We start from the raw sequence: 114721 nt of genomic DNA on the forward strand, positions 1-114721 counted from the left end.
TTTCGACACGAAACAGCGATCTTGGGCCGACCTGCCAGCCCCGTCGGCTCCGCCCTGCGGCAAGATCGGCGTTTCGTGTCGGAACGTGGGGCCCAGCCCGACCTTTGGACACGAAACAGCGATCTTCGCCGATGCGGCTGGCCTGCGGTGGGAGCCGGACCGGGGCGCGCCACGCGGGGAGGGGATACCGGTTTGGAAGAGCCCGGATCGGTGCGGTAAGGTTCGTTGTCGCTTACGGGGCTATAGCTCAGTCGGTTAGAGCGCAGAGCTGATAACTCTGAGGTCGCTGGTTCGATTCCAGCTAGCCCCACTCCCGAGCGTTAAGGTGCTCATCATGTGGAAGAAGCTCCTGATCGTCGCCGGAGTCGGCGTAGCGGTCGCGCTGGTCGCCAAGAAGCTCAAGGCGGCCAACGACGAGCGGGCTCTGTGGCACGAGGCCACCACCGCGCCGGATCTCCGCTGAGCTGACCGGCGGGAGATCCGCTCTCCGGGGCCTTAGCTCAATTGGCAGAGCACCGCCTTTGCAAGGCGGGGGTTAGGAGTTCGATTCTCCTAGGCTCCACCAGGAAACATAGATCAAACTGGGCTTTACCGGCGGCCAGATAAAGCCACCGGTAAAGCCCGCTGCAGCGTCTGCCGGACGAACAGCACCTTCTCGTCGGTCCTGACGTCGATCCAGCGCAGGCCCAGCAGTTCGCCTCGACGGAGGCCGGTGGTCAGCGCCAGGACGAAGAACGCCTCCAGCCGATCGCCCGACACCTCGGCGAGGAGCTTTCGCGCCTCGGCCGGCGTCAGCGCGCGCCGCTCCGACCGGCCGGGTCTCGGCAGCTTCGCCGCCTTCGCCGCGTTGCGCTCCACCAGGTCGAGCCGGAGAGCGTCGGCCAGGGCGACCCGCAGCACGCCGTGAACCTTCACCACCGACGCGGCGGCCATCTTGTCCCGCAGCTGCGCCACCATGCGTTGCACGTCGCGCGGCGTGAGCTTGTCGAGCTTGATCCGGCCGAGGTGCGGGGTCAGGTGCCCGTCGACGACCTGCCGGTAGCGCGCGATCGTGGTCGGCTGGTGGAGCCGTCGCGCTCTTTCTCGGCCAGCCACTCCGTCAGCCACTCCTTGATGGTTCGCGTGGACACGGCCAGGTTCACGCCGAGCTGAGGGGGCGGCGCAGCGCGTCCCTCTTCACGATGGCCTCGGCCTCGGTCGGGGCGTAGACGACCTTGCGTCGACCGCTTGCCGTCGATCCGACCGAGGTCCACGGAGGCATTGCGACGGGCAAGCAGAGATGCCGTGCCGGATGTGGAGGCATCGTGAGAAGCCGTTCCGCCAACCTTTCCGCCGATGGTTACGATGCCGGGCGTCCCGCGTCGCGGGGCATCTTCATCACGGGAGGACCCCTTGGCACCCCTGCGCAAACGCATGCTCGCCGTGGCTGCGTTCGCATCCCTGGCCACGCTCGTGGCCGCCGGTCCGGCTGCGGCCGCGCCGGCCGGGGCTGACCGGAACAAAATCAGCCTCACCTCGCTCGGCTTCGCGGCCGACCACGTGGACGCGACCGGCAACGACCCGGTCAGCTACCCCGCGGTCGACGTGAAGTGGACGATCACCGACGGCGACACCGCCGCGACGAAGATCCGGGGCAGCATCAAGCTGCAGCTGTTCCACGGCGACAAGGCCGTCGGGCCGGCGAAGGCCTACACCTGGGCGCTGGAGCCGGACGGCGTCGCCGACGTCTTCGCCGACGACTGGTGGCAGGCCCGGCCACAGGAGTCGTCGTACACGCTGACGTTCGTCGTGCCGCAGTACGGCCCGGCCGAGCAGGTCACCTGGCGGGTGACCAGCCTGTCGGCGTCCGATGACCGCGGCAACACCCGCGAGTTCAGCGACAAGGTGCTGTCCCAGCACGACGCGTCGGTGGCCGTCACCGAACTGGTCGACACCGCGAACCCGGACCTGCAGTCGTTCACCCGGGGCTGGGGCCAGCTGTCGGAGCTGTTCGACCACGGCGGCCCGCTGACGTTGAAGTACAACTTCTACGTCGCCGAGCAGGCGGGCTTCTGGAAGGGCCGGCTGAAGCTGGACGGGCCGGGCCGGGCGAAGGCTTCCGCGTCGTTCGAGCTCACCAAGGCGAACTCGTACACCTGGATGTGCGGCGAGGGCCAGAACTACGACAACCAGATGGTGTGGTGCGAGGTGGCTGTCACCCTGCCGGCCGGGGCGCCCGCGGGCGTCTGGCGGGTCGCCGGCGTGGAGCTCACCGACACCGTCGGGCACCGTGGCACGTACACCGTGGACTCCACCACGGACGTGCGGGTCACCCGCAACGAGCAGCTGAGTGCGAGCGGGTTCGCGCTGAGCGCCACGGAGGTGGACAGCTGGCGCGAGAGCAAGACCGTGCGCCTGAGCCTGCGCCCCGCCGGGGCGCAGGGTGCGGTCACAGCGGTGCGGCTGACCTCGCGCTGCTGGTCGGCTGACACCACGCCGCAGGTGGAGGCGGACGGCACCGTGTCGGTGGAGCTGGTGATGCCGACGATCTTCGACAAGTGCAGCATCGACGGCATTGCGATCGACGACGCTGCGGGCAACCTCGCCCTGTACGGCAGCCACTACGGCGGGCCGGACCTCGGCCTGACCGTGCGCCGCGTCGCCGACACCACCGCTCCGGTGGTGCTCAGCGCCGTGCTGAGCCGGACCACGGCGCCGTCGAGTGAGCTGTACGCGATCAGCGCCACGGTCACCGTGGAGCGCTCGGTCGCGCCGATCCACCAGTACAGCTTCACGTTCTACGACAGCCGGGGCTGGTCCAGCGGCGGCGGTTCGGGCGGGATCCACGAGAACCCGGACGGCACCGTGACCATCACGGCCTGGCTCTACAACCCGCCGCCCGGCGTGTACACGGGCGGGTTCACCCTGACCGACGCGGCTGGTAACTACGCCCAGTACGGATATCCGAACGGTGCCGGCAACCCGGTCCCGAACGGGCCGCTGGTGCTGACGGTCACCGAGGGGTGAGAGTGCGGTGGCGGGGGCACAGCCGCCCCTCCACCGCTCCGGCTGCCCGGTCGGCACGGAACGCCGTGCCGACCGGGCGGTTGTTTGCAAGGCGGGGGTTAGGAGTTCGATTCTCCTAGGCTCACCAGGAAAACCAGGCTGTACCGACGGCTGTGACACAGCGACCGGTGCAGCCTGGAGTCCTTTCGGCCGGTGGGCTGATTGTCTGCCCGCTGTCGTGGGCAATACGCTTTCGCCGCCCGCAAGGTCGATCTTCCCTGCCGGGCGTCTCTTCGCTTCTCCGACGGGGGAGAAACACGTGCGTAAGCTGCTCAAATCCCGCCTGGCCCGGCTTGTCGCCGTTTCGCTGGCGATCGTCGCGCCCGCGGTTCCGGCCGCGGCCGAGAGCATTCCGGTGACCCGGCTGACCTTCTCCGGCGACGACAGCATCAGCATGAATCAGTCGTACGCCTACACCAGCACCACGCCGGGCCTGACCGTGAGCCTGCAGTGGTACACGAGCGGTCTGAAGGTCGACCTGCGTGGGGTCAGCGACGTGCCGCACCTGCCGATCGGCGCGACCTGGGGACAGGACTGGTGGACGCTGGAGCTGAGCGCGGCGGGCGGCCAGGAGCTGGCCGTCGGCACCGTCACCGGCGCCAAGCGCATCCCGTACCAGGACGGTGCCGCCGGGATGGACCTGTCCGGCAGCGGCCGGGGCTGCAACACGCTGACCGGTTCCTTCACGATCCACGAACTCGCCGTCACCGACGGCACCCTCGAACGGCTCAACCTGACGTTCGAGCAGCAGTGCGGCGGTGACACCGGCTCGACCCGGGGGCGCCTGCTGTACGGCATACCGGACATGCCGCCGCTGCCCGGCCCCGGCGACACCGGGGTGACGGTGAAGCCTGACGCCGTCCTCGTGCAGTGGATGAACATGCGCCCGTCGCCTTTGCGGCAGCGCACGAGCCGCAAGTCGATCGTGGTGAAGGGCACGGCGAAGTGCGCCCGCGGGCGGTTCGAGGTCAAGGGCAAGCTCGAGCAGTACAACGAACGCGGCCTGGCGGACGGCACCTTCAGCACGTCCGGGGAGTGCACCGGCGCCTGGCAGCAGTGGAGCGCGACGGTCGTGTCGATGCGCAACCGGGACGACTTCATGACCGGCGGCGGCACGACGGTAATGGGCGAGGGTTGGACCTTCGGGTCGGAGTACTACCAGCTGGACCGGGTGCTGACCAGTCTGTCGCAGCCGGTCACGGTGGCCGCGTCGGGTCAGCGCCCGGGGGTCGCCGTCGCGGTGGCCGGCAGCCCCGTCACCACGCCAGGTCCGCGCTGGTCGAGCACGGTCACCTGGAAGGGGATCCTGCTGCGCAAGCCGCGCCGTTAGGCGCCGTACGCGTCGAACAGGGCGTTGCGGAAGACGGGAGACGGGTCGATCCGGGATTTGGCGGCCATCGCGGCCTGCCAGCCCGGATAGGCCCGGTCCACCTGGTCGCGCGTGGCGTGCAGGCGGTACGGCAGGTAGAACGTCCCGCCGACGGCCAGCACGGCCTCGACCAGCTCCCGGGTGAGCGCCCGCATCGCGGTGTCGGCGGCGCCGGTGCGTTCCTGCCGGAAGTTCATGACGAGGCCGAAGACGTCCTGCCGGGCGTACGCCAGGGTGCTGACGGTGTCGCGGCGGACCTCCCGCACGGTGACGTTGAGCAGCTCCGCGCCGGACCGCGGGATGATCTCGCGGGCGGCGTCGACGAACTTGCCCAGCGCCTCCGGCGAGACGAAGTACTCGTGCAGGATGTCGCAGGTCTCGGCGGAGTGGTCGGCGAACACGGCGGCGGGCTGGTTCTGGATGCTGTTGCGGCTCAGCGGCCCGGCCAGCCACGGCGCGATCTCGCGTTCCAGGCCCCAGCGCACGGCCTTGCCCAGGTCGCTGCCGGCCGAGTTGCGGAACACGGCGCGCTGCAGTTCGGGCGACTCGGGGCTGCTCAGCGGCAGGATCTCGCCCCGGGTGCCGGCCTGGGGCGTGAACCGCACGATGATCGCCTGTTCGAGGAAGCCGCGCGGGTCGACCGACAGCCGCCCGTACGCCATCTCGGTGTCGGTGCCGGCGAGCAGCCTGGCGTATGCCTCGGCGTAGTCCGCCGCGGCCACGGTGTCGAAGTGCGGCTCGTAGACCGCGTTGGGCCAGACCTCCAGGTCCGCGTCGAGGATCACCCCGAACAGCCCGTACCCGCCTAGCACCAGGCCGAACAGCTCGGGGTTGACGGCCGGGCCGCAGCTGACGATCTCGCCGGAGGCGGTGAGCACGCGCAGGCCGCGCACGGTCGCGGCGATGGGCGGGTGGCCCGCGTGCCAGCCGTGGCAGTTGACGCTCAGCGAGCCGCCGATCGAGAAGTCGTGGTTCGACTGCATGACCTTGGGGGAGCAGCCGTGCGCGTTCAGCACGGGGATCAGCTCGCGCCAGGTGGTGCCGGCCCCGACCCGGACGACCCCTGCGGCGCTGTCGAGGCTGATCCGGTTCATCGGCCGGGTGTCCAGCACCCAGCCGCCGGCCAGCATGCTCTGCCCGCCCATCGAGTGGCGCACCCCGGCGACGGCCAGCGCCGGGTCGTCTCCGGCGGCGATCCGCCGCAGTAGCGGGCGGATCAGCTCCGCGGTGCGGTCGGTGGACGGGTCGGCGAACAGCAGCCCGCGTACGGCGGTCGGGTTGATCCGGCTCGCGTCGTCGAGCAGCGCGCCGGGCGCCGGGCCGGGCGGGATCGCGCCCTCGGCAGCCCAGTCGCTGACCGCCAGGGTGCCCGCGCTGCCCAGGGCGAGCGCCCCGAGCGCGGTCGCGCCGTGGGTGAGCAGCTGCCGCCGGGTCGGCCTGGCCATGCGCCACCTCCTGCCATGAGGACCGTCTCTTTGTACCGCGCGGTGGCCCTGGGCACAGGCGGGCGAACGGCTGAGCTGCGCGGACATCGGCCGCGGAAAATGAGGTTGCCTCCCGAAGGGCGTCGCCAATACCGTATGCCCACACCAAGAACTACACCGCGAAAGAACGGACCGGAGACAGACATGAGCGCCTTCTCGTACACCGCGCACCGGCTGACGCCGTGCGTCGAGAACGCCATGCCCGCCGCCGTCCGAGGTGGCTGCGCGTATCTGTGGGAACCCGACCCGGGACGGGGCGGGCGGCGCTGCTGAAGCGCTGCCGAAGCGGCTTTCAGGCCGCCCGCCTCCGATCACGGAGCCGGGCGGCCTTCTTCATGTCCAAGGCACTTGAGCAGCAGGAACGGCAACACCGGACGTCCGGCACGCGGATCGTTCGGACCTTGAGAACTCCACAGTGGATGGCATTGAGAAACAGCGTCGCATTCGGCGGCGCCGAGGCCGATTCGGCTATGGGTAGGCCCCCGAGCTCTCTACTCGGAAAAGCGGGTTCGAGTCCCGCATCGGCTGCGTAACGAAACATTCCCGCGGTTGTCGCACAACGGCAGTGCGCTGCCTCGCCATGGCAGAGATCCGGGTTCGACTCCCGGCTACCGCTCCAACCCGACCACAGCATTCCAAGGAGGTGACCCGATGAACGCAGTACTCGTCCTCAACGCCGACCTCGGCCCGCTCCACCGGGTCAGCCTGCGTCACGCCCTGCGCATGCTGTGGCGGCAGGTCGCGGTGGTGCACGAGGCGGAACCTGATCAGGCCATCGGGGTCTTCCCGATGCCCAAGGTGGTGCGCCTGGTCAGCTACGTGGTGACCCGCTGGCGTTTCAGCGGCGGGCCGACCTGGTCCCGGCGCGGCGTGCTCGTCCGCGACCAGCACCGCTGCGCGTACTGCGGCGGCGCCGCGTACACCATCGATCACGTGCTGCCCAGCTCGCGGGGCGGCCGTAACACCTGGCTCAACACGGTGGCCGCCTGCGGCGGCTGCAACCAGCGCAAGGGCGATCGCACGCCCGCCGAGGCGGGGATGCCGCTGCGGTACCACCCGGCGGTGCCTTCGTGGGCGATGCTGGCCAAGCGCTGACGGCTGCGGGCCTCACGGGGCCCGCAGCCCTTCGGGCTCATAGCTCATCTGGTAGAGCGCCGCTCTTGCAAAGCGGAGGTGGCCGGTTCGAGTCCGGCTGGGTCCACCATGCCCTGATGGCGCAACGGGACAGCGCACCGGTCTACGAAGCCGGGGGTTGCAGGTTCGAATCCTGCTCAGGGCACGAGGACGCGGTGGGGGGCCGCGTTCGAACGGGATGTGGCGCAGCTTGGTAGCGCGCTGCACTGGGGGTGCAGAGGCCGTCGGTTCGAGTCCGGCCATCCCGACGCAGGGAAAGTCCACGGCGCGGTGGACGAAGGGGAGAGTCGCCCGCCTTTCAAGCGGGAGTGCTGCGGGTTCGAATCCCGTCCGCGCTGCTGTAACAAATGATCATGCGGATGCGCCGACGCTGGAGAGTCGGGCCCGGCTGTAACCCGGGTGCCCTCGGCTGAGTGGGTTCGAATCCCTCCGTCCGCACGCACGGCCTCGCGGCGTTCCGGGTGGAGCGCTCCGTCTGCAAAACGGATGTCCTCGGGTTCGACTCCCGGCGTGGCCTCTGCTCGTGCCGTCCACCGTGGGTTCTAGGGTGCGGACATGACCATTACCCGGGCGGATGTCGACTCCGCCGCGGCGCGCATCGCCGGGCGGTTCCGGCGTACGCCGCTGGCCGTGATCGAGCCGGGCGGCCTGTTCGGGGCGTCCTGGCTCAAGTGCGAGTACATGCAGCACACCGGCAGCTTCAAGGCGCGCGGCGCGCTCAACCGGGTGCTCGCCGCGCAGCAGGCCGGCGAGCTGGACCCGGCGGTGGGCGTGGTGGCCGCGTCGGGCGGCAACGCCGGGCTGGCGGTCGCGTACGCCGCGCGGACCTGCGGCGTCCCGGCGACCGTGTTCGTGCCGGAGACCGCCCCGGCGGTCAAGGTCGCGAAGCTGCGCCACCTCGGCGCGCGGGTCGAGCAGCACGGCACCGAGTACGCCATGGCCTACGAGGCGGCCGTCAAGCGCGCCGCTGACACCGGCGCGGTCTACTGCCACGCGTACGACCAGCCGGAGATGGTCGCCGGGGCCGGGACGATCGGCCTGGAGCTGCTGGCGGACCTGCCGGACGGGTTCGACACCGTGCTCGTCGCGGTCGGCGGGGGCGGGCTGATGGCCGGCGTCGCCGCCGCGCTGGCCGGACGGGCCCGGGTGGTCGGCGTGGAGCCGGTGCACGCGCCGACGCTGCACGCGGCGCTGGCCGCAGGCCGGCCGGTCGACGTGGCCGTCTCCGGGATCGCCGCCGACTCGCTCGGCGCGCGGCGGCTGGGCGACATCGGGTACGCCGTCGCGGTGCAGACCGGGGTGCGCAGCGTGCTGGTCACCGACGACGACATCATCGCGGCCCGCCGGACGCTGTGGGCGCAGCGGCGCATCGTGCTGGAGCACGGCGCGGCCGCCGCGCTCGCCGCGCTGACCAGCGGCGCCTACCGCCCCGGCGACGGCGAGCGGGTGGTGCTCGTCGCCTGCGGCGCGAACACCGACCCGTCCGACCTCTGAGCCCCGGCGAACGGAGCCGGGCTCAGAAGACCCTGGTGAAGTACTCGCGGCTGAGGATGCGGAAGTAGATCCAGGAGGGCAGCCTGTCGTAGCCGGGCTGCACCGCCTGGAGCACGGTCACCTGGCTGACGTGGGCGTCGAGCGCCGCGCGCTTCTCGCCGCCGACGCTGTCGATGGTCATCGCGACGGTCGGCTCGGGCAGCCCCTGCGCGGGGTCGGCCGGGTACATGTCGCGGAAGGTGGGGGACAGCTCCTTGGCAACCGAGATCATCGACTCGGGCAGGGTCGCCTGGTAGAAGTGCTTGACCGGGAACGCGGGCTCGTGCCGCCGGTCGCCGAGGACGCCCTTGACCCATACGCCGACCTGCTCGTGGTCGGGGTGGCCGTAGAAGCCGACCCGGTCGTCGAAGCTCACCACGACGCTGGGCCGGTACTTGTCGATCAGGTCGGAGATGGTCTGCCGGGCCTTGGCCGCGTCGGCGTCGGGCAGGCCGCCGTCGGGGAAGTCGAACAGCTCGACGTTGTCGGCGCCCAGCACCCGGCCGGCCTCGCCGGCCTCCACGGTGCGGCGCTCGGCGAGGTCGGACAGGGACGTCTTGGGGACGTCCGCGGCCTCGCCCCGGGTGAGGTACGCGATGGTGACCTCGGCGTCGGCCTCCTCGCTCATCCGGCGCAGCGAACCGGCGACGGTGATCTCGTCGTCGGGGTGCGCGAAGACGGCGAGCAGCTTCTTCGGCGCGTCTTCCGGGAAAAGGCTGTCGGTGAGCGGCACACCGGTGTCGTTGACGTACCGGTTGAGGCCGAAGACGACAGCGGCCGGGAGGACCACCAGGCACGCCAGTACCGACAGGAGGATCTTGTTACGCCGGGAGACGCGCATGGTGCTGTTCCGTTCCGAGGGGGTGTCACGGCCACCGCAGGGGTGGTCGGATCACCTTAGTAGGTGTTCAGCGCCGCACGTCAGCGGGCCGGTCCCCGGTAGCGCAGGAACGCCGGGACGGCCAGCGCCAGCGCCGTCATGCAGACGATCACCAGCACACCGCCGCCCGCGACCGCGGCGCTCGCCCCGGCCACCGGCACCGCCACCCCGTGCAGCAGGTCCGCCAGGCGCGGCCCGCCCGCGACCACCATGGTGTGCACTCCCTGCATCCGGCCGCGCATCTCGTCGGTGGCGGCCGCCTGAAGGATCGTGCCGCGGAACACCATGGAGACCATGTCGGCGACACCGGCCAGCCCGAGGAACACCACGGCTAGCCAGATCGAGCTGCTCAGCCCGAAGCCCACGATCGCCGCGCCCCAGGCGCACACGGCGAGCACCACCATCAGGCCGTGCCGCCGGATGTGCGAGAACGTGCCGGAGAGCAGGCCGCCGAGCAGGGCGCCGATCGGCACCGCGGCGTAGAGCAGGCCGAGCGCGAAGTTCTCGTCGACGCCGGGGTAGGCCGTGTCCGCCAGCTGCGGGAACAGGGCCCGCGGCATGCCGAGCACCATCGCGATCACGTCGGCCGCCATGGAGACCATCAGCAGGCGGTGAGTGGCCAGGTAGCGGAAGCCGTCCAGGATGTCGCGCAGCCCCGCGCGCCGTGCGGCCCCGTTGAGCGGGGGCAGCGAGGGCAGCCGGTACACGGCGTACAGCGCGGCGGTCAGCGCCAGCGCGTCGAGCAGGTACAGCAGGGGCAGGCCGAGCAGCGGGATCAGGGCGCCGGCCAGCATCGGCCCGGCGATCTGGCCCGCCTGCATGACGGTCGAGTTGAGCGCGCCGGCCGCGGGCAGCTCCGCCGCCGGGACCAGCCGGGCCACCGAGGCGGTGCGGGCGGGCATGTTCATCCCGAACAGCGCCTGCTGTACGGCGACGAGCACCAGCAGCAGCGGGATGGATTCCAGCGACAGCGCCGCCTGCGCCCAGAACACGAGCAGCAGCAGCGCGATGCCGCTGTTGGTGAACAGCAGCATCTTGCGCCGGTCCACGGTGTCGGCGATCGCGCCGCCCCACAGCGCGAAGACGACCAGCGGGACCAGGCCGGCCATGCTGGCGATGCCGACCCAGACCGACGAGCCGGTCATGTCGTAGATCTGCTTGGGCACCGCGACCGCGGTCAGCTGGCTGCCCAGCGCGGTGACGATGGTGGAGCTCCACAGCCGCCGGTACGGCTTGTGCCGCAGTGGCCGGGTGTCCATGAAGAACCTGCGACGGGGCGCGGCTTCGGCGGCACCCGCCTCGACCTGCTTCTCCGCGACCTCGCTCACGGCGAGACCTTAGCCGAGCTAACGACCCGTTGGCCAGGGGCGAGTGATCCAGGCAACGGGTACGCGAAAAATCGTCGAACGGGCGGCAACCTTCATCCCGGCGGCCGCATCTTGCATGTCGTCACTCCGGCAGGAACACCGCACCTGCCACCACCTATCCACCAACGGGGGCATCAGTGGTCGACTCGCTAACGGCTGAGTTCGACAGCTTCGTCAGGCACCGCTCGCCGTCGCTGCTGCGCGCGGCGTACCTGCTCACCGGCGACCAGCACCTCGCCGAGGACCTCGTGCAGTCGGCGCTGGCCCGCACGCACCGGTCCTGGCGGCAGCTGCACGACAGCGGCAACGCCGAGGCGTACACCCGCAAGGTCATGTACCACCTTCAGGTCGCCTGGTGGCGCCGCCGCAAGGTCGCCGAGGTCCTGCCCGGCGAGCTGCCGGAGCGGCGGGCCCGCGGCGCGGACCACGCCGGCGCCTCGGCGCTCAAGCTCAGCCTGCGCGCGGCGCTGCTGCAGCTGTCCGACAAGCAGCGGGCCGTGCTGGTGCTGCGCTTCTTCGAGGACCGCACCGAGGCCGAGGCGGCCGAGGTGCTCGGCGTGACGGTCGGCACCGTCAAGTCCCAGACCAACAAGGCGCTCGCCCGGCTGCGCGCGATCGCCCCCGAGCTTTCCGATCTCCACGCCGCGAACGGAGTCGCCCGATGAACGCCCCGATGGACAACCTGCGTTTCGGCCTGGCCGAGCTGGCCGAGGACGTGAAGCCGGTCGACCTGCGCGACCGGACCCTGAAGACCTCGCGCCGGCTCGGTGCGCAGCGAGCCGCGCTCACCTCGGCGCTGGCGGTGACCCTGCTCGCCGGTGGGGCCGGGGTGGCGCTCGCGGTGGTGGACCGCGGCGGCAGCGGGCCGGTCGTGCCCGGCGCCTCGGCGAGCGTGACGGCGAGCCCGTCGCACGCGCCGTCCCCGAGCGCGCCCCCGGCGGCCGCGTTCGAGCCCGGCACGGTCTACTTCGTGAAGGGCGCCCAGTCCCCGAAGGTGGAGGTGTACCGCCTCGACATCGGCGACTGCGACCTGTCCCTGCCCCTGAAGTGCGCGTCGACGCCCACGAAGCTGCGCACGATCGGCCAGATGAGTGACAGCTGCCCCGGCAACTCGGTGGTCGTCTCGCCCGACGGCCGGCACGTCGCCTGGGTGAACGGCGACGAGAGCGGCATCGCGGGCGACCTGATCATCTCCGACCTGGCCGGAGGCGACCCGCGCCAGGTGGAGCCGAACGTGATCTGCGGCGGCGACCACGCCCTGGTCTGGTCCGCGGACTCGGCGAGCATCCACATCCGCAAGATGGACGGGACCGGTTCGGTCGGCACGGTCGGCGCGGAGTCCGGCGTCTACGCCGTCCAGCAGCAGAAGGAGTGGGACAAGGCGGTGGCCGCCGCGCTCGGGTTCCGGGGCACGATCGGCAACGGCAAGCTGACCGTCACGGAGGCGGACGGCTCGGACCCGCGCTCGATCAGCTACACCGATCCGAACGGCTTGGACGCGGTAGTGGTCGGCGTCTCGGCCGACGGCCGTTACGCGGCCGCGGGCAGGGGCAGCGGGGACCCGAGCCGGCAGCTCGGGGTGGCCGCGGTGCTGGACATGACCACCGGGAAGAAGGTGAGGTTCGCGGTCGGCACGGTCGACTGGGTGGCCTTCCAGGCCGATGGCTCCATGGTGGTCACCGTGGCCGGCAAGCCGGACCGGCTCTACTACCTGGACGCCGCACTGAAGGTGACCGCCGAGGTGACCGTGCCGGACACGCTGGGTGACGCGGAGCCGTTGCGGCACGTGGCGGGCTGACAGGGATCGCCGACTGACGATCTTGTTTCACGTGGAACATCGCGAAGAAGCACGAAAGGGGCCATCCGGGCGGATGGCCCCTTTCCTATGTCCGATCAGACCGTGCAGGAGTCGTCGTCGCACTGCTCGCCGCGCGGCGTGGGCAGCGTGGTCAGCGGCGAGCCGGACTCTCGGCGGCGCACCTCGTCGAGGACCTCGCGCAGCGTGGACGGGTCCTGCGCGCCGCTGATCGCGTACTTCCCGGCGAAGACGAACATCGGCACGCCGGTGATGCCCAGCTCGCGGCCGGTGGCCAGCTCGTCCTGCACCTCGGCGACGCCCTCGGCCGAGTCGAGCAGCTCGCGTACGCCCCGCTCGTCGTGGCCCAGCCCGGCCGCGACCGCGGCGAGCGCGTCCCGGGAGCCCAGGTCGGCGCCGTCGGTGAAGTGGGCACGGTGCAGCGCCTCGACCATCGGCCGCTGGTCGCCGCGCTGCCCGGCCCACCAGATCAGCCGGTGCGCGTCGAAGGTGTTCGCGTTGATCGCCCGGTCGAAGTTCATGGTCAGGCCCTCACCGCGGCCGACCTCGGTGACCTGGGCGAACATCCGCTGCACGTTCGCCTCGCCGCCGTAGCGGCGGCCCAGCCACCGCACCAGCGGCCCGGACTCGGCCGACGGGTCGAGCTGGAAGGCGCGCCAGGTCAGCTCGACCGGCTCGGTGAAGCCGTCGAGCGCCTTCAGCAGGCGCTGCTCGCCGATCCAGCACCACGGGCACACGACGTCGGAGTAGATCTCGATCTGCACGGTGACAGTCAACACGGCTGTCCCCCGGCCTGTTCCCGCTGGACTCCGGGTGTGCGCAAGGGCACCGAGCGTGGGCGGCCGGTGCGGTGGCAAGATGTCGCGGTGAGTTGGAGCAGGTATGCGGCGCTGGGGGACAGCTTCACCGAGGGCATGGACGACCCGTACGACGACGGGGTCTTCCGGGGCTGGGCCGACCTGGTGGCCGGCCGGTTGAGCGAGGTGAACGGGCCCGGCTTCGCCTATGCGAACCTCGCCATCCGGGGCCGCCTCTACGACGCGATCGTCACCGAGCAGGTCGAGCCCGCGCTGGCCATGAAACCCGATCTGATCAGCTTCGCGGCGGGCGCCAACGACGTGCTGCGCCGCCGCTGCGACCCGCCCGCGCTGATGGAGCGCTTCGAGGCGACGATCATGCGGATGCGGGCGACCGGCGCCGACGTGCTGATGTTCCGGTTCGCCGACGTGATGTCCCGGCTGCCCGGCAACAACCTGGTGGCGCCGCGCATCCGCTTCCTCAATCAGGCCGCGGGCGAGGTCGCCGAGCGCACCGGCGCCCGGCTGGTCGACCTGTGGAACGACCACGAGTACGCCAACCCGGCGCTGTGGAGCATCGACCGCCTGCACATGTCGGCGGCGGGGCACCGGCGCACCGCGGCGCACGTGCTCGCCGTGCTCGGCGTCCCGGCCGATCCGTCCTGGTGGGACGTGCCGCCGCGCCCGGCGGTCAAGCCCTGGCTGATCGCCCGCTCCGACGACGCGCGCTGGGCGGGCCGCTACCTGGCCCCCTGGATCAAGCGCCGCCTGACCGGCCGCTCCTCCGGCGACGACGTCCGGCCCAAGCGCCCCGACATGCTGCCCCTGGACTGACCCGTACCCCCGGCCCGGCCGCACTTCCCCGAAACCGCACCCCGCGACCCCGGCGAGCCTGCACTTTCCCCGAAACTGCACGCCGCGGGCCTGGCGAGGGTGCGGTTTCCCCGAAACTGGAGCCGCGAAGAGGGCGCGGTCAGGGGGCGATGTTGAGGCGGGTGAGGACGCGCTCGGCGAGGGCGGTGTCGCCGGTGATCCAGATCTGCTGGCGGTCGCGGGTGGTGCGGCCCGCGCCGAGCAGGGCGTAGGACTCCCAGGTGAGCAGCGCGTGCGCGGTGGCGGGATGGGCGTCGGCGGGGGCGACCGAGGCGCGGCCGTGCTGGTCCACGTACACGGTGAAGTCCTGGGGGAGTTCGCCGAGGGTGGTGAAGCGCACCGCCGAGCCGGGCGGCGCGCCGGCGCCCTTGGCCACGATCCGGGGCAGCGCCTGCAGCATCAGGTCGCGGGCCACCTGCGCCCCGGCCGAGCCGAGGTTGCCGGGGCGGCGGACCGCGCGGCGCACGTCCTGCTCGTGCACCCACAGGTCGAAGGCCCGGCCGGTCAGCTGCACCACGAACGGCACCGTCGCGTTCGACCACACCCACCAGCCGGGGGCGTCGGCGGCGCGCAGTTCGTCGGTGAGCTGGCGCTCGCGCTGCGGCAGCAGGGCCCGCAGCGCGCCGAGCACCTCGGCGCGCGGGGTGCCGCGCCACAACGCGACGCCCGAGTCGATCAGCTCCTGCGGCGGCCCGGCGGGCGCGGCCCCGCCGTCGGCCATCCACTGCTCCAGGCTGACCACGTGCCCGTAGACGTCGCCGACGCTCCAGCCGGGACAGTCGGTCGGCGCCGCCCACTGCTCGTCGTTCAGCCGGTCCCCGAGTTCGAGCAGGGCGTGCAGGCTGTGGCGGCAGGCCGCGGCGGCGCGGTCGTGTGGCGACATGGCCGCAGCCTTCCCGGTCGGGCCGCCGGGCGCAAGCATCCCGCTACTCTTAAAGGTTCTTTACAGTTCGGTTGAGGTGCGAGGCCTTAAGCTGCCCGCACGGCAGACGATCTCCGTCGCCGCCGCAGACCGAAGGACTGACTGTGCACACCGAACGCCTCTCCCGCACGCTGACCCGCCGCGGCACCATCGCGGTGGCGGGCGTCTCCCTGCTCCTCGCCCTGGCCGCGTGCAGCGGCTCCTCCAGCGGCGACGAGGCCGCCCCGAGCACCGCGCCGCAGACCCAGGAGCAGCCGAAGCCCACGGTCCCCACGGCCTACTACTACGCGTACGACGAGAAGGCGATGAGCACCGTCGTGCTGCGCCTGGAGAACGGCAAGGCCGAGAAGCTGGCGACCATCCCGTCGCCCACGTTCGGGGTGCCTAACTCGCTCACCCTCGCGCCGAACGCCAGCCTGCTCGCGTGGGTGCAGGCGCCGGACGGCGGCAAGGGCGACCTCTACGTGGCGGAGGTGGCCGGCAGCGGCAAGCACAAGGTGACCGGCGGCGTGTACGACGTCGGCTGGGCCGTGCGCTGGAACGCGGACAGCCGGTCGGTCGCCACCAGCGCCGGCATCGTCGACGTGAACACCGGCCGGGTGACCAAGGGCAAGCTCACCGCGCAGTCCCGCGGCGGCGAGTTCCGCGCGTACGGCGACGGCAAGGCGGTCGTGGTGACCGACGGCACCGGCAAGGAGCTGCGCCGGGTGCCCTTCACCACGGCATGCAAGGAGTGCGAGGGCGGCCGCCCGTCGGTCGTCTCGGTGTCGATCGACGGCCGGTACGTCTCGATCGCGAACTCGCCGACCGACGCGTCGCGCGCCGACACCGCGTACACCGTGCTCGACACGACCACGGGCAAGGCGGTGGCCCTGCCGAAGTTCAGCGGCATGCTGTTCCAGACCGACGGCTCGTTCGTGCTGCGCGTCGGCGACGCGGGCAGCCGGAAGCTGGTGCTGGTCGACGCGGCCGGCACGGTGCTGGCCGAGTCCGCCGAGCCGGCCGAGCTGGCCGGCGCCCGCCTGTTCGCGAGCTGAGCTGCGGCTGACACCTTCGGGGCACCCCTGCGGGGGTGCCCTTTTCGCTGCCCGGAATCAAGACGATCTCACGTGCAACCGGAGCGGGGAGCAGCGCGTGTTGGTGCCGTCCGCCGGATGACACCGGCGCCAACGGGGAGGAACAGTGTGACCACCGTGTCCACACCACATGGGGAGGTCTGGGTCGCGAGCCCGCCGGCCGAGGCCGGGGTACGCGACTTCGACGAGTTCTACGCGGCGTCGTTCACGCCGCTCAGCCTCCAGCTGTACGCGTACCTGGGCGACCTCGGCGAGGCGCAGGACGTGGTGCAGGAGGCGTTCTGCCGGGCGTACGCGCGCTGGAGCCGGATCAGCCGGTACGACGACCCGGTCGCCTGGGTGCGCAAGGTCGCCTGGAACCTCGCCACCAGCAGCTTCCGCCGCAAGCGCACGGCCCTGAACTTCCTGCGCCGCCAGCGCGAGGAGCACTTCGAGGGCCCCGATCCGGACCGGGTCGCGCTGACCCGGGCGCTCGCGGAGATCCCCGCGCAGCAGCGGCGGGCGGTGGTCCTGCACTACATGGCCCAGCTGCCGGTCGCCGAGATCGCCGCTCAGGAGGGCGTCGCCGAGGGCACCGTCAAGTCCTGGCTCAGCCGCGGCCGTGCCGCGCTGGCCGCCCAGCTCAAGAAGGAGAACTGAGATGCCCGACTTCGACGACGACCTGATCAGCGACGCTTTCGCGGGGTTCAGCGCCGCGGCCGCACCGTCGGTACGCGCCGCGGGTTCCGGGGCGGTACGGCACACCATCAAGCGCCGCCGGACCCGCAACACCGTGGCGCTCAGCGTGCTGGGGGCGCTGCTGCTGGCGGTGCCGGTCGCGGCGTACGCCTCGATGGACCGCGGCAACCAGGGCCCGCCGCCGGTGGCGACCTCGCCCGAGGTGACCTTCTCCCCGAGCCCGTCGGCGAGCCCGTCCGCGACGCCGACCGGCCCCGACGGCCGGTTCACCCTGTCGCAGCTGACCTCGGCGAAGATCGAGGTGCCCGCCTGGACCGGCGGATCCGGACAGAGCTGCGTCAGCGGCCGGGTGAGGTTGCCGAAGATCAAGGACGTGCAGTACTTCAACGTTCCCGGGGACGTGGGTCTCTTCTCGGTGGTGCACACCAACCTCGACGACGATGCCGCGCTGGAGACGGCCGCGCTGATCGCGTGCAAGACCGGCGAGGCGAGCCGGCGCCGGGTGCTGGCCTTCGACCGGGACGAGAACGGCCGCACGGTCATGAAGGGGATCGTCGCCAGCGGGAGCATCTGGACGATCGCCGCCAATCCGCAGGGCGGCATCGATGCCGACGTGTCCGACTTCCAGGCCTGCTGCTCCACCCCGAAGGTCATGGAGCTGCACCAGACCCGGACCTACGGCTGGAACGGCACCGCCTTTGCCCAGCTCGGCGGGCCGGAGGAGTTCGCGGCGCACGACGGGCTGATCGACCTCGCGGTCTCCGTTAAGGGGATCACCTGGGCGGAGACGAAGCAGATCACCGTCGCCGGGGCGAAGCGTCCCTACCGGACCGCGACCGTCGTGCTCAAGGTCGTGAACAAGGGTCCGGCGGCCTCCGGCGAGTGGATGGTGCTGCTCGACGACAGCGGCCAGGCTGAGGCGCTCAGCGGCATCGGGCAGGCGCAGCCGGTCCTCGCTGCCGGTGCCACCGTGGAGGTGACCGTCACCTTCCGGGTGGACGAGACGATGTTCGACCTCAACGACGGCGCGCGGCTCTGGGTGTACGAACTGGGCACCGTCTCTTCCGGCTACGACCGGAACAAGGACGACAACCGGACCGTCGCCGCGTACCCGAAGTGATCGTGTCCTGACGGGCTGACACGCGGGGCGTCCCGGACGGGGTGCCCCGCGTCGACGGGCGTGCCGGTGTCGCCGAATCTGGGTACGGTGTCGTACGTGGGCCGCTCGCTCGGAGCGGTCCATGGGACTCCGCCGATCCGACACGGCCGCGCCGCAACCTTTTGGTAGGCGGTACCGCGTCTGTATCTGGGCGGCGGCGGCCGGGCAGGCCGGGGAAGCGCTTCCCGACGTGCCCGCACCGACGAGGAGAACCGCGCTGCATGAGCATCCCCACCCCCGACCGGGTACGTGAGCTGATCGAGCAGTGCTGGCAGGCGCAACGGGGCGCGGCCCAGCTGGCGCTCGCCGAGGAGGCGATCGCGCAGGCCGACGCGCTCGGCGACGACCTGCTGCGCTTCCACGCCCGGATGGCGGCGACCGAGGCCTACCAGCGGGGCGGCCGGCCGGCCAAGGGGTTCGTCACCTTCTCCTGGTGCCTGGCCCGCTACGACGCCCGTCCCGAGCGCTACGGCGACCAGGAATACCTGCTGCTCTGGCACTACAAATACATGGTCAACTCGCTGACCCGGTTCCCGGACGTGCCGCTGGCCCGGACGTACGCGGTGCTCGACGACATGCAGCAGCGCTACCAGCAGGGCGGGCACAGCCTGCAGACGGTCCACAAGCACCGCTGGCTGGTCGCGTTCCACCTGGGCGACGACAAGGCCGCCGACCTGCACTACGAGCGCTGGCAGGTCGCGCCGCGCGACGGCAACTCCGACTGCGTCGGCTGCGACCCCACCGACCAGGTGCTGCACCTGGCCGCGCGCGGGCGCGACGAGGAGGCCATCGCGCTCACCGCGCCGGTGCTGGCCGGCCGCCTGACCTGCGTCGAGCAGCCGCAGGAGATCCTCACCGCGCTGCTGCTGCCGTACCTGCGCACCGGCCGGCTCGACGAGGCGCGCCGCGCGCACCACCAGGCCTACCGGTCGGTGCGGGACCACCGGAGCAAGCTCGGCACCGTCGCCGAGCATGTGTACTTCCTCGCCGTCAGCGGCAACGCCGTGCGCGGGCTGGAGCTGGTCGAGCGGCACCTGCCCTGGCTCGACGAGGCGCCCTCGCCGTTCGTGGAGATGGATTTCGCCGCCGCGGCCGCGCTGGTGCTGCGCCTGCTGGCCGACGCCGGGCACGGCGACCAGGCGGTCCGCGGCGCCGAGCAGAGCGTGGCGGAGCTGGCCGCCCGGCTCGCCACCCGGGCCACCGCGCTGAGCAGGCGCTTCGACACCCGCAACGGCACCGCCGCCCAGGGGGACCGGATCGCCGCCGTGCTCGCCGCCCGGCCGCTGGTCGAGCACCTGCCGCTGAGCCTCGCCGCACAGCCGGCCGTGTCCCCGCCGCGCCGCCCGGACCGGCCCCGGCCCGCGGCCGACCCGCTGCCGGACGTCTCCGCGGACGCCGAGCTGGACGAGCTGCTGGAGCTGATCGAGGAGGCGCTGCGACGCGACGAGGAGCCGCGCGCCGACGCGCTGTGGCAGCGGATCAGCCCGTTCCTCGACGCGCACTGGCTGACCGCCCTGCAGCGCGGGCGGCTGGCCGACCTGCGTGGCATGCGGCTGCACGGCGACGCCGTGGCCGAGACGGAGGAGGCCTGGACCGAGGCGCTGGAGTGGTACGCCAAGGCCGGTGACGACATCCGCGCCCAGCGCATCCGGGGCCGGCTCGGCCTGCACCGCAGCCGTCACGGCCAGCCCGAGGAGGGTCTGGCCCAGGTGCGCGCGTCCACCGAGCACCTGCTGGCCCACGGTGAGGCCAAGGACCGGGCGGGTGCGCTGCGCCGGCTGGCGGTGGCCCTGCTGCACGCCCAGCAGCCGGCCGAGGCCATGGCCGAGCTGGACCGGATCGCGGCGGTCGGCGAGCCCGACCCGGGCCCGCGGGTCCGGCTGCAGGTGCTGCTGCTGCGGGCGCAGGCGCTGGGCGCGGACGGCCGGGTGCGGGAGTCGGCCGACGCGGCGCGCGAGCTGATCGCCCAGGCCTCGGCGGAGGACCAGGGCGAGCTGGTCGGGCTGGGCGAGTTCTTCCTCGGCCAGGGCCTGAGCATGCTCGACGACAGCAGTGGGGCGGTGCAGGCGTTCGACCGCGCGCTGTCGTACGAGCTGCCCGAGCCGCTGGAGCAGGAGGTGCGCGAGCGGCGGGCCGTGCTGCTGGCCGGCACGGTGCGCGCCCGGGAGGTGGTCGACGACCTCGCCGCCCTGGTGGCACGGCTGACGGCCGAGCAGCGGACCGGCGGCGAGTACGACGACGACGCGGACCACTCCCGGTTCCACCTCGCGGTCGCGCTGTTCAACGCGGGCCGCCCGGAGGAGGCGGCCGAGGTGGGCGAGGAGGCGGTGTACGGCGCCGACCGGGCCGGCAACCAGAACCTCGCCGACCAGGTGCGGCACCTGCTGGCGGCGATCTACCAGCGGGTCGGCGACACCGACCAGGCCCTGTCCTACCTTGACCAGCTCGCGGTGAACCTGGACGGGTTCGACAACGCGGCGGCCCGGGCGCGGGTCCTCGAACAGGCCGGTGAGCTGCTGTTCGACCTCGACCGGGACGGGCTCGCGGCGCAGCGGCTCGGCTCGGCCGCCTCGGTGTACCGGGTGGCCCGGCTGCCGCTGGACGAGCTGCGGGCGCGCCGCCGCCAGGCCGTCTCCGCGATGTACGCCGAGGAGCCCGAGCAGGCCCGGCAGGCGGTCGAGCTGGCCGACGCGGCCGCCGCCGCGCTTCCGCCGGGCCTGGCGGTCGAGCCGGAGGCGCGTTACGAGCTGGCCTGGCTGGCGCTGGACGGGGCGCGGGCGATGGTCGCCGCCGGTGATCCGGAGGCGGCGCTGAGCCGGGTGCGTGCGGCGCCCGACCGGTTCCGCGAGCTGGAGGCGTTCGGGGAGGCGTTCCTGGCCGAGCTGGCGACGGGCGAGGTGCTGCTCACCCTGGGCCGGGCCGAGGCCGCCGAGCCGCTGCTGCGCTCGGTGCTCAACGGCCTGCCCCGCGACTCGGCCACGCTGCCGCGCGCGGCGTACGCGCTCGCGCACGCGTTGCTGCAGTCCGATCGGGCCGACGAGGCGCAGCGGCTGGCAGGGGAATATGGGTTCGAACTGGACTAAACGGACGTTAAGTTCGGCGCTTGACCGGCGAGTAGCATGTCTCGGGTGACGGCAGTGGAGCAGGTAGAAACACCCCCGGTAAAGCCCGCCCGCAGGTCGCGGCGCGACGAGATCCTGGAGATCGCCGTCGGCCTCTTCGCGGCGCGGGGTTATCACGGCGTATCCATGGACGACATCGGCACCGCCGCCGGCGTCACCGGGCCCGCCCTCTACCACCACTTCGGCGGCAAGAAGGACATGCTCATCGCCGCGCTGGTGCCGGTGAGCGAGGGCCTGCTCACGGGCGGCCAGGAGCAGGTCGGCAAGCACCCCGGCAACCCCCGCGTCGCGGTCGAGGCCCTGGTCGACTTCCACGTCGACTTCGCGCTGGCCAACCCGGCCGTGATCGCGCTGCACCTGCACGAGCTGGACCGGCTGCCGGAGGAGCCGCGCCGCGAGATCCGCCGGCTGCAGCGGCAGTACGTCGAGGTGTGGGTGCAGGTGCTCACCAGGCTGCGGGACGACCTCACCGACGGCGAGGCCCGGGTGCTGGCGCACGCCGCGTTCGGCCTGATGAACTCGACGCCGTTCCTCGGCGGCGAGGTCGACCGCCTGCGCCGGGCCACCCTGCTGCGTGCCGCGGCGCTGGCCGCACTGCTGGGCTGACATCTTCATCGTTTGATGAAATAATCGGGTATCCACACGCATCGCTGCAGGTGACGGACGCACACCCCTTCGTAGCGGGTTCCGCTGACCGATTAGCCTCGGCGTGGTTGTCTGAGCGCAGGAGGGTGCCCAACATGATCGAATCGCTGCTGGTGGCGAACCGGGGCGAGATCGCCCGGCGGATCATCCGTACCGCCCGGGATCTCGGGATCCGCACCATCGCGGTGTACTCCGAGGCCGACGCCGAACTGCCGTTCGTGCGCGAGGCCGACGAGGCGGTCTGTGTCGGCCCGGCCAGCCCGGCCCACTCCTACCGCAACACGCAGGCGATCCTGGACGCCGCCAAGCAGACCGGCGCGCAGGCGATCCACCCCGGCTACGGCTTCCTCTCCGAGAACGCCGACTTCGCGCGCACCGTCGTCGAGCACGGCCTGATCTGGGTGGGCCCCGGCCCCGAGGCGATCACCGCGATGGGCGACAAGATCAACGCGCGTAACCTGATGGCCGCCGCGGGCGTGCCCGTCGCCCCCGGCACCGCCGACCCGGCCGCCACGGTGGAGGACGCGCTGGCCGCCGCGCAGGAGATCGGCTTCCCGGTCATGGTCAAGGCCGCGGCGGGCGGCGGCGGCATGGGCATGGCCGTGGCCGAGGACGCCGCGCAGCTCAACGAGCAGTACGAGAAGGTGCGCGGCTTCGCCGAGCGCATGTTCGGCGACGGCTCGGTGCTGATCGAGCGTTACTACCCGCGGGTGCGCCACGTCGAGGTGCAGATCCTCGGGCTGGCCGACGGCACCGTCATCGCGCTCGGCGAGCGCGAGTGCTCGGTGCAGCGCCGCAACCAGAAGCTGGTGGAGGAGTCGCCGTCCCCGGCGCTCACCCCGGAGCAGCGGGCGAAGCTGCTGGCCGCGGCGGTGCGCGCGGGCGAGGCGGTGGGCTACCGCAACGCCGGCACCGTCGAGTGCCTGTTCGACCCGGCTACCGGCGACTTCTTCTTCCTGGAGATGAACACCCGGCTACAGGTCGAGCACCCGGTGACCGAGGCCGTGTTCGGCATCGACCTGGTCGAGGCGCAGCTGCGCGTCGCCGCCGGGCTGCCGGTGCAGTTCGACCCGGCCGCGCTGGTCTCCCGGGGCCACGCCATCGAGCTGCGGGTCAACGCGGAGGACCCCAAGCGCTTCCTCCCCGGCCCGGGTGCGATCAAGACCTGGGTCGAGCCCACCGGCGAGGGGGTACGCGTCGACTCCGGCTACGCCGAGGGCAACGTGGTGACCCCGAACTACGACTCGCTCATGGCCAAGGTCATCGTGTACGGCGCCGACCGCGCCGAGGCGATCATCAAGGCCAAGGAGGCGGTCGCCGCGTTCGAGCTGGCCGGCCCGAAGAACAACCTGCCGTTCTTCGCCGAGCTGATGGACAACGCCGAGTTCATCTCGGGCGACTACGACACCGCGATCGTCTCGCGGATGCGCTGACGGGCACGGAAAGGGGCCCGGCGGTCACGCCGCCGGGCCCCTTCTTCATGCGATGGTCAGCGCAGCTCGTACGCCCGGATGACGGTCTGGTCGAAGGTGTTGCCGTGCGAGTCGGCGCCCGACGCCTTCAGCGACACGAAGCCGCCCGCCTTCGGGTGCACCACTGCCAGGATCCACTCCCCGCCGAACCGCAGCAGGGGAGCCTTCTTCCAGGTCTTGCCGTCGTCGTAGGACACCTGCACGGCCAGCTTGGTCACCCGGCCCGAGCCCTCGGTCTGGGTGACCGTGACCGGGTAGACGCCCAGGCCGCCGGCCTTGCCGACGTTGTGGTCGTCCAGCTTCGGCGCGAAGCTGACCGCGGTCAGCGGCAGTGACGTCATCTCCTCGGTCGCACCCGAACGGAACGTCCAGCTCCCCGTCAGCTTCGTGGTGAGCCGCGTGTCCCGCTCCAGGCCGGCGTCGAAGCGGAACTTCGCCTTGCCCGCGGCCACCCCTTCGGCGAAGACGTACGGGGCGTCGGTCGACTCGGCGACCAGCACCCCGTCGCGGTAGAGCGCCCCGTGCCCGGCGGTGATGCTGCCGAAGCCGGCCCGGCCCTGCCCGTCACCGAGCAGCCCGGGGCTCAGGTACATGATGTCGCCCTCGCGCAGCGCCGGCATGTCGCCCGGGAAGAACGGCGCCACGCTCGGCCCGAACACACCCTTGTTCCACTGCTCCTGGTAGGTGCGCCCGGCCCGGTACGTCGTGACCCCGGCGGTGTCGGAGATGGTGATCGGCCAGTCCTCGCCCTCGGCCGGCACCTCCTCCATCACCTCGACCTGCCACGGCACATTGCCCGCGTAGTAGTCGGTGCGGGTGAACGGCAGGGGCACCGGCCAGCCGACGGCCCAGCCGCCACTGCTGTCCGGCGGTGCGAGGAAGTTCATCCGCACCCCGTTGGAGCCCTTGACGTGCGCGGCGTGCGCCGCCTTCACGCTGGCGAAGTCGCTTTGCCGCAGGTGCTTGACCACCCCGGACAGCATGCTGTCGGGGCTGTACCAGCCCAGGTTGTACACGTGCGGCGCCTTGGCCGGGTTGCCCTCCTCGTCGACCCGGGCCAGCGTGCCGTAGAGCTGCGAGCTCAGGCCGGACGCCGGCTTGGGACCGATGAGCTTGGCGAACATCGAGTCGAACGAGCCTCCGCCGATGCCCACCCCGACGCCGAAGTCGCCCTCGTCGTAGAAGACGTCATACCCGGTGAGCAGGGCGGTCGCCTCCTTGTCGGGGATCGTGACGTCGAAGCCGCCCGCGCCCTTCGCGGCGAAGGAGACCGTCGCCGGGCCGCTGACGGTGAGCTTCGGGTACATGATCTGCGTGGTGGCGAACGACCCGTCCCCGACCTCGTCGACCCAGCTGAAGGCGAAGTACTCACCCGGCGGCAGGCGCAGGTCGTTGCTGGCGCCGAAGGCGAGCCACTCCTGGTAGCCGTCCTTGCGCAGGATCACGGTGAAGGCGTTCTCGGCCGGGTCGCCGTCGCGCTCGGTCGCGGTGACCTTGACCGGGTGCTTCAGCTCCTCCCGGACCACGCCGAACGGGGTCTGCACCGAGACGCCGGTCGCGGTCGCGGTGACCTGGCCGCCGAGGCCGCCGGTCAGCTCCCCGCCCTGGCGGGTGTCCGCGGTCAGCGTCACCGAGGCCTGCCCGCCCGCCGGCACGGTGACCGTGTCGGCGCTGAGCGAGAAGATCCCGGCCGGGGCGGCGGTGGTCAGCGCCAGTTGCAGGGTGACCGCCGCGCTGCCGCCGTTCTGGTACGTGATGGTGCTGGTGCGGACCTCGTCGTCGTCGTGCGGCCACTCCTGCAGGCCGAACGTCACCGACGCGGGGCTCGTGGTCACCTGCTGGGTGATCGCACGGGCCACGTCCACCCGGCCGGCGCCCTGCGCGAACACCCCGATCCCGGAGACCGGCTTGGCCGCCGCCATCAGCGCGGCCTTACGCTGCGCCGGGGTCCACTGCGGGTGCACCTGGGTGAGCAGCGCCGCGGCGCCCGCCACGTGCGGGGTCGCCATCGACGTGCCGCTCAGCGGCATGTACAGCTCACCCGGCGTGCCGAGGAAACCGTCCTTGCTGCGGGCCGCGACGATGTCCTGGCCCGGCGCGGCGATCTCCGGCTTCACCGCCCAGCCGTCGGCGCTCGGGCCCCGGCTGGAGAACTCGGCGAGCTCGTCGGACTTGGTGAACGCCGCCACGGCCAGCGCCGCCTCGGCGGTCGCGGGCGAGCTGACGGTCTCGTCCGCGCCGGAGTTGCCCGCCGCGATGACGAACAGCGTGCCGTGCTGCGCGGTCAGGTCGTTCACGGCCTGCTCGACCGGGTCGACGTCGGGCGTGTTCGTGCCGCCGAGGCTCATGTTGACCACGTCGGCCCCGGACTCGGCGGCCCACTGCATACCGGCCACGATCCAGGACTCCAGGCAGCCGCCCTCGACGCAGACCTTGCCGTCGAGCAGCGCGGCCCCGGGTGCGACACCCTTGTACTTACCACCGGAGGCGGCGCCGCTGCCCGCGATCGTGGACGCGACGTGCGTGCCGTGTCCGACCAGGTCGCGGTCGTCCTCCTCGCCCTCGGTGAAGTTCTGCCGGGCGCTGATCCGGCCGGTGAGGTCCGGGTGGCTCGCGTCGATGCCCGTGTCGAGCACCGCCACGGTGACCCCGGCGCCGTCGAAGCCTGCCGACCAGGCAGCCGGTGCGCCGATGAGCGGGACGCTCTGGTCCAGCGTCGGCTTGCGTACGGCGTCCAGCCAGATCTTGCCCTTGCTCAGGCCGGTGCGGGTCGCCTGCCAGCGGGAGGCCAGCGACTCCGGCGTCGCCTCCGCGGCGAAGCCGCCGACGGCCGGGAGCCGCCGCTGCGCGGTCAGGCCGGGCGCGGACGTCGCGCCGGACACGATCAGCGGCAGCGTGGACGGCCGCGCGGCCTGCACCGCGAGCAGCTCCGTCACGTCGAACAGCCGCTTGTCGAGCCGGTCCGCGGCGAGCAGCGGCGCGGCGTCGGACGGGATGACGTAGTGGTGCCCCCCGGCCTGGTAGCCGTGGTACGTCACGCCGTCGCGCGGCGTCACGCTGATCCGGCCGCCGCCGTGCACCGTGAGCCGGTCACCGGTGATCAGGGTCACCGACTTGGCCTGCGCGGTGGCTGGTGCGGTCCGGGCCGCCGCGGGCGCGGCCGTCTGCTGGGCTCCGGCGGCGCCTGGTGCGGCCGCGAGCAGGATGGCGGCCATCCCCACCGCCAGGAACGTTCGGGTTTTTCTGCGGAAACGCATGATCCTCCCCGTTCGAGCGATCAGTCCGCGTTGGACTGTCGTATATAGAGACGCCCCTGAACGGGGGATACGTTGAGCAGTGACGTGAGTGAATGCCATGATCCGCTGAAGGTCGCCGGGGAAGCCGAGGTGGCGCGTCAAGATCGTGTTGATCTTGCGCGAAGTGTTGCCCTTTTGGGCGGATAGTGCGAGTCGCACCCACAGTTGGTGCAAGATCGGCGGGGAGGGGTGGTGCGGGGGGCGTGGCGGGGGTGTTTAACGAGGGTTAAGGTGGCGGGATGGGTGTTGTGCTGCCGGGGCGGGTGTCGATTCGCGAGGTGGGTCCGCGTGACGGGCTGCAGAACGAGGACCCGGTGCCCACGGGTGACAAGGTCAGGCTGATCGACGCGCTGAGCGCCACCGGCGTGGGCCGGATCGAAGCCGTCTCTTATGTGCACCCCAAGGCGATTCCGCAGATGGCCGACGCCGACGAGGTGTGGAGCACGGTCGCCCGGGACCCGAAGGTGCGCTACAGCGCTCTGGTGCCCAATCTGCGCGGTGCCCAGCGGGCGCTGGCCGGGGGGTTCACCGAGGTCGAGGTGGTGGTGTCGGCCAGCGACACGCACAACCGCCGCAACATCAACCGGGCCACCGAGGAGTCCCTGGACGAGATCGCCCAGCTCATCCCGGCGCTGCACGAGGGCGGCTCGACCGCCGAGGTGATCATCGCGACCAGCTTCGGCTGCCCGTACGAGGGGGACGTGGACCCGCGCCGGGTCGCCGGGATCGTCGACCGGGTCGTCGCGGACGGGGCCGACCGGATCGCCTTCGGCGACACCACCGGCATGGGCACCCCGCGCCGGGTGCGCGACCTGCTGTCGATCGTGCGCGAGCGGCACCCCGACGTGCCGATGCTGCTGCACTTCCACAACACCCGCGGCACCGGCCTGGCCAACATCCTCACCGCCCTGGAGTTCGGCGTCACCGAGTACGACGCCAGCGTGGGCGGCCTCGGCGGCTGCCCGTACGCGCCCGGGGCCTCGGGCAACGTGGCCACCGAGGAGGTCGTGCACATGCTGCACGACATGGGCGTCGACACCGGGATCGACCTGGAGAGGCTGATCGAGGCGGCCCGCCTGGCCGAGCGGATCGTGGGCCGGGAGCTGCCCTCCGGCGTGCTGCGGGCCGGGCCGCGCAGCCGCACCGTGAGCTGATCGTCCCTTCCGGAAGATTCCTCGCAACCGCGTGCCGGGTGCACGCGTGACATGTGGTTGACAGGACAGCCACCAGCGGGGAGCACCGGATGTCACCACCCTCGTTCGACGAGTCCTGATCGCGCAGCGTCGACAGGGAGTGAGCATCGGTCACTCCCTGTCGCTTATCTGACTGCTATTGCCAATCGAATCCAGGTCAATTCGGACATAAGCCGTAATTTGTATAACGGGCGGCATTTGCCTTGGCTGGAGATCGTCGTCAGACCGCGTGTCCGAGCAATGGCAAGCTCGTTGACTCCAGCGATGTCATAAATGCCCTATTTGTACGAGCCGAATCAGGTGAACCGGGCGCACGTCGACAGCTGGAGTGACCGTACTCCGGCGCGCCCCACCGTGCACATAGGCCACTACGGAAGGTAACCGTGACATCGCAGAACACTGCATCTTCACCGTGGCAATTCCAGATCGAAAGGCACTGCGATTCACATGACTGCGACTTCGCTGGGCACGTGGACCAAGACGTCCGTGAAGGTCGGCGTGATCTCCGCCGGCGTGCTGCTGGTGGGCGGCACGGGCGCGCACGCGGCTGACAACTGGAACACCTCCTTCAACTCCGGCATCGGCAGCGGCAACCAGATCAAGCTGCCGGTGCAGGCCCCGATCAACATCTGCGGCATCGCCATCGGCATCCTCGGCAACGCGAACGCCAGCTGCACCGGCGGCAGCGAGGCCAACTACGGCGAGGACGCGCTGCCCACCGACTGGAACAGCCTCGGCAACTCGGGCATCCTGAGCGGCAACCAGGTGCTGGCCCCGATCCAGGCGCCGATCAACGCGTGCGGCGTGGGCGTCGGCGTGCTCGGCGACGCGAACGCGTGGTGCGTGGGCGGCTCCGAGGCGAACCTGCCCGGCGAGGAGCCGGACGAGGTCGACGAGAACCCGTACCCGCAGCCCTACGGCGGCGAGCCGGCGTGGCACGCGCACCAGGGCAAGAACAAGAAGAAGAACAAGCTCGCCGCGGCGCCGCCGCTGGAGAGCGCACCGCTGGACGTGGTCACCGGCCTGCTCCCGATCAACGGGCTGACCAGCGGCCTGACCAGCGCGGTCGGCAACACCAGCGCGAGCTTCGACATCGGCGCCAAGCAGAAGCTGATGAACCAGCGCGGCCGGTGGCAGCACGGGAAGGCCCAGGGCACCTGCGAGCTGAACTGGAACACGTTCGGCAACTCGGGCATCCTCAGCGGCAACCAGGTGTTCGTGCCGGTGCAGGCCCCGATCGACATCTCCGGCGTCGCCGTCGGCGCCCTGCTGGGCAACGCCAACGCCGCCAGCGTCGGCGGCTCCACCGCGAACTTCTGCTGAACCCCGCACCACGAACGAAGGGCCGGCGCCTGACGCGCCGGCCCTTCGCCGTACCCCCAAGATCCTCCAACTTGCCTGGCACGTGGGGGAATGCACGCCCATGATTCGCCCATGTGCCAGGCAAGTCGAATGACCATGGCGGCGGGAGGAGGCGGGTCGTCCCACCAGGTGGTAGCTTAACTATCGTTTAGGTCGGTGGTGGTGGGAGGAGAGGCGCGGTATGCACGAGGGGCTGGATGAGCTGCGGGAGCGCATCGGGGCCGGCGGGGCGCCCAAGTACCACCAGGCGAATGCCGCCAAGGGCAAGCTGTTCGCGCGGGAGCGGATCGCGCGGCTGGTGGACAAGGGCTCGTTCGTCGAGGACGGGATGTTCGCCAACGCGCTGGCGCACGGGCTGCCCGCGGACGGCGTGATCACGGGTCAGGCGACGATCGACGGCCGGGCGGTGTGCCTGATGGCCAACGACTCCACCGTGAAGGCCGGCAGCTGGGGCGCGCGCACCGTCGAGAAGATCATCCGGATCATCGAGCGGGCGTACGGCCAGGGCGTGCCGATGGTGTACCTGGTCGATTCGGCCGGGGCCCGGATCACCGACCAGGTCGACCTGTTCCCCGGCCGCCGGGGCGCGGGCAACATCTTCTACCAGCAGGTCAAGGCGTCGGGCGCGATCCCGCAGGTGTGCGCCCTGTTCGGGCCGAGCGCGGCGGGGGGCGCGTACATCCCGGCGTTCTGCGACGTGGTCGCCATGGTCGACGGCAACGCCTCGATGTACCTCGGCTCGGACCGCATGGTCGAGATGGTGACGGGGGAGAAGACCACGCTGGAGGCGATGGGCGGCGCCAAGGTGCACACCGAGCAGTCCGGTGTGGGCCACTTCCTGTGCAAGGACGAGGACGAGGCGCTCGGCGTGGTCCGCCGCTACCTGTCCTTCCTGCCGTCGAACTGGACCGAGCAGCCGCCCGCGCTGGAGCCGATGCCCGCGCCGGAGACCGATCTGGCCGCGCTGGTGCCCGACAGCGAGCGCCGCGCGTTCGACATGCGGAAGATGGTCAAGGGACTGCTGGACGGCGGCGAGTTCTTCGAGATCCAGGCGCGCTGGGCCAAGGAGCTGACGGTCGGCTTCGGCCGGCTGGACGGCCAGGTGGTCGGCGTCGTCGGCAACAACTCGATGTTCAAGGGCGGCGTGCTGTTCGTCGACTCGGCCGACAAGGCCAGCCGCTTCGTGCAGCTGTGCGACGCGTTCAACGTGCCGCTGCTGTTCCTGTGCGACGTGCCGGGCTTCATGGTGGGCAGCGCGGTGGAGAAGCAAGGCATCATCCGGCACGGCGCCAAGATGGTCTCCGCCATCAGCGAGGCGACCGTGCCGAAGATCTGCGTGGTGGTGCGCAAGGCGTACGGCGCGGGCCTCTACGCCATGGCGGGACCCGGATTCATGCCCGAGGCGACGATCGCGCTGCCCACCGCCAAGATCGCGGTCATGGGCGCCGAGGCCGCCGTCAACGCCGTGTATGCCAACAAGATCGCCGCGATCGAGGACGAGGCGGAGCGGGAGGCGTTCATCGCCGCCAAGCGCGCCGAGTACGAGACCGACATCGACATCGTCCGGCTCGCCAGCGAGCTGGTCATCGACGCGATCGTGGAGCCCGACCGGCTCCGCGACGAGCTCATCCAGCGGTACCGAGCCGCACAGGGCAAGGACCGTCACTTCTCACGCCGCCGACACGGCGTGACTCCGGTTTAAGAGAGGCCGAGATGACCGACTTCGGGCTGTCCGAGGAGCACAGGGAGCTGCGCGACACCGTGCGCCGGTTCGCGCAGGACAAGGTCGCGCCGGTGATCGGCGACCTCTACGAGCGGCACGAGTTCCCGTACGACCTGGTGAAGCAGATGGGCGAGATGGGCCTGTTCGGCCTGCCCTTCCCCAGCGAGTACGGCGGCATGGACGGGGACTACCTCGCCCTGTGCATCGTGCTGGAGGAGCTGGCCCGGGTCGACTCGTCGCTGTCGATCACGCTGGAGGCGGCGATCTCGCTCGGCGCGATGCCGATCTACCGGTTCGGCACCGAGGAGCAGAAGCGACGCTGGCTGCCGCAGCTGGTCAGCGGCGAGGCGCTGGCCGCGTTCGGGCTGACCGAGCCCGGCGCGGGCTCCGACGCGGGCGGCACCCGGACCACCGCGCGCCTGTCCGACGACGGCACCGAGTGGATCATCAACGGCAGCAAGGCGTTCATCACGAACTCCGGCACCACGATGACCACGCTGGTCACCGTCACCGCGCGCACCGGCCCGGACGAGATCTCCTCGATCATCGTGCCGTCGGGCACGCCCGGCTTCACCGTCGCGCCCGGCTACTCGAAGGTCGGCTGGTGCTCCTCGGACACCCACGAGCTGACCTTCACCGACGTCCGGGTGCCCGCGGAGAACCTGCTCGGCGAGCGCGGCCGGGGCTTCGCCCAGTTCCTGCAGATCCTCGACGAGGGCCGGATCGCCATCGCGGCGCTGGCCACCGGCCTGGCCCAGGGCTGCGTCGACGAGTCGCTCAAGTACGCCGCGCAGCGCGAGGCGTTCGGCAAGACGATCGGCTCCTACCAGGCGATCCAGTTCATGATCGCGGACATGGAGACCCGCGCCCACACCGCCCGCCTGGCCTGGCGCGACGCCGCCCAGCGCCTGGTCGCCGGCGAGGACTTCAAGCGCCAGGCGGCCATCGCGAAGCTGCACGCCAGCACGATCGCCGTCGACAACGCCCGCGACGCCACCCAGATCCACGGCGGCTACGGCTTCATGAACGAGTTCCCCGTCGCCCGCATGTGGCGCGACAGCAAGATCCTGGAGATCGGCGAGGGCACCTCGGAGATCCAGCGGATGATCATCGCCCGCGACCTCGGCCTCCGCTAAAAGGAAGGGCACCTTCTTAACGCTATGCGTTGTAGAAGGTGCCCTTCTTAACATCACGCCGACGCCGTCCGGCTCAGAGCGCCAGGAGCTTCTCCACGGCCTTCGTGAGGACCGGGTCGAGGTCCTTGGGCGGCGTGGGGGAGCCCTCCCAGCCGACGTCGAACACGACCGAGACGTGATCGCCCACCCGGATCACCGAGATCGAGAAGAGCGCCTCCTGCGGTGCGCCCTCGATCGGCTCGTCGTAGGTCACCTTCAGGGTCAGCATCAGCGACTCGTCGCCCGCGCCGGTGTCGTCGACCAGGGAGTACGCGTACCGCGCGGCCCCGTCGGCGTACCCGTCGCCGCACCGGGCCACGGCCGCCCGCAGCTCGGCGAGGTAGGCGCTCGCCGCCTCCGGCGCGGTGTACCGCGTCACCGTGTGGAAGTAGCTGCTCGGCACGTAGTCCGGCTGCGGCGGCTTGAGGTACGCGTAGACGCCGCGGCGGCCGAGGATCGACCGGTCGCTGACGTGCGAGCCGCTCTTGCACACCCGGGGCAGCGCCCGCGCCGCGTCCCCGCTGGGCGCGCGGCCGCAGCGGTAGGCCAGCGCGTGGTCCTCCATACCCGGCGCATTGCCGTTGACCAGCGCCTTGGTGGGGATCTGCACGGTGTACGAGCCGCCGGGGCAGCCCGCGGTCGGCGGCGCCGCCGGGGACGGGGAGGCGCTGGGCGGGGCGGACGCCGGTGCCGCCGGGCTGGTCGTGACGGAACCCGTGGGTGCCGCGATCTGGTCCGGGTGGTGCCGGGCGGCCAGTGGCAGCAGCCCCACCGCGGCCGCGGCGCCGACCGCGACCAGCGCCAGCGTGCCGACCGCGGCCCGCCGCCGGGCCCGGCGGTCGCCACGGGTGCGCAGTTGCTCCGCCGGGGGCAGCCTCTTCCGCTGCGCCTCGGCGTTCACCTGGGCGAACGCGTCCTCGATCTCACTCATCACCGCTCACCTCTGTCGCGTTGAGTACGGCCGCGAGGCTGGTGCGCCCGCGGGAGAGCCAGCTCTTCACCGTGCCGATGGGGACCCCCGCGTCCTGCGCGATCTGGGCCACCGGCATGTCGAACAGGTAGTGCAGGGCCAGTGCCTGGCGCTGGACCGCGGGCAGGCCGCGCAGCGCCCGCTGGAGCAGTACGGCGGACTCGTCCGCGGGTTCGGCGTCGGCAGCCGGGCCGAGCAGGCGCATGGCCCCGCGCCAGCGCCGCAGGCGCCGCCACACGTCGGTGGCCAGCCGGGACACCACCAGGCGCAGCCACGCCTCGACGTCCTCGTACTCGGACAGGCGGCCCCATTGCCGCCACGCCCTCATGTACGCCTCCTGCACCAGATCCTGGGCCTGCGCCCAGTCCCCGGTGAGCGCGTACGCGTAGCTGAGCAGGCGGCGTGAGGTCCCCCGGTAACACTCGTCGAAGCTCTCCGCGTCGCGCACCGCTCACCCCTTTCGTCGGTAGGTGAGAGCAGACACGAACAGCTCCGCGGTGAGGTTGCAGGTGTGATCCCGGTCATGTTCGGGGACAGCGCCAAAAAGTAGACGGTGCACTCCCACCTTCGGACTCGGGTAGATAGTCTTTGCGGCCATGGCCCCAGGTCACCCGGTTCCCGCCGAGGCCGCTGACGAGTCGGCGGCCTCATTCGGCGCGCTCCTGCGCACGCACCGGGACACCGCGCGGCTGACCCAGTCGGAGCTGGCCGCCCGCGCCGGGCTGGGCGTACGCACCGTGCGGGACCTGGAGCACGGCCGGGCCGCCCGGCCCCAGCGCACCACGGTGGAGCTGCTCGCCACGGCGCTCGGGCTGGTCGGGGAGGCGCTGGCCGAGTTCCACGCCGCCGCCCGCGGGCAGGCCCATCCCGCCCCGCCCCCCGCCCGGCCCGCGTTCCACCTGCCCGCGCCGCCGGAGCTGTACGGCCGGGCCGACGAGATCGACACGCTGGTGGCGCACATGGCCGCCCAGCCCGGGCTGACCACCCTGGTGGGGCTGGCCGGGGTGGGCAAGAGCGTGCTCGCGCTGACCGTGGCGCACCGGGCGCAGGCGCACTTTCCGGCAGGTGCGGCCGCGATCAGCGTCGCGGCCGGGGACAGCGCGAGCGACCTGCGGGACGTGATCTGCGCCGTGCTCGGCGTGAGCCGCCCCACCGAGCTGCCCGCCCGGCTGGAGCAGCCGGTGCTGCTGATGGTGGACGCGGTGGACCGCTCGCCGGAGGCGTGCACCGCCGTGCTGACCGAGTTGCTGGCGCAGTCGCCCCTGCTGCGCGTGCTGGCCTCGGCGCGGGCGCCGCTGGGCCCGGCCGGTGAGCAGGTGTGGCCGGTGGGCCCGCTGGCGCTGCCGCCGGCCGGCGTGGCCTCACTGGCGGAGGCCGAGCGCCATCCGGCCAGCGCGCTGTTCCTGGCCCGCTGGCGGCAGGTGCGCCGGTCGCCCGCCGACGTCGAGGTGGAGGCCCTGGTCACGCTGGTACGCCGGCTCGGCGGGCTGCCCCTGGCCATCGAGCTCGCGGCGGCGCGCGGCCGGGTGCTCGACCCCGCCGAGATGCTCGCCCGCTACGGCAACCGCCTGCTGGAGCTGGGCAGCGCCGACGTGGCCGCCTCGCCGCCGCAGGTCACCCTGCGCGACGTGGTGACGGCGAGCTACCGGCTGCTGGAGCCCGCGCAGCGGGAGGCGCTGCGGCGGCTGTCGGTGTTCGGCTACCGGTGGTCGGTGGAGCTGGCCGAGGAGCTGCTCGGCCCGCAGGTCGACGTCGTGCCGGTGCTGGAGCGGCTGGTCGAGCTAGGCCTGGTCCAGGTGCGCGGCTCCGGGGCGTTCCGGTTCGTGCTGCTGGACGTGGTGAAGGAGTACGCCGCCGAGCAGGCCGAGGTGGCGGGGGAGCTGGCGGCGGCGCGGCGGCAGCACGCGATGGTGTTCGCGCGGTTCGCCGCCCGCAACGCGCCCGCGATGGGCGGCTCGACCCTGGCCGCGGCGGTCGCCCGGCTCGACGACGTGGCCAGTGACCTGTGGGCGGCGCTGGCGCACTCGGCCGAGCACGAGCCGCACATCGCGCTGAGCCTGGCCGCGCAGCTGCCCCGCTGGTGGCGCTTCCGGGGCCGGGACCAGCAGGGCCGGCAGTGGCTGCTGCGGCTGCTCGACGACCCGCGCAGCGACGACGCCGACCCGGCGGTGCGGGCCTGGGCGAACCTGGGCGTGCTCCAGCTGGCCGCCGAGCACGGCGCGGGCCGGGCCGAGCTGTCCCGCGGCGAGGCCGCGCTGTCGGCGTTCCTGCTGGTCGGTGACGTCACGGGCGAGCTGGCGGCGCGTGCCGTGCTACAGGCCGTGCAGCAGGGCACGGGCGCGTACGAGGACGCCCGCCGGCACGGTGAGGCGAGCCTGGCGCTGGCCACCCGGACCGGACGGGTGCGTGACATGGCGGTGGCCCAGCACAACCTGATCTGGCACGACCTCCGGGTGGCCGACCTGGCCGCGGCGCAGCGGCGGCTGGCCGCGGTGGACCGGCTGTCGGCGCGCTCGGGCGAGCACAAGCTGCGCGCGCTGGCCCGGGCCAACCTGGCCGAGGTGCTGCGGCTGGACGGCCGGTTCGACGAGTCGGTGCGGGTGGGCCTGCAGGCGGCGGAGCTGCTGGCCGACATCGGCAATCCGGGCGAGCGGCGGCGGCTGCTGGGGCTGATCGGCCTGGCGTACGCGCTGGGCGGCCGGGTGGAGGAGGCGGAGAAGGCGCTCGCCGACATCCGCTCGCAGCTGCCCGACGAGCAGGGCGTGATGCTGCCGCTCGCGGAGCTGGACGAGGACTGGGACTGCGCGATGATCGAGGCGACGCTGGCCGGGCGGCGCGGCCAGCGCACGCTCGCGGCGTCCTGGTACACCGCCGCGGCGCGGCAGACGGACGGGCTGACCGATCAGCGGGATCTGGCCGAGGCGCTGGTGGGGCTGGCCGTGACGAGCGACGATCCGGCGCCGGCGCTGGCCCGGTTGCGGGAGCTGCAGGAGTCGACCGGCATCGTGCTCACCGTGCGGGAGCGGGAGCTGCTGGCCGGGATCTGAGCGGTCACGGGTGCCCGTGGTGTTCGGCGCGGGCGGCCCCCCGACGGATGATGTCCCTTCCGCGGCCTGTGTTGGCCTGCCGCGTCCCCCCGCCGTCTCCGCCCGCGCCGATGCTGCCCCGTGCGTGTCCCCCGTGCTGGTCCCCCATGAGCTTGGCCGGCCTGGCCGTCCTCCCACAGGGCCATGACGCTAGCAGTCGGGATCATACGATTTGCGGCTTTAAGTGTCCTTTCTCGGGAGAGAACGTCACTTCTGCCGCCGGTTCTGCCGCAGGCAGCACGGTTGTAGGGGCAATAGGGGGATCATGGAACGCCGCGACCGTCATGGCCCGTCGTCACCGCCCAGGGTGGCATCCGGGCGGACCGCGTCCCGCACCACCCGCAGGCCGACAAGCAGACCCTGCAGTTGCCGCTGGGTGAGGGGACCGATGAGCCATTCGTCAAGGAGTTCCAGGTGGCCGGGGACGGTTTCCCGCAGGCGGGCCAGGCCCTTGGGGGTGATCGCGGCGTACGAGCTGCGACGGTCGGTGTCGCACGGGACCCTGGACACCAGGCCCTCCCGCTCCAGCCGGTCGATCATGCGGGTCACCCCGCTCGTGCTCATGGACGTCTGTCGTGACAGGTCGGTCATGCGCAGCCGGTGTCCGGACGACCGGGCCAGACGCAGCAGCACTTCGAACTCGACAGGTGCCAGGCCGTGCGCGGCGAACTGCTCCGCGCAGATGGTGATGAGGCTGGTGTACGCCTCGGAGAGCAGGCCCATGGCGGTGAGCCTCGAATCGTCGAGTAGCTCCATTTGCGCATCGTATATGGGGGGTTGGCACATTTGTTGCCCTTCGTATCCCACTGGGTGAGACAGCGGGTGTGCCAATCAGGACGACCACCTGATACGACTGTCGTCCGCGAAACGTACTCTGAGGGTTCGCTTGGTCACCGTGCGTCGGGGAGGGCTCATGGGCAAGGACGTTGCGCTGCACACGTTCACCCGCCAGGAGCGGGAGCACTACCGCCAGAAGGTGCGTCGCTGCCTCGACGTCTTCGCGTTGATGCTCAACGATTTCAGCTTCGATCACGACCATCCGACGACCGGGCTGGAGATCGAGCTGAACCTGGTCGACAACGAACACCTGCCCGCGATGGTCAACGAGGAGGTGCTGCGCGACCTCAACGACCCGTCGTTCCAGACCGAGCTGGGACGGTTCAATCTGGAGCTGAACGTGCCGCCGCGGCTCATCTCCGGCGACGGGCTGGCCGGCTACGAGCAGCAGATCATCGAGAGCCTGCGCCGGGCCGACACCACCGCCCGCAAGCACGACGCCGCACTGCTCACCATCGGCATCCTGCCGACGCTCACCACCGACCACACGGTGACCGAGAACCTCTCCACCAACGGCCGCTACCGGTCGCTCAACGAGGAGATCCTGGCCGCCCGCGGGGAGCAGATCGGCGTCGACATCCGCGGCGCCGACCGGCTGCGCATCCGCACCGACTCCATCGCGCCCGAGGCCGCCTGCACCAGCCTGCAGTTCCACCTGCAGGTCTCGCCGGCCGACTTCGCCGCGTACTGGAACGCCTCGCAGGTCATCGCGGGCGTGCAGGTCGCCGTAGGTGCGAACTCGCCGTTCCTGTTCGGGCACCAGCTCTGGTCGGAGACCCGGATCGCGCTGTTCGAGCAGGCCACCGACACCCGGCCGGACGAGCTGAAGGCCCAGGGCGTACGCCCCCGCGTCTGGTTCGGCGAACGCTGGGTCACCTCGATATTCGACCTGTTCGAAGAGAACGTGCGCTACTTCCCGCCATTACTCCCGATCGCCGAGGAGGAGGACCCGGTCGCCGTGCTGCGTGACGGCGGGGTGCCCCGGCTCGGCGAGCTGCGCCTGCACAACGGCACGGTCTACCGCTGGAACCGGCCCGTGTACGACATCATGGGCGGCCGCCCCCACCTGCGGGTCGAGAACCGCGTGCTGCCCGCCGGCCCGACGGTCGTCGACATGCTGGCCAACGGCGCCCTGTACTTCGGGCTGGTGCGCGCGCTGGTGGAGGACGACCGTCCGCTCTGGACCCAGCTCCCGTTCAGCGTCGCGCAGGACAACTTCCACGCCGCGTCCCGGCGCGGTATCGCCGCACCCGTCTGGTGGCCGCGCATCGGCGAGATCCGGGTGACCGACCTGGTGCTGGAGGTGCTGCTGCCCCGGGCGGCGGAGGGCCTGGACCGGTTCGGGGTCGACCCCGAACAGCGCGACCGGCTGCTCGGCATCATCGAGCAGCGCTGCCTCACCGGGCAGACCGGATCCACCTGGCAGGTCAACACCGTACGGGCGCTGGAGAGCGCCGGGGCGACCCGGCCCGCCGCGCTGCGGGCCATGGTCGGCCGCTACGCGGAGCTGCAGCGCAGCAACGAGCCCGTGCACACGTGGCCGGTGGGCTGACTCCACCCAACAGCTGATGGTGTGATCCGTCGATCTCAGGGAGTGTGCTCGCCGTGATCGAACAACGGGGGAGTATCGGTCAGCGGGCGCTGCCCGCGAGCATGGCGGCGCTGCTCGCCGCGATGACGGCGGTGGCGATGACGCCGTGGCTCTCCGGCGGCGGCGCACCGCCCGAGGGGCCCGAGGTGCTGCCCGCCGCCGCGGTGCCGGTGCCCCGGCCCGCGCCGAGCGCCACCTCGACACCCGCCACCTCGACACCCGCCACGTCGACGCCCGGCGCGTTCACGCCCCGCACCTTCACGGTGGTGGGCAGCGGGGACGTGCTGCTGCACAACGGGCTGTGGCGACAGGCGCAGCGGGACGCGGGCGGGCGCGGTTACGACTTCGCGCCGCTGCTGCGCGGCGTACGGTCCGTGGTCGAGTCCGCCGACCTGGCTATCTGCCACCTGGAGACGCCGCTCGGCGGGGCCGGGGGCCCGTTCACCGGCTACCCGACGTTCAAGGTGCCGCCGCAGATCGTGCCCGCGCTCAAGCAGACCGGCTACGACGCCTGCTCGACCGCCTCGAACCACTCGCTCGACGGCGGCGAGGCGGGCATCCGGCGCACCCTGAACGCGCTCGACGCGGCCGGGATCCGGCACGCCGGGATGGCCCGCAGCCGGGCGGAGCAGGACACCCCGCAGCTGATGACGGTGCGCGGGGTGCGGGTGGCACTGCTGTCGTACAGCTTCTCCTTCAACGGCATCCCGCGTCCCAGGGGCAGGGAGTGGCTGGTCAACTACCTGGAGCCGAAGCGGGTGCGGGAGGCGGCCCGGCGGGCCCGCACGGCCGGCGCCGAGGTCGTGATCGTCTCCATCCACTGGGGCACCGAGTACGAGCACCGGCCGAACTCGCAGCAGGTGTCGGTCGCGAAGCAGCTGCTGAACGACGGCTCGATCGACCTCATCCTCGGCCACCACGCGCACGTGGTGCAGCCGTTCGAGCGGATCAACGGGCGCTGGGTCGCGTACGGCATGGGCAACCACGTGTCGTACCAGGGCTTCTCCAACGAGACCCGGGACGGCGTGATCAGCCGCTTCACCTTCGTGGAGACCGCGCCCGGCCGGTTCACCGTCACCGAGGCCGCGGCCCTGCCGACGTTCATGCAGCTCAACGACGGCCCGGCCCGGCTGCTGCTGGTGTCGGACTGCCCGGCGGCCCGGCAGCCCGCCTGCCGGGCCAGCGGCGCCCGCTCCTACCGCGTGCTCCGCTCGCGCGGCGCGGGCGGAGCGGGCCTGGTCGTGCTGCGCTGACCGGGCTCAGCCCTTCCGGGGGCGACCCTGGCGGGGCCCGTTCTTCGGCGCGGGGCTGGGCGTGGGCGGCTCGGCTGCCTTGTCGGCGGCCGCCTTGCCCGCCGGCACCGGGGTGGGCTCGCCCTGATCCGGCACGGCCGGGGCAGCGCTGGTCTGCTCGGCGGCCGGCTTCGGCACGGAGGCGGTGCCCTTGGCCTTCACCGGGGCGGCCGCCGGCGCGGGTGCCGCCTGCGCGGGCCCGGCCAGGGGCGTGGTGTGGTCGGCGTACGCGGGCTCCGGCGCGGGTGCCGGGGTGCTCCGGACCGCCGTGACCGGGCGCGGGCGGCGCGGCCCGGCCAGCAGCTGGGCCAGCACCGCCCCGATCAGGCCGGTGACCACCGCGTACGGCGCGACGAGATGGGCGGACAGCTGCTCCGGCTGCACCCCGGTGAGTTTCGGCGCGGCCAGCAGGTAGGCGAGCGCGACCAGCGCGGGGCCGACGGCGCCGGACAGCACCACGCCCGCCTGGCCGTCGCGGCGGCGCACCGCGGGCAGCGCCGCCAGGAAGCCGATCACCAGCGCGGACAGCGCGGCGATGGCCGCACCGGGCAGGTAGAGGCTGCGGAACCACGGCCCGTCGGCGGTCACCGGCCACACGCCGAGCTGCGCGACGGCCGGCTCGCGGCCGGCGGCGATGCCGTCCACGGTCGCGGTGACCGCGAGCAGCCACAGCCAGCCACCGGTGGCCAGCACGTTCGCGGCGACGGCGCGGGCGGACAGCGCCGCGACGGCGACGAACAGGCCGAGCAGCACGCCGGTGATGGCGTAGCCGCCGACGATCACCTGCGGGGCGAACGTGTCCGCGCGCTCCGCGACCCGTGCGGGCACCGCGGTCAGCGCGACCACGAGCAGCCCGCCGACCGCCGCGGCGATCGCGAGAGCGGTGCGGCGCAGCGTGCGGACCGCTGTCGAGATCGGGACTGTCGCGGAGCCGACCCGGTCGGCCACCACGGCACCGAGGACCACCGAGACGGCGGAAATCCAGACCGTCCAGGCAAGACTGGCCAGCCAGGCGGCTTCACCCGGCGCGCCGACGGTCGGCACCCAGGAGAAGATGCCGAGGCCGTATCCGATGCCCAGCTGTGCTGCTCCGGCGGCCGCCGCGATCCCGGCCGCCGCCGCGACCGCGCCCAGCCCCAGCCGCGTGCCCGGGCCCGGGCCCTGAGAGAACATGACGCGAGCGTATAGCAATGCGAGGGCGGTTCGTGTGAACGGTTTACTCTCGTTGCGGCGTAGCGTTCGCCGGGCGTACCCCGAAAGAGGAGACCAGCATGACCGACCCGTGGCAGGAGACGGCGCCCATGACGTCGTCACAGCGACCGCGCGGGTTCAGCCCCGGCACGATCGCGCTGCTGGCGACCGCGACGGTGATGCTCGCCGTCGCCGGGCTCGCGATCGGATGGTACGTCGCCGGCACCGGTGCGGAGCCGCAGGCCCAGGCCAGCGCCAGCCCGTCGGCGGCGGCCGCATCGCCGAGCCCGAGCCCGTCGCCGAGTGAGCTGCCCTCGCCTACGCCGGAGCCCAGCCCGTCGGCCACCGGGGGCGGCTTCCAGGCCATGCCCGACGTGCTCACCCGGCCCTTCCGCGAGGCCCGCCTGGAGATCATGGCGAAGTTCGGCGTCTCGGTGAAGGTCGAGTTCGACCAGGCGAGCACGGCCTCCGCGGAGTCGGTGCTGAGCACCGTGCCCGCCGCCGGGCAGCCGGTGCTGCGGGGCACGTCCGTGACGATCGTGGTGGCCGGGCCGCGGGTGCGCTTCCCGATGCCGGACGTGGTCGGCCAGTCCTGCAGCGCCGCACAGAAGAAGCTGGTGGAGCAGGGCCTGCGGATCGGGCGGTACCTCAACGGCCGCAGTGGCACGGTGCTGGCCGTCTCGGTCCCGAAGGACCAGGAGGTCGGCTGGAACGACGCGGTCGACCTCACGTGCGGCGTGGCGGAGTCGCCGTCGCCGGCAGCCGGCTGACCAGGTGCGTGGCGTGCCCCGGCACGCCACGCAGGGTGGGTGAGGCGTAACCGTCCGGCGGACGTGGTAGGACGGCACCATGTCCGATGCCCACGATGACAGGGACGCCCCGGGCGGGCCCGGCTCCGAGCCGCCCCCGCCCGACGAGACCACCCGCCTGCCCGCCGGCCGCCCGGACGAGGAGCCCGCGGACCGTACCCCGGCCGGCGACGAACCGACCACGGTGCTGCCCGGCCGGGGGCCCGGGGACGAGCCGACCACCGTCCTGCCGGGCGGCCCGGGGGACCGGCCCACGTCGGCGCTGCCGCCGTACGGCGCGGTGCCCCCGGACGACGACCGGACCACCGCCATGCCGCCCGTCGGCGGTCCGGACGACGAACGGACCTCGGTGCTGCCGCCCTATGGCGGTGCCCCCGCGCCGCCCCCGCCCGCGGACCGCACCTCCGTGATGCCGGCCCAGGACGTCTGGACCGGTCGCGCGGGCGTGCCCAGCCGGGACGCCGGGCCGATGCGCGAGGCGGCGCCGCCGCCCGGCGTCGAGTACGGCGAAGGGGAGCGGACCTGGCGGGCGCCGCTGATCATCGCCGGGATCGCGCTGCTGCTTCTGCTGCTGTTCGGGGTGGCTGCCTGGTTCGCCCTGCGCGGTGCGGGTCCCACGCCGGAGCCGAGCGCCTCCCCGTCGCCGGTGGTGACCTCGGCCGCGCCGACCAGCGCCGCGCCCAGCCCGTCGCCGACGCCGTCCGCCGCCCCGAGCCTGGTGGCGGTGCCGGACGACCTGATCGGCATGACCGAGCAGGAGGCGATCGACGCGCTCGCCGCGGTAGGCCTGAACCCCAGCATCTCGCTGCGCCCGACCGACGAGGCGGACCCGGGGACCGTCGTGGACGTCAAGCCGGACTCCGGGACGGAGCTGGCGCCCGGAGAGAGCGTCGAACTCGTGATCGCGGTCGCGCCGAGCAGCCCGTCGCCCTCGCCGAGTCCCAGCCCGGAGCCGAGTCCCAGCCCCGAGGAGGAGTGAGCACGGCAGGAGGCCCGTTCCGGGACACCGGAACGGGCCTCCTGCCGTGTCGGCTCCCGTCACCACTGGCGGCGCCGGTGGGTGACGATGACGATCCCGCCCAGGGCGAGTCCGATGCCGATCATTCCGGTGGAGATGAGCGACCGTGCCATGAGTTCGCTGGACACGGTGTGCTCGGAGATCACGGCAGGCGGCGCTGCCTGCTGCGCGACGGGTGCGGCCGCGGCCGTCGCGGCTGCCCCCTCGGTGGCCCCGGCCGTGGCCGGCACCGGCGTGAACAACGCCGCTGCCAGCGCCGCACCGCACAGTGCGGCGAGCCGGTGGGGCCGATGTGGAACGGTCGCTCTGGAACCGCGTCCAGGAGCGATGGTTCGGTTGTCCATGGCGCCGTCTCCCGGGTGAGCGGGTGCCGTGCCACGCGGAGGAACGGGACGCCGACCGGGCAGCCTGCCGCGACTGCTGTGGCGGCGTGCTGGACGACCGGGTTCCGCCGACGGTAGGGGCTCGTCGCGGCCGCCTGTGCATGGACGCAGGCCGACCGGGCGGGTCGCTACCGTCGTTCAACTAGGGTCATTCGAGCGTAGGCCGGGTGCGCTCCGGTCCGGGCAGGATTCGCGAGAATTGCTCAGCGCACCCCGGCGGTCGCCGGGCGCAGGTGGGGGCGGCTCAGCGCCGGGCGCTGGCCGGCCCGGGCCGGCGCGGTGCGGGCCCGCGTGGCGGCGCCGTTGTCCGGAACGATTCGCAGCCCGGCGCGCTGTACGAAGATGGAGCGGCGCTCCACCGCGTCCCCCGCGGAGTTGAGCTGGTAGCCGTCGAGCCAGACCCAGCCCTCGTAGGTCGGCCAGTCGTGGACACGGATCACCCGGAACATCATCGGGCGCAGGAACTGGACGCTGGCTTCACGAGTGACGTAGAGGATGTCGCCGGCTTGGGGAGTCACCTTGTCTCCTGCTTCTCGTCATACCGCAGATCTGGAACAACACGTTTTCGGATGTCGCTCGTTGAACGCTGGAGGTGAAGCTCCGCCCACTGTGTGTGATCATGAAAACGGAAGATCAGCACCACCGGGGCCCATAACAGACACTGTGCCGGAAGACTTTGCTGAATGCAAGTTGCAAACTGCGTATGCGGTCTGGTGTCATTCGTCCGGTATATGACATGCTGTTGGCCGTCCGCCCGGTCATGCCGTGTCGCACCGTCTGTGCGTTCGGCCGGTTGAAGATTCGCCGATCGTCGGAGCAGACTCCCAACACGACAGACCAATTGCTGGGCGGGGGCGTGAACCGCGTGCCTCCGCCGACATGCGTCGCGGAGGTGCGCCGTGACAACCCGACAGAGCCCGACCGTGCGTCGCCGAAGACTCGGCGCCGAGCTGCGGAAACGGCGCGAGAACGCCGGCATCACGCTGGAGTTCGTCGCCGACAGGATGGAGTGTTCCCAGTCCAAGATCTCGCGTATCGAGACCGGGCACAGCTCGGTGACCAGTCGCGATGTTCGCGACATGCTGACGATCTACGGTACGCCGGCCGAGGAGGTGGACGTGCTCGTCGAGATCGCCAAGGAGGCGAGACAGAAGGGCTGGTGGCACCCGTACAGCAGCGTGCTGGTCGGCGCCTATGTCGGGTTGGAAGCTGCGGCCAGTTCCATCAGGGCGTACGAGCAACAGGTCGTCCCGGGACTGCTGCAGACAGCCGAATACGCTGAGGCGATGATCCGCGGTGCCCAGCCGGACTGGACTGACGAAGATGTCATGAACAGAGTCCGTGTCCGGATGGCCCGCCAATCGTTGCTCACGCGACAAGACGATGCGATCAGGTTTCAGGTGGTGCTCGATGAGTCGGTGCTGAGCCGGCCCGTGGGCGGCGACAAGGTCATGCGAGACCAATTGCGGCTACTTGCTGAAGCGGCCTCGTGGCAGAACGTAACCATTTCGGTGTTGCCGTTCGAAAGCGGTTCACATGCCGGTATGGACGGTACTTTCGCGATTCTGGAGTTTGCCGAACAGGATGACTCCAACGTCGTTTACGCGGAGAATGCGACCGGGGGACTCTTCCTCGAAAAGAACGACGAACTGCAGAAGTACGCCAGGATCTTCGAGAACGTCCAGAGGGCCGCGCTGAGCCCCGAGGAGTCCGCCGAGCTGATCGCACAACTGGCGGAGGAGCCACTATGGAAATCGAGACCAAGGGGTTTCGAGTCGATCTGAGTCAAGCACGTTGGTACAAGAGCACCCGGAGTGGGCCGAACTGCGACAACTGCGTTGAAGTCGCGTTCGTGGGTGGCGCGATCGCGCTGCGCGACTCCAAGAACCCCACCGGCCCGGCACTGATCTTCACGCCGGACGAGTGGGACGCGTTTGTGGAGGGTGCGAAGGACGGCGAGTTCGACCTGTGAGGTCGCCCCGCTGACAGCTCTGGCACACAGCTGACGAGGACCCCTTCCGCGCGCCGCCCCGACGGTGCCGGAAGGGGTCCTTCGCCGTCAGAGGACCGGCCGGTTGAGGGACGCGCGGCGCCGCTGCGTCATCGTCTCCCGCGCCTGGTCGAGCCACTCCCGGCGCCGCCCCGGCTCGGGTGGGAAGTCCAGGCCGAACCGGAACCAGGCCGGCGGCTGCGGCATCCGGGAGTAGCTGTCGATCAGGTGGTCGAGCACCCGGGTCAGCTCGTCCCGTGCGTTGCGCCCGGCCTCCAGCGTGGTCCGGTGCGCCGTCAGGTACGCCGCGCGGCGCTCGGCGACACCGCGCAGCCGGCCGCGGATCTCCTCGATCCGGCCGCGCTGGATCGCGGTCAGCACCACTGCCGCCCGATCCTCGCGCAGGTGGCGCACCAGTGCGGCCCGGTGCCTCGGGCGCAGCCAGGAGGACGGCTGCGCCAGCGCCTGCTGCGTCGCCTGGATGCGCGCCCGCACCTTCTGTTCGGCCTCGTACGCCTCCTGGCAGCGCTGCTCGGCCAGCGCCAGCTGCCGCGGGTCCGGCCCCGCCGGCGCCGCCGCGGCGACCCGCTCCGCCTCCTCGACCAGCCGCCAGAGCCAGCGCTCCTCGTCGTCGATCTCGTCCAGCGGATCGCGCGGAGGGGTGTCGTCGTACGGTTCCCGGGCGGCCGGGACCAGCGCCTGCGACGGCGGGGGCGACGCGGCCCCGTGATCGGCGGCCTCCTGGCCGCAGTGGGGACACGGCAGCTGCCGGACCAGCCGGCTGAGCTCGCCGATGAGCTGTGCCGCCGTCACCTGGGACGGCAGCGGTGTGGACGCCGGTTCAGCGGCCATCGTGGTTCCCCCGCACGTGATGCACAACTGGTTAGCTTGCGCTTAGTCACGCAAGCAACACGTGCAGTCACGGCCGCGGGTTGACCGTCGCCTGCACTCCGCTGCGGTCGTTGTATCAGACGCCGGTTGACCACACCGCGTAACGCGCCGACCAGGTAGGACGAGATGACGATGCCTGAGCACGTGCCCAGCCAGCCCGCCAGCCCCAGCAACCGGGACCGGATCCTCCGCGACCGTGAACGCGACCAGGAACGGGCGCAGCTGCCGGGAGACACCCTGCTGGAGCCCGGCCCCGGACCGCTGCAGGCGCTCGCCCTGGAGGGCTTCGGCGAGCAGTCGTTCGCCTCGCCGAGCTGGCTCGACGTGCCCGCCACCTCGCTGGTGGACCACCCGCTGCTCCGCGGCCTGCTGCTGGAACTCCCGCCCCGCGGCTCCCAGCCCACCGCCGAATGGCTCAACCGCTGGTTCGAGGCCACCCGCTCCGTGCTGGACCTCATCTACCAGCGCAACCGTTGAGCTGGCGCCCGCTCCGCGGGCGCGGCGGCCCGGCCTGAGAGGCCGGGCTTACCCTCCGGTCGCTCGTCCGCTGCGCGGACTTCCGCTCCTGTCGGGTGCGCCCGGCGGCCGGGCCGCGCGGTGGCCGGGCTTCAGGCCGTCACACCGCGAAGGTGGCGGGGGAGTCCGTGGCGGGGGTGGCCGGGGTGGCGCGCCAGAGGCGGGTCTTCTGGGCGCCCAGGCGGGCCAGGTACTTCGGGTTGAGGATCAGGTAGCGGCGCCACAGGCGTTTGGGCTCCAGGCCCAGGCGCCACAGCCACTCCAGGGCGTGGCGCTGCATCCACGCCGGCGGCTTGCGCAGCCCGCCCGCGTGGTAGTCGAACGCGGCGCCGACCGCCAGCAGCGGCATGTCCAGGAACGGCCGCATGGCGTAGGTGAACTTCTCCTGGCGCGGGCAGCCCAGGCCGACCAGCACTATGCGCGCGCCGGAGCCGGCGATGCGGGCCGCGATCTGCTCCGGCTCGCCGGGCTCCACGCCGCGGAACTTCGACGGCTCGCTGCCCGCGATCTTCAGCCCGGGGAACTTCGCGATCAGCGCCGGGATCAGCCGGTCCAGCGTGGGCTGGGTGGAGCCGTAGAGGTACACCGGCAGGCCGTCCTCGGCGGCACGGGCCAGCACCCGCAGCGTCAGCTCGGGGCCGTACACCCGGTCGCGCAGGCCGGCGCCGTGCAGCAGGTTGAGCGCCCAGCGCACCGGCTGGCCGTCCGGGGTGATCAGGTCGAAGCTGTTGAGCTGCGCGCCGAGCCGGGAGTCGGCGACGCCCTCCATCACGCCGTGCACCGCCAGCGCGGTGACCGCGAACGGGCGGCCTTCGGTCGCGGCGCGGATGATGCGCTCGGTCGCGTCGGCGTAGTCGGTGGCGTCGACGAAGACGCCGAGCACGTTGCGCTTGCTGCCGGTGGTCGGCGTCGTCGTCATCGCGTACCTCTATGTGCGCAGGTGGGGGCTACATCCACTTGTCGGCGTTGGCCTCGTAGATTTCGTTGAGGATAGCCGGGACGTCGTAGGTCATCTTCCAGTCCGGGTAGTGCGCCTGGAACTTGGCCATGTCGCTGACGTACCACTGGTGGTCGCCGACGCGGTTCTGCTCCACGTAGTTGACCTGCGCCTGCTTGCCGGTGATCTGCTCGGCGACGGCGAACGCCTCCAGGTGGGAGGTGTTGGAGAAGCGGCCGCCGCCCAGGTTGTAGACCTCGCCGGAGCGCGGGTTGCGGAAGAACGCCTCGAACGCGGTGAGCACGTCGTGCGAGTGGATCGCGTCGCGCACCATCTTGCCCTTGTAGCCGAACAGGTTGTAGGTGCGGCCCTCCATCACGCAGCGCATCAGGTACGCCAGGAAGCCGTGCAGCTCGGCGGCGGAGTGCGCCGGACCGGTCAGCGTGCCGCCGCGGAAGGCGGCGGTCTTCATGCCGAAGTAGCGGCCGTACTCCTGCACCGCCACGTCCGCGGCGACCTTGGAGACGCCGAAGATCGAGTGCAGGCTGTTGTCGATCGTCATCTCTTCGGTGATGCCGTTGGCGAACTGGTGCGACGGGTCGATCTCGTAGCGCGTCTCCTGCTCGATGAGCGGGAGGCGGTTGGGGGTGTCGCCGTAGACCTTGTTCGTCGAGCAGAAGATGAACGCGGCGTCGGGGCAGTGCTGGCGGGTGTACTCCAGCACGTTGAGCGTGCCGACGGCGTTGACGTCGAAGTCGGTGAACGGCTCCTTGGCCGCCCAGTCGTGGCTGGGCTGGGCCGCGGTGTGGATCACCAGGGAGATGTCCCGGCCGTACCGCTCGAAGATCTTGTTGAGCACGTCGCGGTCGCGGATGTCCACGTCGTAGTGGGTGTAGGAGTCGCCGAGCTTGCTGGTCAGGTTGACCAGGCTCCACGCGGTCGAGCCGTCCTCGCCGAAGAAGTACTTGCGCATGTCGTTGTCGAGGCCGACGACGTGCATGCCCAGGCCGGCGAAGTGGCGGGCCGCCTCGGAACCGATCAGACCGGCCGAGCCGGTCACCAGCGCAACGCTCACCAGATACTCCCTGTAACCAATCGACGGACGCGACCAGCGGAGAGCTTACCCTGAGCGGCCGGATACGGCGGTTGCCCGTCGGCGGGGGAGTGGCTCGATACACGCAGCGTTAAGTAGGGAGGGAGACGGTCACGGTCAGGCCGCCGCCCTCGCGCGGGCGGGCCGCCACCTCGCCGCCGTGGGCGCGGGTGATCGCCCGCACGATCGACAGCCCCAGCCCCACCCCCTGGTCGGAGCGGGTGCGTTCGCTGCCCCGGCGGAACGGTTCGAACAGCGCCTCCACCTCGTACGCGGCCACCACCGGCCCGGTGTTCGACACCTCCAGCTCGGCCCGGCCGCCGTGGGTGCGGGTCACCGCACGCACCCAGCCGCCGGGGGCGTTGTGCCGCACGCCGTTGCCGATCAGGTTCTGCGCGACCCGCTCCAGCAGCACCGGGTCCCCGGTCGTCTCCGCGGCCGCGGCCTCGACGGCGACGGTCACCCCGGCCTCGGCCGCGGCGGCGGCGCCCTGCGCGACGACATGGTCGATGATGTCGGCCAGGTCCGCCGGCCGCCGCTCGACCACCTCGTTCTCCGAGCGGGCCAGCACCAGCAGCCCGTCGATGAGGCGCTCGTGGCGGCCGTTGATGTCGAGCAGCGTCTCGCCGAGCCGCTTCACGTCGTCGCTGGCCGTCCTGCGGTGCATGGCCAGCTCCACCAGCGAGCGGTTCAGCGTCAGCGGCGTACGCAGCTCGTGGGACGCGTTGGCGACGAAGCGCCGCTGCCCGTCGAAGGCGTGGTCGAGCCGGGCCAGCATGGCGTCGAAGGTGTCCGCCAGCTCGCGGATCTCGTCGTGCGGCCCGGTGAGCGCGATGCGCTCGTGCAGGCCGCGGTCGGCGGCCGGGGCGGTGCTGATCCGCCGGGCGGTCTCGGTGATCCGGTGCAGCGGCGACAGCAGCCGCCCGGCGAGCACCCAGCCCAGCCCCGCTGAGACGGCGCTGACCAGCACCAGCGCGATCGCCCCGAGCTGGAGCAGCTGCAGCCGGGTCGCCTCGCGCAGCTGCGCTGCCTGCTTGTCCAGCTCGCTGAGGACCGCGGGGTTGCCCGTGATGAGCACCCGCGTCGCGCGGGCGCCCTGCGTGCCGGGTTCGGCCAGGCCCGGGTCCGGCAGCGGCAGACGGTAGGTGAAGTTCTGCAGCACCGTCCGGTCCAGCAGGAAGTAGGTCACGACGAGCAGGGTGAGCCCGGCCAGCAGGAACAGCACGCCGTAGACCAGGGTGAGCCGGGCGCGGATGGTCAGGCGGTAGGAAGGCAGTCTCACGGGATCCGATACCCCACTCCGGCGACGGTGGCGATGACGGGCGGGTCGCCCAGCTTGCGGCGCAGCTTCAGGATGGTCAGCCGGACCGCCGAGGTGAACGGGTCGGCGTGCTCGTCCCAGACCTTCTCCAGCAGCGTCTCCGCGGACACCACGCCGCCCTCGGCGCGCAGCAGCTCGGCCAGTACGCCGAACTCCTTGCGCGACAGCGGCACGTAGTGCCCGTCCCGGAACACCTCACGCCGGGCCGGGTCGAGCCGGATCCCCGCGCGGGCCAGCGTCGGCGCGGCGGCGGGACGGGCGCGGCGGCCCAGCGCGTGCACCCGCGCGGCCAGCTCCGGGAAGGCGAACGGCTTGGTCAGATAGTCGTCGGCGCCCAGGGTCAGGCCGGACACCCGGTCGCGCACGTCGGCGGCGGCGGTCAGCATCAGCACCCGCGCCTCGCGGCCGCTGCCCACCAGGGAGCGGCACACCTCGTCGCCGTGCACCGCGGGCAGGTCCCGGTCCAGCAGCACCACGTCGTAGTCGTGCACGGCCAGTCGTTCCAGCGCCGCGTCGCCGTCGTACACCACGTCGACCGCGTGCGCGTCGTCACGCAGCCACTCCGCGATGGCGTCGGCCAGCAGCGCCTCGTCTTCGACCACGAGCACCCGCATGTCCGGTTTCCCCTCCCCGCCGGAGCCGCCCGGCTCGTCAATGGTTACCCGAGCCGTTGTTTCCCCGGCGTTATCGCGAGCGGAAACGGCCCGGAAACGGGCGCCCGCGTGGACTGGGCAGCGTGCCGCGGGCGACCGGCCGGCGGCCCGACGAAGGAGACCACGTGATGAAGCGACGGCTGCTGGGCGCGGCGCTCGCGCTGCCCCTGACGGCGGCGCTGGCGCTGGCCGGCTGCGCGGCGGAGGACCAGGGCGGTGACATCGCCACCGTGGGCGGCGCGGCCACGGCGGCGACGCCGAGCGCCGGGCCGAGCCTGAGCCAGCAGGAGCGCGGGATCAAGTTCGCCCAGTGCATGCGCGAGCACGGTATCCAGATGGACGATCCCGACCCCAACGGCGGGCCTGTCCGGATCCGTATGAGCGGCGGCCCGATGGACCGGGACAAGATGCAGGCCGCGCAGGAGGCGTGCAAGGAGTACTCGCCGTTCGGCGAGAACGGGCCCGGTAAGCCCGACCCGCAGATGGAAGAGAACATGCGCAAGTTCGCCCAGTGCATGCGGGACAACGGGGTGCCCAACTTCCCCGACCCGGACGGCAACGGCATCCGGATCGACCGCTCGGTCGGCGAGGACCCGGACTTCGAGGCGGCCCAGAAGCTGTGCCAGGACAGGTTCATGCCCGGTCTCGGCGGCCCGGCGAAGGTGGGATCGTGACCGGCACAGCCCAGCTCTCCGAGATCCGGACCGACGGCGGCGCCGCACCCACGCGGCGCCGCCGCCGCGGCGGCCGCACCGCGCTGCTGGTGGTGGGCGCGCTGGCCGCCGGTGGTGCGGCCGCGGCCGCCGCGATCGGCTTCGGCGGCGGCGGCGGGGGTACGCCGGCCGCGTCGAACCTGCCGCCCGCGACCGCCCCGGTCACCCGCCAGACGCTGCACGACACCCAGACGCTCGACGGCGAGCTGGGCTTCGGCCCCACCTACTCGGCCGTGAACCGGCTCAACGGCACCGTGACCTGGCTGCCCGAGGCGGGCGCCGTGGTGAAGCGAGGGAGGGCCCTCTACAAGATCGACAACAGCCCGGTGGTGCTCATGTACGGCACCGTCCCGGCATACCGCGAGCTGAAGGCCGGTGACGAGGGCGCCGACGTGAAGCAGCTGGAGCAGAACCTCAAGGCGCTCGGCTACACCGGTTTCACCGTGGACAAGGAGTTCACCGCTTCCACTGCGAGCGCGGTGAAGCAGTGGCAGGAGGACCTCGGCCTGAAGGAGACGGGGCGGGTCGAGTTCGGCCGGATCGTCTTCGCCGCGGGCGAGGTACGCGTCGACAGCGTCGACGCCACTGCCGCTGCGCCCGCCCAGCCGGGCGGCACGGTGCTGAAGTACACCGGCACGGTGCGCGTGGTCGTGGTCCAGCTCGACGTCACCGACCAGCGGCTGGCCAAGGAGGGGGCCACGGTCCAGGTGGCGCTGCCGGGCGCCGGGGACGTCGCGGGGAAGGTCACGCAGGCGTACACCGTGATCGAGGCCGGTGAGGGTCAGGGCGAGGCCGAGACCAAGATCGAGGCCATCGTGTCGCTGGCGGACCAGAAGGCGGCCGGGGCGTTCGACCAGGCCGCGGTCGACGTCACGTTCACCGCCGCCGAGCGGCCCGACGTGCTGACCGTGCCGGTCGCGGCCCTCGTCGCGCTGCGCGAGGGCGGCTACGGCGTGGAGGTGGTCGAGAACGGCGTGAGCCGGTACGTGGCCGTCGAGACCGGGCTGTTCTCCGGCGGGCGGGTCGAGGTCAGCGGCGGCGGGCTCAGCGAGGGCATGACCGTGGGGATCCCGCGATGATCGGCCTGGACGGCGTCACCAAGGTCTACCCGGGTGGCGTACGGGCGCTGGACGGCGTGTCGCTGGAGGTCGGCCCGGGGGAGCTGGCGGCGATCGTCGGCCCGTCCGGCTCGGGCAAGTCCACCATGCTGCACATCGTCGGCACCCTGGACCGGCCGAGCGCGGGCGCGGTGCGCATCGCCGGGTACGACGTGGCGACCCTGTCCGACCGCCAGCTGTCGGCGCTGCGGGCGGCCCGGATCGGGTTCGTGTTCCAGCAGTTCCACCTCGCCGCCGGGGTGAGCGCCCTGGACAACGTCGCCGACGGCCTGCTCTACGCCGGGCACCCGCTGGGCGAACGCCGCCGCCGGGCCGAGGCCGCGCTGGTGCGGGTCGGGCTGGGCCACCGGCTCGACCACGAGCCGCACGAGCTGTCCGGCGGCGAGCGCCAGCGGGTAGCCATCGCGCGGGCCGTGGTCGGCGAGCCGCCGCTGCTGCTGGCGGACGAGCCGACGGGCAACCTCGACTCGGCCTCCGGCGCCGGCATCATGGCCCTGCTGCACGAGCTGCACGCGGCCGGCACGACAGTCGTGATCATCACCCACGACCGGGAGATCGCCGCCGGCCTGCCCCGGCAGATCCACATGCGCGACGGCAAGGTGGTCGCCGACTCCGGCCCGCCTGGACTGCCCGGGGCCGATCGCCTCCAGGCGGCCGACACCGGTCCGACTGGGCTGCCCGGCGCCGACGCGCACCTGACGGGGGCGGTCTCCGACACGGCCGACACGCCCGTGTCGGCGGCCGGCGAGCGGCGGGTCGCGGGGTGGTCGCGATGACGGCACCCGCCCTGCCCAGGCTCCACCCGGCCCGGCTGCGGCCCCGTGACGTGCTCCGCGTCGGAGGAGTCGGGCTGCGCACCCGGCCTGTGCGGGCGTTCCTGTCCGCGCTGGGCATCGCCATCGGCATCGCCGCGATGATCGCCGTGGTGGGCATCTCGTCGTCCTCCCGGGCCGAGCTGGACCGCACCCTGGAGGCGCTGGGCACCAACCTGCTCACGGTCACCCCGGGCCGGACCATGTTCGGCGAGGACGCGCAGCTGCCCGTCGAGTCGGTCGCGATGATCGATCGGATCGCGCCGGTGCGCCAGGTGTCGGCGATCGGCCGGGTGGACGGGGTGAAGGTCTACCGCTCGGACCGGATCCCGGTGGCGCAGACCAACGGCCTGGCCGTGTACGCCGCACGCCTGGACCTGCTCGACACGGTCGGTGCCAGGCTGCGCTCCGGCACCTGGCTGAACGCGGCGACCGAGCGCTACCCGGCGGTCGTGCTCGGTGCGGACACGGCGGCCCGGCTGGGCATCGGCGCGGCCGGGCCCGACACGCAGGTCATGGTCGGCGGCCAGCGCTTCACCGTGGTGGGCGTGCTGGAGCCGGTGCCGCTCGCCCCCGAGCTGGACTCGGCGGTGCTGGTCGGGTGGCCGGCCGCGGCCGGCCGGCTCGGCTTCGACGAGCACCCGACCACCGTCTACACCCGGGCCGTGGAGAGCGCCGTCGACGCGGTGCGCGGCGTGCTCGCCGCGACGGCCAACCCGCAGGCCCCGAACGAGGTCGACGTGTCCCGCCCGTCGGACGCGCTGGCCGCGAAGCAGGCCGCCAACCAGGCCTTCACCGGCCTGCTGCTCGGCCTGGGCGCCGTCGCGCTGCTGGTCGGCGGGGTGGGGGTGGCCAACACCATGGTCATCTCGGTGCTGGAACGCCGGGCCGAGATCGGCCTGCGGCGCTCGCTCGGCGCGACCCGGGGGCAGGTCCGCCTGCAGTTCCTCGCCGAGTCGCTGCTGCTGTCGGCGCTCGGCGGGGTCGGCGGCGTGCTGCTCGGCATCGCGGTGACCTCGGGCTACGCGGCGTACCAGAGCTGGCCGACGGTGGTCCCTGCGTGGGCCATGCTCGGCGGCGTGGCCGCGACCCTTGTGATCGGCGGCCTGGCCGGCCTCTACCCGGCCGTCCGCGCGTCCCGCCTCTCCCCGACCGAGGCCCTCGCCACCCCCTGAGGAAAGGAAGGGCACCTTCTTAACGCTCCGCGTAGAAGAAGGTGCCCTTCTTAACCGTCGCGGGTCTGGAGTGGGTGACGCCGGAAAGCATGATCGCCATCACATGTCCGAAAGTGCAGCCTGGCCCGACTTTCGGACACAAACTAGCGATCTTGACTCGCTGCTCTGAAGAGGAAGTGACCGGAATCGGCGATCTTTGTGTGAAACGGCCGACACTCAGCCCCGCCGACCGGTGCGGGCCCGGAAAACGAAGAAGGCCTCCCGTAGGAGGCCTTCTTGCTGGTGGGGAAGGGGGGAGTTGAACCCCCACGCCCTTTCGGGCACACGGACCTGAACCGTGCGCGTCTGCCATTCCGCCACTTCCCCGCGGCGTGTGCAGGAACTTTAGCAGCCCCTGCGGGTCGCTCGGGAGTCACCTCCCGTTGCGTGCTGGCACAGCTTACGCTATGCCTGCTTCGCCTCGCCAACCGGTTATCCCGGCGGGCGGTGCGGGGAGAACACTAACACGACCACCTGGCCGACAGTGAAATCGGAGGCAAGATGGTCGTCATGCTGGCGTGGCGCCGGCAGCGGCGGACGTATTGGGCGAAGACGCGGGAGTGGAGGGCAGATAACATCATGTCCTCGGAACCCGAGGAGGACCGGTGAGCGTGTTGCAACGCTTCGAGAAACGCCTGGAAGGCCTGGTTGAGGGCGCCTTCGCGAAGGTATTCAAGGGGGTCGTCCACCCTGTGGAGATCCTGAATGCCATGCAGCGTGAGGCAGAGGCCCACAAGGCGATCCTGGTTGGTGGGCGCACGCTCGTGCCGAACCGCTATGTGATCGATCTCTCGCCCTACGACCACAGCCGGCTCGCGCCGTACGCGGCCGCGCTGGCTCAGGAGCTGGCGCAGTCGCAGGCCGAGTTCATCGGCGAGCAGGCCTGGACCGTCTACGGCGACGTGATCGTCGAGATCGAGCGCGGTGACGGGCTGGACACCGGCATGTTCCGCGTGTCGGCCGAGGTCTACACCGCCGACCAGGCCCCGCAGGCGAGCTACGAGGCTCCGCCGCAGTACCCGCCGTACGGCGGCGGCCAGCAGGCCGCTCCTCCGCACGGTGGCGGCGGCGGCGGTGCGCGCAACGTCCGGCTGGTGTCGGGCGACGGGCGGACCTTCCCGCTGGCCATCGGCTCGACCACGATCGGCCGCGGCGACCAGGCCAACCTGCGCCTGCCCGACGTGGGCATCTCGCGGCGGCACGCCCGCCTCGACTTCGACGGCGCACAGGTGGTCCTGACCGACCTCGGCTCCACCAACGGCACCATGGTCAACGGCCAGCGGGTCTCGGCGGTCGCCCTCAACCCGGGCGACATGATCCAGATCGGCACCACGACCCTGACGTTCCGCGTGGACGGCTGATCGCCCTTGCCCGAGATCGTTCTCACCGCCGCCCGGTTCGGGTTCCTCGTGCTGCTGTGGATCTTCGTGTTCACGGTGGTCGGGGTCATCCGACGGGATCTGTTCGCCGGCTCGCGCACGGGCCGGCTGGTCGCCGCGCCCCGCGGGGTCGCGGGTGCCGCGCAGGCGGGGGATGCGCGCCCGGCCAAGGTCAAGAAGGGCCGGGCCGCGCACACCCTCGTCGTCACGGCGGGTTCGCTGGCCGGCACCAAGATCACACTGGGCGAGGCCCCGATCACGATCGGCCGGGCGGAGGACTCCACGCTGGTCATCACGGATGACTACGCGTCCGCCCGGCACGCCCGTCTGGTCCCTCGGGACGGGCAGTGGATGGTGGAGGACCTCGGCTCGACCAACGGCACGTACCTGGACCGCAGCAAGGTGGGCGGCCCTACTCCCGTACCCCTCGGCGTGCCGATTCGCATCGGCCGCACGTCCCTCGAATTACGGCCATGACAATCATCCTGCGCTACGCGGCCCGCAGCGACCGCGGTCTGATCAGAGACGGAAACCAGGACTCCGTCTACGCCGGGCCGCGCCTGCTCGCCGTTGCCGACGGCATGGGCGGCATGGCCGCCGGTGACGTCGCCAGCAACATCGTCATCGGCGCCATGGCCCCGCTCGACGAGGACGTCCCCGGTGACGCGATCGTCGACTCCCTGCGGTCCGCCGTCAACCTCGCCAACCAGCAGCTTCGCGACACCGTGGACGCCAACCCCCACCTGGAGGGTATGGGCACCACACTCACCGCGATGCTCTTCACCGGCTCCAAGCTGGGCATGGCCCATATCGGCGACTCCCGCGCATACCTGCTCCGCGACGGCGAGTTCAACCAGATCACCAAGGACGACACGTACGTCCAGATGCTGGTGGACGAAGGCCGGATCAGCGCGGAGGAGGCGAGCAGCCATCCGCAGCGTTCGCTGCTGACCCGGGCCATGGACGGCCGGGACATCGAGCCGGACTACACGGTCCGGCCCGTGCACCCCGGCGACCGCTACCTGCTGTGCTCCGACGGCCTGTCGGGCGTGGTCAGCGCGGAGACCATCGGGCAGACCCTGCGGGAGTACGTCGACCCGCAGGCGTGCGTCGAGCGCCTCATCGCGCTCGCGCTGCGCGGCGGCGGCCCGGACAACATCACCGTGATCATCGCGGACGCCACCGACGAGGACATCGTCGAGCAGGCTCCGGTGGTCGGCGGCGCGGCCGCCCGGGACCGCGGCAACAGCAGCGAGACCCACGTCGAGTCGACCCCCGCCGCGCGTGCGGCGGCGGTCACCGGCACGCCGCGTCCCGCCGTGGAGGAGCCCGCCCCGGCCCCGGCCGAGCAGTCGGCCCGCCGCGCGCGGCATCCGCTGCGCGCGGGCCTGCTCGTGGTGGGCCTGCTCGCGGTGCTGGGGGCCGGGGTCTGGTTCGCCTGGGACTACTCGCAGTCGCGCTTCTACATCGGCGCGACCGAGGCGGGCAACGTCGCGGTGTTCCGCGGCGTGCCGGGGCAGATCGCCGGCTTCGACCTGTCGGAGGCCAAGGAGGTCAGCGACGTGACCCTGGACGACCTCACCACGGTCGCCCAGGACAAGGTCCGCAAGGGCATCCAGGCCGACAGCGAGGCCGACGCCCTGGCCCGGCTCCAGAACCTGATCCAGGACGACCCGAGCAACCACAACCTGCTGCCCAGCTGCCCGCCGTCGGCAGACCCGTCGCCGTCGCCGAGCCCGTCGCCCGCCGCCGTGCCGAGCGCCACTCCGGCGCCCGCCGTGGCGAGCACTCCGCCCAGCGAGCCGGTGGTGCCGAGCCCGGTGCCCTGCCGGTCGAATTAGCCTGAGGACGTCGTGACCACCCCCCATACCGCCCCTCCCGCAGCAGCCGCGGCCGTCCCGGAGACGCCCGTGGCGGCGAAGCCGTCGCTGTCGTTCCGGCTGGACCCGGCCGCCCGCAAGGTGCGCCGCACCGAGCTGTGGCTGCTGCTGCTCGGCATGGCCATGGTCGCCGGATACCTGGCGGCGGTCGAGGCGAACATGCTCGACACGGTCACGATGGACTTCTGGTATCCGGCCGGTGTGCTCACCGCCGTGTTCCTCGGCCTGCACGTGGTCATCCGGCTGCGCGCGCCGTTCGCGGACCCGGTGCTGATCCCGGTCGTGGCGCTGCTCAACGGGTTCGGCGTGGCCTTCCTGCGCCGCCTCGACCTGGGCCGGGCCGACGCCGACGCGCGTCCCGACCTGGCCATCTTCGCCGGTGACGGCGGCAAGCAGCTGCTCTGGACGCTGATCGCGGTGACCGGCGCGGCCGCCCTGCTGTGGGTGGTGCGCGACCACCGCGAGATCTCGAAGTTCGCCTGGACGCTCGGCTTCGGCGGCATCATCCTGGTGCTGCTGCCCGCCGTGCTGCCCGGCAGCGTCTCCGAGGTCAACGGCGCCAAGCTGTGGATCCGGTTCGGCAGCTTCTTCGCCATCCAGCCGGGTGAGTTCGCCAAGCTGATGCTGCTGGCCTTCTTCGCGTACTACCTCGTCCGCAAGCGCGAGGTGCTGGCGCTGGCCAGCCGCCGGGTGCTGGGCATCGACTTCCCGCGCGGACGCGACCTGGGCCCGGTCATCGTGGTCTGGGCGATGAGCCTCCTGGTCCTCGTCTTCGAGAAGGACCTGGGCACCTCGCTGCTCTACTTCGGCATGTTCGTGGTGACCCTGTACGTCGCCACCGAGCGCGTCAGCTGGCTGATCATCGGTCTGATCCTCTTCTTCGGCGGCGCCGTGCTCGCGTACGTGCTGGCCGGCATCGTGGGCGGCCCGTTCACCAACTTCGGGCAGCGCGTCGACATCTGGCTGGACCCGTTCGCCGAGCCGTACGACCGCGGGTACCAGCTCGTCCAGTCGCTGCTGGGCCTGGGCACGGGCGGCCTGTTCGGCACCGGGCCGGGCGCGGGCAGCCCGCTGGAGGTGCCCGAGGTCCGCAACGACTTCATCTTCGCGGGCATGGGCGAGGAGATCGGCCTGTTCGGTCTCACCGCCCTGCTGGCGCTGTACCTGCTCGTGGTCTCGCGCGGGCTGCGCGCGGCGCTCGCCGTGCGCGACTCGTTCGGCAAGCTGCTGGCCGGCGGCCTGGCGTTCACGCTGGGCCTCCAGGTTTTCGTGATCATCGGCGGCATCAGCAAGCTGATCCCGCTGACCGGCCAGACCACGCCGTTCCTCTCCGCGGGCGGCTCGTCGCTGGTGGCCAACTGGCTGCTGGTGGCGCTGCTGCTGCGGATCTCTGATGCGGCGCGCACCCCCGCGTCCACGGGAGGTGTCCGCCGGTGAACGCCCCGCTGCGCCGCGTAGGCGTCGTCGTCATGGTGCTGTTCGGTCTGCTCTTCGCCAACCTGAACTGGGTGCAGGCGTACAAGGGCAACGACTACCGCACCAGCCAGTACAACGACCGCGTGCAGATCGACGAGTACAACCGCCAGCGTGGCTACATCATGGTGAGCAACCCCGGCAGCAAGCCGATCGCGCTCTCCACGGCCACCAAGGGCAACCTGAAGTACCTGCGCAGCTACCCCAACGGTGCGGCGTACGCGCACGTGATCGGGTACAAGCCGGTCAACGGCGCGGCCACCGGCATCGAGCAGCTGGAGAACGACTTCCTGTCCGGCACCTCGGACAAGCTGTTCGCGGACCGCCTGCGCGACATCTTCACCGGCTCCTACACGGCGGGCGGCAACGTCACCCTGACGCTGTCGAAGACGGCGCAGGACACGGCGTACAAGGAGCTCACCGGCAACAAGGTGGGCGCCAAGTCGGGCGCGGTGATCGCGCTGGACCCCAACACCGGCGCGATCCTGGCGATGACCTCGTTCCCGAGCTTCGACCCGAACCCGCTGGTCGCCCACGACACGGGCAAGGCGGCGGCGGCGTACAACAAGGTGGCCGGCCAGGCCGGCAACCCGCTGCTGAACCGGGCGCTGCAGGAGACCTACCCGCCGGCGTCCACGTTCAAGGTGCTGGTCTCGGCGGCGGCGCTGGAGAACGGCAACAACCCGGACACGCCGCTGCAGGCGGGCCCGGGCTACCAGGCGCCGGGCACCACGCACGTGATCAAGAACGCCACCTCGGGCACCTGCCCCGAGTCGCAGATCACGCTGAAGGAGGCGCTGACCGTCTCCTGCAACACCGCGTACGCGCGCCTCGGCGTCGAGCTGGGCTCGCAGCGGCTGAACGACACCGTCCGCCGGTGGGGCTACTACGACGACGACCTGCGGATCGGCAACCTGTCCGCGCCGGACCGGGGCACCAAGGTGCCGGAGAGCGTGCTGGGCCCGCTGACCACCAGCTCGGGCGGCGACGACAAGCCGGCCATCGCGATCTCGTCGATCGGCCTCAACGAGGTCAAGGTGACCCCGCTGCAGAACGCGATGGTCGCGGCGGCGATCGCCAACGACTGCTCGCAGATGCGGCCCTACCTGGTCGAGCGGCTGGTCGGGCCGGATCTGACCACCAACCTGTACGCCGCCGCGCCCAAGCAGCTGCGCACCACCTGCAGCAACTCGAGCATCGCGGCGCAGCTGCGCGAGATGATGGTCAGCGTCGTCGAGAACGGCACCGGCCGGAAGGCGCAGATCGACGGCTACGTGGTCGGCGGCAAGACCGGCACGGGCACGGCCGACGAGGAGACCAACACCGGCTCCGACGGCTGGTTCATCGGTTTCGCGATGAAGGATGGCAAGCCGCTCGCCGCGGTTGCGGTCATCCTCGATGATGCGGGGAAGGGCGGCAGCGGTGAGGCCGCCCGTATTGCTGGTCTGGTCATGCATGGCGTGATCAAGGACAAGGGTGGCAAGTGATGGTCTCCCCTGGCACCGTGCTCAACAGCCGCTACCGCATCGACGAGCGCATCGCGTCCGGCGGCATGGGCGACGTCTGGAAGGGCACCGACGAGGTGCTCGACCGCACCGTCGCCATCAAGGTCATGCTCCCCGCGCTGCTGGAGGAGGCCGGCTTCGTCAAGCGCTTCCACGCGGAGGCGAAGACGATGGCCGGCATCAACCACCCGGGCGTGGTGCGCATCTACGACTTCGGCAACGACGCGCATCTGGCGTACCTGATCATGGAGCTGATCGAGGGCGACCCGCTCTCGCGCACGCTCAACAAGGTCGGGCGGCTCACCCCGGCCCGCACGATGCTGCTGGTCGCGCAGGCCGCCGAGGCTCTGCAGGCCGCGCACGACAGGGGCATCGTGCACCGGGACGTGAAGCCGGGCAATCTGCTGGTACGCCCCAACGGCACGCTCGTGCTCACCGACTTCGGCATCGCCCGCTCCGCCGCGGCCAGCCAGCTCACGGCGACCGGCGCGGTCATGGGCACCGCCTCCTACCTGGCCCCGGAGCAGGCCTCCGGTGAGGGCGCCTCGGCCGCCTCGGACGTGTACTCGCTCGGGGTGGTGGCCTACCAGTGCCTCACCGGCCACCGGCCGTACGAGGGCGACACCCCGCTCGAGATCGCGATGAAGCACGTCACCGGCACCCCGAAGCCGATGCCGAGCGACATCCCGCCGGTGGTGCGCCAGATCGTCGAGCGGTCCATGGCCAAGAACCCGGCGCACCGCTGGCCGTCGGCCGCCGCGTTCGCCGGCGCCGCGCGGCAGGCCGCCGGGGCGCTCACCCACGGCACCGGCCCGACGCTGCCGGTGCAGCCGGTGTCGCCGAGCCCGGTCTCGGCCACGCCGGTCTCCCCGGTGCCGTCGCGCCCGCTGAGCCCCGCGACGCCCGGCCCGGTTCGCCCCAACGGGGGCTACCAGCGAGGATCTGCGGCCGTCCCGGCTGCGCCTGCCCCGCTCACCCCCGTGCACGGGGTACCGTACGGGCCGCAGGCTCCCGCACAGGAGAGCGGCGGCGGACGGACGGCGCTGACCGTGATCCTGGTGGTCCTCGGCATGCTGGCGGTGCTCGCTTGCGCCGGCTACCTCGGCTACCTGGCCAGGCAGAACTCCACGAACCAGAGCAAGTCCCTCGGGATCCCGGCACATTCCGAACACGTCACACTTTCGGCCGCCGGGTGGCTGAACGGGACTGACCACGTGAGCATGGACCAGATGACCGAAGGACGACGTACGCGATGAACGCGCAGGCCCGCCTGCTGGGTGGCAGGTACCAAGTCGGCGAGTTGCTCGGCTACGGCGGCATGGCCGAGGTGCACCGGGGACGCGACCTGCGCCTCGGGCGCGACGTCGCGATCAAGATGCTGCGCACGGACCTCGCCCGCGACGCCACCTTCCAGATGCGGTTCCGCCGCGAGGCGCAGAACGCCGCCGCCCTGAACCACCCGGCGATCGTCGCGGTCTACGACACCGGCGAGGAGCGCGCGCCCTCCGGCGAGGTGCTGCCGTACATCGTCATGGAGTTCGTGGCCGGGCGCACCCTCAAGGAGGTGCTCGCCGCCGAGGGCCGGCTCATGCCGCGCCGCGCCCTGGAGATCACCGCGGACATCTGCGCCGCGCTGGAGTTCAGCCACCGCCACGGCATCATCCACCGGGACATCAAGCCCGGCAACGTCATGTTCACGCCGAACGCCCAGGTCAAGGTCATGGACTTCGGCATCGCGCGGGCGCTCGCGTCCGGTGCGACCACCATGACCCAGACCTCGGCCGTCATCGGCACCGCGCAGTACCTCTCCCCGGAGCAGGCGCGCGGCGAGGCCGTGGACGCGCGCTCGGACGTCTACGCGGCCGGCTGCGTGCTCTTCGAGCTGCTCTGCGGGCACCCGCCGTTCGTCGGCGACTCGCCGGTGGCGGTGGCCTACCAGCACGTACGGGAGGAGCCGCCGGCGCCCAGCGAGTCCAACCGCGACGTCACCCCCGACATCGACGCGGTCGTGCTCAAGGCGCTGTCGAAGAACCCCGCCAACCGCTACCAGTCGGCCGGTGAGATGCGGGCCGACCTGCTGCGCGCCGCCGCGGGCCGCCCGGTCATGGCGACCCCGGTGATGCGCGAGGAGCAGACCATCCCGATGACAGCGCCGGCGCGCACCGGCACCGGCCGCAACGCCCCGGCCCGGGTGGGCGACGCCCGCCGCCGCCGCGCGTCGGGCTGGGTCATCGCGACCCTGACCGCGCTCGGCGTGCTGGCCGTGGTGGCGCTGACCGCGGGCCTGATCCTGGCGAACCAGCCCAAGGACATCCCGGTGCCCAACCTGATGGGCAAGACCGAGGCCGAGGCCAAGGCGCTGCTGGCCAGCGCCGGGCTGACCCCGAAGATCGGTGAGCCGATCCTGGACTCCGACTGCCGGAAGGACACGGTCGTCAACCAGAACCCGTCGCAGGGCGAGGCGGTCAAGGAGAAGACCGAGGTCGTCTACCAGATCTGCAACGGCAAGCCGCTGGTCGAGGTGCCACCGCTGGTCGGCTCGAACCGCGTCAATGCGGAGAACCTGCTCGCCGCTCGGAAGCTGGTCGCCGATTTCAAGGAGAAGGACAGCGACAGGCCTGCGGGCGAGGTGCTGGAGACCATCCCGGCCGCCGGCGAGAAACTCACCGAGGGCGAGACCGTGCAGGTCATCGTCTCCAAGGGCCTCGTCAAGGTCCCGTCTCTGGTGGGCAAGAGCCAGGCTGATGCGATCGCCGAACTGACCGGTCTCGGCTTCGAGTACGAGGTGAAGCAGGGCGAGCCTGCTCCGGATCCGAGCAAGACCGGCTATGTGTCCAGTCAGAACCCCGGCCCGAATGCGCTGAAGCCCAGGGGCACCAAGATCACCATTGTGGTGTTCCGTGCGCCTCCAGAGGAGTCGCCGTCACCGTCACCTTCGCCGTCCGAATGACAAAGGTCTCATGCTCTGAACCCGGGGCAGACATTTCGGCGGGGCGACCCACCGAGCGGTACTTCGCGGGGGTGTCGAGGAAGCTCTGTAACGTCCGTGATCGATGGCGGGCGAGGTCTGCGGTAAATGGTTCTTTGACCGAAAGAACTGAGCACCGGAGGCCTTGTGGGTCGGCCCAGTGTTAGCAATGGCTCCAGCCCTACTCGCTGCTCGCCGAACAGAGCTGCCCGCCTCGCTACCGCGTGGATCCGGAAAGATTTGTGCATCATTGTTCGTATTCTTACCCTTATGGGAGCGACGTTCGACGCTACATATCACGGGCATCTTTGAACTTAAATCTCTCTTGTGCGCCAAAAGTGGTATTGGTACCGTTCTATTGCTCAGCTCAGGCAATAGCCGCGCGGTCAAACGGAAGGTTCGAGGGAGATTAATGAAGCGTCTGGGTGCACTATCGGCAGCGATGTGTGTGGCAGTGGCTCTTGGTTCGGCTCTGGTCGCATCACCCGCGGTTGCGGCATACCCTAAGTGCACCACCAATGAGTTCGTGTATGGAACTGGCTTGAATTCGATCAAGCAGATCCCGACCTCGGGAACTACGGTGGCAGCTACGAGCTGCGATCTTCGCTATGGCGACAACAACAACAATGCTGTCCGGTACGGGCTTCAGCAGTCGTTGAACAACTGCTTTGGGCCAAACGGATCGAAAGCACATGTGTTTAGCCCTGCACTGACAATGGACGGCGACTTCGGTACGAAGACCCAGGAAGCCCTTCTTGCTGTTCAGGACTATCTCGACATCAGCATCGATGGCAGCTACGGACCCCAGACCAGAGACGCGATGTGGTGGGGAAGCGGGCCGGGTGGGCCTTGCGCCAAGATCGCTCAACCAATCCAGCTGGCCTAGCTGCCGATCTGATGCCGCTGGCAGCGGGCATCCGTGGGCTGTGAATGCCCAGGATGCCCGCTGTCGTCTTCCTCGGGGACCCGTGAGACCTGGATACCGGGTCCTCGAAGGCGAAGTCTGTGCGGGTTCAGGCGGGGAAAGCGGCGAGGCGGCGCTGCTCGACCTCTTCGGCCAGGGCCGGGGCGCGGTCGAGGGCCTCGGTGTGGCCGCAGGACGCCAGCCAGTTGGCCAGCATCAGGTGGCCGCCCTGGGTGAGCACCGACTCGGGGTGGAACTGCACGCCCTCGATCGGCAGGGTGCGGTGCCGCATCGCCATCACGACCCCCGATTCGGTACGCCCCGTCACCTCGATCTCCGCGGGCAGGGTGTCCTCGACGACGGCGAGGGAGTGGTAGCGGGTCGCCGTGAACGGGTCCGGCAGGCCCGCCAGCACACCCGCCCCGGTGTGCGTGACCTGCGACGTCTTGCCGTGCAGCAGCTCGGGCGCGCGGGTCACCGTGGCCCCGAACGCCTGCCCGATGGCCTGGTGCCCCAGGCACACCCCGAACAGCGGGAGCTTGCCGCCGTACTCGGCGATGACGTCCAGGCAGATGCCGGCCGACTCGGGCGCGCCCGGTCCGGGGGACAGCAGCACGCCGTCCGCGCCCAGCCTGCCCACCTCCGCGACGCCGATCTCGTCGTTGCGCCGGACCTCGCACTCCACCCCGAGCTGGCCGAGGTACTGCACGAGGTTGTAGACGAACGAGTCGTAGTTGTCGATCACAAGAACGCGCATGGCCCTCACCTGGCGGTCGAGCTGGACGGCTCCGGGGTGTCCCCGGTCTCGTACGGGATTTCGTGATCGTCGGGCTCGCCGGAGGGTGCCCCGGGGATCTCGAACGGGTCCTCCAGCTGCGAGTATCCGCTGTCGGGGTCGCCGACCTGGACATCGTCGAAGGGGAGCAGGGGCTCGGCCCACGGGAAGATCACGTACCACAGCAGCGCGCCGACGATGCCGAGCAGCACGAACGAGCCGGCCAGCTTGCCGCGCAGGCCGAAGGGCAGTTTGCGCCAGATCCATGCGTACATCAGGCGGCTCCTGCCAGTTCGGCGGGCGGCCCGGCGGAGCGCGGCTGCTCGTGCACGAGCGTCCCGTGGATGATCAGACGCTGGTAGTTGTCGAACTTCGGGTTGCAGGTGGTCAGCGTGAGCAGCTTCCCGGCGGTCATGGTCGGCGGCACCGGCCGCACCACCTCGACCGCGGACGGCAGCACGATGCGCTGCTTGGCCACCTCGTACACGTAGTACATGTCCTTGGTCTCGACGACGATCTTGTCGCCGCCGTGGAGCTTGTCCAGGTCCCAGAAGGTGGCCCGGTTGCGGTGCCCGGCGACCGAGAAGTTGCCCTCCTGGCCGGGCATCGCGCTGTTCGGGTAGTGGCCTGGCGCGTAGCGGATGTCCTTCTGCGTCACGCCCTGCACCACGACCCAGTGCTTGTTCAGCTTGGGGATGTAGAGCTTGGCGACGGGCTGCCCGGCGGGCGGCGGCTTGGGCTTGCCGGTGACCGACGGGCTGGGCGTCGGCGTCGGGCCGCCCACGGTCGGCTCGCCCCAGTTCAGCTGCTGTTCCAGCTCGTTCTGGTGGCCCTCGACGATGGCCGTCTTGCCCCACACCTCGTACGCCGCGAAGAGCAGGATGACCAGGCCGAACGTGATCATCAACTCGCCGGTGCCGCGCAGCGTCGTGCGCAGCACCGACCCGAAGGTGGTGCGGGTGTACTCGGAGTGGATGCTGCGGTAGTTCTTCTCGCCGGCCCGCACGGCCTTGACCGGCGGCGGCTCCGGCTCGCCGCTCCAGCGCGGGCGGGGCGACGGCTTGGGCTCGTCCGCCGACGGCGGTGGGGCGGGCGGGATCGCGCCGAGCAAGCCGGTCTCGTCGGTGGCGATCGCCCGGCCGGTCACCACCGAGGGCGCGGGCTTGGCGATCCGGGGGAGCTGGGTGGTCTCGTCCGAGATACGCGGCAGGTACGTGGTCTCGTCGCTCGCCGCGGCCGGGCTCACCGGCGCGGGACTCACGGGGGCCGCGCTGACGGGGGCGGCTGGTCGCGGCGACGGCGGCGTGGAGATGACGGGCAGTACGGTCGTCGCGTCGGCGGGCACCACGGGCAGCACGCTCGTGATCGAGGCGTCAGCCACGGGCTCGTCGGTCACCCGGGGGAACGTGGTCGTCTGGTCGTCCTCGGGCTCCAGCGCCCTGTGCCTGCTCATGCTGCTCTCCGGCTTGTCAACGCGGGACCGAGGCATGGCGCAGCAGCACGGACCCCTGGTAGGCGGGTGCCTGGATGTCCGCCTCGCGGGTGACGCTATATCCCAGGCCGTAGTCCCGTACAGCATCACGGAAGGCCCGGACGCCGTTGGAGGCGTCCAGTGCGGCCTGGAGCCGGGCCGGGTCGCCGATCGCCGAGATCACGAACGGCGGGGAGTAGCGCTTGCCGTCGAGCAGCAGGGTGTTGCCGACGCACTGCACGGCGGTGGTGGTGATGACACGGACGTTCATGATGGTCATCGCCTCGGCGCCGCCCGCCCAGAGCGCGTTCACCACGGCCTGCACGTCCTGCTGGTGCACGACCAGGTCGTCCTGGGTCGCGGCGCCGGGGGTGAGGTCGTCGTCGGCGCTGTTGGGGGCGTCGTCCATGCGCACCGTGAGCCCCCGCCCGTGTACGGCGGTGAGCCCGGCGGCGGACAGGTAACCCTCGCCCCGGGCGTGCTCCTGGGCGACCGGGCCGTCGCCGACGGCGAGCGCGTCGGTCAGCCCGTCGATCTCGTTGCGCAGCTGGTCGACCCGCATCCGGGCGTCCTGGGTCTCGGCTTCCTTCTTGCTGATCAGCTCGCCGAGCGCGACACGCCGGTCCTCGCGCAGCGAGGTGCCGGCCGAGACGGTGGCGCTCATGGTGAAGAGCAGGCCGGCCGCGGCCGCGATCAGGGGCACGCCGAGCGTCCAGCCGCTGCGGCGCCGGCCGGGCAGCCGGGTGAACGCGCGACCGGCCCGGAGCACGGCCTTACGCCATGACGAGGTGCCGGATGTGTATTCCACCACTCCCCCTCCGTGCCAAAACGCAACAACCTGACTACGCTATCTGTCGAACATTATTCAGGCCCATGCCCGAGGTCACCGACCGGTGTGGGCAGGGCCCCTCCAGGAGACAGCCGTGCCGAAGTCGCAGGTCCGCAAGAAGAAGATCTACACGCCGCCGACCGACGTGATGCCCAACGCCACCGCGGCGGAGAAGAAGCCGAGCCCGATGTGGCTGCCGATCACGGCGGTGTCCCTGATCGTTTTCGGCATCGCGTGGCTCGTCGTGTACTACCTGTCCGAGACGCTCTACCCCGTGGCGGGTTGGGGGTATTGGAACCTGGCTGTCGGCTTCGGCGCCATGGTGGGCGCGCTGGGTCTCCTCTCGAAGTGGCGATGACCTCTCCGAGCCGTCCACGATAGCGCGCGTTCGAGGTCGCGGCCGGTGCCGCGACCTCGACGCTGTCCCGACCGTCCGCCCCCGGCAGCGTGCCCGCTGACCTAGGGTGATGGTCAGCCTGTGCGAACCCTCACATTACTGAACGGTAACTAGGGCGTAAGCTCCGGAGGGACATATACACAGGGCTGATCCGACGCAGGGAGGCGTGGGTATGGGCGTCGTTCAGATCGTCAGCACGGTCGTCGCGCTGGCCGTGACCGCGGTCGCGGTGGTGCTCGTCGTGCGGGCGGTGCGGCAGATGCTCGCGGTGATCCGGCTGGGCCAGCCTGACCCGACACGCTCCGGCGACCGGGGCGCGCGCTGGAAGACCATGCTGACCGAGACGTTCGGCCACACGAAGATGTTCAAGTGGTCGGTCGTCGGCGCGGCGCACTGGCTGGTGATGATCTCCTTCATCATCCTGTCCACGCTCGTGGCCGGCGCCTACTTCGAGGTGGTCAACCCGGCGTGGGAGCTGCCGATCGTCGGCGGCTGGGACGTGTTCGCGTTCGTCACCGAGTGGATCGGCATCCTGGGCATCCCGGCGATCCTCGTGCTGATCGCGATCCGGCTGCGCCAGCGCCCGAACAAGCAGTCCAACTCGCGCTTCGCCGGCTCCACGATGTGGCAGGGCTACTTCGTCGAGTACATCATCATCACGGTCCTGGTCCTGGGCTTCCTGATCCGGGGATTCAAGGTCTCGTCCGGGCTGTTCCACCACCCGGCGTGGGCCACCCCGCTGTCGCACGCGCTCGGCGCGGTGCTGCCCGCCTCGCTGACCGCGATCACGGTCGTCGCGCTGATCAAGATCTGTGTGTCGATGGGCTGGGCGATCACCATCGGCCTCAACCCGACCATGGGTGTGGCCTGGCACCGGTTCCTCGCCTTCTTCAACATCTACTTCAAGCGTTACGCCGACGGCGCGCCCGCGCTCGGCGCGCTCAAGCCGATGACCTCCAACGGCGCCCCGATCGACCTGGAGGAGGCCGACCCGGAGAAGGACACCTTCGGTGTCTCCCAGGTCGAGCACTTCGGGTGGAAGGGGCTGCTCGACTTCTCGACCTGCACCGAGTGCGGCCGCTGCCAGTCGCAGTGCCCCGCCTGGAACACCGGCAAGCCGCTGTCGCCGAAGCTGATCGTCCTGTCGCTGCGCGACCACGCCTACGCCAAGGCCCCCTACCTGCTGGCCGGTGGCGGCAAGGACCTCACCGGCGAGGAGAAGGGCACCGCCGAGCAGCTCGCCGGGGTCAACGTGCTCGCGCTGGCCGAGGCCGAGCGTCCGCTCATCGGCGGCGCCGCCGAGCTGGGCGTCATCGACCCGGACGCACTGTGGTCGTGCACCACCTGCGGGGCGTGCGTGGAGCAGTGCCCGGTCGACATCGAGCATGTCGACCACATCGTCGACATGCGCCGCTACCAGGTCATGATCGAGTCGTCGTTCCCGTCCGAGGCCGGGGCGATGCTGCGCAACCTGGAGAACAAGGGCAACCCGTGGGGCGCCCCGCCGAACACCCGCGAGGACTGGACCAAGGGCCTGGACTTCCCGGTGCCGCGGGTCGGCGAGGTCGACGAGTTCGAGTACCTGTTCTGGGTCGGCTGCGCCGGCGCGTTCGAGGACAAGGCCAAGAAGACCACCCGCGCCGTGGCGAGCCTGCTCAACGAGGCCGGGGTGAAGTTCGCGATCCTGGGCAACAACGAGACCTGCACGGGCGACCCGGCGCGGCGGATCGGCAACGAGTTCGTGTACCAGATGCTCGCCCAGCAGAACGTCGAGACGATCAAGGAAAGCGGCGCTCTGAAGATCGTCGCGACCTGCCCGCACTGCTTCAACACCCTCGGCAACGAGTACAAGGAGCTCGGCCTGGAGGTCGAGGTCGTGCACCACACCGAGCTGCTCGCGCACCTGGTCAAGACCGGCAAGCTGACCCCGGTCGCACCGGTCGACGGCGGGCTGACCTACCACGACCCCTGCTACCTCGGCCGCCACAACCGCGTGTTCACGCCGCCGCGCGAGGTCCTCGGCGCAGCCATCGGCGCGGGCGCCACCAGCTCCGCGGGCGACGGCACCGGCATCCTGGAGATGGGCCGCCGCGAGGAGCGCTCGTTCTGCTGCGGCGCGGGCGGCGCCCGCATGTGGATGGAGGAGCGCATCGGCAAGCGGATCAACGTCGAGCGCACCGAGGAGGCCCTGGCCACCGGCGCGAAGACGATCGCCGTGGGCTGCCCCTTCTGCTCCACGATGATCACCGACGGCGTCCGCTCCAAGGGCCAGGAGGACGTCGAGGTCATCGACGTCGCCACCGTCCTGCTCCGCTCGGTGAAACCCACCCCCGCGGCCTGACCCTCAAGACCATCCGACCTGCCTGGCACATGGGCGAATGCGCGACCAAGATACGCACAAGTGCCAGGCAAGTCGGACGATCAAACCGGCGGGGCTGCGGGGTGCGCCCATCTGGCAGAATCTTGCGCTGAGGTGATCTGGTCATCGACGTGCTGTCTGAGTTCCTGTACATCCTGCTGTTCGTCCTGCTCACCCTCGGCACGGCGTTCTTCGTGGCGGCCGAGTTCGCGCTCGTCACGGTCGACCGGGCGGAGATCGACACGCGGGCGGAGCGGGGTGAGCGTCCCGCGCGGACGGTGCGCCGGGCGCTGCGCGAGCTGTCGTTCCAGCTGTCGGGGGCGCAGCTCGGCATCACGCTGACCGCGCTGCTCACCGGTTACCTCGCCGAGCCCGCGCTGCGGCCGCTGGTCGAGCCGATGGGCCTGTCCGCGGGCTGGAGCCACGCGATCTCGCTGGGTATCGCGACCCTGTTCTCGATGCTGTTCGGCGAGCTGGTGCCGAAGAACGCGGCGCTGTCCCGGCCGATGCCGGTGGCGCTGCGCACGGCCGGTCCGATGCGGGTCTTCTCCAACGTCTTCAAGCTGCTGATCAACGCGCTCAACGAGACGGCGAACTGGCTGGTGCGCCGGATGGGCATCGAGCCGCAGGAGGAGCTGGCCAGCGCCCGCTCGCCGGAGGAGCTGGGCCTGCTGGCGGCGATCTCGGCGCAGGCCGGCGCGCTGCCGACGGAGACGGCGCTGCTGTTGCAGCGCACGGTGCGGTTCAGCGACAAGCACGCGGCCGAGGCGATGACGCCGCGCATCGACGTGGTGGGGCTGGCCGGCTCGGCGACGGTCGCCGAGCTGTTCGACGCGGTACGCGAGACCGGGCACAGCCGGTTCCCCGTGTACGAGCAGACGCTCGACACGGTCACCGGGGTGGTGTCGGTCAACGACGCGCTCGCGGTGCCCCCGGCCCGGCGTGCGCTGACCACGGTCGCCGCGGTGGCCCGGGAGCCGGTGCTGGTGCCGGGCTCGCTGGACCTGGACAAGGTGGTCGCGGCGCTGCGCGCGGGCCGGTCCGACTTCGCCATCGTGGTCGACGAGTACGGCGGCACGGACGGCGTGGTGACCATCGAGGACCTGGTCGAGGAGCTGGTGGGCGAGATCGCCGACGAGCACGACACGGCTGAGGAGGAGGAGTCCGGCTCGATCGAGGTGACCGTGCCGGGCGGCGTGCGCACCTGGCTGGTCGACGGCATGCTGCGCGAGGACGAGCTGGACGAGCAGACCGGCTTCCGGCTGCCGGAGGGCCCGTACGAGACGCTGGGCGGCTTCCTGATGTCGGAGCTGGGCCGGATCCCGGCGGTCGGCGACACGGTGCTGGCCAACGACTGGGAGTTCACGGTGGTGGAGATGGACCGGCACCGGGTGGAGCAGGTGCGGCTGGTGCGGCTGGCGGGCGACGACGATGAATGAACTGCTCATCACGGTGGCGCTGCTGCTCGGCAACGCGTTCTTCGTCGGCGCCGAGTTCGCGCTGATCGCCTCCCGGCGTACCGTCATCGAGCCGAAGGCGCAGACCTCCCGCCCCGCGAAGTGGGCGCTGTCCGCGATGAACCAGATCCCGCTGATGATCGCGGGCGCGCAGCTCGGCATCACGCTGTGCTCGCTGGCGCTGGGCGCGATCGCGGAGCCGGCCCTGGCGCACTTCATCGAGAAGCCGTTCCACGCGCTGGGGCTGCCGCAGAACATGCTGCACCCCACCGCGTTCGTGATCGCCCTGCTCATCGTGGTCTTCCTGCACACGGTGATCGGCGAGATGGTGCCGAAGAACATCACCCTGGCCGGGCCCGAGGCGAGCGTGCTGTGGCTGGGCCCGCCGATGCTGGCCTTCTGCGTGGCGACCAAGCCGCTGCTGGTCGCGATGAAGTGGGCGGCCCGGCAGGTGCTGCGGCTGTGGCGGATCGAGGCGGCCGACGCGGTGAAGACCGTGTTCACCGCGGAGGAGCTGGCCGGGCTGGTGGCTCAGGCGCACACCGAGGGCCTGCTCGACCCGGAGCAGCACGCCCGGATCGCGGGCGCGCTCGCCCTGAACCAGCGCACCGCCGCGGACGCGCTGCGGCCGTGGTCGTCGGTCACCAGCGTCACCGACGACACCTCTCCGGCCACGCTGGAGGTGCTGGCGACCCGCACCGGGCGGTCCCGCTTCCCGGTCGTGTCGCGGGGGACCCGGCGGGTGCTGGGCTTCGTGCACATCAAGGACGTGCTGGGCATGGAGGGCGCGAGCCGCCGCGAGCCGATCCCCGGCGGGCTGATCCGGCCGCTGGCGATCGTGCCGCCGGACCGCTCGCTGGCCGAGCTGCTGCTGTCGATGCGCCGCGAGCGCCGCCACATCGTGCTGGTGAGCGAGGGCCAGGTGCCGGTGGGGGTGGTCACGCTGGATGACGTCCTGAACGCGATCATGGCCCCAGCTGCGTGAACACCATTCCGGCAAGGCACGCTGCGTGACATTCGGGCAGCTCAGCGAAGTTGTCCAGTTGGCGGCTTGAAACCGGCTCACCTTGTTTCCTAGGGTTGGTGTCCGTCTGGTGCGTACGCCGGGCCGTGACCCCTCGCGACCCCGCACCGGACACCGCTGACGGGCTCCCCTCCTTCGCCCCGTCGCGGTAGGCGGAAAAGGAGCTCCGGTGTCCCCCCTCCGTACCGCGTCGCGCCCGCTCTCCCGCGTGCTCGTGCTGGTCGCCGCGCTGCTCGCCGGGCTCGTGCCGGCGCTGCCCGCGCACGCCGAGCCGGACACGATCGCCGAGATCGAAGCTGAGATCAGCAAGACCTGGGAGAAGCTCGAACCGCTGATCGAGGAGTACAACAAGGTCCACAGCGACCTGAAGAAGCTGCAGAAGAAGGCGACGACGATCGAGCAGAAGCTGTCGCCGCTGCGGCTGACCGTCGAGGTCACCCGCACCCGCGTCGGCGTCATCGCCTCCGAGTACTACAAGGGCGGCCGCAGCGCCCAGGTGAACGCGATGCTGTCCGGCGGCTCGCCGAAGCAGTTCGCCGACCAGCTGATGATCCTGGAGTACCTGGCCCACGACAAGCAGCAGCAGATCGCCGCGACGACCGAGGCCAAGGCGAAGTACGACGTCGAGAAGTCGGCGCTGGACCAGGCGATCGCCGAGCAGAAGGCCAAGGACCTCGACATGGCGGCCAAGAAGAAGGTCATCGAGGCGCAGATGACGGAGCTGCAGAAGCTGCGCACGCGGGCCTACGGCTCGGGCGCCCCCGGCGGCTCGCTGAAGATCGGCAGCGCCTGCCCGGCCCAGATGGGCAGCGGCAAGGGCCAGATCGCGGCGGCCTGGGCCTGCAAGCAGATCAGCAAGAAGTACGTGTGGGGCAGCGCCGGCCCGAACACCTTCGACTGCTCCGGCCTCACCCAGCAGGCGTGGAAGCAGGCCGGGGTGGGCCTGAGCCACTACACCAAGGACCAGTGGGGCGAGGGCACCCGCGTCAGCGCGGCGAATGCCAAGGTCGGCGACCTGGTCTTCTTCTTCAGCGACCTGCACCACGTCGGCATCTACGTCGGCACCGTGGGCGGGGAGCGGGTGATGGTGCACGCGCCGCACACCGGTGACGTGGTCCGCATGGCCTACATCAAGTACATGCCGGTCGCCGGGTACGTACGCCCGAGCTGAGCACGAGCGCGAAAGAAGGGCTCCCCGCGAATCGCGGGGAGCCCTTCTTTCGTTGCGGTGGGTCAGTAGGTGACGGCCGGGCGGATCACCACGTCGTCGCGCTTCACGTACGCGATGCGGTGGCCGAACTGGATCTGCACGTACTGCGTGTCACCGCGGATGACGGTGCCGTCGCCGGGCGACGACCAGTCGAACGTGCTGGCCCGGTAGTACTCGCTCGCCAGCACCGGACCGGCCGCGTAGCGCTGGCCCGCAGCGATCGTGTACTGCGTGTACGCGCTCACCGCCTGCACCGGCACGCCCGCCGGGTAGGCCGCCGCCTCCGGGTAGGCGCGCCCGAACACGGGAATGCTCGCCAGGCCCGGCTTGGGCTCGACGACGAACCCGACGTTCCACAGCGGCCCGGCGTCGGCGTTGCGGAACCACGCCTTCTGGCCGAGGTACCAGATCGCGGTCCACTCGGCGGTGCGCTCGGCGACGGCGTACGTCTGCCCGGCGGAACCCCGCGCGCAGTGGTCGCTGACCAGCATGGTGCTCGCCTTGGTGCCGCACCGGCCCGGATCGCGCACCAGCGGCGCGGTCAGGTCGGGCGCGGTACGCAGGATCACCGAGGAGCTGGAGCGCGCCGGGCACGGGTTGCTCCCCGCGCCGGTGCAGCCGGTGAAGGCGGGCTTGTTGGTGGCGTAGTCCGGGTTGAGCGTGACCAGCCCGGCGTGCCCCGCCAGCGGCTCCGGCAGGCCCCGGAACGGCGCCTTGAGCAGCTCGAAGTAGTGCGCCCAGTCCCAGTACGGGCCCGGGTCCCAGTGCATGCCGGAGATCGTCGACGCGATCGTGCCGGGCACGTTGTCGTGGCCGATGATGTGGTTGCGGTCCAGCGGGATGCCCAGCCGCAGCGCCAGGTACCGCACCAGCTTCGCGGAGGTGCGGTAGAGCGCCTCGGTGTACCAGCCGCCGTGCGCGGCGAAGCCCTCGTGCTCCAGGCCGATCGCCTTGGCGTTGACGAACCAGTTGCCCGCGTGCCAGGCGACGTTCTTCGACTTCACGTGCTGGGCGATGTGCCCGTCGACCGAGCGCAGGGTGTAGTGCCAGCTCACGTACGTCGGGTCGGAGATGAGCCGCAGGGTGGTGGCCCAGCTTCCCTCGGTGTCGTGGATGACGATGTACTCGATGCGCTGCGACTGCGGCCGGTTGCCCAGGTCGTGGTTGCCGTAGTCGCCGTCGCCGAACGCCTGGTAGGGCGCGGGCAGCGATTCGCAGGAGATGTCGATCGGGCACTCGATGCCGTCCGGCCGCTCCAGCCGGCGCAGGCCGAGGCGGGACAGCCACTCCTTCACCGGGTTCACGCCGCGGCCGGGCAGGGTGAGCGCGTGGCCCTCGTCGGTGGTGCGGCCGGCGCCGTCGCGCAGCGTCGCGTAGACCTCGTCGGCGAACGCGGCGGCGGCCTGCTCGTTGTCGGCGCCGGAGTAGCGGGCCACCGCGGCGTACCAGGCGTTCGGGTCGCTGCCGGCGCCACGCGGGCCGTTCAGCTGCTGCTGGTACGACGCCAGCAGCGCGGCGCCGCCCCGGATGTTGGCGACGGGGTCGGTGCGCAGCGCCTCGGCGCTCAGCCCGGTCAGCGCCGCGGCGGCCGGCAGCGTGTGCAGCGCCGCCTCGGCGGGCGGCGGGGCGTCCGTCGGGTGCCCGGCGGCCTTGGGGCGGCTGTCGTCACCGCGGGCGTCCTCGGGCACGGCCGGCTCGGCGTTCTCGGGGACGGCGGTGGGCAGCGCGGCCACGTAGGTGGCGTCGGTAAGGTGCATCGGGCCGTAACCGCCGGAGGTGCTGGGCGTCCCGGCGTTGGCGTCCCAGCGGGACTCCAGGTAGGACACACCGAGCAGCACCGCGACGGGTACGCCGTACTCCTCGGCGGCGGCCTGGTAGTCGGCCTGGCGGGACGGTGGCGGCTCGGCCTGGGCGGCGACCGGCACCAGGCCGGCGGCCAGCCCCACGCCCGTCGCGGTCAGCACCGCCAGGCGGCGCAGGGGAATTCGGGGTGACACTTTCGGCTCCCTTCGAGTGTCCGATGCGGTCACCCTGCCTTCGGCCGGTCGGGTAGTCAATAGTTGACGTAATCAGATTCAGAATCGAAACTTATCTTCAATCGGATGAGCCGCTTTACCGACAAACGCGCTGTCCGAAGCGATGACACGGTCTGCTCACGACATCTGGTAAAGATGAGCGAATGCGAGGCAGATGGTGGATAGCGACGGCGTTCGGCCTGGTCGCCGTCGCGGCGGTGGTCGTGGTGCTGGTCCTGCGGCAGGACGGGCCGGTCCCGGATGCGGCGGGACCGTCCTCGGCGCCGTCGTCCCCGGCCGCCCCGCCCGGCCCGAGCGCGGCGCCGTCGCGCGCCGTGGGCGCGCACGGGGTGCTGCTCGACTTCAGTGACGGGCTGACCGTGGCCCGGGTCGCCGGCGAGCCGTCGGCGGTGCGCGAGGAGCGGTCCACCGGCGGCGAGGTCCGGCTGGTGCCGCGGGACGGCGGGTGGGCGGTCCACTTCCCGGCGCGCTGCCAGGAGGCCGACCCCAAGCAGTGCCCGCGCGCGATCCTGGAGGCCGGTGCGGGCGCCTCGCTCAACCCCGGCACGGGCACGCTGCACTGGGGCGCGGCGGTGCTGATGACCGCCGACGAGACCAGTGACGGCTCCAATGTGGTGCAGAAGGGCTACTCGCAGACGGGCAGCCAGTTCAAGCTCCAGGTCGACGGGGCCAAGGGCCTGCCGAGCTGCGTCGTCGCGGGGCCGGTGGCCGGGGTCAACGGCATCCACGTCGCCAAGGCCAAGCGCAGCGTCGCGGACGGGCAGTGGCACCGGCTCAGCTGCGTACGCGAGGGTGACCGGTTGCGCATCGAGGTGGACGGCACGACCGAGGCGGAGATCATGATTCCTGCCGAGCTGGACATCACCAACGACGCACCGCTGCGCATCGGCGGCAAGGGCGTGGCCACGAACAACGACCAGTTCCACGGGACCCTCGACGACGTGTACGTCGAAATCGGATGAAGCCGCAGCTGACACGCGAGGCATCGAGCGGGTTTGCGTTCTTGCGACGGTGCTGCCTAACGTGAATCCTCGTGGACAGCCATAATCGGCCCCTGGAAGGGCTCCCCAGCGCACCACGAATACGCCGCGGCCTGCTGACGGCGGCCGCCGTGACCCTCGCCCTGCTCGCGCCCGCGGCCCCCGCGCACGCGAACCCCACCCCCGCCGAGATCGAGAAGCAGATCGACGCGCAGTGGAACAAGCTCGAGCCGGTCATCGAGGAGCACAACGCCACGAAGATCAAGCTGACCAAGCAGAAGAAGAAGGCGGACGAGCTGAACGCACAGCTCGCGCCCTTGGAGCAGCAGGTCCTCGTCACCCGCACGCGTATCGGGGTGCTGGCCGACCAGCTCTACCGCGGCGGCGCGCTGGCCCAGGCCAATGCCTTTCTGAGCAGCGGTGACGCGAGCGCGATGGCCGAACGCCTGCTGGTGCTCGACCAGCTCGCGCACGACAAGAAGGCCCGCATCGCCGACGTGCTCTCCGCCAAGTCCGCGTTGGACGAGGTGAAGAGGCCGCTGGACGAGCTGGTCGCGCAGCTGACGAAGACCGAGGCCGAGCAGGCCGCGCGGGCCAAGGCGATCGAAGCCGAGATCAAGAAGCTGAACAAGCTGCGGCTGGACGCGTACGGCAGCCAGTCCGGCATCGGCGAGCTCGCCCCGGTGCCCTGCCCGACGTCGTATCCGGGCGGCGCGGGCGCGCAGGCGGTCAAGTTCGCCTGCAAGCAGATCGGCAAGATCTACGTCTGGGGCGCGTCCGGCCCGGACCACTTCGACTGCTCCGGCCTCACCATGGCCGCGTGGCGCGCGGCCGGGGTGTCCCTGCCGCACAACGCCAAGGCGCAGCGGGCCGAGGTGAAGTCGGTCAGCCGGTCCGAGCTGAGACCCGGCGACCTGGTCTTCTACTACAGCGACCTGCACCACGTCGGCATGTACGCGGGCAACGGCTGGATCGTGCACGCGTCACGTTCGGGCCTGCCCATCCGGATGCGCAAGATGGACGACGGCAACATCCACAGCTACGGCCGCCCGGCCTAGCGCCCCGTCAGGAGGCCGGCCGGAGCATCGGCGGGTGGAGCAGGCGGGTGGGGCCCCGGCGGAACAGCTGCGCCGGGCGCCCCCGCTCCGCCGCGACGCTGCGCCCCACCGGCTCGACGAAGCCGGGCGTCGAGGTCACCTTGCGGTGGAAGTTGCGCGGGTCCAGCGTGGCCCCCCACACCGTCTCGTACACCTCGCGCAGCTCGCTGATGGTGAACTCGGGCGGGCAGAACGCCGTCGCCAGCGGGGTGTACTCGAGCTTCGCCCGCGCCCGCTCCACCCCGTCGGCCAGGATGCGGGCGTGGTCGAAGGCCAGCTCCCCGGCGGGCAGGGTGACCCAGTCCGCGCTCGCCGCGTCGCTGCCCGCCACCGGGGTGGGCAGGTCCGGCAGCAGCGCCAGGTAGGCCACGGTCACCACCCGGCCGCGCGGGTCGCGGCCCGGCTCGCCGTAGGTCGCGAGCTGCTCCAGGTGCCCGCCGGGCGCGGTCAGCCCGGTCTCCTCACGCAGCTCGCGCACCGCCGCCGTGTCGAGGTCCTCGCCGGCCAGCACGAAGCCGCCCGGCAGCGCCCACGCGCCGCGGAACGGCTCGATGCCGCGGCGGACCAGCAGCACCTGCAGCGCGGCGCCGCGGACGGTCAGCACCACCAGATCCGTCGTGACGGAGAACTCCGGATAGTCGGCCATCTGATTTATCACCACCTTGACGAGAATCTAGCACGGCGCTTATCGTCATGGTGACGAAAAAGGGACCCGGGGACTTCCGAAGGAGAACGATCCACCATGGCCGACGTATCCAGGCGCCTCTTCCTGCGGCACCTGCGCAGCACCCCCACGAGCTGGGTGAGCCACAGCGTCCGCGGCCGGGCCAAGCGCTCCGGCGTGGGGCTGGCGTTCTGGTATCGGCCGCTCACCGCCGTGCTGAGCGAGGTGCCGGTCGACGACCGCGAGCTGCCGCTGCTGTTCCACGCGCGGACCAGCGACTTCACCGACGTCACCGTGCAGGCCACGGTGACCTACCGGGTTGCCGAGCCGGCCGTCGCGGTCAGCCGGCTCGACTTCTCGATCGACCCGTACCAGGGCACGGCGCGCGGCCGCCCGCTGGACCAGATCGCCACGCTGCTCGCCGAGCTGGCCCAGCAGCCCGCGCTCGACCTGCTCAGCCGGCTGCCCCTGGCCGAGGCGCTGACCGAGGTGGCGGCGGTGCGCGAGGCGGTCTCGGCCGCGCTGGGCAGCGAGGCGCGCCTGTCCGACCTCGGCGTGCAGGTGGTCAGCGCCCGCGTGGTGGCGATCCGGCCGGAGCCCGAGCTGGAGCGCGCCCTGCAGACGCCGACCCGCGAGGCGGTGCAGGTCGAGGCGGACCGGGCCACCTTCGCGCGCCGGGCGCAGGCCGTCGAGCAGGAGCGCGGCATCGCGGAGAACGAGCTGAAGAACAAGATCGAGCTGGCCCGCCGCGAGCAGCAGCTCGTCGAGCAGCACGGCGCCAACGCCCGCCGCAAGGCCGAACTGGACGCCGCGGCGCAGCTCGCCGACGCGCAGGGCCGGGCCGAGCGCGACCGGCTGCTCACCGCGGCCGAGGCGGAGAAGGAGCGCGCGCTGGCCGAGGCCAAGGCGGCCGGTGTCCGGGCGCTCGGCGTCGCGGCGGGGGAGGCCGAGGCGGCCAAGCTCGCGGCATACCGCGACCTGCCCGCCGAGGTGCTGCAGGGCTTGGCGCTGCGCGAGCTGGCCGGTCAGCTGCCCGAGATCGGCCAGCTGACCGTCACGCCCGACGTGCTCACCGGCCTGCTGGCGCGCTTCGGCGCGGGCAGCGCGGACCGCTGATGGGCGAGCGGCACCGGCGGCCCGGTGCGGGCCGTGACGGCGCGCGCGGCGAGGAGGCGTGATGGCGACGCTCGCGCCACGGGTGGTCGTGGTGTCCCGGCGCAGTGAGCTCGACGAGCTGCTGGGCCGCCACGGCACCCGCGCCGCCGCGGCGTACTTCCTCAAGGAACGGGGGAGGGAGATCGGCGAGGTGGAGGAGCGGCACGCCGCGCAGGAGGCGGCGCTGGCCTCGGTCGGCGCCGCCCTGCCGGCGGACTGGCGGCGCGGGCGGGTGCACCGCGACGACCTGTCGCGCTTCCTGTTCGCGCCGGAGGACATCGTGGTGACCGTCGGCCAGGACGGCCTGGTCGCGAACGTGGCCAAGTACCTGGCCGGGCAGCCGGTGATCGGCGTGAACCCGGAGCCGGGCCGCAATCCCGGCGTGCTGGCCCGCTTCGACGCCCGCGCGCTGGGGAAGCTGCTGCCCGCGGTGCTCGCCGGGCGGGCGGCGACGCAGCAGCGGGCGATGGCCGTGGCCACCCTCGACGACGGGCAGCAGCTCGCCGGGCTCAACGAGATCTACATCGGGCACCAGACGCACCAGTCCGCCCGCTACGTGCTCACCACGCCGCAGGGCGAGCAGGAGCGGCAGTCGTCCTCGGGGGTGCTCGTCGGCACGGGCACCGGCGCCACGGGCTGGTGCGCCTCCATCGCGCTCAGCCGGGACCTGGCGGACGTCCTGCCCGGCCCCGACGCCGACGAGCTGTGCTGGTTCGTACGCGAGGCCTGGCCGTCGCCCGCGACGGGGGCGCGGCTGACCGCGGGCCGGGTGGGCGCCGGGCAGCGGCTGACGCTGACCAGCGAGAGCGAGCGGCTGGTGGTGTTCGCCGACGGGGTGGAGACCGACCACCTCGTGCTGGCCTGGGGTCAGCGGGTCAGCGTCGCGGCGGGCACCCGCCGGCTCAGCCTCGTGGTCGGGTGAACACTCTCACAAAGATTTACGACCGGTCGGTCGTCATTTGTAGAGTACGGCTATGACCGGGACTGACGGGCGGCTGGCGCGCGGTGAGCGTACGCGCGCCGCCGTGCTCGACGCGGCGGTGGCGCTGGCCAGCCGGGCCGGGCTGGACGGCCTGTCGCTGGGCCAGCTCGCCGACCTCCTGCACGTGAGCAAGTCCGGGCTGTTCGCGCACTGGTCCTCCAAAGAGGAGCTGCAGCTCGCTGCGATCGAGCACGCCCGCGAGCAGTGGGCCCGCCGGGTGGTGGCGCCCGCCCTGGAGCACCCCCGCGGCATCCGCCGCCTGTTCGCGCTGCACGAGTCGCGCCTGGCCTTCTACTCCGACCGGGTGCTGCCCGGCGGCTGCTTCTTCGCCAGCGCCGAGTTCGAGTCGACCGGCCGCGCCGGTGCGGTGCCGGACCGGCTCGCCGTCGTGCTCGGCGAGTGGATCACGCTGCTGGAGCGGCTGGTCACCGAGGCCGTCGAGCTGGGCGAGCTGCCCGCCGACGTGGTGCCGCGGCGGCTGGCGTTCGAGATCGACGCCGCGGGCGTCGCCGCGCTGCTGCATTCGAGCCTGCTGGCGCGCAGCGCCGACGACGCGCGCCAGGCCGTGCTGGCCCGGCTGCGCGGCCTCGCCACCGACCCCGGCCTGTTGCCGTACGAATGAAAGGCCCGAGATGAGCACCGCCACCCTGGACAGCACCGTCGGCACCACCCGGCCGGTCGTCATCCACCTCGACGACCTGGACATCGTCGGCATCATGCACAACGCCCGGTACGCGCTGGTCCTGGAGCGGGCCATGGCGGAGTTCTGGGCCGAGCACGGCTACCACTTCCACGGCGGCGTCCCGAGCAGCCCCGACATGATCGCCGCGGTGCGCGAGTTCGCGATCACGTACCACGTGCCGGTGCGCGGCACGGGCCCGATCCAGGTGCAGTTCTGGCTGGACAGCATGGGCGGCTCCAGCGCCGTCTACGGCTTCCGCTTCCTGTCCGAGGACGGCGCGACCGTCTTCGCCGACGGCCGCCGCGTCATGATCAAGATGGACCGGACCGGCCGCCCCACCCCCTGGACCGACCAGGGCCGTGCCATCGCCGCCAAGCTCATGCGCTGACCGCTCCGTCACGGCGGGGACGCGGGAAGCCGGTCCGGCTGGCATCATCAGCGGGTGCGTCTGCCCAAGGCCGTTCCCGCGCTGCTCACCGCGGCCGCCGTGCTGCTCGCCGCCACCGCGTGCGGCGCGGAGCCGGACGTGCCCGCGTTCGTCGGCGGCCCGGCCACCGCGACACCGGCCGCAGCCGCCGCCTCCCCGAGCACTTCCGGCCTGCCGTCGCCGAGCGCCGTCGCGACGCCGACGGGCCGGCCGAGGCTGCCCGGCCAGACCAAGCCAGGGCTGCTGCCGCCGGTCGTGAACCACGGGCCGCGCGCCGGCGGCCTGGTCGCGCTCACCTTCGACGCCGACATGACCGACGACATGCTCGCCCGGCTCCGCAGCGGCAAGGTCGAGTCGTACGCCAACGTGCGCATCATCGAGCTGCTGGAGCGGGGCAAGGTCCCGGCGACCTTCTTCCTCACCGGCAAGTGGGTGCAGCGCTATCCCGAGCTGACCCGGCGGATCGCCGGCAACCAGCGGTTCGAGCTGGCCAACCACACCTTCGGCCACCAGGCATTCACCCCGGGCTGCTACAACCTGCCGCGCATCCCCCCGGCCGGGATGACCGAGGACGTGGCGAAGACCTTCCGAATCATCGAGGGGTACGGCGGACGCCAGACCCGCTACTTCCGCTTCCCGGGGCTGTGCCACGACCGCGCCGCCCTGCGTGCGCTGTCCCCGCTCGGGCTGACCGTGGTCGACGGCGACGTGGTCAGCGGTGACCCGTTCGCCACCGACTGGCGGCCGATCGTCAAGGCCGTGCTCAGCAAGGTCAAGCCCGGCTCGGTCGTCATCCTGCACGTCACCGAGGCGAACGCCCGGTTCACCGACGAGGCGCTACCGCACATCCTGAAGGGACTCGCCGAGCGTGGCCTGCGCCCGGCGCCACTGTCCGAAGTGCTCGCGGCCTGAGCGGCTCGTCGGACACCGGGACCGATCGGCCGTGCGGATGATCCATGGTGTGGCAGGTAGGTGGATGTCCGGGTAGGCGATGCATGGGACGATCCCGCAGCGTGATCTTGCGCGCCTCGCGGGGGAGGGTCTCTTGAACATCCGTCGTTCGGTGTCGGCCGTGCTCGGAGCCGCGCTGCTGCTCGCGGCCGCGCCGTCCAGCGCGAGCCCGCCGTCACCCGCCCGTTCCGCCGACCGGGCCGAGCCCGTCGCCGCGGCGGCAGCGGCGAACCTGAAACCGGTCCGTCCGGCCGCGCCGCCGAGCAGCCCGGCGGGTGTTCGCGACCTCGGCGGTCCCGTGCGCGCCACCGCCGATCCGGGCTTCGAACCGCACACAGTCCTGGTCAGGTTCAAGGCCGGCACGTCGGCGTCGGCGCGGGGTCAGGTCGCGAGCCGGGTGCGCGGCAAGGTGTCCGGCCAGGCGCCCGTCGCCGGGTATGTGAAGATCACTACGGCGGGGCCGGCGGCTGACGCGCTCGAGGTGCTCCGCGCGGACGCGGCCGTCGTGCAGGCCTCCCTGGACCACCGGCGCACCGTGTCGAAGACGCCCAACGACCCCTTCTTCCCGGACTACCAGAAGTACCTGGCCACGATCCGGCTTCCGCAGGCCTGGGACGTGCTGTCCACCGCCACCACGGTGACCATCGCCGTCGTCGACACCGGCGTGGACACCGGGCACCCCGATCTGGCCGGCCGCACCGTGCCCGGCTACAACGCGGTGGCGAACAACAGCGACGTCACCGACCGGCGCGGGCACGGCACGATGGTCGCCGGGATCGCCGCGGCCAACACCAACAACGGCCTGGGCGTGGCCGGCGCGGCGTACCAGGGCCGGATCATGCCCATCATGGTGTTCTCCGGGGAGTACGCCTACGACTCGGACATCGCCGAGGGCGTGATCTGGGCGGTCGACCACGGCGCCAAGGTGGTCAACATGTCGCTGGGCGGGGCCGGGGAGACGCCGGTGCTGCACGACGCGATCAAGTACGCGGTCGGCAAGGGCGTGCTGGTGGTCGTGTCGGCGGGCAACACCGGCGACGACTCGCCGCACTACCCGGCCATGTATCCCGAGGTGCTCACGGTCGGGGCGACCGACGTGGCCGCCTCCATCACCGATTTCAGCTCGTGGGGTGAGCACGTCGACCTCGCCGCACCGGGCTACAAGATCATGTCGACGTACTCGCGGACCGCCTCGGGCGGCGCCTACACGTACGCGAGCGGCGCGGGCACCTCGTTCTCGGCGCCGCTGGTCGCGGGGGTCGCGGCGCTGACCCGGGCGAAGTATCCGAGCCTGACCCCGGCGCAGGTCATCGAGCGGCTGAAGGCGACCGCCCGCGACGCCGGGCCGCGCGGCATCGACCCCTACTACGGCCATGGGATCGTCGACGCCTACGCGGCCCTCGGCGGAGCGCCGACCACCGCCTTCGCCATGAGCCCGGTGGACGGCGACGACGCGCCCACGCAGGCCAGGCCGCTGACGACGCAGCTCACCGGATGGGTCGGCCTCGAAGGCGACGTCGACTGGTACCGGTACGAGGTGCCGGCCGCCTCCCGCGTCTTCGTCCGGCTCACCGCACCGATCATCGACGAGTACCGGGCGCACAACTTCGAGCCGATGATGTGGGTGTACGACACCGACCTGCGCCTGGTCACCAGCGCCGCCGGGCACGTGGCCACCGAGGGCGTGGGCGGCGTGTGGGGTGCGGGCACCTACTACATCAAGGTCCACAGTCGCAATGCGAGCACCGACGACCGCAGCTACACGCTCCACGGCTCGCGCTCCCCGACCGTGGACGGGGACTTCCCGCCGTTCGCGGCAGGCGTCGAGCGGGCCGTCGGGCGGGCCTACGCCCATGCGACGGCGATCGGCGACGTCACCGGCGACGGGCGGCCGGACGTGCTGCTCACCACCGACAACTACGCCGATCCGCAGAACGACTGCAAGCTGTTCGTGTTCCCGCAGCGGCCCGACGGTTCGTTCGACCCGCCGCGCCGGTACGACACCCGGATCTTCCACGACAACGTGCGCACCAACTGGGCTCCGATCGCGATCCTCGACGTGAACGGCGACGGACGCGACGACGTCGCCCTCGCCACCGGCAACGGGGTCGAGCTGTTCGCGCAGGCTGGCGACGGCACGCTGCAGCCGGGCGTGCTCGTGCCGGACACCGCGGGCTCCCAGCACATCGCGGCGGGCGACATGGACGGCGACGGCGACACCGACCTGGTGTACTCGGCCGGTGCGGTGTACCTGCTGACCCAGAGCGGCGGCGGGACGTTCACGAGGTCCCTGATCGCGAGCGGCGGCACGGCCCGCGAGGTCGAGATCGGCGACCTGAACGGCGACGGCCGCCTCGACGTGGCGTCACCTGTGGAGGGCGGGGTCAACGCACACCTGGCCGGGCCGGGCGGCTGGACGACCGTCAAGCAGGCCCACGGAAGCGCCGGCACGCTGGTGCCGCGCGGCATCGAGGTCGCCGACCTGAACGGCGACGGCCGCGCCGACATCGCCGCGACCCTCCCCGCACCGGACACCTGGCTGCAGGTCTTCCACCAGCAGCCCGACGGCACCCTCCGCGCGGCCCCGCTGCAGTTCTCGCATGCCGAACCGGGCGCCGTCGAGGCCGGGGACTGGGACCACGACGGGCGGACCGACCTGTTCGTCGCGCACGGCGAGGGCGGTCTCAGCACCGTGGCCATGTACCGGCAGCTGCCGGCCGGGACCCTCGCCGTGCCCCAGATCGGCGAGGCGAACTTCCAGGACGACGTGTGGCCGAACGTGATGGCAGTCGGGGACCTCGACGGCGACGGCTACCCGGACATCGCCGCCGCAGCCGGCTACGCCGACGGCCTCTGGACGGCGTACAACGTCAACGGCATCCCCGCGCAGCTCGGCCCGCAGCTGTGGGTGCGGGGCACCGGCGTGCCCGCCTTCGGCAGCCTGGGCCGCACGCCTCGGCTGACCGTCAGCATGCAGCGCGAACTCGACCCGGCCACGGTCAACGGCCGGACCGTGCGGCTGCTCGACGGCCGCACCGGCAAGGCCGTCGACCTGCCCGTCAGCTACGACCCGGCCACCCGAACCATCACCGTCACGCTGGTCCGCGAGGCCCGGCGACCGGGAGCGGTGCGGCCGGCCGCCCCGGTCCTGCTGCCCGACCGGTCGTACCGCCTCGTGCTGGACGGCGTCGCGGACACCGGCGGCGAGCTGCTGACCGGTTACACGGTGTGGTACGTCGCCTGACCTGAACGCGGGGACCTCGGCAGCCGTTCTGCCGGGGCCCCGCCTGACGGGTCCGCGGCGGTAGCCTCGGCCGATGCGGGGGCTGATCTGGTTCAGGGGACTGTGCGGCGCCGTCGTGGGCGCGTCGCCGATGGCGATGCTGCTCGTCCTGCCCAGCGGTGATCAGGGCGGCCGCTGCGTGGAGGACTGGTACCTGTACGCCGGGATCTTCGGCGGCTTCCCGTGGTTCGTCGTCTTCACGGCCGCGCTTACCACCTTGCGCACCAGCCGGACCAGGTCGTTCGCGGTGGGGGTGCTGCTCGGCGCGGTGGCGCTGGCCGCCTCCTTCGCCGTCGGCGCCTCGGCCGGGCTCAACCCGCCCGGGGTGACCGGCACCTGGCACTGCGTCCTCGACTGAGGGCGGTCTGTCCGCCTTACGCGGCAAGAGAGATCGGCTGACCGGCTGATCAGTTAAAGGGACTCCTGGCCGGTTGCCCCGGCCTTGCCGTACCTGGGACGATGCGCCCGCGCGATCTTGCGCACCTCACGGGGAGGACCCTTTTGAACGTCCGTCGAACGATGACGGCTGTCCTCGGTCTGGCCATTCTGCTCGCGGCGGCGCCCTCCAGCGCCAGCCCGCAGCCGTCCGCCGAAGCCGACAGCCACCGTACCGAGCCGACCGCCGCCCAGGCCGTCGCCGCGAGCACCGCCCGCACGGGTGAAGCCATCACCACCGCCACTCCCGACGGCGTCCGCCGCCTGACCGCTCCGCCGGTCAAGGGCAAGGTCGCCGAGGCGGAGTATGCGCCGCACACCGTCCTGGTCAAGTTCAAGGCGGGCACGTCCGCCTCCGCACGTGGCCGGGTGGCCGGGCGGGTCAGCGGCAAGCTCTCCACCGACGCCGCCACCGCCGGCTACGTGAAGATCACGACCACCGGCCCGGCCGCGAAGGCAGCGGCGGCACTGCGCACGGACGCCGCCGTCGCGGAGGTGTCGCTGGACTACCGGCGCACCGAGTCGAAGGTGCCCAACGACTACTACTACGCCGCCTACCAGAAGAGCTACCTGTCCACCATCCGGGTGCCGCAGGCGTGGGACGTGCAGTCCTCCGCCACCGGAGTGACCATCGCGATCGTGGACACCGGAGTGGACACCGGCCACCCGGACCTCGCCGGGCGGACCGTCGCGGGCTACAACGCCGTCGCCAACAACAGCAACGTCACCGACTCGCGCGGCCACGGCACGATGGTCGCGGGCATCGCCGCCGCCAACACCAACAACACGTGGGGTGTGGCCGGTGCGGCGTACAACGGCCGGATCATGCCGATCATGGTGTTCAGCGGCCAGTACGCCTACGACTCCGACATCGCCGAGGGCGTGATCTGGGCCGTCGACCACGGCGCGAAGATCGTGAACATGTCGCTGGGCGGCAGCGGGCAGACCCCGGTGCTGCACGACGCCATCAAGTACGCCGTCGGCAAGGGCGTGCTCGTGGTCGCCGCGGCCGGCAACACCGGCGGCAACGGCCCGCACTACCCGGCCATGTACCCGGAGGTGCTCACCGTCGGCGCGACCGACCATGTGGGCCGGCTGACCGACTTCAGCTCGTGGGGCGACCACGTCGACATCGCCGCGCCCGGGTTCGACATCATCTCCACCCACTCCCGGACCACCGAGTACGGCCCGTCGTTCACCTACGGGATCGGTGGGGGCACGTCCTACTCGTCCCCGCTGGTCGCCGGTGTCGCGGCACTGGTCCGGGCGAAGTACCCGAGCCTCACCGTGGCCCAGGTCATCGAGAAGCTGAAGTCGACCGCGCGGGACGCGGGACCCCGCGGCATCGACCCGTACTACGGCTCCGGTGTGCTCGACGCGTACCGCGCCCTGGGTGGAGCCGCGACCAGCGACTTCTCGATGCTGGCCGCGGACGGCAACGACCTGCCCGCGCAGGCCGAGGTGATCCCCTCGACCGCCCTGTCCGCCACGACCGGGATCGAGGGCGACGTCGACTGGTACAAGTTCGCCGTGCCGGCCGACTACCGCGTCACCTTCACCCTCACCCCGCCGCCCTACAACGGCGACTACGCGCAGAACTTCGACGGGGTGCTCGCCCTCTACGACGCCGACCTCCGCCTGATCCAGGAGGTGGACAGCGCCGAGGGCACCGACCACGAAGAGGTCATCACCCGGCCGCTGCGCCGCGGCACCTACTACGTCAAGGTCCGCAACTTCAACGGAGCGCCGGGCGCCGGCTTCTACGAGCTGCGCGCGCGGACGGCCACGCCGGAGTACCTGGACTTCCCGCCGTTCGGCAACGGGGTCTACTTCAACACCGGCGAGTCCTCCCCGGCGGCGACCGCGATCGGCGACGTCACGGGAGACGGCCGGCCGGACGCCCTGCTCACCACGGAGTACTCCAGCGACGCGGACAACGGCTACAAGCTGTTCGTGTTCGCCCAGAACGCCGACGGCACGCTGTCGCCCGGCAGGAAGTACGACACCCGCATCTCGCACTTCGACGAGGCCCCGATCGCGATCGGCGACCTCAACGGGGACGGGCGCAACGACGTCGCGCTCGGCGCGGGCACCGGCGTCGAGATCTTCCTCCAGCAGCAGGACGGCACTCTGGCCGCGGGCGTGCTCGTGCCCGACACCGAAGGCGCGGCCTTCATCGCCGCGGCGGACATGGACGCCGACGGCGACGCCGACCTGGTCTACTCCGCAGGGGGCGTCTTCCTGCTCACCTCGGCGGGCGGCACGTTCACCAAGTCGGCGATCGCCGCTGACACGATGTCCCGCGAGGTGGAGATCGGCGACCTGAACTCCGACGGCCGCCTCGACGTCGCGACGACCGCCATCGGCGGCGTGGCGGTGCACCTGGCCGGCGCCGCCGGCTGGACCACGAAGGCGTACAGCTACGGCGGGGGTGGCAACACGTTCGCCGTCGAGGTCTCCGACATCAGCGGTGACGGCCGGGCCGACATCGCCGCCACCGTCGACTCCGGCGACACGTACCTGGTCGTCTTCCGCCAGCAGGCCGACGGCACCATGTCCGCGTCGCAGAACCTGACCGTGTTCACCAGCCCGGACGGCGTCGAGTCGGGCGACTGGGACAAGGACGGGCGGCTCGACCTGTTCGTGGCGCACGGCGGCTGGGGCAGGGTGAGCATGTACCGCCAGCGCACCGACGGCACGCTGGAGGCGGCCCGCGTCGGCGGCGCGGACATCGCGCAGCACTCCCACCCGAACGCGATCTCCACCGGGGACCTGAACAGCGACGGCTACCCGGACGTCGCCACCGCCACGAACTACAACAACGGCATCTGGATCGGCTACAACGTCAACGGCGCGTCGCCGTTCGGCGCCGGGGAGTGGGTCTGGAACACCAGCGTCAAGCCGTACGCCAAGCTGGGCCGCACGCCCACGCTCACGCTGACGATGCGGCGCCCGCTGGACCCGGCCACGGTCAACGGCCAGACCGTGCGGCTGGTCAGCGGCCGCACCGGCCGGGCGGTCGCCGGTCTGCCGGTCAGCTACGACCCGGCGACCGGCACCATCACCGTCACGCTCCGGCGTGAGGCGGTCCGGCCGGGCACGCGCCCGGGAGCCGACCCGGTCCTGCCGGACATCACGGGGTATCGCCTCGTGCTCGACGGCGTCGAGGACACCGCCGGCAACACCCTCACCGGCTACACGGTGTGGTACCTCGGCTGATCAGCCACGTGAACGGTGGAGCCCCGGCAGGTCGCCTGCCGGGGCTCCACCGTTTCCCGCGGCTGTCTCGAAGCCGGGGTTAGGCTGTCCGCCGTGCGCCGTGCGAGCTTCTACGACCTGCACTTCGGTGTCCTGCCCGGCGGGGCGCGCAAGGACGCCCACCACATCCGCGGCACCATCGCCGAGATCAAGGCGGATCTGGCCGCCGAGCTCGCGCAGGGCCTGAACCTGTACCTGCTGTGCTGGTACGGCGCGACGCTGTCGCTGGACGTCTACCAGCACGGGATCCGCACCGAGTCGATAGACCTGCACCCTTACGTGACGATCGCCGTCGAGGGGTATCCGGACATCACGTTCACCGGGCCGGGGCGGCCGCTCGGGCACGACTTCGAGGCCGACGACGAGACCGACGAGGGCAGCCTGTCCGAGCAGTTTCTCATCGGCGACCTCGAAGAGGTCACCACGGTGACCGTCGACTGGACCCGGATCACGGTGCCCGCACTGCTCGGCGAGGTGGCCCGGCCGGGCGGCTTCGTGACCGTCCGGGCAGCGGAATTCGGCGAGGTCGAGGGCGAGGCGGACGAGAAGGCGCTGCGCGACGCCGGGTACATCCCGTACGGCTGCACCGACTCCGAGTCGTAGCCGCCGTGACAGACGGAGACGGCCCGCAGTCGCCTGCGGGCCGTCTCCGTCGGGGGTCCTAGCGCATCAGAAGACCCGGTCGAAGATCTGCCACCCCTTGGCGATGACCGCGCCGGTGGCGTTGATCCACTGGCCCTTGCCGTTGGTGGTGTAGAGCCGGACCTCGCCGGTGGACTTGACGCCCACCAGGTCGATCATGTTGTCGCCGTTCCAGTCGCCGGGCGACATGAAGGTGGTGAACGTCTGCCAGCCGGAGCCGATCTGGGTGCCGGACGGGTTCTGCCAGCCGCCGGAGCCGTTGCTGTTGTACATGTACAGCTTGCCGTCGGGCTTGCGGCCCAGCAGGGTCTGGAAGCCGTCGCCCTGCCACGAGCCGGGGGTGAGGATGGTGTTGAACATGCCCCAGCCGGTGCCGATCCGGGTGCCGGAAGGATTCTTCCAGCCGCCCGCGCCGTCACTGGTGTAGATCCACAGCTCACCGTTGGGCTTGCGGCCCATCAGGTTGGGCATGCCGTCGCCCATCCAGTTGTTGGTGACCATGATGTCGTTGAACATGTTCCAGCCGGAGCCGATCTTGATGCGGGGCAGCAGGTTGCCGTCGCCGCCGATCGTGTACTGCCACAGCCCGCCCGAGCCGTCCCGGGCGATGATCGACGGCTCGCCGTCACCGTTCCAGCTGGTCACCCGCATGATCTTCGTGTACGTGTTCCAGCCGTAGCCCAGCGACATGGCGGCGTTGAAGCCGTAGTAGCCGTCCTTGTAGAGCCCGGATCCGCCGAACATGATGACCTCGCCGGACTTGCTGCAGACATCGGTCGAGGTGCCCGAGGTCTTGCAGCGGACCATGAAGTCACTGTGGCCGTCACCGGTCCAGTCCGGATTGACCAGTCCACTGCGGGCCATGTCCTCGGTGATCAGGTCGTGGAAGGTGGGCACCCGCATGTAGATGCCGTGGTCCGCGGGGCAGTAGCCCTTGAACCGGGTGGAGATGATGCCGTACTGGACACCGTCCACGAACAGGGGGCCACCGGAGTCGCCGTGGCATGCGCCGTTCGAGTAGGGCACGCCCGCACAGAGCATGCTGTAGGCGTTGAACTTGAAGAAGTCGTACGCCGACGAGCAGGTGCTGTCGGCGATCATCGGCACCGTGGTCGCCCGCAGCAGGCCGACACCCGTGTTGTTGACGCCGTCGTCGACCCCGTAACCGACGATCGTCGCGGCGGTGTCCGCGGGCGGGATGTCGGCACCCTGCGCCGGTAGTGTGACCGGCGTGTAGGCGCCGTCCAGCGCGTCCTTCAGGGTGAGCACCGTGACGTTGTCGTGCGGATAGGGGTTGCCCGACGATGGTGACGTCCAGACCTTCTCCTGCTCGGCGTGGTTGTAGCCCTGGTGGGTCCAGGTGCTGGCCACCCGGGCGACCTGACCGCCGGAGCCGGCGACGCCCTGCCTGACGTCGGCGCGGCCCGCGACCACGAACGTGGCCCCGAACGGCAGATCCACCGAGCACTGGGCGGCGGTCAGCACCTTCTCGGGGCTGAGTACAGTGCCGGTGCAGGTGCGGAGGAACCAGGCGTACTCGTCGGCCTGGTCGTCCCACGCGACGAAGTACGACATGACGGCCACCACGCTTGGGTGCGCGGCCGGAGCGACCAGCTCGCCGCCGATGATCCGCGAGTCGCCCGGCTTGAGGGTGGCCCTGCCGCTGAAGGCCGACCCGGAGGATCCGGGCTTGGGCATGGGGTGCGTGGCACGCACCGCCCCGGCCGGAATCTCGTCGGGCGTGAGGGCGATGTCCCCGGCGTTGGCCGGGAGCGGCGGCGGGCCGTCAGACGCCGCGTTGGCGACGCCCGAGGGCAGTACGAACGCCGCACCGCCCAGCACGAGACCGGCCAGCGCACCGGCCAGCCGACGTCCTTTGGGCGGTCGAGGCGTGTCCCCGTTTGACACAGACTTCTCCCCATGTCGGAGGTGCTCACACACGGCCGAGTAACGGCCGTGGCCTCGGTGGCGGTCAGTAGCCGAAAGCCTCGATGAGAGATCCGGCGAGGCACTGGTCGCGACCCTTGAATCGGCTGCCCGCCGTATCGGGCGGCGAGCCGGGTTCACCCGCGACGACGGCCACGAGACCGACCCGAGCGTCCGCACACCGTAACAAGATCCGTCAAGCGGGAGAATGGTCCGTCCGCCGGATTCGCCGGTCGGTCGGCTGACCGGCTGATCAGTGAAGTGGCCACGCGGTCGGTTGTTTCCATGCTGCCTCACCTGGGACGATGCGCCCGCGCGATCTTGCGCACCGCACGGGGAGGACCCTCTTGAACGTCCGTCGAACGATGACGGCTGTCCTCGGCCTGGCCATCCTGCTCGCGGCGGCGCCGTCCAGCGCCGGCCCGCAGCCGCCCGCCGAAGCCGACAGCCACCGAGCCGAGCCGACCGCCGCGCAGGCCCTCGCCGCGAGCACCGCCCGCACGGACCGATCAGCGGCCGCCACCGTGGACGGCGTCCGGCGTCTGGCCGGGCCGGACGACAAGGGCAGGACCGCCGAGCCGCAGTACGAGCCGCACACCGTCCTGGTCAGGTTCAAGACCGGCACGTCCGCATCGGTGCGCGGGCGGGTCGCAGGCCGGATCGGCGGCAAGGTCTCCACCGGCGCGACGGCCGTCGGCTATGTGAAGATCACGACCAGCGGGCCGGCCGCCGAGGCCGTCGCAGCTCTGCGTGCCGACGCCGCCGTCACGGACGTGGCGCTGGACTACGGGCGCACCAAGTCGAAGGTGCCCAACGACTACTACTACGCGCAGTACCAGAAGTACCTGTCCACGGTGCGGCTGCCGCAGGCGTGGGACCTGCAGTCCGCCGCCACCGGCGTGACCATCGCCATCGTCGACACCGGCGTGGACGGCGGGCATCCCGACCTGGCCGGCAAGCTCGTCCCCGGCTACAACTCGGTGGCGAACAACAACCAGACCGCGGACTACGATGGTCACGGCACGATGGTCGCGGGCATCGCCGCCGCGAACACCAACAACACCTACGGCGTGGCCGGTGCGGCGTACAACGGCCGGATCATGCCGATCATGGTGTTCAGCGGTGAGTACGCGTACGACTCCGACATCGCCGAGGGCGTGATCTGGGCCGTCGACCACGGCGCGAAGATCGTGAACATGTCGCTGGGCGGGGCCGGGCAGACCCCGGTGCTGCACGAGGCGATCAAGTACGCCGTGGGCAAGGGCGTGCTGGTGGTGGTCGCGGCGGGCAACACGGGCGACGACTCGCCGCACTACCCGGCGATGTACCCCGAGGTGCTGACGGTCGGGGCGACCGACCACGCGGCCGCCCTCACCGACTTCAGCTCGTGGGGCGACCACGTCGACCTCGCCGCGCCGGGCTTCGACATCATCTCCACCCACTCCCGCGCCACCCCGCTCGGCTACAACTTCGCGTACGGCATCGGCGCGGGCACGTCGTTCTCGTCCCCGCTGGTCGCCGGTGTCGCGGCGCTGGTCCGGGCGAAGTATCCGAGCCTCACCCCGGCGCAGGTGATGGACAAGCTGAAGTCCACCGCCCGCGACGCGGGGCCGCGGGGCATCGACCCCTACTACGGCCACGGGGTCCTCGACGCCTACCGCGCGCTCGGCGGCCCCGCCACGACGCCTTTCCCGCTGCAGTTGCTGGGGGCGGGCGAACCCAACGACGTGCCGGCCCGAGCGGTGGCGTTCACCTCACCCGTCAGCCAGAACGGGCCGGCGGCGACCATGACCGGGAGCATCGCCGTCGAGGGCGACGTCGACTGGTTCCGCTTCCAGATGCCCGTCGACGGCCAGGTGATGGTGCAGATGATCCCGCCTGGTCCGGACCGCGAACCCCGGATCATGGATCCGGTCATCGCGGTATACGACGCCGAGCTGCGGCTGGCGGGAGAGGGCGACGACCCCTACGGCCCCGACGCGGGCGAGACGCTCACCGTACCGGTGCGCGCCGGGACCGCGTACATCAAGGTGCGCACTGCCAACGGTGTGGCCGATCCGCGTCCATACCAGCTGTCCGTGCACGTGACCATCGCGTCGTCCGGGTTCTTCCCCGCGTTCACGAACGTCAAGGCGCTGCGGCAGGACGACACCTACGGCAGGACGCTCGCACTCGGTGACGTGACGGGCGACGGCCGCGTCGACGCGCTGCTGGCGCCCGGCTGGCGGGGCGGCTGGACCAACGAGAGCAAGCTCGTCGTGTACCCGCAGCTCCCCGACGGTGCCCTGGGCGAGCCGGTCAAGTACCCGGTGCGCCACTCGGACTCGATCGATCCGGACGTCGTCGTGGTGGACGCCGACCACGACGGGCGCCAGGACGTCGCGCTGATCACCTCGGCCGGTGTGGAGGTCCTCCGGCAGAACGGGGCGGGCACGCTCGAAGCCGGGGCACTCGTGTACAGCGACACCCGGGTCCGCCACCTGGCCGCCGGCGACCTCGACGGTGACGGCGATCAGGACCTGGTCGTGAACACGGACGGCTCTGGCGCCGTGGTGCTGATGCTCACGCAGGAGCCGGCGGGCGTCTTCGCGGCGACCACGATCGGCTCCGGGTCCAGCTCCGGCGGTGAGCTGGAGATCGGCGACGTGAACAACGACAGCCGGCTTGACGTGACCGTTCCGAGCCCCGGTGGCGTCACCTCGTACCTGGCCGGGACCGGGGGCTGGACCGCCGTGCCGCATGTCGTCTACACCGGCACCGCCAACGCCGGAGCAGTCGAGGTAGCCGACGTCACCGGTGACGGTCTCGCCGACCTGCTCGTATTGGGAGCCGACCGCCTGGACCTGCTCCGACAGGTAGCTGGGGGCGCCTTCGCCGCGCCCGCGGCGGTCACGGTGCCGGAACGTCCCCGGACGGTCGAGGTTGCCGACTGGGACCGCGACGGCCTGCTGGACATCGTCACCTCGCACGAGAACGGCAGTGTCGTCGTGGTGCGTCAGCAAGCAGGTGGTTACGCCACCCCCATCTCGGGCGGCCTGTCGGTGTCGCGAAACGCCGGGCCGAACAGTACGGCGCTGGGAGACCTCAACAGCGACGGCTACACCGACATCGCCGGGATCATCGACCCCTGGGACGGGCTCGTGGCGGCGTACAACGTCCTCCCGGTCCGGCCTGTCGCCGAGCAGTGGTGGATCCGCGATGTCAGCGTGGCCGACCTGTCGACCGCACCGCAGACCGTCCGGCTGACCGTCAAGGCGGCTCGGAAGCTCGACCCCGCCACCGTGAACAGCCAGACGATCCGGCTGCTCAGCGGCGTGACGGCAAGGGCTTACGCGACTCACGTCAGCTACGACGCGAGCACGGGCACGATCACCGTGACGCTGGTGCGGCCGCGCGGCGGTCTGGGCCGCAACATGGCAGCACGGGATAGGGTAATCACGGGACGGACGCCATACCGGCTGGTCATCGGCGCGATCGCGGACGTCGAAGGCAATGTGCACCGTGGGTACTCGATGACCTACGTGAGCTGACCGCCTCCGCGGGAGAACGAGAAAGCCTGGTAGGACGCGAGTCCGACCAGGCTTCTTCTTGTGGAGCGGGTGACGGGAATCGAACCCGCACTGTCAGCTTGGGAAGCTGATGTTCTGCCATTGAACTACACCCGCGAGCGGCACCACTGTACCTGACGTTCCCGCGCGCGTGCACGTAGGTAAGCGCCGCAGTTCGCCCCCGTCGCGTGTCATGCCGCTACGAGCTGGAGAAACGGCTGGCGCGGCCGGCTGCTCGCCGGCTCGCGCCTGTTCGCCGGGTCGCGCCAGGTGATCGGGTACGCCCCCGGCTCGTGGCGGTGCAGCAGCGCCGCCTCGACGGTGAGTTCGTAGAGCCGCCAGTCCACGGTCGGGGCGGCCCGGTGCTGCCGGACCAGCCGATCGACGACGGTGAGGCTGGTGACGGGGTGGGCGCGGCCGCTGACGTACGCCTCGGCGTCGGTGTCCTCGGCGGGGAAGGCGTGCAGCGCGTAGCGGCCGTCGCGTTCGAGGTCGCGCCGCTTCGGCGAGTCGACCACGAACAGGTAGAGCCCGTCGTCGGCGACGATGGGGGAGACGGGGTGCACCCGCGGCCCGCCGTCGGCGCGTACGGTCGCCAGATAGCCCATGCCGGCGCCGTACTGGTGCAGCAGGGCGCGGATCGACGAGGCCAGCCCCGGTGCGGCGGCGGCGAATGCGGTCCAGGTTGCCATGGTTCGACTTTATCGAACACGTGTTCGAGACGCACCGAGACACGCGGGTGCGTCCACCAACGGGTGAGCCCGGGTTAAGAAGGGCACCTTCTACAACGCATTGCGTTAAGAAGGTGCCCTTCCTTAAGGGGTAGGCTGCGCAGCGTGTTGCTATCTGACCGGGATCTGGTGGCGGAGATCAAGGCGGGGCAGCTCCAGCTGGAGCCGTTCGAGCCGAGCCTGGTGCAGCCGTCGAGCATCGACGTACGGCTGGACCGGCTGTTCCGGGTGTTCAACAACCACCTGTACACCCACATCGACCCGGCCGAGCAGCAGGACGAGCTGACCACGCTTGTCGAGGTCGACGACGGGCAGCCGTTCGTGCTGCACCCGGGCGAGTTCGTGCTGGCGTCGACGCTCGAGGTGGTGACGCTGGGCCACGGGCTGGCGGCGCGGCTGGAGGGCAAGTCGAGCCTGGGCCGGCTGGGGCTGCTGACGCACTCGACCGCGGGCTTCATCGACCCCGGCTTCTCCGGTCACGTGACGCTGGAGCTGTCGAACGTCGCCACGCTGCCGATCCGGCTCTGGCCGGGGATGAAGATCGGCCAGCTCTGCGTGCTGCGGCTGTCCTCGGAGGCGGAGCACCCTTACGGCTCGTCTGTGAACGGCTCGCGCTACCAGGGGCAACGCGGTCCGACGGCGTCGCGCTCGTACCTGAACTGGCGCACCTGGCCGACGGCCTGAGCTGGGCGTTTCCTTCTGCGAAGCACGAGTTTCGGAAACGAGTAGAACAGTTTCTGAAAAATCGTGAAACGTAGTCTCATCCGACCGGACAGATTACGCTCCGCCGACGGGACAATCTGAGCGGCATGACGGAGTTGATCAGTCATGCTAGTTGCCGTACGCATGCCTATTGCCCTGCCGGGCGGACGCCCGCTAAGCCCTGGTTTCCGCGCCGGACTCGGCGCGGCCTTCGTGCTGCTCTTTTTGATCTGCGCGGTGGAGCTGGCCGACGGCCGCGAGGCGCGCTTCGTGGGCCTGCTGGCAACGGTCCCGTTCCTGGCCGCGGTGTTCGCGCCGTGGCAGGCGGTGCTGATCGCGGGCGGCGCGGCGACCGCGGCGGGCACGGTCTTCGCGGTGTTCGGGATGACCGGCGATCAGGTTGCCCAGCAACAGCAGCAGTCCGACCTGTCGTCCTTCATCAACGTGATCGGCATCGGCCTGGCCACCGGCATCGCGGCGCTGGTGGCCGTGGTGCGGCAGCGGCAGGCCGAGCGCATCGCCGAGCTGGCGAAGCTGGCCACCATCGCCCAGCAGGCGGTGCTGCGGCCGCTCGGGCCGAAGGTGGGCACGCTGGCCGTGGCCGGGCGCTACATCTCCGCCACCGCGGCCGCCGACATCGGCGGCGACCTCTATGAGGCGCTCGACACGCCGTACGGCGTTCGCATGATCATCGGTGACGTGCGCGGCAAGGGCCTGGACGCGGTGCGTACGGCGAGCATCGTGCTGGGCTCGTACCGCCATGTCGCCTTCGAGCGGGCCGATCTGCGCGCCATCGTGGCCGACCTGGACCGGGCGGTCGCCCGCAGCGTCGGCGACGAGGACTTCGTCACCGCCTGCCTGGTCGAGGAGCGCGGCGGCACGCTGACCATCGTCAACTGCGGCCACCCCGCGCCGATCCTGATCCGGCGCGGCGAGGTGATCACCCTTGATCCGCCCTCGCCGGCGCCGCCGCTGGGCTTCATGCCGGTGGTGCGCAGCCGCGTGGAGCGGCTCGAACCCGGCGACCGGCTGCTGCTGCTCACCGACGGCCTGGCCGAGGCGCGCCGCGACGGCGAGTTCTTCCCCATCAACCAGCGGGCCTGGAAGCTGCTCGGCCACGGCACCGTCGCCGACGGCCTGGCCTCCGTGGAGTCCGCGCTGCTGGAATGGGTGCACAACCGGCTCGACGACGACATCGCGCTGATCCTGATGGAGTACGCGGGGCCGTCCCAGCCCACGCCCATGCCGGTGCCCAGCTGGGAGCTGGGCGCGACCAACTGACGCCTGGTCAGGCGACCGTGGCCGACCGGCTGCGGCGCACCGAGATGCTGATCATCGGCAGCGTGTGCGGCGCGCGGTGGCGGCCGACGTAGCGGACCGGGTAGCGCGGCTCGAACAGCAGCCGGTGCAGCTTGTCGATCATGATTCCTCCCCAGTGTGCGGCGGGCCGAGGGTGCCCACGTCACTCGGAAGAACGACGTCGATGGAGAAAGGTTGCGCGTCCCGGCGTGGCGGCTTGCTTATGTCCGGAATGAGGCATATCTACCTACGCTTTCGCATGACCTCGCGAGCAAACGTCATCACGCTGTGATGTGAACTTCTCGGCAGTTCGCTTGCCGATGGTTACTGGTGAGTAATACAGTCGACCTTACTGGCCGGTAACGAGTGCGCTGAGGGCGGGAAGATGAGCCACTACCTGAGCAACCTGCGGGATCTTGAGTTCAACCTGTTCGAGGTGTTCGAAACGCCCTTCGGTGAGGGACCGTTCGCCGAGGTCGACACGGACACCGCGCGCAGCGTGCTGGGCGAGATCGACCGCATGGCGCGCGTCGACCTGGCCGCGAGCTACGTCGACGGCGACCGCAACCCGCCGGTGTACGACCCGGCGACCTACACCGTGGCCATGCCCGACAGCTTCAAGCAGTCCTTCAAGACCTGGATGGACGCCGAGTTCTGGCGCCTGGACCTGCCGTCCGCCCTCGGCGGCAGCAACTCGCCGCGCACCCTGACCTGGGCCTGGGCCGAGCTGGTGCTGGGCTCCAACGCCCCCATCTGGATGTACGGCTCCGGCCCGTCCTTCGCGCACGTGCTGCACGTCGAGGGCACCCCGGAGCAGCAGGAGTGGGCCAAGCTCTTCGTCGAGAAGAAGTGGGGCTCCACCATGGTGCTCACCGAGCCGGACGCCGGCTCGGACGTGGGCGCCGGCCGCACCAAGGCGATCAAGCAGGAGGACGGCTCCTGGCACATCGAGGGCGTGAAGCGCTTCATCACCTCGGCCGAGCACGACATGTCGGAGAACATCATCCACTACGTGCTGGCCCGCCCCGAGGGCCACGCGGGCGGCACCAAGGGCCTGTCGCTGTTCGTCGTGCCGAAGTTCCACTTCGACCCGCAGACCGGTGAGCTGGGCGAGCGCAACGGCGTGTTCATCACCAACGTCGAGCACAAGATGGGCCTCAAGGTCTCCACGACCTGCGAGACCACCTTCGGCGGGCACGGCGTACCGGCCAAGGGCTGGCTCGTCGGCGAGGTGCACGAGGGCATCCGGCAGATGTTCCTGATCATCGAGAACGCCCGGATGATGGTCGGCACCAAGGCCATCGCCACCCTGTCCACCGGCTACCTGAACGCGCTGTCCTACGCCAAGGAGCGGGTGCAGGGCGCGGACCTGCTGCAGATGACCGACAAGGCCGCCCCGCGCGTCACCATCACGCACCACCCCGACGTGCGCCGCTCGCTGCTGCTGCAGAAGTCGTACGCCGAGGGCCTGCGCGCCCTGGTCGCGTACACGGCGTACTGGCAGGACCGGGTCACCGTGGCCGTCGCCGCGGGCGACGAGAAGGCCGCCAAGCGCGCCTCGAAGATCAACGACCTGCTGCTGCCGCTGGTCAAGGGCTGCGGCTCGGAGCGCGCGTTCGAGCTGCTCGGCAGCGAGGCGCTGCAGACCTTCGGCGGCTCCGGCTTCCTGCAGGACTACCCGCTGGAGCAGTACGTCCGCGACGCGAAGATCGACTCGCTGTACGAAGGCACCACCGCGATCCAGAGCTTGGACCTGCTGTTCCGGAAGATCGTGCGGGACAACGGCCGCTCGCTGATGTCGGTCGCCGGGGAGATCCAGGAGTTCCTCACCAACGAGACCGGCAACGGCCAGCTCAAGGAGGAGCGCGCCGCGCTCGCCGCCGCGCTGGGCGACGTGCAGGGCATGCTCGGCACCCTGACCGGCTGGCTGGCCGAGTCGCAGGGCGACGACCCGCGCGCCCTGTACAAGGTCGGCCTGCACTCCCGCCGCCTGCTGCTGGCGCTGGGCGACCTGGTCGTCGGCTGGCTGCTGCTGCGCCGCGCCGACGTGGCCCTCAAGGCCCTGACCGGCGAGCCGTCCGCCGCAGACCAGCACTTCTACAACGGCGTGGTGACCTCCGCGCGGTTCTTCTCGCGCGAGGTGCTGCCGCGGCTGGCCGCCGACCGGCGCATCGTCGAGCTGGGCACGCTCGACGCGATGGACCTCGCCGAGGACGCCTTCTAAGAGACCGACACCCATCCCACCAACAGGTGAACGGCGCCCCCTCGCCACGCTTCGTGCGGGGGGCGCCGTTCCCCTTTCCGCTGGATCAGCCGCCCGCCCGGCCCGCTATCACCGAAGTTGGGATGCGCGAGGGCCGCGTCTGCGGCAAGCTGGGCTCATGGCTCCGCTGTCGGGCGCCGATACGCGCCCACGCACCCTCGTACTGCTGCGTCACGCCAAGGCCGACCGCCCGGCGGGGGTGCCCGACGCCGACCGGCCGCTGACCGACCGCGGCCACGCCGACGCCGCCGCCGCGGGCGCCTGGCTGGTCAACCAGGGTTACGTCCCTGATCTCGTGCTCTGCTCGCCCTCCCGGCGCACCCGGCAGACCTGGCACGCCGTCGCGCTCGCGCTCGCGGGCGCCGGCTCACCGGTGGTCCACTACGAGCGCCCGCTGTACGAGGGCTCGCCCGAGGACCTGCTCCAGGTCATCCACGAGGCGCCGCCCGAACACCGCACCGTCCTGCTGATCGGCCACAACCCGGCCATCTCGCAGCTCACCGAGCAGCTCAGCGCGGGCAGCGGCGGGGTGGACTCCGACGGCCTGCGGACCTGCGGCATCGCCGTGCACCAGACCGACACCGACTGGTCCGCCACCGAGACCGCCAAACTCATCACCACCCACACCCCCCGCGCCTGACCCGCCTCTCCCGACCCGACCCGGCCCCGCCGCGCCGCGCCGCGATCATCCGACTTGCCTGGCAAACGGGCGTATCTTGACCGCGCATTCGCCCATCTGCCTGGCAAGTCGAGCGATCTTGGCGCCGGGGGGCGAGGCGGAGCCGGGCCGGGCGGGGCGGGTGGGTTAGGCGAAGAGGGCGAAGTAGATGGCGATGTGGTGGCAGAGCGCGGCGACGAGGGTGCAGGCGTGGAAGAACTCGTGGTGGCCGAAGACCTCGGGCCACGGGTTGGGGCGCCGCAGCGCGTAGAAGACCGCGCCGACGCTGTACGCCGCGCCGCCGACCAGAAGCAGGACCAGCGCGGTGACGCCGCCGTTGCGCAGGATGTCGGGCAGCACGGCGACCGCGACCCAGCCCAGTGCCAGGTACAGCGGGGCGGACACCCAGCGCGGCGCGTGCGGCCAGATCAGCGACATGGCCGCTCCGCCGACCGCGCCCGCCCACACGAGCGCCAGCAGCAGCGCGGCCTTGCCCGAGGGCAGCAGGAGCAGGCAGAACGGGGTGTACGTGCCCGCGATGAAGATGAAGATCATGGCGTGGTCGAGCCGCCGCATGAGCTGGTAGCCGCGCTCGCTCCACACCCGCCGGTGGTAGAGCCCGCTGACGCCGAACAGCCCGCACACGGTGAGGCTGTAGACGGCGACGCTGAGCACGGGTGTGGTGCCGGGCCGGAACGCGGCGATCGAGACGAGCACGATGCCGCAGACCAGGGCGACGAAGAAGGCGTACGCGTGCAGCCAGCCGCGCATTCGCGGCTTGCCGATGTCGACGGGGCGCAGACGGGTGGCGGTGCCGTTCATGCCCTCAGGTTACGACACCGTAGGTTACTCATCCGTAAGTGACCGGGGTGAGGCCGGTAACATCTGCGTCGTGCTGGTCAGGCCGTACGGCTGGGACGGGGTGCTGCTGGAGGTCGACGACCCGGCGGCGTGGTTTCGCGCACTGTGGGCCGCCCGGGAGCGCGGCGAGCTGGTGTGCGAGGAGATCGTGCCCGCCGCCCGGACGGTGCTGCTGCGCGGTGTCCAAGGACGACCGTGCTGGCAGGACTGGACGCCCGCCGCGGGCGAGGCCGCGACCGCCCGGCGGCTGGACGTGCCCGTGCACTGGGACGGGCCTGACTACGCGGCCGTGGCGGCGGCCTGGCGCGCCGAGCCCGCCGACGTCCTCAAAGGAACCGGATTCACGGTCGCGTTCTGCGGCTTCGCGCCCGGCTTCGGCTACCTCACCGGGCTGCCCGAGCAGCGGTGGCTGCCCCGGCTGGCCAGCCCGCGCACCCGGGTGCCCGCCGGCTCGGTCGCGCTCGCGGGGCCGTACGCCGGTATCTATCCCCGCAGCTCCCCCGGGGGATGGCAGCTCGTCGGCCGCACCGGCCTGGACCTGTTCGTCCTGGACCGCGACCCACCGGCCCTGCTCACCCCCGGCACCCTGGTGAGGTTCACCGATGCTTGAGGTGATCGCCCCCGGCCCGCTGGCCACCGTCCAGGACCTGGGCCGCTTCGGCTACGCCCAGCTCGGCGTCTCCCGCTCCGGCGCCCTCGACCCCGCCGCCCTGCGCCTGGCCAACCGCCTCGTCGGCAACCCCGAAACCGACGCCGCCCTCGAACTCACCTACGGCGGCACCGTGCTGCGCGCCCACGCCCCCCTCTGGTGCGCCCTCACCGGCGCCCCCGCCCCCCTCACCGTCGACGGCCACCCCGCCCCCTACGGCGCCCCCTTCGCCCTCCCCACCGGCGCCCTCCTCACCATCGGCACCCCCACCCACGGCATCCGCAGCTACCTGGCCCTCGCCGGCGGCCTCCCCATCCCACCCGTCCTCGGCTCCCGCAGCACCGACACCCTCTCCACCCTCGGCCCCCCACCCCTTTCCCCCGGCACCACCCTCCCCACCGCCACCCCTCCCGCGCCGATCTTGCGTGAGCTGTGGGGACGACACGCGCCTACCGGGCAGAACGGCAACACTTCGCGCAAGATCGGCGCGGTGGACTTCGTGCCGTGGAGCGCGCCCGGGGCGGAGATCCGGGTGAGGGTGCGGTTCGGGCCGCGGGAGGGGTGGTTCGCGGAGCCGGGGGAGTTGCTGCGGCGGGTGTACACGGTGGGGCAGGGGGACCGGATCGGGGTGCGGCTGGACGGGCCGCCGCTGGCCCGCGCGATCGCGGGGGAGCTGCCCAGTGAAGGGCTGGTCGCGGGGGCGGTGCAGGTGCCGGGGGACGGGCGGCCGCTGGTGTTCCTCGCCGATCACCCGACCACCGGCGGATACCCGGTGATCGCGGTCGTGCACCCCGCCGATCTCGGGCTGCTCGCCCAGGCGCGGCCGGGCACTAGGGTGGTCTTCCATGGATCTCAACGCTGATCTCGGCGAGGGCTTCGGCCGCTGGGAACTCGGGGACGACGAGGCCCTGCTCGACGTGGTGACCAGCGCCAACGTCGCCTGCGGCTTCCATGCCGGGGACGCGGCCACCATGCGCCGCACCTGCGCGCTGGCCGCGAGCCAGGGTGTCGCGGTGGGTGCGCAGGTGGGCTACCGCGATCTCGCCGGGTTCGGCCGCCGCTTCATCGAGTACGAGCTGCCCCAGCTCCGCGACGAGATCATCTATCAGGTCGGGGCGCTGCAGGCGCTGGCCGCGGCCGAGGGCACCCGCGTGCGGTACCTCAAACCGCACGGCGCGCTCTACCACGCCGTCGCGCACGTCGACGCGATCGTCGACGCGGCCCGCGCCACCGGGCTGCCCGTGCTCTGCGCGCCGGGCTCGCCGCTGGCCACCGCCGCCGGGGACGCGGTCGTGCCGGTCTACGCCGAGGGCTTCGCCGACCGGGCGTACCGGGCCGACGGCACGCTGCTGCCGCGCGGCAAGCCGGGCGCCGTCATCACCGACCAGGAGGAGGTGGTGGCCCGCGCCCTGCTGATGGCGGTCGACCAGCGCGTCATCGCCCTCGACGGCACCGTGCTCCCGCACGCCGTCGACTCCATCTGCCTGCACGGCGACACGCCCGGCGCGGTCACGCTGGCCCGCGCCGTACGCGAGGCCCTCGCCCAGGCCGACGTTCCCCTGCGCCCCTTCCTGCCCTGACCCGTCCGGGTCGGGGCGGTCAGGTGTCGAGGCCGCGGAGGATGAGCGGGAGGCGGTCCGTGCCGTCGGGGGTGACCTCGATCGGGACGCCCCAGTCCTGGCGGGTGAGGTGGCAGGCGGCGTGCTCGGCGTCGGCGTCGCAGGTCGCGGCCTGGGCCACCACCTGGAGCACCCCGCGCGGCACGGCGGGGTTGAGCACCAGCTTGCGCGACAGGTCGGTGGTCACCCCGGCGCCTTCGAGCAGCAGCTCGGCGGGTGAGGCGGACACCTCCAGCCGGGTCGGGTCGCCGAAGCTGCGGTCCAGCTTCTGGCCGGGCGCCGGCGTGAAGATCACGTCCAGGTCGACCGTGCCCGGGGCGAGCCGCGACGGCGGGCGCTCGACCTTGTGCCTGCCCCCGTCGACCTGCCCGGCCGTCGCCGCCGGGGCGAGCCGGACCAGCCGGTGCGCCGCCGACTCGACCACGACCGCATTGCCGTCCGCGTCCAGCACCACGTCGCTGGGCTCGGCGAAGCCGCTGTCGACCGTGGACACCACGCCGTCCTGCCAGCGCCGGACCGCGCCGTTGTACGTGTCCGCGATCAGCACCGAGCCGTCCGGCAGCGCGCACACCCCGAGCGGGTGCTGCAGCAGCGCCTGGTCCGCCGGTCCGTCGACATGCCCGAAGTCGAACAGGCCCTGACCGACCGCGGTGTGCAGCTCGCCGTCCTCGATCCAGCGCAGCGCGCTGGTCTCCGAGTCGGCCAGCCACAGCCGCCGCCCGTCGGGCGAGGCGGACAGGCCGGACGGCTGCGCCAGCCACGCCTGGTCCAGCGCGCCGTCGCGCAGCGCCTCGACGGTGGTGCCCGCGTACAGGCCGACCGTGCGCTTGACCGGGTCGAACCACCAGAGGGTGTGCGTGCCCGCCATCGCGACGACGACCCTGCCGTCGAACCAGGCCACGTCCCACGGCGAGGACAGGTCCATGGCCCGCGCGTCGTGCGCGTGCGCGTCCAGGCTCGACCGCCACTGCCGGCCCGTCCCGGCGAGCGTGGTCACGGTCAGGTCGGCCAGCTTCACGCCGCGCAGCAGGTGGTTCACCGTGTCGGCGACGACCACGTCGTACCCGACGCGGGCGGCGACCTCCGGGGGCAGCGCGCACAGGCCCTGGGGTTCGGAGAAGCTCGCCTGCCCGGCGGGGCCGTCGGCGCGCCCGCGCGCGCCGGAGCCGATGCGGGTGACGACCGTGCCCAGGTCCGCGTCGAGCAGGGCCAGGCTGTGCCGGGCCGAGTCGGACACCAGCATGGTGCCGTCGGGCAGCGGCAGCGCCTTGCCCGGGAAGCGCAGCAGGGTGTCGCTCGGCGGCGGCGGCACGAACGGCCCGCTCCCGCGGCGCAGCGTGCCCTTCGCCTCGTGCTCGGCGATCAGCTGGTCGAGCAGCCGGCGCAGGCCCTCGGCGTGGCCCTCGCCCGCCATGGACGCCACCACGTAACCCTCGGGGTCCACGACCGACAGGGTCGGCCATGCCTTGGCCGCGTACTGCTGCCACATGAGCATCTCGGGGTCGTCCAGCACCGGGTGCGCCACGCCGTAGCGCTCCACCGCGGCGGCGAGCGCGTCGGCGTCGCGCTCGTGTTCGAACTTGGGCGAGTGCACCCCGATGACGACCAGGACGTCGCCGTACTTCTCCTCCAGCGGCCGCAGCTCGTCGAGCACGTGCAGGCAGTTGATGCAGCAGAAGGTCCAAAAGTCGAGAATTACGACGCGTCCGCGCAGGTCCGCCAGCGAGAGGTTGCGCCCGCCGGTGTTGAGCCAGCCGCGGCCGCGGAGTTCAGGAGCGCGGACACGCGCGGTCGTCGCCATGGGGCAAGCCTATCGAGGTGATCAGCGCGGTCGAGCGCGGCGGCTGTGATCTCCGAGACGGGCGCCGTCGCCCGGCATGATCGGCGCAGGCCGGGGGATACTCCGGGCATGGTGCGTATCGGTGCGATCGTATGGCAGGTGTCCGACCTCGGCAGGGCACGCGAGTTCTGGCGCGGCGCCCTCGGCTACGAGGCCACCCCGGACAACCCCGACTTCCTGGCCGACCCGCGCGGCACCGGCCCCCGCCTGCACCTGGACACCGGAGACCGGATGCACCTGGACCTGTGGGCGGAGGACGCGGCCGAGCAGCGGGCCGAGGTCGCGCGGCTGGTGTCGCTGGGCGCCCGGGTCGTCGAGGACTGGACCTACCCCGAGGACGCCGACTTCGTCGTGCTCGCCGACCCGGACGGCAACCTGTTCTGCGTGATCGACAAGTCCGCCTGATCAGGCGGACGCCGTCGCGAGCACGGCCGGCGCGGCGGGTGCCGCGAGCCCGTCCTGCTCGTCGGTGATCAGGCCGCGCAGCGACAGCGCCACCAGCGACGCCGACAGCGTGCCGACGATGACCAGCCCGATCCAGACCGCGCCCAGCCCGGCGCCGAGCAGCGGACCGGCGGTGATCGGCGCGATGACGGCGGACAGGCCCCACACCATGCCCGACAGCGCGTTGTACCGGCCGCGCAGCTCGTCGGTGGCGAGCGCGTTGACCAGCGCCGGGCTGATCGGCGAGAGCAGCGTCTCGCCGGTGGCGAAGACCGCCCCGAAGACGATCACGCAGGCGGCGCTGAGCAGCGCGTTCCTGCCGTCGACGAGCCCGGCGAGGCCGAGCACGAGCCAGGCCGTGGCGAAGACGGCGCCGACCACGGCCAGCGCCCGGGTCCGGCTGCGGCCCTGCAGTTTCTTGATCACGACGAGCTGCGCCAGCACGATGACGACGGTGTTGGCGGTGAAGGCGTAGCCGACGACCTGCGGCGTCACCCCGGCCACCGTGGTGGCGAAGCCCGCGAAACCCACTTCGAGCTGGGCGTATCCCGACGCGGTCAGCAGCACGCTGAAGATCAGCAGGCGGCGGAACGGCCGGTGCCGCACGACCTCGGCGTACCCCTTGCCGGCGGGCCCGCCGGTCTGCTGCGCCGCGTCGGCGACGAGGCGGCGGCCGACCTGCGGCATCGAGGCCAGGATGACGAACGGGCCCGCGTAGCAGAGCATGTCGAGCACGTAGATCAGCTGGAAGGTGCCCGGCCGGGCGGTGTCGACGACGGTGCCGGAGATCGCCGAGCCGACGCCGATGCCGAGATTGAGCAGGGCGAACTGCAACCCGAAGACGCGCTGCCGCTCCCCCTCGCCGGTGAGGGAGCTGAAGATCGTGGTCTGGCCCGCCCAGATGCACGAGGCGCCCAGGCCGCCCAGGGTCAGCGCCGTCCAGGCCAGCCAGGTGTTGTCGACCAGCGCCAGCAGGCCCATGCCCGCCGCCTCCAGCAGCAGCGCGGGCAGCACCACGCGGCGTGCGCCGTACCGGTCGATCAGGGTGCCGCCGATCGGCGAGACGACCAGGGTGAGCAGGCCGAACCAGCCGATCAGGAGGCCGACCGTGCTGCCCGGCAGGTGCCGCACCTCGGTCAGGTAGATGTAGAGGAACGGCAGCGTGAGCCCTCGGCCCAGCGAGGAGAAGGCGGTGCCGATCAGCATCCGGCGTGCTTCGGGCCGCGTGGGCAGGGCGTCGCGCAACATGCGCCCAGTCTGGTGGCGGGGTCCGACGTCACGCGACCGAATAAGACGGCCCTGTGGTCATGACCACAGGGCCGTCCGCTGCTTACTCGTTCACCGGGTCACGGGGTGGGCGTGGGCTCCGCCGACGGGTCGCCGCCGGTGGTCGCGGTGGCCGGGGCCAGGCACAGCACCTTGCTGCCGACGGTGACGTGCGGCTGCTGCTTGTCGGGGCACTGCTCCAGGGTGTCGCCGACCGACACGACCTTGAACGCGCCGCCGTCGCCGCAGTCGGCCTTGACCGCGGCGCTGCCGGACTGCTTGAGGCAGTCCCCGACGCCGAAGGACGGCTCGGCCTCGCCGCCGCCCATCAGCTTGTCCACGCCGATCAGCAGCCCGAAGGCCAGTGCCAGCAGCAGCGCGCAGCCGACCACGACCCCGATGATCAGGCGGCCGCTGCGGACCGGCTTGATCTCGGTCGCCCCGGTCTCCTCGGGCTTGAACTTGTCGAACCGGTTCTGGTCGGCACCGCCGGGCGGCGGCGAGTCGACCGGCGGACGCTGGCCGGGCACCAGGCCGGGTCCGGCAGGCGGCGGGCCCACCGGACGGCCGGGCGCCATGGCAGGCGGTGGCATGTGCGGCGGCGCCGCCTGGGTCGGCGGCGGCATGTGCGGCGCGGCAGGCGGGGGCATGTGCGGGGCCGCGGGCGGCGGCATGTGCGGCGCGGCCGGGGGTGCCGTTGCGGCCTGCGGTGCGGCCGCGGGCTGCAGCAGGTCGCCGAACGCGTGCCCGCGCGTCTGCCGCTGGGCGGGCGCGGCGGGCTGCTCCGGGGCAGCGACGGGCTCGTCCGCGGGGCGGGGCGCGCCGTACACCGTGGACGAGCGGGCGATCGGCGGGGCCGGCTGCGGCTCGGCGGCCGCGGCGGGCTGCGGGCTGGGCACGGTGACCCGGGCGCTCGCGCGCGCCGCACCGGCCGCGGGGACCTGCGCCGCGGCCTGGACCGGGGCGGTCGCCGGAGCGGCGGCCGGCACGGGAGCGGGCGGGGGCGGCGACACCGGAGCGTCCGCCGGGGCGCTCACCGCGGCCGAGCCGTAGACGCGCGGCTGCGGCTTCGGCATGGCGGCCGGGGCGTCCTCGCCGGGCGTCAGCCGGCTGGCGGCCGGGACCGAGGCGGTGGCGACACCGACCGACGCGCGGGCGACGGACGGTGGCGGGGTCACCGGGATCGCGGGCGGCGTGCTCACCGGCGCGGCCGGGTCGGTGACGGGCGGCGTGCTGACCGGGGCCGACGCGACCGGCGGCGTGCTGACCGGCACCGACGCCGCGGCGGCGAACGGCGCCGGGGCGGCCGGCTCGGGCTCGAACGGCATCGACTCGAACGACGCCGGCTCCCGCTTGGGCAGCGGCTCGTAGGCAGGCGCGGCCGGCTCGAAGGACGGCGCTGCCTGGTAGACGGCGGGCTCGTAGGACGGGGCCGGCTCGTAGGACGGCGCGGCCTCGCGAACGGGCTCGTACGAAGCTGCGGGCTCGTAGGACGGCGCGGGCTCGCGAACGGGCTCGTACGAAGCTGCGGGCTCGTAGGACGGCGCGGGCTCGTATGAGGGCGCGGGCTCGTAGGACGGCGCGGGCTCGTGCGAGGACGCGGGCTCGTAAGGCGGAGCGGAGTCATACGACGACGCGGGCTCATACGACGGCGCGGGCTCATACGACGGAGCCGGCTCGTAAGACGGGGCGGAGTCGTACGACGGCGCCGGCTCGTATGCCGCCGGGTCGTAGGGCGACGCGGGCTCACGGGTCGGCAGGGGCTCGTACGACGGCGCGGCTTCGCGCGTCGGCAGCGGCTCGTAGGCCGCCGGCTCCGGCTCGGGGTCCATCAGCGCGGCCACTGCGGGCGGCGGGGTCCACGGGCCGGTCGGGGCGCTCGGCTTGGGGCTGTCGCCGGCGGCGAAGGCGGCCCAGGAGGCCGAACCGCCGGTGTTCTCGGGCGCGGCGGCCGGGGCCGGCGGCTCCTCGGCCTTGGCGAAACCGGACTCCAGGTCCGAGTAGTCGGGCCAGGCCGGGGCGGCTTCCGTCTTGGGCGCGTCCCACGACTGCTCCTGCTGCCAGGAGTCCGCGGCGGGCGTGGTCTGCGGCGCGGACCACTGGTCTGCGGCGGGGGTCCACTCCGGCTGCGCGGGCGGCGTCGCCCAGGACGGGTCGGCGGCGGGCGTCGACCAGTCCTGCTGCGCGGCCCAGTCCGGCTCGACGGGGGGCGCGGCCGGGGCGGCGGGCGGCACGAACGGCTCGTGCGCGGCGAAGGACGACGACATCTCGTGGCGTACGCCGGGGATCGGCACCACCGCGGGCGCCGGGACGTACGGCGCGTCGTCGCCCGACGGGGCGGCGGGGGCGGGTTCGGCCGGGAAGCCGCCGAAGGTGCTGGCGGAGGGCTGGCCGTCCACGGAGTCCGGCGGGAAGTCCGCCTCCGGGGCGCTGCCGTACGGGGTGAAGACCGGAAACTCCTCGGGCGCCGGGGGCGCCTCGAACAGGCCGAAGCCACCCTTGCGGTCGGCTGCGTCAGCCGGCGGCCAGCCGGGCTGCTGCGGTGCCTCGGACGTCATACGCGCACGCCTCCTTCTCTATCGCCATCCCAGGCGACGCCGAGCGGAAGGTGCGCAGGGGTCAGAAGCCGAGGGGTGGCGGCCGTGCCCACCGTACCGGTCCCGGCGCGCGACCGGTACCCGGGAGTGGCCCGCTGACGGCCGCTCAGCATTGTGGCCCCCGCCCGGCCGTACGGCTGGACAGGGGCCACAACGCTTTTGGAGGAGGAGAAAACGTCTCAGTGCAACCGGACGAACACGGCTGCCATCGGGTCGCCCAGCTCAGCGGCGCGGCGGCGCTGCGCGCGCTCGGCGTGGGGGCGCTCCAGGTGGATCTGCTCGGCGCTGCGGCTCCGCGTCCGCATCTTCTTCATGATGCTCATGCCGAGTATTAGATCGTACGAGCCCCCATCTTCGCCAACGATTATTAGGTGAGCTGAGACACCAGCCTAAGATTCGTAGGTGAGGCTCAGTTTCGGGGCGTGATCGCGGCGAGCAGCTCGGGCTGCCGGTGATCGAGCACGTCACCGGCCGTGACGACGCCGAGCCACACCGCGGCCACCGCGTACGCCAGGCCCGCCGGCAGCGCGAGCGCCGCGCCGACCGCCCCGCCGAACAGCACCAGCAGCAGCACCGGCAGCGCCAGCACCATCCCGGCCAGCCACGCGGCCATGGCGAGCAGGCTCTTGACCATGCCGGAGCCGGTGTTGACGGCGAACGGGTTCTGGTTCTCCGGCAGCGCGTAGGCGGCCCACACCGAGACGTGCGTGGCGCAGGCCAGGCCGGTGCCGTACGCGGCGAACAGGGTGCCCGCCATGACCGGCAGCAGGGACAGGTCCTCGCGGAGCACGGCGTTGAGCACGGCCAGCGCAGCCAGGATCGGCACGATGATCCAGGAGTACGCGACCACCCGGGCGCGCAGCTCGATCCGGCCGGGCACCCCGGTCACCACGTGCGCGGCGTACGCCGTGCCGTCGTAGCCGAACTGGTTCGCGATGCCGAGCCCGGCCAGCGCTCCGACGATCACCATCGAGAATCCGTGCACGTTCTGCGCGACGGCGCCCTGCCCGCCCTGCGACCCGAGGTTCGTCACCACCGGCAGGAACACGGCGATCACCGCGAACGTGATCAGGCTGGCGCGGCGGCGCACGTCGCGGCCCCAGTACTTCAGCTCCCGCGCGACCAGCGCGCCGTACTGGGTGCGGGGCCGGCGCGCGCCGAGGAACCGGGCGACCGGCGTGCCGGAGGCGGCCCGCGTCCGCACCGCGCCCCCGCCGCCCGGGGCGGCCAGCATCGCCGACTCCAGCGAGCCCGCCCACCACCACATGAGCAGCAGTATCGTCAGCACGGTGAGCGCGAGCCGGGCCCCGGCCGCCGCCCAGCGGCCGTCCAGCGCGTCGACACCGACCACGTACGGGGCGGCCAGCGGCGTCCAGCCGAGCACGTCGGCCACCGCGACGAGCCGGCCGGTGCCGACATGCTGCGCGCTGTTGGTGATCATCAGCTGGATCGGGCCGAGCGAGGCGGCCAGCACGGCGAGCAGCACCGCGGCCAGGTCGCGGGTGCGCCGGGCCCGCAGCGCCCGGGAGAACGCGCTGGTCACCGCGCGGCTGAGCACGACGCACAGCAGCAGGCCGAGCAGCACCCCGAGCGCGGCGACCAGCCCCGGCAGCGGGCCGCCACGCAGCGCCGCGCCGATCGCCAGGCCGGACGAGGCCAGCAGGGTCGCGGCGGCGGGCACCCCGAGCAGGGCCGCGACCAGCAGGCCGCGGACCAGGTCGCGCCGGGGGAGCGGGAGCAGGGCGAACCGGCCCGGCTCCAGCGTCTCGTCCACCCCGAACCAGACCAGCGGCAGGAACAGCCAGCCCAGCACCAGCGCCGCACCGCCGAAGGCGGGCACCAGCGCGGCCGCCGCCGGGCTGTCCGAGGCCACCGCCGCGGCGGCGGCCAGGGCGGCGAAGCCGCCGTAGACCACCGCGCCGACCAGGCCGAGCACGAACATGACGACCTTCGTGGAGCGGCCGCGGAAGCCGTTGCGCAGCACGCGCAGCTTCAGCCGGGCGAACGTCAGAGCCACGACAGCTCCGCCCCGGTGGCCGTGCGGCCGCCGACCACCTCGACGAACGCCTCTTCGAGGGTGCGCTGCCCGCGTACCTCGTCCAGGGTGCCGACGGTGCGGATGCGGCCCGCCGCCATGATCGCCACGTGGCTGCACAGCCGCTCCACCACCTCCAGCACGTGGCTGGAGAAGATGACCGTGCCGCCCCCGGCGACGTAGCGGGTGAGGATGTCGCGGATGGTCGCGCCGCTGACCGGGTCCACGGCCTCGAACGGCTCGTCGAGCACCAGCAGCCGCGGCGCGTGCAGCAGCGCGCAGGCCAGCGCGATCTTCTTCTTCATGCCGGCCGAGTAGTCGACGACCAGGGTGCGCCCGGCGTCGGTCAGCGCCAGCACGTCCAGCAGCTCGGTGACGCGGGCGTCGATGACCTCGGGCGCCATCCCGCGCAGCAGGCCCTGGTAGGTGAGCAGCTCGGTGCCGTCGAGCCGGTCGAAGAGGCGTACGCCGTCGGGCATCACGCCGATCAGCGACTTCGCGCGGACCGGGTCGTGCCACACGTCGTGGCCGAGCACCAGGGCCCGCCCGGCGTCCGGGCGCAGCAGCCCGACCGCCATGGACAGGGTGGTGGTCTTGCCGGCCCCGTTGGGCCCGAGCAGGCCGAAGAACGAGCCGGCCGGCACGGCCAGGTCGACGCCGTCCACGGCGACCTTGCCATCGAAGGTCTTGACGAGCCCCTGAAGGGCGAAGGCGCTGTCCACGGTCACGGTCCGACTCTAGACCGGCCGCGCCCGGCTCCCCCGCCCCGAACAGCGGGGGCGGGGGAGCCGTGGCGGTCAGCGCCGGTTGGCGTTCTCCCGCTCGGCCGCGATGCAGGAGCCCTGCGCCGGGCGCAGCTCGCTCTTGATCTCGGCGATCAGGTCCCGGGCGTGGTCGCGGCTGAGGTTCCAGGCGTACCACTGGTCCGGGTTGTCGCGCAGGTCGCGGACCATCCAGCTGAGCGCGCAGCTGCGGTACGGCTCGGGCAGCTTGACCAGCTCCGGGGCCGCGTCCGGGCCGAGCGCCCGCAGGTACCAGAAGTCGATCTTCTGGAACCGCTCGACGTTCTGCTCCGCGATGAAGTGCTCGGGGTTGGCCGCGCCGAGGAAGAGCAGCAGGCCGGCGAAGCCCGCCACCGCCGCCCGCGGGAACCAGCCCGCCCGCAGCTTCCACCCGGCCAGCGCGATCAGCACGAACACGCCGCCGAGGTAGAGCTCGACCGAGCCGAAGAACAGCCGCTCCCGGGTCCAGCCGTAGGTGTTCTGGTAGAGCCACATGCGCCACACCGCCGAGCCGACGATGACCATGCTGAGCAGCACCAGCGCGCCGAGCAGCGAGCGCAGCAGCACCCGGTCCTGCACCGTCTCCTTGACCGCCCAGCGCGACACCAGGCCGATCACGACCAGCGTCAGCAGGGTCACCACGAGCAGCTGGCCGAAGCCCTGCACCGCGTACTCGGAGTAGGTCAGGCCGCTGGTCTTCTGGATGTACGCCTTGTCGCCGA

The 114721-nt window shown here is 71.8% G+C and carries 97 protein-coding genes, 12 tRNA genes and 2 pseudogenes (1 of these 111 cut by a window edge); 74 read left to right on the forward strand and 37 right to left on the reverse strand.

Annotation, left to right across the window (positions count from 1 at the left end; translation table 11 throughout):
• Window positions 1–236: 236 nt before the first annotated feature.
• The 3 genes from Cba03nite_RS12485 (at window position 237) to Cba03nite_RS12490 (ending at window position 565) form a co-directional block, all read left to right on the forward strand.
• A tRNA-Ile gene (locus tag Cba03nite_RS12485) sits at window positions 237–310 on the forward strand.
• A gap of 24 nt (window positions 311–334) precedes the next feature.
• Window positions 335–463 (forward strand): DLW-39 family protein, encoded by a 129-nt coding sequence (locus Cba03nite_RS39690; protein ID WP_212840211.1) that lies wholly within the window; start codon window positions 335–337, stop codon window positions 461–463.
• Window positions 464–489: 26 nt separating this feature from the next.
• Window positions 490–565 (forward strand) — tRNA-Ala (locus Cba03nite_RS12490).
• A 23-nt stretch (window positions 566–588) separates the two neighbouring features.
• Here the strand turns inward: Cba03nite_RS12490 and Cba03nite_RS12495 are convergent.
• Window positions 589–1095: a tyrosine-type recombinase/integrase gene (locus tag Cba03nite_RS12495; RefSeq protein ID WP_203745439.1), complete on the reverse strand. Its 507-nt coding sequence runs from the start codon at window positions 1093–1095 to the stop codon at window positions 589–591.
• A 327-nt stretch (window positions 1096–1422) separates the two neighbouring features.
• Between Cba03nite_RS12495 and Cba03nite_RS12500 the strand changes: the two genes are divergently transcribed.
• Both Cba03nite_RS12500 and Cba03nite_RS12505 read left to right on the forward strand, forming a co-directional pair.
• On the forward strand, window positions 1423–3006 hold the full coding sequence (locus tag Cba03nite_RS12500) for a hypothetical protein (protein ID WP_203745440.1): 1584 nt from the start codon (window positions 1423–1425) through the stop codon (window positions 3004–3006).
• Between the two features lie 298 nt (window positions 3007–3304).
• The gene (locus tag Cba03nite_RS12505; protein ID WP_203745441.1) at window positions 3305–4375 is read left to right on the forward strand and encodes a hypothetical protein; all 1071 of its coding nucleotides are present in this window, start codon (window positions 3305–3307) and stop codon (window positions 4373–4375) included.
• Here the strand turns inward: Cba03nite_RS12505 and Cba03nite_RS12510 are convergent.
• Window positions 4372–5859 carry an FAD-binding oxidoreductase gene (locus tag Cba03nite_RS12510; RefSeq protein WP_203745443.1) on the reverse strand — a complete coding sequence of 496 codons (1488 nt, stop codon included), beginning with the start codon at window positions 5857–5859 and terminating at the stop codon, window positions 4372–4374. The two genes, Cba03nite_RS12505 and Cba03nite_RS12510, sit on opposite strands and share 4 nt — an antisense overlap.
• A gap of 183 nt (window positions 5860–6042) precedes the next feature.
• Between Cba03nite_RS12510 and Cba03nite_RS40285 the strand changes: the two genes are divergently transcribed.
• The 11 genes from Cba03nite_RS40285 (at window position 6043) to Cba03nite_RS12560 (ending at window position 8526) form a co-directional block, all read left to right on the forward strand.
• Window positions 6043–6171: a hypothetical protein gene (locus Cba03nite_RS40285; protein ID WP_275411579.1), complete on the forward strand. Its 129-nt coding sequence runs from the start codon at window positions 6043–6045 to the stop codon at window positions 6169–6171.
• 184 nt (window positions 6172–6355) lie between these two features.
• A tRNA-Glu gene (locus Cba03nite_RS12515) sits at window positions 6356–6426 on the forward strand.
• Between the two features lie 17 nt (window positions 6427–6443).
• Window positions 6444–6517 (forward strand) — tRNA-Gly (locus tag Cba03nite_RS12520).
• Window positions 6518–6549: 32 nt separating this feature from the next.
• Complete coding sequence (locus Cba03nite_RS12525; RefSeq protein WP_203745445.1) at window positions 6550–6993, forward strand: HNH endonuclease; 444 nt, start codon at window positions 6550–6552, stop codon at window positions 6991–6993.
• A gap of 33 nt (window positions 6994–7026) precedes the next feature.
• Window positions 7027–7102, forward strand: a tRNA-Ala gene (locus Cba03nite_RS12530).
• 1 nt (window position 7103) lies between these two features.
• Window positions 7104–7177, forward strand: a tRNA-Arg gene (locus tag Cba03nite_RS12535).
• A 29-nt stretch (window positions 7178–7206) separates the two neighbouring features.
• Window positions 7207–7280, forward strand: a tRNA-Pro gene (locus tag Cba03nite_RS12540).
• A 16-nt stretch (window positions 7281–7296) separates the two neighbouring features.
• A tRNA-Glu gene (locus tag Cba03nite_RS12545) sits at window positions 7297–7370 on the forward strand.
• A gap of 17 nt (window positions 7371–7387) precedes the next feature.
• A tRNA-Tyr gene (locus tag Cba03nite_RS12550) sits at window positions 7388–7470 on the forward strand.
• A gap of 5 nt (window positions 7471–7475) precedes the next feature.
• A tRNA-Cys gene (locus Cba03nite_RS12555) sits at window positions 7476–7549 on the forward strand.
• A gap of 38 nt (window positions 7550–7587) precedes the next feature.
• A complete protein-coding gene (locus tag Cba03nite_RS12560) occupies window positions 7588–8526 on the forward strand; it encodes a threonine/serine dehydratase (RefSeq protein ID WP_203745447.1) in 939 nt (312 codons plus the stop codon).
• 22 nt (window positions 8527–8548) lie between these two features.
• Here Cba03nite_RS12560 and Cba03nite_RS12565 read toward each other — a convergent pair whose 3' ends face one another.
• Together Cba03nite_RS12565 and Cba03nite_RS12570 are read right to left on the reverse strand one after the other, a co-directional pair.
• The gene (locus Cba03nite_RS12565) at window positions 8549–9406 is read right to left on the reverse strand and encodes a PIG-L deacetylase family protein (protein WP_203745448.1); all 858 of its coding nucleotides are present in this window, start codon (window positions 9404–9406) and stop codon (window positions 8549–8551) included.
• 80 nt (window positions 9407–9486) lie between these two features.
• Entirely contained in the window at window positions 9487–10773 is a 1287-nt protein-coding gene (locus Cba03nite_RS12570; protein ID WP_239125682.1) for an MFS transporter, read from the reverse strand.
• A 176-nt stretch (window positions 10774–10949) separates the two neighbouring features.
• On the opposite strand from Cba03nite_RS12570, the gene Cba03nite_RS12575 reads away from it, so the two are divergent.
• Window positions 10950–11477 carry a SigE family RNA polymerase sigma factor gene (locus tag Cba03nite_RS12575; protein WP_203745449.1) on the forward strand — a complete coding sequence of 176 codons (528 nt, stop codon included), beginning with the start codon at window positions 10950–10952 and terminating at the stop codon, window positions 11475–11477.
• Entirely contained in the window at window positions 11474–12610 is a 1137-nt protein-coding gene (locus Cba03nite_RS12580) for a hypothetical protein (RefSeq protein ID WP_203745450.1), read from the forward strand. Before Cba03nite_RS12575 ends, Cba03nite_RS12580 begins: the two co-directional genes overlap by 4 nt.
• Window positions 12611–12705: 95 nt before the next feature.
• On the opposite strand, the gene Cba03nite_RS12585 is transcribed toward Cba03nite_RS12580, so the two are convergent.
• Window positions 12706–13392 (reverse strand): DsbA family oxidoreductase, encoded by a 687-nt coding sequence (locus tag Cba03nite_RS12585; RefSeq protein ID WP_203745717.1) that lies wholly within the window; start codon window positions 13390–13392, stop codon window positions 12706–12708.
• A gap of 102 nt (window positions 13393–13494) precedes the next feature.
• Here Cba03nite_RS12585 and Cba03nite_RS12590 point away from each other — a divergent pair, with 102 nt between their 5' ends.
• Entirely contained in the window at window positions 13495–14259 is a 765-nt protein-coding gene (locus Cba03nite_RS12590; RefSeq protein WP_203745451.1) for an SGNH/GDSL hydrolase family protein, read from the forward strand.
• Window positions 14260–14398: 139 nt separating this feature from the next.
• Here the strand turns inward: Cba03nite_RS12590 and Cba03nite_RS12595 are convergent, their stop codons facing one another.
• Window positions 14399–15181, reverse strand: a complete 783-nt coding sequence (locus Cba03nite_RS12595) for a maleylpyruvate isomerase family mycothiol-dependent enzyme (protein WP_203745452.1) — start codon at window positions 15179–15181, stop codon at window positions 14399–14401.
• 143 nt (window positions 15182–15324) lie between these two features.
• On the opposite strand from Cba03nite_RS12595, the gene Cba03nite_RS12600 reads away from it, so the two are divergent.
• The 6 genes from Cba03nite_RS12600 to Cba03nite_RS12625 all read left to right on the forward strand — a co-directional run bounded on the left by Cba03nite_RS12600 (window position 15325) and on the right by Cba03nite_RS12625 (window position 23333).
• Window positions 15325–16257: a TolB-like translocation protein gene (locus Cba03nite_RS12600; RefSeq protein WP_203745453.1), complete on the forward strand. Its 933-nt coding sequence runs from the start codon at window positions 15325–15327 to the stop codon at window positions 16255–16257.
• 147 nt (window positions 16258–16404) lie between these two features.
• Complete coding sequence (locus tag Cba03nite_RS12605; RefSeq protein ID WP_346111178.1) at window positions 16405–16935, forward strand: SigE family RNA polymerase sigma factor; 531 nt, start codon at window positions 16405–16407, stop codon at window positions 16933–16935.
• 1 nt (window position 16936) lies between these two features.
• Window positions 16937–18094, forward strand: a complete 1158-nt coding sequence (locus tag Cba03nite_RS12610) for a hypothetical protein (RefSeq protein ID WP_203745455.1) — start codon at window positions 16937–16939, stop codon at window positions 18092–18094.
• Between the two features lie 260 nt (window positions 18095–18354).
• Window positions 18355–21216 carry a hypothetical protein gene (locus Cba03nite_RS12615; protein ID WP_203745457.1) on the forward strand — a complete coding sequence of 954 codons (2862 nt, stop codon included), beginning with the start codon at window positions 18355–18357 and terminating at the stop codon, window positions 21214–21216.
• 36 nt (window positions 21217–21252) lie between these two features.
• Window positions 21253–21861: a TetR/AcrR family transcriptional regulator gene (locus tag Cba03nite_RS12620; protein ID WP_203745459.1), complete on the forward strand. Its 609-nt coding sequence runs from the start codon at window positions 21253–21255 to the stop codon at window positions 21859–21861.
• Window positions 21862–21995: 134 nt separating this feature from the next.
• Entirely contained in the window at window positions 21996–23333 is a 1338-nt protein-coding gene (locus Cba03nite_RS12625) for an acetyl-CoA carboxylase biotin carboxylase subunit (RefSeq protein WP_203745461.1), read from the forward strand.
• A gap of 56 nt (window positions 23334–23389) precedes the next feature.
• Here the strand turns inward: Cba03nite_RS12625 and Cba03nite_RS12630 are convergent, their stop codons facing one another.
• Window positions 23390–26629 carry a S8 family serine peptidase gene (locus tag Cba03nite_RS12630; RefSeq protein ID WP_203745463.1) on the reverse strand — a complete coding sequence of 1080 codons (3240 nt, stop codon included), beginning with the start codon at window positions 26627–26629 and terminating at the stop codon, window positions 23390–23392.
• Between the two features lie 290 nt (window positions 26630–26919).
• Here Cba03nite_RS12630 and Cba03nite_RS12635 point away from each other — a divergent pair, with 290 nt between their 5' ends.
• From Cba03nite_RS12635 to Cba03nite_RS12650, 4 genes are all read left to right on the forward strand, one after another.
• The gene (locus Cba03nite_RS12635) at window positions 26920–27822 is read left to right on the forward strand and encodes a hydroxymethylglutaryl-CoA lyase (RefSeq protein WP_203745719.1); all 903 of its coding nucleotides are present in this window, start codon (window positions 26920–26922) and stop codon (window positions 27820–27822) included.
• 486 nt (window positions 27823–28308) lie between these two features.
• Window positions 28309–29184, forward strand: coding sequence for a chaplin (locus Cba03nite_RS12640; protein ID WP_203745466.1), 876 nt, complete (start codon window positions 28309–28311; stop codon window positions 29182–29184).
• 220 nt (window positions 29185–29404) lie between these two features.
• The gene (locus Cba03nite_RS12645; protein ID WP_203745468.1) at window positions 29405–30925 is read left to right on the forward strand and encodes an acyl-CoA carboxylase subunit beta; all 1521 of its coding nucleotides are present in this window, start codon (window positions 29405–29407) and stop codon (window positions 30923–30925) included.
• An 11-nt stretch (window positions 30926–30936) separates the two neighbouring features.
• Window positions 30937–32082 (forward strand): acyl-CoA dehydrogenase family protein, encoded by a 1146-nt coding sequence (locus Cba03nite_RS12650; RefSeq protein WP_203745470.1) that lies wholly within the window; start codon window positions 30937–30939, stop codon window positions 32080–32082.
• 73 nt (window positions 32083–32155) lie between these two features.
• Here Cba03nite_RS12650 and Cba03nite_RS12655 read toward each other — a convergent pair whose 3' ends face one another.
• Both Cba03nite_RS12655 and Cba03nite_RS12660 read right to left on the reverse strand, forming a co-directional pair.
• The gene (locus tag Cba03nite_RS12655) at window positions 32156–33052 is read right to left on the reverse strand and encodes a hypothetical protein (RefSeq protein ID WP_203745472.1); all 897 of its coding nucleotides are present in this window, start codon (window positions 33050–33052) and stop codon (window positions 32156–32158) included.
• On the reverse strand, window positions 33045–33539 hold the full coding sequence (locus tag Cba03nite_RS12660; protein WP_203745474.1) for an RNA polymerase sigma factor: 495 nt from the start codon (window positions 33537–33539) through the stop codon (window positions 33045–33047). The genes Cba03nite_RS12655 and Cba03nite_RS12660 overlap by 8 nt, the downstream gene beginning before the upstream one ends.
• Before the next feature lie 148 nt (window positions 33540–33687).
• On the opposite strand from Cba03nite_RS12660, the gene Cba03nite_RS12665 reads away from it, so the two are divergent.
• Window positions 33688–36138, forward strand: a complete 2451-nt coding sequence (locus Cba03nite_RS12665; RefSeq protein WP_203745476.1) for an ATP-binding protein — start codon at window positions 33688–33690, stop codon at window positions 36136–36138.
• A gap of 321 nt (window positions 36139–36459) precedes the next feature.
• Here Cba03nite_RS12665 and Cba03nite_RS12670 read toward each other — a convergent pair whose 3' ends face one another.
• Entirely contained in the window at window positions 36460–36933 is a 474-nt protein-coding gene (locus Cba03nite_RS12670) for a MarR family winged helix-turn-helix transcriptional regulator (RefSeq protein WP_203745477.1), read from the reverse strand.
• A 157-nt stretch (window positions 36934–37090) separates the two neighbouring features.
• Here Cba03nite_RS12670 and Cba03nite_RS12675 point away from each other — a divergent pair, with 157 nt between their 5' ends.
• Both Cba03nite_RS12675 and Cba03nite_RS12680 read left to right on the forward strand, forming a co-directional pair.
• A complete protein-coding gene (locus Cba03nite_RS12675; protein ID WP_203745478.1) occupies window positions 37091–38566 on the forward strand; it encodes a glutamate-cysteine ligase family protein in 1476 nt (491 codons plus the stop codon).
• Window positions 38567–38619: 53 nt separating this feature from the next.
• Window positions 38620–39858 carry a CapA family protein gene (locus Cba03nite_RS12680; protein ID WP_239125683.1) on the forward strand — a complete coding sequence of 413 codons (1239 nt, stop codon included), beginning with the start codon at window positions 38620–38622 and terminating at the stop codon, window positions 39856–39858.
• 6 nt (window positions 39859–39864) lie between these two features.
• On the opposite strand, the gene Cba03nite_RS12685 is transcribed toward Cba03nite_RS12680, so the two are convergent.
• Window positions 39865–41070 carry a hypothetical protein gene (locus Cba03nite_RS12685; protein ID WP_203745479.1) on the reverse strand — a complete coding sequence of 402 codons (1206 nt, stop codon included), beginning with the start codon at window positions 41068–41070 and terminating at the stop codon, window positions 39865–39867.
• A gap of 98 nt (window positions 41071–41168) precedes the next feature.
• On the opposite strand from Cba03nite_RS12685, the gene Cba03nite_RS12690 reads away from it, so the two are divergent.
• Both Cba03nite_RS12690 and Cba03nite_RS12695 read left to right on the forward strand, forming a co-directional pair.
• Window positions 41169–41858, forward strand: a complete 690-nt coding sequence (locus tag Cba03nite_RS12690; RefSeq protein WP_203745481.1) for a PASTA domain-containing protein — start codon at window positions 41169–41171, stop codon at window positions 41856–41858.
• A gap of 79 nt (window positions 41859–41937) precedes the next feature.
• Complete coding sequence (locus Cba03nite_RS12695; RefSeq protein WP_203745483.1) at window positions 41938–42876, forward strand: PASTA domain-containing protein; 939 nt, start codon at window positions 41938–41940, stop codon at window positions 42874–42876.
• Between the two features lie 59 nt (window positions 42877–42935).
• Here the strand turns inward: Cba03nite_RS12695 and Cba03nite_RS12700 are convergent, their stop codons facing one another.
• Together Cba03nite_RS12700 and Cba03nite_RS12705 are read right to left on the reverse strand one after the other, a co-directional pair.
• A complete protein-coding gene (locus Cba03nite_RS12700; RefSeq protein WP_203745485.1) occupies window positions 42936–43157 on the reverse strand; it encodes a hypothetical protein in 222 nt (73 codons plus the stop codon).
• Window positions 43158–43501: 344 nt separating this feature from the next.
• Window positions 43502–43816 (reverse strand): hypothetical protein, encoded by a 315-nt coding sequence (locus Cba03nite_RS12705; RefSeq protein ID WP_203745487.1) that lies wholly within the window; start codon window positions 43814–43816, stop codon window positions 43502–43504.
• A 381-nt stretch (window positions 43817–44197) separates the two neighbouring features.
• Between Cba03nite_RS12705 and Cba03nite_RS12710 the strand changes: the two genes are divergently transcribed.
• Both Cba03nite_RS12710 and Cba03nite_RS12715 read left to right on the forward strand, forming a co-directional pair.
• Window positions 44198–45082 (forward strand): helix-turn-helix domain-containing protein, encoded by an 885-nt coding sequence (locus tag Cba03nite_RS12710; protein WP_203745489.1) that lies wholly within the window; start codon window positions 44198–44200, stop codon window positions 45080–45082.
• Window positions 45052–45270 (forward strand): DUF397 domain-containing protein, encoded by a 219-nt coding sequence (locus Cba03nite_RS12715; RefSeq protein WP_203745723.1) that lies wholly within the window; start codon window positions 45052–45054, stop codon window positions 45268–45270. The genes Cba03nite_RS12710 and Cba03nite_RS12715 overlap by 31 nt, the downstream gene beginning before the upstream one ends.
• An 87-nt stretch (window positions 45271–45357) precedes the next feature.
• Here the strand turns inward: Cba03nite_RS12715 and Cba03nite_RS12720 are convergent, their stop codons facing one another.
• Complete coding sequence (locus Cba03nite_RS12720; RefSeq protein ID WP_203745491.1) at window positions 45358–46140, reverse strand: hypothetical protein; 783 nt, start codon at window positions 46138–46140, stop codon at window positions 45358–45360.
• Window positions 46141–46311: 171 nt separating this feature from the next.
• Between Cba03nite_RS12720 and Cba03nite_RS12725 the strand changes: the two genes are divergently transcribed.
• Window positions 46312–46656, forward strand: a complete 345-nt coding sequence (locus tag Cba03nite_RS12725) for a hypothetical protein (protein ID WP_203745757.1) — start codon at window positions 46312–46314, stop codon at window positions 46654–46656.
• Between the two features lie 139 nt (window positions 46657–46795).
• Here the strand turns inward: Cba03nite_RS12725 and Cba03nite_RS12730 are convergent, their stop codons facing one another.
• The 4 genes from Cba03nite_RS12730 to Cba03nite_RS12745 form a co-directional block, all read right to left on the reverse strand.
• Window positions 46796–47614, reverse strand: a complete 819-nt coding sequence (locus Cba03nite_RS12730) for a WecB/TagA/CpsF family glycosyltransferase (protein WP_203745493.1) — start codon at window positions 47612–47614, stop codon at window positions 46796–46798.
• Window positions 47615–47642: 28 nt separating this feature from the next.
• The gene (locus Cba03nite_RS12735) at window positions 47643–48707 is read right to left on the reverse strand and encodes an NAD-dependent epimerase/dehydratase family protein (RefSeq protein ID WP_203745494.1); all 1065 of its coding nucleotides are present in this window, start codon (window positions 48705–48707) and stop codon (window positions 47643–47645) included.
• A gap of 109 nt (window positions 48708–48816) precedes the next feature.
• Window positions 48817–50007, reverse strand: coding sequence for a sensor histidine kinase (locus Cba03nite_RS12740; RefSeq protein WP_239125684.1), 1191 nt, complete (start codon window positions 50005–50007; stop codon window positions 48817–48819).
• Window positions 50004–50660 (reverse strand): response regulator transcription factor, encoded by a 657-nt coding sequence (locus Cba03nite_RS12745; protein WP_203745495.1) that lies wholly within the window; start codon window positions 50658–50660, stop codon window positions 50004–50006. Before Cba03nite_RS12745 ends, Cba03nite_RS12740 begins: the two co-directional genes overlap by 4 nt.
• A gap of 164 nt (window positions 50661–50824) precedes the next feature.
• Here Cba03nite_RS12745 and Cba03nite_RS12750 point away from each other — a divergent pair, with 164 nt between their 5' ends.
• The 4 genes and pseudogenes from Cba03nite_RS12750 (at window position 50825) to Cba03nite_RS12765 (ending at window position 54517) form a co-directional block, all read left to right on the forward strand.
• Window positions 50825–51373 carry a hypothetical protein gene (locus Cba03nite_RS12750; RefSeq protein WP_203745496.1) on the forward strand — a complete coding sequence of 183 codons (549 nt, stop codon included), beginning with the start codon at window positions 50825–50827 and terminating at the stop codon, window positions 51371–51373.
• Window positions 51370–52491 carry a peptidoglycan-binding protein gene (locus tag Cba03nite_RS12755; protein WP_239125685.1) on the forward strand — a complete coding sequence of 374 codons (1122 nt, stop codon included), beginning with the start codon at window positions 51370–51372 and terminating at the stop codon, window positions 52489–52491. The genes Cba03nite_RS12750 and Cba03nite_RS12755 overlap by 4 nt, the downstream gene beginning before the upstream one ends.
• Window positions 52488–53135: pseudogene (locus tag Cba03nite_RS12760) on the forward strand (ABC transporter ATP-binding protein); the annotation flags it as partial. The gene Cba03nite_RS12755 and the pseudogene Cba03nite_RS12760, both read left to right, overlap by 4 nt.
• Before the next feature lie 167 nt (window positions 53136–53302).
• Complete coding sequence (locus Cba03nite_RS12765; RefSeq protein WP_203745498.1) at window positions 53303–54517, forward strand: ABC transporter permease; 1215 nt, start codon at window positions 53303–53305, stop codon at window positions 54515–54517.
• A gap of 280 nt (window positions 54518–54797) precedes the next feature.
• Here Cba03nite_RS12765 and Cba03nite_RS12770 read toward each other — a convergent pair.
• Window positions 54798–54883: transfer RNA gene (locus Cba03nite_RS12770), tRNA-Leu, on the reverse strand.
• Window positions 54884–55161: 278 nt separating this feature from the next.
• Here Cba03nite_RS12770 and Cba03nite_RS12775 point away from each other — a divergent pair.
• The 8 genes and pseudogenes from Cba03nite_RS12775 (at window position 55162) to Cba03nite_RS12810 (ending at window position 64647) form a co-directional block, all read left to right on the forward strand.
• A complete protein-coding gene (locus tag Cba03nite_RS12775) occupies window positions 55162–55917 on the forward strand; it encodes an FHA domain-containing protein (RefSeq protein ID WP_203745500.1) in 756 nt (251 codons plus the stop codon).
• Window positions 55918–55923: 6 nt separating this feature from the next.
• Window positions 55924–56412, forward strand: coding sequence for an FHA domain-containing protein FhaB/FipA (locus tag Cba03nite_RS12780; RefSeq protein WP_203745502.1), 489 nt, complete (start codon window positions 55924–55926; stop codon window positions 56410–56412).
• A complete protein-coding gene (locus Cba03nite_RS12785; protein ID WP_203745504.1) occupies window positions 56409–57776 on the forward strand; it encodes a PP2C family protein-serine/threonine phosphatase in 1368 nt (455 codons plus the stop codon). Before Cba03nite_RS12780 ends, Cba03nite_RS12785 begins: the two co-directional genes overlap by 4 nt.
• A gap of 156 nt (window positions 57777–57932) precedes the next feature.
• Window positions 57933–59310, forward strand: a pseudogene (locus Cba03nite_RS12790) (FtsW/RodA/SpoVE family cell cycle protein); the annotation flags it as partial.
• Window positions 59249–60775 carry a peptidoglycan D,D-transpeptidase FtsI family protein gene (locus tag Cba03nite_RS12795; protein WP_203745506.1) on the forward strand — a complete coding sequence of 509 codons (1527 nt, stop codon included), beginning with the start codon at window positions 59249–59251 and terminating at the stop codon, window positions 60773–60775. The pseudogene Cba03nite_RS12790 and the gene Cba03nite_RS12795, both read left to right, overlap by 62 nt.
• On the forward strand, window positions 60775–62049 hold the full coding sequence (locus Cba03nite_RS12800; RefSeq protein ID WP_203745509.1) for a serine/threonine-protein kinase: 1275 nt from the start codon (window positions 60775–60777) through the stop codon (window positions 62047–62049). Before Cba03nite_RS12795 ends, Cba03nite_RS12800 begins: the two co-directional genes overlap by 1 nt.
• On the forward strand, window positions 62046–63743 hold the full coding sequence (gene pknB, locus Cba03nite_RS12805) for a Stk1 family PASTA domain-containing Ser/Thr kinase (RefSeq protein WP_203745511.1): 1698 nt from the start codon (window positions 62046–62048) through the stop codon (window positions 63741–63743). The genes Cba03nite_RS12800 and pknB overlap by 4 nt, the downstream gene beginning before the upstream one ends.
• 430 nt (window positions 63744–64173) lie before the next feature.
• Complete coding sequence (locus Cba03nite_RS12810; protein ID WP_203745513.1) at window positions 64174–64647, forward strand: peptidoglycan-binding domain-containing protein; 474 nt, start codon at window positions 64174–64176, stop codon at window positions 64645–64647.
• Window positions 64648–64774: 127 nt separating this feature from the next.
• Here the strand turns inward: Cba03nite_RS12810 and Cba03nite_RS12815 are convergent, their stop codons facing one another.
• From Cba03nite_RS12815 to Cba03nite_RS12830, 4 genes are read right to left on the reverse strand one after another with little or no spacing between them, the layout of a single operon-like run.
• A complete protein-coding gene (locus Cba03nite_RS12815) occupies window positions 64775–65422 on the reverse strand; it encodes an aminodeoxychorismate/anthranilate synthase component II (protein WP_203745515.1) in 648 nt (215 codons plus the stop codon).
• Between the two features lie 5 nt (window positions 65423–65427).
• Window positions 65428–65715: a hypothetical protein gene (locus Cba03nite_RS12820; RefSeq protein ID WP_203745517.1), complete on the reverse strand. Its 288-nt coding sequence runs from the start codon at window positions 65713–65715 to the stop codon at window positions 65428–65430.
• Window positions 65715–66893: a class E sortase gene (locus Cba03nite_RS12825; RefSeq protein ID WP_239125686.1), complete on the reverse strand. Its 1179-nt coding sequence runs from the start codon at window positions 66891–66893 to the stop codon at window positions 65715–65717. The genes Cba03nite_RS12820 and Cba03nite_RS12825 overlap by 1 nt, the downstream gene beginning before the upstream one ends.
• A 16-nt stretch (window positions 66894–66909) precedes the next feature.
• A complete protein-coding gene (locus tag Cba03nite_RS12830; RefSeq protein ID WP_203745519.1) occupies window positions 66910–67719 on the reverse strand; it encodes a DUF881 domain-containing protein in 810 nt (269 codons plus the stop codon).
• A 115-nt stretch (window positions 67720–67834) separates the two neighbouring features.
• Between Cba03nite_RS12830 and Cba03nite_RS12835 the strand changes: the two genes are divergently transcribed.
• The 5 genes from Cba03nite_RS12835 to Cba03nite_RS12855 all read left to right on the forward strand — a co-directional run bounded on the left by Cba03nite_RS12835 (window position 67835) and on the right by Cba03nite_RS12855 (window position 74148).
• Window positions 67835–68098: a cell division protein CrgA gene (locus Cba03nite_RS12835; RefSeq protein WP_203745521.1), complete on the forward strand. Its 264-nt coding sequence runs from the start codon at window positions 67835–67837 to the stop codon at window positions 68096–68098.
• Window positions 68099–68309: 211 nt separating this feature from the next.
• Complete coding sequence (locus Cba03nite_RS12840; RefSeq protein ID WP_203745523.1) at window positions 68310–70478, forward strand: (Fe-S)-binding protein; 2169 nt, start codon at window positions 68310–68312, stop codon at window positions 70476–70478.
• Window positions 70479–70630: 152 nt separating this feature from the next.
• Entirely contained in the window at window positions 70631–71935 is a 1305-nt protein-coding gene (locus tag Cba03nite_RS12845; RefSeq protein WP_373315749.1) for a hemolysin family protein, read from the forward strand.
• Entirely contained in the window at window positions 71928–72938 is a 1011-nt protein-coding gene (locus tag Cba03nite_RS12850) for a hemolysin family protein (protein ID WP_203745525.1), read from the forward strand. Before Cba03nite_RS12845 ends, Cba03nite_RS12850 begins: the two co-directional genes overlap by 8 nt.
• 208 nt (window positions 72939–73146) lie before the next feature.
• Window positions 73147–74148: a C40 family peptidase gene (locus tag Cba03nite_RS12855; protein ID WP_203745527.1), complete on the forward strand. Its 1002-nt coding sequence runs from the start codon at window positions 73147–73149 to the stop codon at window positions 74146–74148.
• A gap of 62 nt (window positions 74149–74210) precedes the next feature.
• Here Cba03nite_RS12855 and Cba03nite_RS12860 read toward each other — a convergent pair whose 3' ends face one another.
• Window positions 74211–76184, reverse strand: a complete 1974-nt coding sequence (locus tag Cba03nite_RS12860) for a peptidoglycan recognition protein family protein (RefSeq protein WP_203745529.1) — start codon at window positions 76182–76184, stop codon at window positions 74211–74213.
• 182 nt (window positions 76185–76366) lie between these two features.
• On the opposite strand from Cba03nite_RS12860, the gene Cba03nite_RS12865 reads away from it, so the two are divergent.
• Both Cba03nite_RS12865 and Cba03nite_RS12870 read left to right on the forward strand, forming a co-directional pair.
• Entirely contained in the window at window positions 76367–77185 is an 819-nt protein-coding gene (locus Cba03nite_RS12865) for a LamG domain-containing protein (protein ID WP_203745531.1), read from the forward strand.
• A gap of 71 nt (window positions 77186–77256) precedes the next feature.
• Window positions 77257–78261 carry a C40 family peptidase gene (locus Cba03nite_RS12870; protein ID WP_239125687.1) on the forward strand — a complete coding sequence of 335 codons (1005 nt, stop codon included), beginning with the start codon at window positions 77257–77259 and terminating at the stop codon, window positions 78259–78261.
• A gap of 7 nt (window positions 78262–78268) precedes the next feature.
• Here Cba03nite_RS12870 and Cba03nite_RS12875 read toward each other — a convergent pair whose 3' ends face one another.
• A complete protein-coding gene (locus Cba03nite_RS12875) occupies window positions 78269–78946 on the reverse strand; it encodes an NUDIX hydrolase (RefSeq protein ID WP_203745533.1) in 678 nt (225 codons plus the stop codon).
• A gap of 96 nt (window positions 78947–79042) precedes the next feature.
• Here Cba03nite_RS12875 and Cba03nite_RS12880 point away from each other — a divergent pair, with 96 nt between their 5' ends.
• The 9 genes from Cba03nite_RS12880 to Cba03nite_RS12920 all read left to right on the forward strand — a co-directional run bounded on the left by Cba03nite_RS12880 (window position 79043) and on the right by Cba03nite_RS12920 (window position 90740).
• Window positions 79043–80080, forward strand: a complete 1038-nt coding sequence (locus Cba03nite_RS12880; RefSeq protein ID WP_203745536.1) for an SPFH domain-containing protein — start codon at window positions 79043–79045, stop codon at window positions 80078–80080.
• A gap of 61 nt (window positions 80081–80141) precedes the next feature.
• A complete protein-coding gene (locus tag Cba03nite_RS12885) occupies window positions 80142–81041 on the forward strand; it encodes a diacylglycerol kinase catalytic domain-containing protein (protein WP_203745538.1) in 900 nt (299 codons plus the stop codon).
• 52 nt (window positions 81042–81093) lie between these two features.
• Window positions 81094–81723: a TetR family transcriptional regulator C-terminal domain-containing protein gene (locus Cba03nite_RS12890; RefSeq protein WP_203745540.1), complete on the forward strand. Its 630-nt coding sequence runs from the start codon at window positions 81094–81096 to the stop codon at window positions 81721–81723.
• Window positions 81724–81733: 10 nt separating this feature from the next.
• Window positions 81734–82171 (forward strand): acyl-CoA thioesterase, encoded by a 438-nt coding sequence (locus Cba03nite_RS12895; protein WP_203745542.1) that lies wholly within the window; start codon window positions 81734–81736, stop codon window positions 82169–82171.
• A gap of 54 nt (window positions 82172–82225) precedes the next feature.
• Window positions 82226–83122 carry a polysaccharide deacetylase family protein gene (locus Cba03nite_RS12900; RefSeq protein ID WP_239125688.1) on the forward strand — a complete coding sequence of 299 codons (897 nt, stop codon included), beginning with the start codon at window positions 82226–82228 and terminating at the stop codon, window positions 83120–83122.
• Between the two features lie 133 nt (window positions 83123–83255).
• Window positions 83256–86405 carry a S8 family serine peptidase gene (locus tag Cba03nite_RS12905; RefSeq protein WP_203745544.1) on the forward strand — a complete coding sequence of 1050 codons (3150 nt, stop codon included), beginning with the start codon at window positions 83256–83258 and terminating at the stop codon, window positions 86403–86405.
• Between the two features lie 73 nt (window positions 86406–86478).
• Window positions 86479–86802 (forward strand): hypothetical protein, encoded by a 324-nt coding sequence (locus Cba03nite_RS12910; protein WP_203745546.1) that lies wholly within the window; start codon window positions 86479–86481, stop codon window positions 86800–86802.
• 161 nt (window positions 86803–86963) lie between these two features.
• Window positions 86964–90098, forward strand: a complete 3135-nt coding sequence (locus Cba03nite_RS12915) for a S8 family serine peptidase (protein WP_203745548.1) — start codon at window positions 86964–86966, stop codon at window positions 90096–90098.
• A gap of 93 nt (window positions 90099–90191) precedes the next feature.
• Complete coding sequence (locus Cba03nite_RS12920) at window positions 90192–90740, forward strand: hypothetical protein (protein WP_203745550.1); 549 nt, start codon at window positions 90192–90194, stop codon at window positions 90738–90740.
• A 66-nt stretch (window positions 90741–90806) separates the two neighbouring features.
• Here the strand turns inward: Cba03nite_RS12920 and Cba03nite_RS12925 are convergent, their stop codons facing one another.
• Window positions 90807–92687, reverse strand: a complete 1881-nt coding sequence (locus Cba03nite_RS12925) for a trypsin-like serine protease (RefSeq protein WP_239125689.1) — start codon at window positions 92685–92687, stop codon at window positions 90807–90809.
• 383 nt (window positions 92688–93070) lie between these two features.
• On the opposite strand from Cba03nite_RS12925, the gene Cba03nite_RS12930 reads away from it, so the two are divergent.
• The gene (locus tag Cba03nite_RS12930; RefSeq protein ID WP_203745551.1) at window positions 93071–96235 is read left to right on the forward strand and encodes a S8 family serine peptidase; all 3165 of its coding nucleotides are present in this window, start codon (window positions 93071–93073) and stop codon (window positions 96233–96235) included.
• Between the two features lie 61 nt (window positions 96236–96296).
• Here the strand turns inward: Cba03nite_RS12930 and Cba03nite_RS12935 are convergent.
• Window positions 96297–96370 (reverse strand) — tRNA-Gly (locus Cba03nite_RS12935).
• A gap of 74 nt (window positions 96371–96444) precedes the next feature.
• Window positions 96445–96945, reverse strand: coding sequence for a pyridoxamine 5'-phosphate oxidase family protein (locus Cba03nite_RS12940; RefSeq protein ID WP_203745552.1), 501 nt, complete (start codon window positions 96943–96945; stop codon window positions 96445–96447).
• A 144-nt stretch (window positions 96946–97089) separates the two neighbouring features.
• Here Cba03nite_RS12940 and dcd point away from each other — a divergent pair, with 144 nt between their 5' ends.
• Both dcd and Cba03nite_RS12950 read left to right on the forward strand, forming a co-directional pair.
• Window positions 97090–97668: a dCTP deaminase gene (dcd, locus tag Cba03nite_RS12945; protein ID WP_203745553.1), complete on the forward strand. Its 579-nt coding sequence runs from the start codon at window positions 97090–97092 to the stop codon at window positions 97666–97668.
• Between the two features lie 144 nt (window positions 97669–97812).
• Window positions 97813–98967: a PP2C family protein-serine/threonine phosphatase gene (locus Cba03nite_RS12950; RefSeq protein WP_203745554.1), complete on the forward strand. Its 1155-nt coding sequence runs from the start codon at window positions 97813–97815 to the stop codon at window positions 98965–98967.
• A gap of 7 nt (window positions 98968–98974) precedes the next feature.
• On the opposite strand, the gene Cba03nite_RS40290 is transcribed toward Cba03nite_RS12950, so the two are convergent.
• A complete protein-coding gene (locus tag Cba03nite_RS40290) occupies window positions 98975–99109 on the reverse strand; it encodes a hypothetical protein (RefSeq protein ID WP_275411580.1) in 135 nt (44 codons plus the stop codon).
• Window positions 99110–99370: 261 nt separating this feature from the next.
• Between Cba03nite_RS40290 and Cba03nite_RS12955 the strand changes: the two genes are divergently transcribed.
• Together Cba03nite_RS12955 and Cba03nite_RS12960 are read left to right on the forward strand one after the other, a co-directional pair.
• Complete coding sequence (locus Cba03nite_RS12955) at window positions 99371–101209, forward strand: acyl-CoA dehydrogenase (RefSeq protein WP_203745555.1); 1839 nt, start codon at window positions 99371–99373, stop codon at window positions 101207–101209.
• Window positions 101210–101375: 166 nt separating this feature from the next.
• The gene (locus Cba03nite_RS12960) at window positions 101376–101888 is read left to right on the forward strand and encodes a SixA phosphatase family protein (protein ID WP_373315750.1); all 513 of its coding nucleotides are present in this window, start codon (window positions 101376–101378) and stop codon (window positions 101886–101888) included.
• Between the two features lie 165 nt (window positions 101889–102053).
• On the opposite strand, the gene trhA is transcribed toward Cba03nite_RS12960, so the two are convergent.
• The gene (trhA, locus tag Cba03nite_RS12965) at window positions 102054–102728 is read right to left on the reverse strand and encodes a PAQR family membrane homeostasis protein TrhA (protein WP_203745559.1); all 675 of its coding nucleotides are present in this window, start codon (window positions 102726–102728) and stop codon (window positions 102054–102056) included.
• A gap of 70 nt (window positions 102729–102798) precedes the next feature.
• Here trhA and Cba03nite_RS12970 point away from each other — a divergent pair, with 70 nt between their 5' ends.
• Genes Cba03nite_RS12970 through Cba03nite_RS12980 form a run of 3 tightly spaced genes read left to right on the forward strand, consistent with a single transcriptional unit; the run spans window position 102799 to window position 104996 of the window.
• Entirely contained in the window at window positions 102799–103377 is a 579-nt protein-coding gene (locus Cba03nite_RS12970; protein WP_203745561.1) for a 5-oxoprolinase subunit B family protein, read from the forward strand.
• Complete coding sequence (locus Cba03nite_RS12975; protein ID WP_203745564.1) at window positions 103370–104278, forward strand: 5-oxoprolinase subunit C family protein; 909 nt, start codon at window positions 103370–103372, stop codon at window positions 104276–104278. Before Cba03nite_RS12970 ends, Cba03nite_RS12975 begins: the two co-directional genes overlap by 8 nt.
• Window positions 104262–104996, forward strand: a complete 735-nt coding sequence (locus tag Cba03nite_RS12980) for a LamB/YcsF family protein (protein WP_203745566.1) — start codon at window positions 104262–104264, stop codon at window positions 104994–104996. The genes Cba03nite_RS12975 and Cba03nite_RS12980 overlap by 17 nt, the downstream gene beginning before the upstream one ends.
• Window positions 104997–105015: 19 nt before the next feature.
• Here the strand turns inward: Cba03nite_RS12980 and Cba03nite_RS12985 are convergent, their stop codons facing one another.
• Window positions 105016–106836: an NHL domain-containing thioredoxin family protein gene (locus Cba03nite_RS12985; protein ID WP_203745568.1), complete on the reverse strand. Its 1821-nt coding sequence runs from the start codon at window positions 106834–106836 to the stop codon at window positions 105016–105018.
• 108 nt (window positions 106837–106944) lie between these two features.
• Here Cba03nite_RS12985 and Cba03nite_RS12990 point away from each other — a divergent pair, with 108 nt between their 5' ends.
• On the forward strand, window positions 106945–107280 hold the full coding sequence (locus Cba03nite_RS12990; protein WP_203745570.1) for a VOC family protein: 336 nt from the start codon (window positions 106945–106947) through the stop codon (window positions 107278–107280).
• On the opposite strand, the gene Cba03nite_RS12995 is transcribed toward Cba03nite_RS12990, so the two are convergent.
• The 6 genes from Cba03nite_RS12995 to Cba03nite_RS13020 form a co-directional block, all read right to left on the reverse strand.
• Window positions 107281–108567 (reverse strand): MFS transporter, encoded by a 1287-nt coding sequence (locus tag Cba03nite_RS12995; RefSeq protein WP_203745572.1) that lies wholly within the window; start codon window positions 108565–108567, stop codon window positions 107281–107283.
• 98 nt (window positions 108568–108665) lie between these two features.
• Window positions 108666–111143: a hypothetical protein gene (locus Cba03nite_RS13000; protein ID WP_203745574.1), complete on the reverse strand. Its 2478-nt coding sequence runs from the start codon at window positions 111141–111143 to the stop codon at window positions 108666–108668.
• A gap of 218 nt (window positions 111144–111361) precedes the next feature.
• Window positions 111362–111505, reverse strand: a complete 144-nt coding sequence (locus Cba03nite_RS13005) for a hypothetical protein (RefSeq protein ID WP_203745576.1) — start codon at window positions 111503–111505, stop codon at window positions 111362–111364.
• An 86-nt stretch (window positions 111506–111591) separates the two neighbouring features.
• Entirely contained in the window at window positions 111592–113199 is a 1608-nt protein-coding gene (locus Cba03nite_RS13010) for an ABC transporter permease (protein ID WP_203745578.1), read from the reverse strand.
• The gene (locus Cba03nite_RS13015; RefSeq protein WP_203745580.1) at window positions 113190–113945 is read right to left on the reverse strand and encodes an ABC transporter ATP-binding protein; all 756 of its coding nucleotides are present in this window, start codon (window positions 113943–113945) and stop codon (window positions 113190–113192) included. Before Cba03nite_RS13015 ends, Cba03nite_RS13010 begins: the two co-directional genes overlap by 10 nt.
• Before the next feature lie 69 nt (window positions 113946–114014).
• Window positions 114015–114721, reverse strand: partial view of a DUF4153 domain-containing protein gene (locus Cba03nite_RS13020; protein ID WP_203745581.1) — the 3' portion only. 1126 nt of this gene lie beyond the right edge of the window; only the last 707 of its 1833 coding nucleotides appear in the window; its start codon lies off the right edge, out of view; its stop codon occupies window positions 114015–114017.

The sequence above is a fragment of the Catellatospora bangladeshensis genome, assembly GCF_016862575.1.
GTDB lineage: Bacteria > Actinomycetota > Actinomycetes > Mycobacteriales > Micromonosporaceae > Catellatospora > Catellatospora bangladeshensis.

Coding starts and splice junctions, on each gene's coding strand:
- Cba03nite_RS39690 (WP_212840211.1), top strand. CDS start 335: ATGTGGAAGAAGCTCCTGATCGTCGCCGGAGTCGGCGTAGCGGTCGCG.
- Cba03nite_RS12510 (WP_203745443.1), bottom strand. CDS start 5,859: ATGGCCAGGCCGACCCGGCGGCAGCTGCTCACCCACGGCGCGACCGCG.
- Cba03nite_RS40285 (WP_275411579.1), top strand. CDS start 6,043: ATGAGCGCCTTCTCGTACACCGCGCACCGGCTGACGCCGTGCGTCGAG.
- Cba03nite_RS12525 (WP_203745445.1), top strand. CDS start 6,550: ATGAACGCAGTACTCGTCCTCAACGCCGACCTCGGCCCGCTCCACCGG.
- Cba03nite_RS12560 (WP_203745447.1), top strand. CDS start 7,588: ATGACCATTACCCGGGCGGATGTCGACTCCGCCGCGGCGCGCATCGCC.
- Cba03nite_RS12565 (WP_203745448.1), bottom strand. CDS start 9,406: ATGCGCGTCTCCCGGCGTAACAAGATCCTCCTGTCGGTACTGGCGTGC.
- Cba03nite_RS12580 (WP_203745450.1), top strand. CDS start 11,474: ATGAACGCCCCGATGGACAACCTGCGTTTCGGCCTGGCCGAGCTGGCC.
- Cba03nite_RS12595 (WP_203745452.1), bottom strand. CDS start 15,181: ATGTCGCCACACGACCGCGCCGCCGCGGCCTGCCGCCACAGCCTGCAC.
- Cba03nite_RS12610 (WP_203745455.1), top strand. CDS start 16,937: ATGCCCGACTTCGACGACGACCTGATCAGCGACGCTTTCGCGGGGTTC.
- Cba03nite_RS12615 (WP_203745457.1), top strand. CDS start 18,355: ATGAGCATCCCCACCCCCGACCGGGTACGTGAGCTGATCGAGCAGTGC.
- Cba03nite_RS12620 (WP_203745459.1), top strand. CDS start 21,253: ATGTCTCGGGTGACGGCAGTGGAGCAGGTAGAAACACCCCCGGTAAAG.
- Cba03nite_RS12625 (WP_203745461.1), top strand. CDS start 21,996: ATGATCGAATCGCTGCTGGTGGCGAACCGGGGCGAGATCGCCCGGCGG.
- Cba03nite_RS12630 (WP_203745463.1), bottom strand. CDS start 26,629: ATGCGTTTCCGCAGAAAAACCCGAACGTTCCTGGCGGTGGGGATGGCC.
- Cba03nite_RS12640 (WP_203745466.1), top strand. CDS start 28,309: ATGACTGCGACTTCGCTGGGCACGTGGACCAAGACGTCCGTGAAGGTC.
- Cba03nite_RS12645 (WP_203745468.1), top strand. CDS start 29,405: ATGCACGAGGGGCTGGATGAGCTGCGGGAGCGCATCGGGGCCGGCGGG.
- Cba03nite_RS12650 (WP_203745470.1), top strand. CDS start 30,937: ATGACCGACTTCGGGCTGTCCGAGGAGCACAGGGAGCTGCGCGACACC.
- Cba03nite_RS12655 (WP_203745472.1), bottom strand. CDS start 33,052: ATGAGTGAGATCGAGGACGCGTTCGCCCAGGTGAACGCCGAGGCGCAG.
- Cba03nite_RS12665 (WP_203745476.1), top strand. CDS start 33,688: ATGGCCCCAGGTCACCCGGTTCCCGCCGAGGCCGCTGACGAGTCGGCG.
- Cba03nite_RS12670 (WP_203745477.1), bottom strand. CDS start 36,933: ATGGAGCTACTCGACGATTCGAGGCTCACCGCCATGGGCCTGCTCTCC.
- Cba03nite_RS12675 (WP_203745478.1), top strand. CDS start 37,091: ATGGGCAAGGACGTTGCGCTGCACACGTTCACCCGCCAGGAGCGGGAG.
- Cba03nite_RS12685 (WP_203745479.1), bottom strand. CDS start 41,070: ATGTTCTCTCAGGGCCCGGGCCCGGGCACGCGGCTGGGGCTGGGCGCG.
- Cba03nite_RS12690 (WP_203745481.1), top strand. CDS start 41,169: ATGACCGACCCGTGGCAGGAGACGGCGCCCATGACGTCGTCACAGCGA.
- Cba03nite_RS12695 (WP_203745483.1), top strand. CDS start 41,938: ATGTCCGATGCCCACGATGACAGGGACGCCCCGGGCGGGCCCGGCTCC.
- Cba03nite_RS12720 (WP_203745491.1), bottom strand. CDS start 46,140: ATGGCCGCTGAACCGGCGTCCACACCGCTGCCGTCCCAGGTGACGGCG.
- Cba03nite_RS12725 (WP_203745757.1), top strand. CDS start 46,312: ATGCCTGAGCACGTGCCCAGCCAGCCCGCCAGCCCCAGCAACCGGGAC.
- Cba03nite_RS12730 (WP_203745493.1), bottom strand. CDS start 47,614: ATGACGACGACGCCGACCACCGGCAGCAAGCGCAACGTGCTCGGCGTC.
- Cba03nite_RS12745 (WP_203745495.1), bottom strand. CDS start 50,660: ATGCGGGTGCTCGTGGTCGAAGACGAGGCGCTGCTGGCCGACGCCATC.
- Cba03nite_RS12765 (WP_203745498.1), top strand. CDS start 53,303: ATGACGGCACCCGCCCTGCCCAGGCTCCACCCGGCCCGGCTGCGGCCC.
- Cba03nite_RS12785 (WP_203745504.1), top strand. CDS start 56,409: ATGACAATCATCCTGCGCTACGCGGCCCGCAGCGACCGCGGTCTGATC.
- Cba03nite_RS12800 (WP_203745509.1), top strand. CDS start 60,775: ATGGTCTCCCCTGGCACCGTGCTCAACAGCCGCTACCGCATCGACGAG.
- pknB (WP_203745511.1), top strand. CDS start 62,046: ATGAACGCGCAGGCCCGCCTGCTGGGTGGCAGGTACCAAGTCGGCGAG.
- Cba03nite_RS12810 (WP_203745513.1), top strand. CDS start 64,174: ATGAAGCGTCTGGGTGCACTATCGGCAGCGATGTGTGTGGCAGTGGCT.
- Cba03nite_RS12815 (WP_203745515.1), bottom strand. CDS start 65,422: ATGCGCGTTCTTGTGATCGACAACTACGACTCGTTCGTCTACAACCTC.
- Cba03nite_RS12820 (WP_203745517.1), bottom strand. CDS start 65,715: ATGTACGCATGGATCTGGCGCAAACTGCCCTTCGGCCTGCGCGGCAAG.
- Cba03nite_RS12825 (WP_239125686.1), bottom strand. CDS start 66,893: ATGAGCAGGCACAGGGCGCTGGAGCCCGAGGACGACCAGACGACCACG.
- Cba03nite_RS12840 (WP_203745523.1), top strand. CDS start 68,310: ATGGGCGTCGTTCAGATCGTCAGCACGGTCGTCGCGCTGGCCGTGACC.
- Cba03nite_RS12850 (WP_203745525.1), top strand. CDS start 71,928: ATGAATGAACTGCTCATCACGGTGGCGCTGCTGCTCGGCAACGCGTTC.
- Cba03nite_RS12865 (WP_203745531.1), top strand. CDS start 76,367: ATGCGAGGCAGATGGTGGATAGCGACGGCGTTCGGCCTGGTCGCCGTC.
- Cba03nite_RS12875 (WP_203745533.1), bottom strand. CDS start 78,946: ATGGCCGACTATCCGGAGTTCTCCGTCACGACGGATCTGGTGGTGCTG.
- Cba03nite_RS12880 (WP_203745536.1), top strand. CDS start 79,043: ATGGCCGACGTATCCAGGCGCCTCTTCCTGCGGCACCTGCGCAGCACC.
- Cba03nite_RS12885 (WP_203745538.1), top strand. CDS start 80,142: ATGGCGACGCTCGCGCCACGGGTGGTCGTGGTGTCCCGGCGCAGTGAG.
- Cba03nite_RS12890 (WP_203745540.1), top strand. CDS start 81,094: ATGACCGGGACTGACGGGCGGCTGGCGCGCGGTGAGCGTACGCGCGCC.
- Cba03nite_RS12895 (WP_203745542.1), top strand. CDS start 81,734: ATGAGCACCGCCACCCTGGACAGCACCGTCGGCACCACCCGGCCGGTC.
- Cba03nite_RS12910 (WP_203745546.1), top strand. CDS start 86,479: ATGCGGGGGCTGATCTGGTTCAGGGGACTGTGCGGCGCCGTCGTGGGC.
- Cba03nite_RS12915 (WP_203745548.1), top strand. CDS start 86,964: ATGACGGCTGTCCTCGGTCTGGCCATTCTGCTCGCGGCGGCGCCCTCC.
- Cba03nite_RS12930 (WP_203745551.1), top strand. CDS start 93,071: ATGACGGCTGTCCTCGGCCTGGCCATCCTGCTCGCGGCGGCGCCGTCC.
- Cba03nite_RS12940 (WP_203745552.1), bottom strand. CDS start 96,945: ATGGCAACCTGGACCGCATTCGCCGCCGCCGCACCGGGGCTGGCCTCG.
- Cba03nite_RS12950 (WP_203745554.1), top strand. CDS start 97,813: ATGCTAGTTGCCGTACGCATGCCTATTGCCCTGCCGGGCGGACGCCCG.
- Cba03nite_RS40290 (WP_275411580.1), bottom strand. CDS start 99,109: ATGATCGACAAGCTGCACCGGCTGCTGTTCGAGCCGCGCTACCCGGTC.
- Cba03nite_RS12955 (WP_203745555.1), top strand. CDS start 99,371: ATGAGCCACTACCTGAGCAACCTGCGGGATCTTGAGTTCAACCTGTTC.
- trhA (WP_203745559.1), bottom strand. CDS start 102,728: ATGAACGGCACCGCCACCCGTCTGCGCCCCGTCGACATCGGCAAGCCG.
- Cba03nite_RS12975 (WP_203745564.1), top strand. CDS start 103,370: ATGCTTGAGGTGATCGCCCCCGGCCCGCTGGCCACCGTCCAGGACCTG.
- Cba03nite_RS12980 (WP_203745566.1), top strand. CDS start 104,262: ATGGATCTCAACGCTGATCTCGGCGAGGGCTTCGGCCGCTGGGAACTC.
- Cba03nite_RS12985 (WP_203745568.1), bottom strand. CDS start 106,836: ATGGCGACGACCGCGCGTGTCCGCGCTCCTGAACTCCGCGGCCGCGGC.
- Cba03nite_RS12990 (WP_203745570.1), top strand. CDS start 106,945: ATGGTGCGTATCGGTGCGATCGTATGGCAGGTGTCCGACCTCGGCAGG.
- Cba03nite_RS12995 (WP_203745572.1), bottom strand. CDS start 108,567: ATGTTGCGCGACGCCCTGCCCACGCGGCCCGAAGCACGCCGGATGCTG.
- Cba03nite_RS13000 (WP_203745574.1), bottom strand. CDS start 111,143: ATGACGTCCGAGGCACCGCAGCAGCCCGGCTGGCCGCCGGCTGACGCA.
- Cba03nite_RS13005 (WP_203745576.1), bottom strand. CDS start 111,505: ATGAGCATCATGAAGAAGATGCGGACGCGGAGCCGCAGCGCCGAGCAG.